The 113,145-nt window shown below is 63.2% G+C and carries 106 protein-coding genes and 1 rRNA gene (1 of these 107 only partly in view); 58 read left to right on the forward strand and 49 right to left on the reverse strand.

Going from position 1 to position 113,145, the window contains the following annotated elements; genetic code table 11:
* Positions 1-322 precede the first annotated feature (322 nt).
* The 12 genes from rrf to WH265_RS10315 all read left to right on the forward strand — a co-directional run bounded on the left by rrf (position 323) and on the right by WH265_RS10315 (position 13,469).
* Positions 323-435 (forward strand): 5S ribosomal RNA (rrf, locus tag WH265_RS10260).
* A 96-nt stretch (positions 436-531) separates the two neighbouring features.
* Complete coding sequence (locus WH265_RS10265) at positions 532-1,272, forward strand: 16S rRNA pseudouridine(516) synthase (protein ID WP_339558210.1); 741 nt, start codon at positions 532-534, stop codon at positions 1,270-1,272.
* 164 nt (positions 1,273-1,436) lie between these two features.
* Complete coding sequence (locus tag WH265_RS10270; protein ID WP_339558491.1) at positions 1,437-2,372, forward strand: YVTN family beta-propeller repeat protein; 936 nt, start codon at positions 1,437-1,439, stop codon at positions 2,370-2,372.
* 49 nt (positions 2,373-2,421) lie between these two features.
* Positions 2,422-3,258 carry a polysaccharide deacetylase family protein gene (locus tag WH265_RS10275; RefSeq protein ID WP_445228515.1) on the forward strand — a complete coding sequence of 279 codons (837 nt, stop codon included), beginning with the start codon at positions 2,422-2,424 and terminating at the stop codon, positions 3,256-3,258.
* Positions 3,259-3,325: 67 nt separating this feature from the next.
* Complete coding sequence (locus WH265_RS10280) at positions 3,326-4,345, forward strand: sterol desaturase family protein (protein ID WP_021024918.1); 1,020 nt, start codon at positions 3,326-3,328, stop codon at positions 4,343-4,345.
* An 82-nt stretch (positions 4,346-4,427) separates the two neighbouring features.
* Positions 4,428-5,336 carry an EI24 domain-containing protein gene (locus WH265_RS10285; RefSeq protein ID WP_339558211.1) on the forward strand — a complete coding sequence of 303 codons (909 nt, stop codon included), beginning with the start codon at positions 4,428-4,430 and terminating at the stop codon, positions 5,334-5,336.
* A gap of 400 nt (positions 5,337-5,736) precedes the next feature.
* Entirely contained in the window at positions 5,737-7,152 is a 1,416-nt protein-coding gene (gene glnA, locus WH265_RS10290) for a type I glutamate--ammonia ligase (RefSeq protein WP_116927832.1), read from the forward strand.
* Between the two features lie 266 nt (positions 7,153-7,418).
* On the forward strand, positions 7,419-7,946 hold the full coding sequence (locus tag WH265_RS10295) for a hypothetical protein (RefSeq protein ID WP_116927833.1): 528 nt from the start codon (positions 7,419-7,421) through the stop codon (positions 7,944-7,946).
* 30 nt (positions 7,947-7,976) lie between these two features.
* Positions 7,977-9,050, forward strand: coding sequence for a nitrogen regulation protein NR(II) (gene glnL / locus WH265_RS10300; RefSeq protein WP_052329739.1), 1,074 nt, complete (start codon positions 7,977-7,979; stop codon positions 9,048-9,050).
* 68 nt (positions 9,051-9,118) lie between these two features.
* Positions 9,119-10,675: a nitrogen regulation protein NR(I) gene (gene ntrC, locus WH265_RS10305; protein ID WP_339558212.1), complete on the forward strand. Its 1,557-nt coding sequence runs from the start codon at positions 9,119-9,121 to the stop codon at positions 10,673-10,675.
* 131 nt (positions 10,676-10,806) lie between these two features.
* The gene (locus WH265_RS10310) at positions 10,807-11,733 is read left to right on the forward strand and encodes a hypothetical protein (RefSeq protein ID WP_339519369.1); all 927 of its coding nucleotides are present in this window, start codon (positions 10,807-10,809) and stop codon (positions 11,731-11,733) included.
* A gap of 404 nt (positions 11,734-12,137) precedes the next feature.
* Positions 12,138-13,469 carry a dicarboxylate/amino acid:cation symporter gene (locus tag WH265_RS10315; RefSeq protein WP_312990328.1) on the forward strand — a complete coding sequence of 444 codons (1,332 nt, stop codon included), beginning with the start codon at positions 12,138-12,140 and terminating at the stop codon, positions 13,467-13,469.
* A gap of 77 nt (positions 13,470-13,546) precedes the next feature.
* Here the strand turns inward: WH265_RS10315 and xth are convergent, their stop codons facing one another.
* A complete protein-coding gene (gene xth / locus WH265_RS10320) occupies positions 13,547-14,323 on the reverse strand; it encodes an exodeoxyribonuclease III (RefSeq protein ID WP_339558213.1) in 777 nt (258 codons plus the stop codon).
* Between the two features lie 260 nt (positions 14,324-14,583).
* Here xth and WH265_RS10325 point away from each other — a divergent pair, with 260 nt between their 5' ends.
* On the forward strand, positions 14,584-14,889 hold the full coding sequence (locus tag WH265_RS10325; RefSeq protein WP_027010542.1) for a type II toxin-antitoxin system HigB family toxin: 306 nt from the start codon (positions 14,584-14,586) through the stop codon (positions 14,887-14,889).
* Positions 14,886-15,281 carry a helix-turn-helix domain-containing protein gene (locus tag WH265_RS10330; RefSeq protein WP_021025415.1) on the forward strand — a complete coding sequence of 132 codons (396 nt, stop codon included), beginning with the start codon at positions 14,886-14,888 and terminating at the stop codon, positions 15,279-15,281. Before WH265_RS10325 ends, WH265_RS10330 begins: the two co-directional genes overlap by 4 nt.
* A 74-nt stretch (positions 15,282-15,355) precedes the next feature.
* On the opposite strand, the gene WH265_RS10335 is transcribed toward WH265_RS10330, so the two are convergent.
* Positions 15,356-16,480, reverse strand: coding sequence for an SLC13 family permease (locus tag WH265_RS10335; RefSeq protein ID WP_339558214.1), 1,125 nt, complete (start codon positions 16,478-16,480; stop codon positions 15,356-15,358).
* A gap of 164 nt (positions 16,481-16,644) precedes the next feature.
* Here WH265_RS10335 and WH265_RS10340 point away from each other — a divergent pair, with 164 nt between their 5' ends.
* Entirely contained in the window at positions 16,645-17,349 is a 705-nt protein-coding gene (locus tag WH265_RS10340; protein ID WP_339558215.1) for a nitroreductase, read from the forward strand.
* A gap of 15 nt (positions 17,350-17,364) precedes the next feature.
* Here the strand turns inward: WH265_RS10340 and WH265_RS10345 are convergent, their stop codons facing one another.
* The 6 genes from WH265_RS10345 to WH265_RS10370 are packed head-to-tail and all read right to left on the reverse strand — an operon-like array spanning position 17,365 to position 23,280.
* Positions 17,365-18,555, reverse strand: coding sequence for an AAA family ATPase (locus WH265_RS10345; protein ID WP_339558216.1), 1,191 nt, complete (start codon positions 18,553-18,555; stop codon positions 17,365-17,367).
* Positions 18,556-18,559: 4 nt separating this feature from the next.
* The gene (locus tag WH265_RS10350) at positions 18,560-19,756 is read right to left on the reverse strand and encodes a thiolase family protein (protein WP_339558217.1); all 1,197 of its coding nucleotides are present in this window, start codon (positions 19,754-19,756) and stop codon (positions 18,560-18,562) included.
* A 15-nt stretch (positions 19,757-19,771) separates the two neighbouring features.
* Positions 19,772-21,268 carry an AMP-binding protein gene (locus tag WH265_RS10355; protein WP_339558218.1) on the reverse strand — a complete coding sequence of 499 codons (1,497 nt, stop codon included), beginning with the start codon at positions 21,266-21,268 and terminating at the stop codon, positions 19,772-19,774.
* A complete protein-coding gene (locus WH265_RS10360; protein WP_339558219.1) occupies positions 21,265-21,861 on the reverse strand; it encodes a biotin transporter BioY in 597 nt (198 codons plus the stop codon). Before WH265_RS10360 ends, WH265_RS10355 begins: the two co-directional genes overlap by 4 nt.
* 55 nt (positions 21,862-21,916) lie before the next feature.
* Positions 21,917-22,510 carry an energy-coupling factor transporter transmembrane component T gene (locus WH265_RS10365; RefSeq protein WP_339558220.1) on the reverse strand — a complete coding sequence of 198 codons (594 nt, stop codon included), beginning with the start codon at positions 22,508-22,510 and terminating at the stop codon, positions 21,917-21,919.
* The gene (locus tag WH265_RS10370) at positions 22,510-23,280 is read right to left on the reverse strand and encodes an energy-coupling factor ABC transporter ATP-binding protein (protein WP_339558221.1); all 771 of its coding nucleotides are present in this window, start codon (positions 23,278-23,280) and stop codon (positions 22,510-22,512) included. The genes WH265_RS10365 and WH265_RS10370 overlap by 1 nt, the downstream gene beginning before the upstream one ends.
* Before the next feature lie 686 nt (positions 23,281-23,966).
* Between WH265_RS10370 and WH265_RS10375 the strand changes: the two genes are divergently transcribed.
* Entirely contained in the window at positions 23,967-24,137 is a 171-nt protein-coding gene (locus WH265_RS10375) for a hypothetical protein (RefSeq protein ID WP_021026548.1), read from the forward strand.
* Positions 24,138-24,387: 250 nt separating this feature from the next.
* Complete coding sequence (locus tag WH265_RS10380) at positions 24,388-25,224, forward strand: MetQ/NlpA family ABC transporter substrate-binding protein (protein ID WP_339558222.1); 837 nt, start codon at positions 24,388-24,390, stop codon at positions 25,222-25,224.
* Positions 25,225-25,252: 28 nt separating this feature from the next.
* On the opposite strand, the gene WH265_RS10385 is transcribed toward WH265_RS10380, so the two are convergent.
* From WH265_RS10385 to WH265_RS10435, 11 genes are all read right to left on the reverse strand, one after another.
* A complete protein-coding gene (locus tag WH265_RS10385; protein WP_339558223.1) occupies positions 25,253-26,476 on the reverse strand; it encodes a leucine-rich repeat-containing protein kinase family protein in 1,224 nt (407 codons plus the stop codon).
* A 109-nt stretch (positions 26,477-26,585) separates the two neighbouring features.
* A complete protein-coding gene (locus WH265_RS10390) occupies positions 26,586-26,960 on the reverse strand; it encodes a copper-binding protein (RefSeq protein ID WP_339558224.1) in 375 nt (124 codons plus the stop codon).
* 37 nt (positions 26,961-26,997) lie between these two features.
* A complete protein-coding gene (locus tag WH265_RS10395; protein WP_339558225.1) occupies positions 26,998-27,495 on the reverse strand; it encodes a DUF411 domain-containing protein in 498 nt (165 codons plus the stop codon).
* A gap of 26 nt (positions 27,496-27,521) precedes the next feature.
* Entirely contained in the window at positions 27,522-28,028 is a 507-nt protein-coding gene (locus WH265_RS10400) for a cupredoxin domain-containing protein (RefSeq protein WP_021026543.1), read from the reverse strand.
* 16 nt (positions 28,029-28,044) lie between these two features.
* Positions 28,045-29,430, reverse strand: coding sequence for a multicopper oxidase family protein (locus WH265_RS10405; RefSeq protein WP_339558226.1), 1,386 nt, complete (start codon positions 29,428-29,430; stop codon positions 28,045-28,047).
* A gap of 1 nt (position 29,431) precedes the next feature.
* Positions 29,432-30,886, reverse strand: coding sequence for a TolC family protein (locus WH265_RS10410; RefSeq protein WP_339558227.1), 1,455 nt, complete (start codon positions 30,884-30,886; stop codon positions 29,432-29,434).
* Positions 30,883-31,248, reverse strand: a complete 366-nt coding sequence (locus WH265_RS10415) for a hypothetical protein (RefSeq protein WP_339558228.1) — start codon at positions 31,246-31,248, stop codon at positions 30,883-30,885. The genes WH265_RS10410 and WH265_RS10415 overlap by 4 nt, the downstream gene beginning before the upstream one ends.
* Positions 31,249-31,323: 75 nt before the next feature.
* On the reverse strand, positions 31,324-31,722 hold the full coding sequence (locus WH265_RS10420; RefSeq protein ID WP_339558229.1) for a hypothetical protein: 399 nt from the start codon (positions 31,720-31,722) through the stop codon (positions 31,324-31,326).
* A gap of 80 nt (positions 31,723-31,802) precedes the next feature.
* The gene (locus tag WH265_RS10425; protein WP_339558230.1) at positions 31,803-32,525 is read right to left on the reverse strand and encodes an SDR family NAD(P)-dependent oxidoreductase; all 723 of its coding nucleotides are present in this window, start codon (positions 32,523-32,525) and stop codon (positions 31,803-31,805) included.
* Between the two features lie 11 nt (positions 32,526-32,536).
* Positions 32,537-33,787: an aspartate aminotransferase family protein gene (locus tag WH265_RS10430; RefSeq protein WP_339558231.1), complete on the reverse strand. Its 1,251-nt coding sequence runs from the start codon at positions 33,785-33,787 to the stop codon at positions 32,537-32,539.
* Positions 33,788-33,807: 20 nt separating this feature from the next.
* Positions 33,808-34,974: a phosphotransferase gene (locus WH265_RS10435; RefSeq protein WP_339558232.1), complete on the reverse strand. Its 1,167-nt coding sequence runs from the start codon at positions 34,972-34,974 to the stop codon at positions 33,808-33,810.
* Between the two features lie 272 nt (positions 34,975-35,246).
* Between WH265_RS10435 and WH265_RS10440 the strand changes: the two genes are divergently transcribed.
* From WH265_RS10440 to WH265_RS10475, 8 genes are all read left to right on the forward strand, one after another.
* On the forward strand, positions 35,247-35,915 hold the full coding sequence (locus tag WH265_RS10440; RefSeq protein WP_339558233.1) for a GntR family transcriptional regulator: 669 nt from the start codon (positions 35,247-35,249) through the stop codon (positions 35,913-35,915).
* A gap of 428 nt (positions 35,916-36,343) precedes the next feature.
* On the forward strand, positions 36,344-38,626 hold the full coding sequence (locus WH265_RS10445) for an autotransporter outer membrane beta-barrel domain-containing protein (RefSeq protein WP_339558234.1): 2,283 nt from the start codon (positions 36,344-36,346) through the stop codon (positions 38,624-38,626).
* A gap of 47 nt (positions 38,627-38,673) precedes the next feature.
* On the forward strand, positions 38,674-39,435 hold the full coding sequence (locus tag WH265_RS10450) for a SapC family protein (protein ID WP_339558235.1): 762 nt from the start codon (positions 38,674-38,676) through the stop codon (positions 39,433-39,435).
* Positions 39,436-39,479: 44 nt separating this feature from the next.
* Positions 39,480-40,124, forward strand: coding sequence for a GNAT family protein (locus WH265_RS10455; RefSeq protein ID WP_339558236.1), 645 nt, complete (start codon positions 39,480-39,482; stop codon positions 40,122-40,124).
* Entirely contained in the window at positions 40,117-41,850 is a 1,734-nt protein-coding gene (locus WH265_RS10460) for an AMP-binding protein (RefSeq protein ID WP_339558237.1), read from the forward strand. Before WH265_RS10455 ends, WH265_RS10460 begins: the two co-directional genes overlap by 8 nt.
* A 39-nt stretch (positions 41,851-41,889) precedes the next feature.
* Positions 41,890-42,147: an acyl carrier protein gene (locus WH265_RS10465; protein WP_021026678.1), complete on the forward strand. Its 258-nt coding sequence runs from the start codon at positions 41,890-41,892 to the stop codon at positions 42,145-42,147.
* A gap of 2 nt (positions 42,148-42,149) precedes the next feature.
* Positions 42,150-42,923: an SDR family NAD(P)-dependent oxidoreductase gene (locus WH265_RS10470; protein WP_027010856.1), complete on the forward strand. Its 774-nt coding sequence runs from the start codon at positions 42,150-42,152 to the stop codon at positions 42,921-42,923.
* A gap of 17 nt (positions 42,924-42,940) precedes the next feature.
* The gene (locus WH265_RS10475; RefSeq protein WP_339558238.1) at positions 42,941-44,224 is read left to right on the forward strand and encodes a cytochrome P450; all 1,284 of its coding nucleotides are present in this window, start codon (positions 42,941-42,943) and stop codon (positions 44,222-44,224) included.
* Positions 44,225-44,236: 12 nt separating this feature from the next.
* On the opposite strand, the gene WH265_RS10480 is transcribed toward WH265_RS10475, so the two are convergent.
* Together WH265_RS10480 and WH265_RS10485 are read right to left on the reverse strand one after the other, a co-directional pair.
* Complete coding sequence (locus WH265_RS10480) at positions 44,237-45,601, reverse strand: HipA domain-containing protein (protein ID WP_339558239.1); 1,365 nt, start codon at positions 45,599-45,601, stop codon at positions 44,237-44,239.
* A 74-nt stretch (positions 45,602-45,675) separates the two neighbouring features.
* Positions 45,676-46,527, reverse strand: coding sequence for a LysR family transcriptional regulator (locus WH265_RS10485; RefSeq protein WP_339537940.1), 852 nt, complete (start codon positions 46,525-46,527; stop codon positions 45,676-45,678).
* A gap of 131 nt (positions 46,528-46,658) precedes the next feature.
* Between WH265_RS10485 and WH265_RS10490 the strand changes: the two genes are divergently transcribed.
* The gene (locus tag WH265_RS10490; protein ID WP_445228516.1) at positions 46,659-47,588 is read left to right on the forward strand and encodes a DMT family transporter; all 930 of its coding nucleotides are present in this window, start codon (positions 46,659-46,661) and stop codon (positions 47,586-47,588) included.
* A 127-nt stretch (positions 47,589-47,715) separates the two neighbouring features.
* Here the strand turns inward: WH265_RS10490 and WH265_RS10495 are convergent, their stop codons facing one another.
* Entirely contained in the window at positions 47,716-48,522 is an 807-nt protein-coding gene (locus tag WH265_RS10495) for an IPTL-CTERM sorting domain-containing protein (protein ID WP_445228517.1), read from the reverse strand.
* A 794-nt stretch (positions 48,523-49,316) separates the two neighbouring features.
* Here WH265_RS10495 and WH265_RS10500 point away from each other — a divergent pair.
* Both WH265_RS10500 and WH265_RS10505 read left to right on the forward strand, forming a co-directional pair.
* Positions 49,317-49,490, forward strand: coding sequence for a hypothetical protein (locus WH265_RS10500; protein WP_339558240.1), 174 nt, complete (start codon positions 49,317-49,319; stop codon positions 49,488-49,490).
* Between the two features lie 67 nt (positions 49,491-49,557).
* The gene (locus WH265_RS10505; protein ID WP_312988968.1) at positions 49,558-49,758 is read left to right on the forward strand and encodes a hypothetical protein; all 201 of its coding nucleotides are present in this window, start codon (positions 49,558-49,560) and stop codon (positions 49,756-49,758) included.
* 196 nt (positions 49,759-49,954) lie between these two features.
* Here the strand turns inward: WH265_RS10505 and WH265_RS10510 are convergent, their stop codons facing one another.
* A complete protein-coding gene (locus WH265_RS10510; protein ID WP_339558241.1) occupies positions 49,955-50,917 on the reverse strand; it encodes a DMT family transporter in 963 nt (320 codons plus the stop codon).
* A 109-nt stretch (positions 50,918-51,026) separates the two neighbouring features.
* Between WH265_RS10510 and WH265_RS10515 the strand changes: the two genes are divergently transcribed.
* Positions 51,027-51,968: a LysR family transcriptional regulator gene (locus tag WH265_RS10515; protein ID WP_339558242.1), complete on the forward strand. Its 942-nt coding sequence runs from the start codon at positions 51,027-51,029 to the stop codon at positions 51,966-51,968.
* 74 nt (positions 51,969-52,042) lie between these two features.
* Here WH265_RS10515 and WH265_RS10520 read toward each other — a convergent pair whose 3' ends face one another.
* On the reverse strand, positions 52,043-52,975 hold the full coding sequence (locus WH265_RS10520) for a LysR family transcriptional regulator (RefSeq protein WP_021026689.1): 933 nt from the start codon (positions 52,973-52,975) through the stop codon (positions 52,043-52,045).
* Positions 52,976-53,120: 145 nt separating this feature from the next.
* Here WH265_RS10520 and WH265_RS10525 point away from each other — a divergent pair, with 145 nt between their 5' ends.
* The 4 genes from WH265_RS10525 to WH265_RS10540 all read left to right on the forward strand — a co-directional run bounded on the left by WH265_RS10525 (position 53,121) and on the right by WH265_RS10540 (position 57,545).
* The gene (locus WH265_RS10525; protein WP_339558243.1) at positions 53,121-54,323 is read left to right on the forward strand and encodes a serine hydrolase domain-containing protein; all 1,203 of its coding nucleotides are present in this window, start codon (positions 53,121-53,123) and stop codon (positions 54,321-54,323) included.
* A gap of 100 nt (positions 54,324-54,423) precedes the next feature.
* Positions 54,424-55,596: a hypothetical protein gene (locus tag WH265_RS10530; protein ID WP_339558244.1), complete on the forward strand. Its 1,173-nt coding sequence runs from the start codon at positions 54,424-54,426 to the stop codon at positions 55,594-55,596.
* A 150-nt stretch (positions 55,597-55,746) separates the two neighbouring features.
* The gene (locus WH265_RS10535; protein WP_339519423.1) at positions 55,747-56,475 is read left to right on the forward strand and encodes a right-handed parallel beta-helix repeat-containing protein; all 729 of its coding nucleotides are present in this window, start codon (positions 55,747-55,749) and stop codon (positions 56,473-56,475) included.
* Between the two features lie 17 nt (positions 56,476-56,492).
* Positions 56,493-57,545: a fibronectin type III domain-containing protein gene (locus tag WH265_RS10540; protein WP_339558245.1), complete on the forward strand. Its 1,053-nt coding sequence runs from the start codon at positions 56,493-56,495 to the stop codon at positions 57,543-57,545.
* Between the two features lie 104 nt (positions 57,546-57,649).
* On the opposite strand, the gene WH265_RS10545 is transcribed toward WH265_RS10540, so the two are convergent.
* The 3 genes from WH265_RS10545 to WH265_RS10555 form a co-directional block, all read right to left on the reverse strand.
* A complete protein-coding gene (locus tag WH265_RS10545) occupies positions 57,650-58,975 on the reverse strand; it encodes an Nramp family divalent metal transporter (RefSeq protein ID WP_339558246.1) in 1,326 nt (441 codons plus the stop codon).
* A gap of 87 nt (positions 58,976-59,062) precedes the next feature.
* On the reverse strand, positions 59,063-59,290 hold the full coding sequence (locus WH265_RS10550) for a hypothetical protein (protein ID WP_339558247.1): 228 nt from the start codon (positions 59,288-59,290) through the stop codon (positions 59,063-59,065).
* 84 nt (positions 59,291-59,374) lie between these two features.
* On the reverse strand, positions 59,375-60,346 hold the full coding sequence (locus tag WH265_RS10555) for a ferritin-like domain-containing protein (protein ID WP_021026695.1): 972 nt from the start codon (positions 60,344-60,346) through the stop codon (positions 59,375-59,377).
* A 1,324-nt stretch (positions 60,347-61,670) separates the two neighbouring features.
* Between WH265_RS10555 and WH265_RS10560 the strand changes: the two genes are divergently transcribed.
* The gene (locus WH265_RS10560) at positions 61,671-62,909 is read left to right on the forward strand and encodes a reverse transcriptase domain-containing protein (protein ID WP_339558248.1); all 1,239 of its coding nucleotides are present in this window, start codon (positions 61,671-61,673) and stop codon (positions 62,907-62,909) included.
* Positions 62,910-63,227: 318 nt separating this feature from the next.
* Here the strand turns inward: WH265_RS10560 and WH265_RS10565 are convergent, their stop codons facing one another.
* Positions 63,228-64,922, reverse strand: a complete 1,695-nt coding sequence (locus tag WH265_RS10565; protein ID WP_339558249.1) for an NAD(P)H dependent flavin oxidoreductase family protein — start codon at positions 64,920-64,922, stop codon at positions 63,228-63,230.
* Positions 64,923-64,951: 29 nt separating this feature from the next.
* Here WH265_RS10565 and pdxR point away from each other — a divergent pair, with 29 nt between their 5' ends.
* Positions 64,952-66,484 carry a MocR-like pyridoxine biosynthesis transcription factor PdxR gene (gene pdxR, locus WH265_RS10570; RefSeq protein ID WP_339558250.1) on the forward strand — a complete coding sequence of 511 codons (1,533 nt, stop codon included), beginning with the start codon at positions 64,952-64,954 and terminating at the stop codon, positions 66,482-66,484.
* Between the two features lie 105 nt (positions 66,485-66,589).
* On the opposite strand, the gene WH265_RS10575 is transcribed toward pdxR, so the two are convergent.
* The 14 genes from WH265_RS10575 to WH265_RS10640 all read right to left on the reverse strand — a co-directional run bounded on the left by WH265_RS10575 (position 66,590) and on the right by WH265_RS10640 (position 81,804).
* The gene (locus WH265_RS10575; RefSeq protein WP_339558251.1) at positions 66,590-67,036 is read right to left on the reverse strand and encodes a hypothetical protein; all 447 of its coding nucleotides are present in this window, start codon (positions 67,034-67,036) and stop codon (positions 66,590-66,592) included.
* The gene (locus WH265_RS10580; protein WP_339558252.1) at positions 67,023-67,829 is read right to left on the reverse strand and encodes a M35 family metallo-endopeptidase; all 807 of its coding nucleotides are present in this window, start codon (positions 67,827-67,829) and stop codon (positions 67,023-67,025) included. The genes WH265_RS10575 and WH265_RS10580 overlap by 14 nt, the downstream gene beginning before the upstream one ends.
* A gap of 595 nt (positions 67,830-68,424) precedes the next feature.
* Entirely contained in the window at positions 68,425-69,120 is a 696-nt protein-coding gene (locus WH265_RS10585; protein ID WP_339558253.1) for a hypothetical protein, read from the reverse strand.
* A gap of 142 nt (positions 69,121-69,262) precedes the next feature.
* Positions 69,263-70,294: a histone deacetylase family protein gene (locus tag WH265_RS10590; RefSeq protein ID WP_339558254.1), complete on the reverse strand. Its 1,032-nt coding sequence runs from the start codon at positions 70,292-70,294 to the stop codon at positions 69,263-69,265.
* Positions 70,291-71,136 (reverse strand): GntR family transcriptional regulator, encoded by an 846-nt coding sequence (locus WH265_RS10595; RefSeq protein WP_339558255.1) that lies wholly within the window; start codon positions 71,134-71,136, stop codon positions 70,291-70,293. The genes WH265_RS10590 and WH265_RS10595 overlap by 4 nt, the downstream gene beginning before the upstream one ends.
* Positions 71,126-72,085, reverse strand: a complete 960-nt coding sequence (locus WH265_RS10600) for a DMT family transporter (RefSeq protein ID WP_339558256.1) — start codon at positions 72,083-72,085, stop codon at positions 71,126-71,128. The genes WH265_RS10595 and WH265_RS10600 overlap by 11 nt, the downstream gene beginning before the upstream one ends.
* Positions 72,078-73,130, reverse strand: coding sequence for a histone deacetylase family protein (locus tag WH265_RS10605; RefSeq protein WP_339558494.1), 1,053 nt, complete (start codon positions 73,128-73,130; stop codon positions 72,078-72,080). The genes WH265_RS10600 and WH265_RS10605 overlap by 8 nt, the downstream gene beginning before the upstream one ends.
* 8 nt (positions 73,131-73,138) lie before the next feature.
* Entirely contained in the window at positions 73,139-74,521 is a 1,383-nt protein-coding gene (locus WH265_RS10610; protein ID WP_339558257.1) for an aspartate aminotransferase family protein, read from the reverse strand.
* A 57-nt stretch (positions 74,522-74,578) separates the two neighbouring features.
* The gene (locus WH265_RS10615; protein WP_339558258.1) at positions 74,579-75,589 is read right to left on the reverse strand and encodes a 2-hydroxyacid dehydrogenase; all 1,011 of its coding nucleotides are present in this window, start codon (positions 75,587-75,589) and stop codon (positions 74,579-74,581) included.
* Positions 75,586-77,250, reverse strand: a complete 1,665-nt coding sequence (locus WH265_RS10620) for a dipeptide ABC transporter ATP-binding protein (RefSeq protein ID WP_445228522.1) — start codon at positions 77,248-77,250, stop codon at positions 75,586-75,588. Before WH265_RS10620 ends, WH265_RS10615 begins: the two co-directional genes overlap by 4 nt.
* 38 nt (positions 77,251-77,288) lie before the next feature.
* Positions 77,289-78,188, reverse strand: a complete 900-nt coding sequence (locus WH265_RS10625) for an ABC transporter permease (RefSeq protein ID WP_339558259.1) — start codon at positions 78,186-78,188, stop codon at positions 77,289-77,291.
* A gap of 14 nt (positions 78,189-78,202) precedes the next feature.
* On the reverse strand, positions 78,203-79,177 hold the full coding sequence (locus WH265_RS10630) for an ABC transporter permease (RefSeq protein ID WP_021025248.1): 975 nt from the start codon (positions 79,175-79,177) through the stop codon (positions 78,203-78,205).
* A gap of 118 nt (positions 79,178-79,295) precedes the next feature.
* Positions 79,296-80,858: an ABC transporter substrate-binding protein gene (locus WH265_RS10635; protein WP_027010502.1), complete on the reverse strand. Its 1,563-nt coding sequence runs from the start codon at positions 80,856-80,858 to the stop codon at positions 79,296-79,298.
* Between the two features lie 133 nt (positions 80,859-80,991).
* The gene (locus WH265_RS10640; protein ID WP_148293018.1) at positions 80,992-81,804 is read right to left on the reverse strand and encodes a class II aldolase/adducin family protein; all 813 of its coding nucleotides are present in this window, start codon (positions 81,802-81,804) and stop codon (positions 80,992-80,994) included.
* 531 nt (positions 81,805-82,335) lie between these two features.
* Here WH265_RS10640 and WH265_RS10645 point away from each other — a divergent pair.
* From WH265_RS10645 to WH265_RS10675, 7 genes are all read left to right on the forward strand, one after another.
* Positions 82,336-83,418 carry a LuxE/PaaK family acyltransferase gene (locus WH265_RS10645; RefSeq protein ID WP_339558260.1) on the forward strand — a complete coding sequence of 361 codons (1,083 nt, stop codon included), beginning with the start codon at positions 82,336-82,338 and terminating at the stop codon, positions 83,416-83,418.
* The gene (locus WH265_RS10650) at positions 83,418-84,920 is read left to right on the forward strand and encodes an acyl-CoA reductase (protein ID WP_445228523.1); all 1,503 of its coding nucleotides are present in this window, start codon (positions 83,418-83,420) and stop codon (positions 84,918-84,920) included. The genes WH265_RS10645 and WH265_RS10650 overlap by 1 nt, the downstream gene beginning before the upstream one ends.
* Before the next feature lie 11 nt (positions 84,921-84,931).
* Positions 84,932-85,678, forward strand: coding sequence for an ABC transporter ATP-binding protein (locus WH265_RS10655; protein WP_339558262.1), 747 nt, complete (start codon positions 84,932-84,934; stop codon positions 85,676-85,678).
* Complete coding sequence (locus tag WH265_RS10660) at positions 85,675-86,448, forward strand: ABC transporter permease (protein ID WP_339558263.1); 774 nt, start codon at positions 85,675-85,677, stop codon at positions 86,446-86,448. The genes WH265_RS10655 and WH265_RS10660 overlap by 4 nt, the downstream gene beginning before the upstream one ends.
* A gap of 40 nt (positions 86,449-86,488) precedes the next feature.
* Positions 86,489-87,526 (forward strand): ABC transporter substrate-binding protein, encoded by a 1,038-nt coding sequence (locus tag WH265_RS10665; protein WP_339558264.1) that lies wholly within the window; start codon positions 86,489-86,491, stop codon positions 87,524-87,526.
* Between the two features lies 1 nt (position 87,527).
* Positions 87,528-88,313 (forward strand): SDR family oxidoreductase, encoded by a 786-nt coding sequence (locus WH265_RS10670; protein WP_339558265.1) that lies wholly within the window; start codon positions 87,528-87,530, stop codon positions 88,311-88,313.
* A gap of 159 nt (positions 88,314-88,472) precedes the next feature.
* Positions 88,473-89,930, forward strand: coding sequence for a cryptochrome/photolyase family protein (locus WH265_RS10675; RefSeq protein ID WP_339558266.1), 1,458 nt, complete (start codon positions 88,473-88,475; stop codon positions 89,928-89,930).
* Positions 89,931-89,989: 59 nt separating this feature from the next.
* Here WH265_RS10675 and WH265_RS10680 read toward each other — a convergent pair whose 3' ends face one another.
* Positions 89,990-90,514: a GNAT family N-acetyltransferase gene (locus WH265_RS10680; RefSeq protein ID WP_339558267.1), complete on the reverse strand. Its 525-nt coding sequence runs from the start codon at positions 90,512-90,514 to the stop codon at positions 89,990-89,992.
* A 179-nt stretch (positions 90,515-90,693) separates the two neighbouring features.
* Positions 90,694-91,698: a Bug family tripartite tricarboxylate transporter substrate binding protein gene (locus WH265_RS10685; RefSeq protein ID WP_339519469.1), complete on the reverse strand. Its 1,005-nt coding sequence runs from the start codon at positions 91,696-91,698 to the stop codon at positions 90,694-90,696.
* A 384-nt stretch (positions 91,699-92,082) separates the two neighbouring features.
* On the opposite strand from WH265_RS10685, the gene WH265_RS10690 reads away from it, so the two are divergent.
* The 5 genes from WH265_RS10690 (at position 92,083) to WH265_RS10710 (ending at position 97,327) form a co-directional block, all read left to right on the forward strand.
* Complete coding sequence (locus WH265_RS10690; protein WP_339558268.1) at positions 92,083-93,438, forward strand: four-carbon acid sugar kinase family protein; 1,356 nt, start codon at positions 92,083-92,085, stop codon at positions 93,436-93,438.
* Entirely contained in the window at positions 93,435-94,433 is a 999-nt protein-coding gene (pdxA, locus tag WH265_RS10695) for a 4-hydroxythreonine-4-phosphate dehydrogenase PdxA (protein WP_339558269.1), read from the forward strand. Before WH265_RS10690 ends, pdxA begins: the two co-directional genes overlap by 4 nt.
* A 20-nt stretch (positions 94,434-94,453) precedes the next feature.
* Positions 94,454-95,590 carry an iron-containing alcohol dehydrogenase gene (locus WH265_RS10700; protein WP_339558270.1) on the forward strand — a complete coding sequence of 379 codons (1,137 nt, stop codon included), beginning with the start codon at positions 94,454-94,456 and terminating at the stop codon, positions 95,588-95,590.
* 9 nt (positions 95,591-95,599) lie between these two features.
* Complete coding sequence (locus tag WH265_RS10705) at positions 95,600-96,496, forward strand: dihydrodipicolinate synthase family protein (RefSeq protein WP_339558271.1); 897 nt, start codon at positions 95,600-95,602, stop codon at positions 96,494-96,496.
* Between the two features lie 66 nt (positions 96,497-96,562).
* Positions 96,563-97,327 (forward strand): DeoR/GlpR family DNA-binding transcription regulator, encoded by a 765-nt coding sequence (locus tag WH265_RS10710; protein WP_339519478.1) that lies wholly within the window; start codon positions 96,563-96,565, stop codon positions 97,325-97,327.
* A gap of 15 nt (positions 97,328-97,342) precedes the next feature.
* On the opposite strand, the gene WH265_RS10715 is transcribed toward WH265_RS10710, so the two are convergent.
* Genes WH265_RS10715 through WH265_RS10725 form a run of 3 tightly spaced genes read right to left on the reverse strand, consistent with a single transcriptional unit; the run spans position 97,343 to position 99,662 of the window.
* Positions 97,343-98,320, reverse strand: a complete 978-nt coding sequence (locus WH265_RS10715; protein WP_339537744.1) for a zinc-binding dehydrogenase — start codon at positions 98,318-98,320, stop codon at positions 97,343-97,345.
* An 11-nt stretch (positions 98,321-98,331) separates the two neighbouring features.
* Positions 98,332-99,012 (reverse strand): type 1 glutamine amidotransferase domain-containing protein, encoded by a 681-nt coding sequence (locus WH265_RS10720; protein ID WP_339558272.1) that lies wholly within the window; start codon positions 99,010-99,012, stop codon positions 98,332-98,334.
* The gene (locus tag WH265_RS10725) at positions 99,009-99,662 is read right to left on the reverse strand and encodes a TetR/AcrR family transcriptional regulator (protein WP_339558273.1); all 654 of its coding nucleotides are present in this window, start codon (positions 99,660-99,662) and stop codon (positions 99,009-99,011) included. Before WH265_RS10725 ends, WH265_RS10720 begins: the two co-directional genes overlap by 4 nt.
* Positions 99,663-100,109: 447 nt before the next feature.
* Between WH265_RS10725 and WH265_RS10730 the strand changes: the two genes are divergently transcribed.
* On the forward strand, positions 100,110-101,978 hold the full coding sequence (locus WH265_RS10730; protein WP_339558274.1) for an Ig-like domain-containing protein: 1,869 nt from the start codon (positions 100,110-100,112) through the stop codon (positions 101,976-101,978).
* A 142-nt stretch (positions 101,979-102,120) separates the two neighbouring features.
* On the opposite strand, the gene WH265_RS10735 is transcribed toward WH265_RS10730, so the two are convergent.
* Positions 102,121-102,483: a hypothetical protein gene (locus WH265_RS10735; protein ID WP_339558275.1), complete on the reverse strand. Its 363-nt coding sequence runs from the start codon at positions 102,481-102,483 to the stop codon at positions 102,121-102,123.
* Here WH265_RS10735 and WH265_RS10740 point away from each other — a divergent pair.
* The 8 genes from WH265_RS10740 to WH265_RS10775 all read left to right on the forward strand — a co-directional run bounded on the left by WH265_RS10740 (position 102,482) and on the right by WH265_RS10775 (position 109,454).
* Positions 102,482-103,060: a TetR/AcrR family transcriptional regulator gene (locus WH265_RS10740; protein WP_021025218.1), complete on the forward strand. Its 579-nt coding sequence runs from the start codon at positions 102,482-102,484 to the stop codon at positions 103,058-103,060. The genes WH265_RS10735 and WH265_RS10740 overlap by 2 nt on opposite strands.
* 119 nt (positions 103,061-103,179) lie before the next feature.
* A complete protein-coding gene (locus WH265_RS10745) occupies positions 103,180-104,250 on the forward strand; it encodes an NAD-dependent epimerase/dehydratase family protein (protein WP_339558276.1) in 1,071 nt (356 codons plus the stop codon).
* A 398-nt stretch (positions 104,251-104,648) separates the two neighbouring features.
* Positions 104,649-104,903: a hypothetical protein gene (locus tag WH265_RS10750; protein ID WP_148293016.1), complete on the forward strand. Its 255-nt coding sequence runs from the start codon at positions 104,649-104,651 to the stop codon at positions 104,901-104,903.
* Between the two features lie 161 nt (positions 104,904-105,064).
* Positions 105,065-105,607, forward strand: coding sequence for a Chromate resistance protein ChrB (locus WH265_RS10755; protein ID WP_339537739.1), 543 nt, complete (start codon positions 105,065-105,067; stop codon positions 105,605-105,607).
* Positions 105,591-106,814, forward strand: coding sequence for an MFS transporter (locus tag WH265_RS10760; protein WP_339558277.1), 1,224 nt, complete (start codon positions 105,591-105,593; stop codon positions 106,812-106,814). Before WH265_RS10755 ends, WH265_RS10760 begins: the two co-directional genes overlap by 17 nt.
* Positions 106,815-107,077: 263 nt before the next feature.
* Positions 107,078-107,404, forward strand: coding sequence for a DUF3649 domain-containing protein (locus tag WH265_RS10765; protein WP_339558278.1), 327 nt, complete (start codon positions 107,078-107,080; stop codon positions 107,402-107,404).
* A complete protein-coding gene (locus WH265_RS10770) occupies positions 107,401-109,125 on the forward strand; it encodes a PepSY-associated TM helix domain-containing protein (RefSeq protein WP_339558279.1) in 1,725 nt (574 codons plus the stop codon). Before WH265_RS10765 ends, WH265_RS10770 begins: the two co-directional genes overlap by 4 nt.
* On the forward strand, positions 109,122-109,454 hold the full coding sequence (locus WH265_RS10775; protein ID WP_339558280.1) for a DUF3325 family protein: 333 nt from the start codon (positions 109,122-109,124) through the stop codon (positions 109,452-109,454). The genes WH265_RS10770 and WH265_RS10775 overlap by 4 nt, the downstream gene beginning before the upstream one ends.
* 62 nt (positions 109,455-109,516) lie before the next feature.
* Here WH265_RS10775 and WH265_RS10780 read toward each other — a convergent pair whose 3' ends face one another.
* The gene (locus WH265_RS10780; RefSeq protein WP_339558281.1) at positions 109,517-110,005 is read right to left on the reverse strand and encodes a hypothetical protein; all 489 of its coding nucleotides are present in this window, start codon (positions 110,003-110,005) and stop codon (positions 109,517-109,519) included.
* Positions 110,006-110,303: 298 nt separating this feature from the next.
* Between WH265_RS10780 and WH265_RS10785 the strand changes: the two genes are divergently transcribed.
* Positions 110,304-111,167 carry a transglutaminase-like domain-containing protein gene (locus tag WH265_RS10785; protein WP_339558282.1) on the forward strand — a complete coding sequence of 288 codons (864 nt, stop codon included), beginning with the start codon at positions 110,304-110,306 and terminating at the stop codon, positions 111,165-111,167.
* Positions 111,168-111,522: 355 nt separating this feature from the next.
* Positions 111,523-113,145 carry the 5' portion of a hypothetical protein gene (locus WH265_RS10790; protein ID WP_339519498.1) on the forward strand. It continues 33 nt past the right edge of the window, so 1,623 of the gene's 1,656 nt are visible here — the first part of the coding sequence; the start codon lies at positions 111,523-111,525; its stop codon lies beyond the right edge, outside the window.

A 113,145-nucleotide genomic window follows, 5' to 3' on the forward strand; every position in this document is an offset into this window, starting at 1 on the left:
GTTGGGTGTGGAAGCGCAGCAATGCGTTAAGCTAACCAATACTAATTGCTCGTGCGGCTTGACCCTATAACTTTGATGGGCCCCGCCTTAGATGGGGCCCAATGCAAAGAACACTGCAACTGCAGTTATGCCAAAGACTTGAGATCAGACCATGATGGGCACCACAGCGTGTTACAATCACTGGCTCAGGTCGGCGCAATCAAATTAAACGCTGATAGCACCAAGCCTCAAAGCTTGATGCCGACTCTATGAATTCGCTTCGAAAGCAGCAATGCCCTGATCGACCGATCAGCGCAAAGCCGCCAAGGAGCAAAAAGTTATGCCTGATGACCATAGCAAGTTGGTACCACTCCTTCCCATCCCGAACAGGACAGTGAAACGACTTCGCGCCGATGATAGTGCGGATTCCCGTGTGAAAGTAGGTCATCGTCAGGCTTTTATACTGATCAACCCCTCTGCTCTACCGAGTAGAGGGGTTTTTCTTTTTATCTCGCTGCAGCAGCGGTCTGTGGCTGGCGTGAAGGGGTTGGGATGCAGTTGCAGGATATGTTGTATTCGCAGGGTTTTGGTGTGCGCCGCGTGTGCTCGGGCCTGGTGCAACAAGGCTGGGTGCAGTTGTGGGATGCACAGGCGAACGAATGGGTTGTGGAGACGGACTCGACCGCCGACATAGAGCCCGAGGGCCTGCGCTTCAAGGTTCAGGGCGTGGAGTGGGAATACCATGCGCTGGGCTATGTGCTGCTGAACAAGCCCGCTGGCACCGAGTGCTCGCAAAAGCCTTCGGCCTATCCCAGCATCTACAGCCTGCTGCCGGTGCCGCTGCGCACGCGCCCCAACAAGAACGCCATCCAGGGTTTGCAGGCCGTCGGCCGCCTGGACCAGGACACGACTGGCATGCTGCTGCTGAGCGACGACGGCCAGTTCATCCACCGCATGAGCTCGCCCAAGAAGCATGTGCCCAAGCGCTACCAAGTGACGGCCAAGCATGCGGTGACCGAGCAGCAGATCGAGCGTTTGTTGGCCGGTGTGGTCCTGGATGACGACCCCAAGCCAGTGAAGGCTGCGGCCTGCGTGAAGACGGGTGACAACACGCTGGATCTGACGCTGACCGAAGGCAAATACCACCAGGTCAAGCGCATGCTGGCAGCCGTCGGTAACCGGGTGGAAGGCCTGCACCGGGCGCAGATTGGTGGCTTGGTGCTGAGCGATGAGCTCAAGCCGGGCGAGTGGCGCTGGCTGAAGGCCGACGAGCTGGCACTGCTCAAGCCCTGAGGGTTTTGGGCCTGCTGTAGCTTTGGCGCAAGTTCAACGATTATTTACATCGCCAATCGCCCCTGCGTCGTGCTGCAATTTATCGCGGGCGGCTACACTCGCTGCGTTACTAGTAGGAATCGCTTGTGAAGCCTTTCGTTTTTGCCCGTTCCCTGATTGCGGTGATGGCCTTTGCCGCCACTGCGGTGCATGCTGCCAACCCCATTTTGGTGCTCAATTCGCTGGATGCCAGCATCAGCGTGATTGACCCCACGACCTGGAAAGAGGTCAAGCGCATTCCTACGGGCAAGGAGCCCCACCACCTGTACCTGACGCCGGACAGCAAGTCGGTGATCGTGGCCAATGCGACCGGTGACTCGCTGACCTTTGTCGATCCCAAGACGGCCGAGGTGCAGCGCGTGATTCAGGGCATCTCCGATCCCTACCATCTGCGTTTTTCGCCCGACATGAAGTGGTTTGTGACGGCAGCCAACCGCCTCAACCACATCGACATCTACCGCTGGGATGGGCAAGAGCCCAAGCTGGTCAAGCGCATTGCCACCGGCAAGACGCCCAGCCACCTGTGGATCGATAGCAAGAGCCGGACGATCTACTCGACCATGCAGGACAGCGATGAGCTGGTCGCGATCGACATCGCCACCCAGACCCTGAAATGGCGCACCAAGACGGGGCAGATGCCCGCCGATCTGTATGGCAGCCCGGACGACAAATTCGTTTTTGTCGCACTGACCGGCAGCGACGGCGTGCAGGTGTTTGATGTGAGCGGCGCAGAGCCCCAGTTGGTCAAGACCATCAAGACCGACAAGGGCGCGCACGCCTTCCGCGCGACCGGCGATGGCCGCCATCTTTTTGTCAGCAACCGGGTGGCCAATAGCATCAGCAAGCTCGACATGCTGAGCCAGACCGTCGTCGACCGCTATCCCGGCCCCAGCGGCCCTGACTGCATGGATGTGAGTCCGGATGGCCGCTATATCTACCTCAGCTCGCGCTGGGCGGGCAAGATGAGCGTGATCGATACGGTCGAGCGCAAGGTGGTCAACCAGGTGAAGGTGGGCAAGTCGCCGCATGGCATCTGGGTGCTGGACCACGCACCGCGCTAGTGCATGGTCCGTGCATTGTTGAGTCAGTAGCAGAGGGGATCTCCACGCCATGCGCAGCACATTTTTCTGGCTTCTGGCCGCAAGTTGGGGCAGCGCTGCTGCCTTTGCCCAGCCTGCTGCTCCAGCGCCTGCCGCTGCAGCAACTGCGGCAGGCAGCTGCAGCAAGCCTGTCTATCTGACCTTGGACACCGGCCACATGGGCGTGGCCAACCAGATCGCCGACGTCTTGCGCAAGACGCAGGTGAAGGTGACCTTCTTTGCCGCCAATGAGCGCACCAAGGAGGGCGATGGCAGCCTGGGTGACCACTGGGCCCCTTGGTGGCGCGCGCGCGCCGCAGAAGGCCATGTCTTTGCCTCGCACACCTGGGACCACACCTACTGGCGTGGCGATATCAAAGTGCCGGCAGGCGCCGCGCCCCGCTTCAAGGTGCAGCCTTCGCAAGGCCCGCAGGCCGGGCAGCGTTTTGAATGGTCGGCCGCACAGTACTGCGCGCAGATCCAGCAATCCGAGGACCGTCTCGCCAAGATCACCGGCGTCAAGCCTTTGCCGCTGTTCCGCGCGCCCGGCGGCAAGACCTCGCCCAGCCTGATTGCGGCGGCCAGGCGCTGCGGCTATGCCCATGTGGGCTGGTCGCCAGCGGGCTTTCTGGGCGATGAATTGCCCAGCGACAAGTACCCCAACCAGCAGTTGCTGGACAAGGCGCTGCGCGACATCCGCCCCGGCGATATCTTGCTGGCCCACCTCGGCATCTGGGACCGCAAGGACCCCTGGGCACCGGCCGTGCTGGAGCCCTTGATTGAAGGCTTGCAGGCCAAGGGATTTTGTTTTGCCACCTTGCGCGAGCACCCGCAGTACCAAGATTGGATTCGTCAGCATGGTGGCTGAGAGCGCTTGTCGTAGCGCACACTGGCGGCTGCAGGGCTTGCGGCCCGGTTTGAACTAATGGTTTGCCATGGAATTTCTCAGCACGCTTTTTGACAACGCACAGCAGTGGCTGTTTGAGCAGTTGCTGCAGCCGCTGCTGTTCAACCTCGGCCTGGCCAGCTATCTGGAAGATGGCTACACGGCAGCGGGCTGGTTCCTCGTGGGCTGTCTGCAGATCCTCGTCATGGTGCTGGTGATTGCGCCCTTGCAGCGCTGGCGGCCGGTCGAGGCCGTGACCGACCGGCATGCGATCCGTGTGGACATGCTCTACACCTTTATCCATCGCCTGGGCCTGTTCCGCCTGGCCTTGTTCTTTACCATCGATCCGCTGTGGGACATGGTGGTGGGGGCGCTGCGCGTGCGCGGCTTTGAGACTTGGCACCTCGATGCGCTCTGGCCTGGCGTGACCGACCTGGGCTGGGTCAGCCTGCTGATCTACCTGGTGGTGTTCGACTTTGTCGCGTACTGGATCCACCGGGGTCAGCACCAATTCGTCTGGTGGTGGCGCCTGCATGCCTTGCACCATTCGCAGCAGCAGATGACGATGTGGAGCGACAACCGCAACCACCTGCTCGATGACCTGGTGCATGACAGTATTCTGGTGTTTGTCGCCGTGTTGATCGGTGTCGCACCCAGCCAGTTTGTGGCGATTGTCGCGATCACCCAGCTGAGCGAAAGCCTGCAGCATGCCAATCTGCGCCTGTGGTTTGGCCGCCTGGGTGAGCGGCTGTGGATCAGCCCGCGTTTTCACCGCCGTCACCATGCGATCGGCATCGGCCATGAGTCGCCTGCCAACAATGCCGCGCCCAACACCGCTGTGAAAGCCGGCGAGGCTGCCCCGCGCACCCGCTTGGGGGGCTGCAATTTTGGTGTGCTGCTGCCATGGTGGGATATGCTTTTTGGCACCGCCAACTTTGAGCTACGCTATGACCCCACCGGCATCCGTGACCAGGTGCAGCCCAACCGGCAAGGGCAGCTGCGCGATTACGGGCGCGGCTTTTGGAGCCAGCAATGGCGTGGGGTACTGCGCCTTTTGGGCCGCGCCTAGGTGCGGCACACCCGCTTGATACCGAATCACTGAGCGGCCCGCCAGCCTGGCCACCCGCCCAGATACACAAGGAGTTCACCCCATGCCCCTCGCGTCTGCGGGCTCCCGCCTGATGTTTGATGCCTTCTGGCGTGCCGCCGCCTATTGTTTCCGGCCCCGGGTCATGCTGCTGTCGGTGCTGCCACTGGTGATGATGCTGGTGGCCTTGGGTGGCTGGAGCTATTTTTACTGGTCGGGCGCCGTGGCGACGATGCAGCACTGGGTGGAGACGATTGGCTGGCTGCGCACGGTATTCAGCTGGTTTGGCAGCAGTGGCACCGAAGGTTTTGCGGCCGGCATTGCGCCCTTTGTGGTGCTGATCCTGATCACGCCGGTGGCAGCGGTGGTCGCGCTGCTGGTGATTGCGCTTTTGATGACGCCGGCCCTGGTCAACATGGTGACCGAGCAGCGCTTTGCCCGGCTGGAGAAGAAGCAGGGCATGGGCCTGGTCACCAGCGTGCTCTGGGCCTTGAGCACCTCGGCGGTGGCCATTGTGGCCTTTGTCGTCACCACGCCGCTGTGGCTGATCCCGCCTTTGGTGCTGATTGTGCCGCCCGTCATCTGGGGCTGGCTGACCTATCGCGTGATGAGTGTGGATGCCCTGGCCGAGCATGCCAGCAAGGCTGAGCGCGACACGCTGCTGCAGCGCCACCGCTGGCCGCTCTTGCTGATGGGCATCATCTCGGGCTACATCGGCATTGCGCCCAGCGTCGTCTGGGCCTCGGGCATGGTGTTCACCATTGGGTTTGTGGTGCTGATTCCCATCGCCGTGTGGATCTATGCCATCACCTTTGCGTTTTCCTCGCTGTGGTTCATCCACTTCTGCCTGGCCGCGCTGCAGCAGCTGCGGATCGAGAATGGCGACCTGGGCGCGCAGCCGCCGGTGGCGGAGCCGCTCGTGGCCGGTACAACCGATGCCAGCTTGCTGGCCGATGGCACGGAGCCCAAGTAAAAACCTGTTCAAAAATGGAAGGGCGCGGAGCAGGGCATGTGCCAATGGGCTCGGCCAGTGCCTCAGCTGCCAATGCACCAATAAGGTGCGCAAATAGCTATTTTGGTGCATGTGCGCCATCCGCATAAAGCGCTGGTAGTTTTGCACCATCTTGGTGCTTGTGCGGCAATGCAGGCCCTGGTCTGCACGGATCTGGGCGGTGGGCTGCAAAATCCTCGTCGCCCCTCGGAGGCCCAGGCCAAAAGCGCGGTACAGTCTGGCATTGGGCACAGTCCGGGTGCGGTCGCGTTCTGACGGGCCCGCATTTTCTGGTCGGCATGGGCATGTCACAAAACTGGCACGTAAACTGCTTTAGTCTTGGCACAGCCCTTTTTATTCACGATTTTCTTTGGAGCATTAGATGGCCAAGAGCGTTGCAGATGTGATGAGCATGTTGGACGAGAACGAGGTCAAGTTCGTTGATCTGCGTTTCACCGACACCCGTGGCAAGGAACAGCACGTCACGGTGCCTATCTCGCACTTTGACGAAGACAAGTTCACCTCGGGCCACGCGTTTGATGGCTCCTCCATCGCTGGCTGGAAGGGTATCGAAGCATCCGACATGCTGCTGATGCCCGATCCCAACACCGCCAACATCGATCCGTTCTTTGACGAAACCACGATGTTCCTGCAGTGCGACGTGATCGAGCCCGGTGATGGCAAGGCCTATGACCGCGATCCACGTTCGGTGGCCAAGCGCGCAGAAGCCTACCTGAAGGCATCGGGCCTGGGCGACACCGCCTACTTCGGTCCAGAGCCAGAATTCTTCATCTTCGACGGCGTGCGTTGGAGCACCGAACCCAACAACCCGTTCTTCGACATCGAAGAGTACGAAGCACCCTGGAACAGCGGCGCCAAGTTCGACAACGGCAACCGTGGCCACCGTCCACGCGTCAAGGGCGGCTACTTCCCCGTGCCTCCTGTTGACAGCACCCAGGACATGCGCGCTGAAATGTCGCTGCTGCTCGAATCGCTGGGCATCCCGGTCGAAGTGTTCCACCATGAAGTGGCGGGCGCTGGCCAGAACGAACTGGGCACCCGTTTCTCGACTCTGGTCGAGCGTGCGGACTGGACCCAAGTGCAGAAGTACGTGATCTGGAACGTGGCAGACACCTACGGCAAGACCGCGACCTTCATGCCCAAGCCATACTCGGGCGACAACGGCTCGGGCATGCACGTGCACCAGTCCGTGTGGAAAGACGGCAAGAACCTGTTCGCCGGTGACGGCTATGCCGGTCTGTCCGATTTCGCGCTGTACTACATCGGCGGCATCATCAAGCACGCCCGTGCCCTGAACGCCATCACCAACCCTGGCACCAACAGCTACAAGCGCCTGGTTCCTGGTTTCGAAGCGCCTGTGAAGCTGGCTTACTCGGCCAAGAACCGCTCGGCATCGATCCGTATTCCTTACGTGAGCAACCCCAAGGGCCGCCGCGTGGAAGCACGTTTCCCCGATCCCCTGATGAACCCCTACCTGGGCTTCGCAGCGCTGTTGATGGCCGGTCTGGACGGCGTGGAAAACAAGATCCATCCGGGTGAAGCCGCCACCAAGGATCTGTACCATCTGCCACCCGAGGAAGACAAGCTGGTTCCTACCGTGTGCCACAGCCTGGACCAGGCTCTGGAAGCACTGGATGCCGACCGCGCGTTCCTGACCAAGGGCGGTGTGTTCAGCGACAGCATGCTGGATGCCTACATCGAGCTGAAGATGGGCGAAGTGACCCGCTTCCGCCAAGCCGTGCACCCTGTCGAATACGACATGTACTACTCGCTGTAAGCCCCTGCTGGCCAGGCCCTTGGGGCTTGGCCCTTTGGGTAAAACGGCCTGCCGACCTGCGAGGGTGGCAGGCCTTTTTTTATGCGTGCTCTCGGGGCAGGGGGCATGCCCGGACAGGGGTGAATCTGTAACAGCAGGAACTGTTCGGCATGATCGGCCTCCTTTGTAGCTACACTGCGGGTTGCAGAGAGGGGCCATCGTGCAAAGCCGCTAACGGGCTGTCACGGACATACGGGCAAAGTGGAGTGAACGGGCGAAACGGGGTTATGCATACAAAGTTGTTGTTTTTGATGGTGGCAGTGGCATGTGCGCAAGGCGCGGTGGCGCAGGATCGCATTTATCGCTGTGGCAATGAATACACCAACGATGTGGCCAAGGCGCGGCAAAAGGGCTGCGCCGTGGTTGAAGGCGCCAATGTCACCATCGTGCAAGGCACGCGCCCGCACACGCCTGCTGCCAGCCCGGCGCCCGCCCCCAATGCCCCCGCAGCTGCCCCGCGCCCCGCGCGCGCGCCCGCCGCTGCCACCCCCGCGCCACGCTCCACCACGGCCGAAGGCCGCGCCCGCGATTCCGATGCGCGCCTCATCCTCGAGACCGAGCTGAAAAAAGCCCAGGACAAGAAGCTCGCTTTGGCGCGCGAGTACAACAACGGCGAGCCCGAGAAAAACGCCCTGGAGATGCGCAACCCTGCCTTCTACACCAAGCGCGTGGCCGATCTGAAGCAGGAAATCACGCGCAACGACAGCGATATCGCCGGTATCCAGCGTGAGCTCCAACGCCTGCCGGCCCCATAATCAAAACTTCTACCTTTTGGGGCATATCCCATGTCTGACCTCCGTGCCATGGATCGCGAATGGCAGGCGCTGGAACACATCGCCACCTTGGTCGCCGTGATACGGCTCGATGGCGCCGCCGTGCGGGTCAATGCGGCGCTGGAGAATGCGCTGGGCGTCTCGCGCAAAAGCATTCTGGGCCACTACTTTGGTGGATTTTTCCAGGACGATGAGCTGATCCACAAGGCCCTGGTCGATGCGCGGGCGCAGCGCTTTTCTTCGCTGCGCTTTGAGGCGCAATTGCGGCGCAGCCTGCAAGATGCCTTTCCCGTGCATGCCAACCTCTCCTGGTGGGAAGAGGAGGAGAGCATTCTGGTGGAGCTGTGGCCGCTGGAGCAGCAGGTGCGCCAGGACCGCGAGGAGCGGGTGCGCGAGCAGGCGCTGGCCAACAAGGAGCTGATCCGCAACCTCGCCCACGAGATCAAGAACCCGCTGGGTGGCATTCGGGGCGCGGCCCAGCTGCTGGAGCTGGAGCTGCCCGATGCCCAGCTCAAGGAATACACCGACGTCATCATCCACGAGGCCGACCGCTTGCAGGCCCTGGTGGATCGCTTGCTCGCGCCGCACCGCCACCCGCACACGGTGGGGGATGTCAATATCCACGAGGTCTGCGAGCGCGTCTGCCAGCTGGTGCTGCTGGAGTACCCGCAGGGCCTGCGCATCGAGCGCGATTACGACACCTCGCTGCCCGAGATCCGAGGCGATCGCGAGCAGCTGATCCAGGCCTTGCTGAACATTGTGCAAAATGCTGCGCAGGTGCTGGTCCCGCAAATGGCCCAGGACAATGCGCGCATTACTTTGCGCACCCGCATTGCCCGGCAGCTGACCTTGGGCCGCAAGCGGCACAAGTTGGCACTGGAATTGCATGTCATCGACAACGGTCCTGGCATCGAGCCGGACATCAAGGAGCGGATCTTCTACCCCTTGGTGACCGGACGTGATGGTGGCACGGGCCTGGGTTTGCCGCTGGCGCAGACCTTTGTGCAGCGGCATGAAGGCCTGATTGAATGCGAGAGCGAGCCCGGGCGCACGGATTTCCGCATCATGCTGCCGTTGACAGACTAGGGGGCAGTTGGCTTCCCTTGCTGCAGGACCACGGTATGTAGAACTGTAAGGGTAGGGTGATAGCGACAATGAAACCAATCTGGATAGTGGATGATGACCCGTCGATCCGATTTGTACTGGAGAAGGCACTCGCCCGCGAGCAGCTGCCCACGCGCAGCTTTGTGCATCCCAAGGAAGTACTCGAAGCCTTTGACAATGTGAGCGACCAGGCGCTGGCGCCGTCGGTGCTGGTCAGCGACATCCGCATGCCGGGCGGCAATGGCCTGCAGTTGCTCGAACAGGTGCACCAGGACCATCCGCAGCTACCGGTCATCATCATGACCGCGTACTCGGACCTGGACAGCGCTGTCTCGGCCTTCCAGCGCGGAGCCTTTGAATACCTGCCCAAGCCCTTTGACCTGCCCAAGGCCGTGGAGCTGATCAAGCGCGCCGTGCAGCAGAGCGAAAGCCAGGCGCCCGAGCTGTCGCAGGCCGCTGGCGGTGGAGAGATGCTGGGCCAGGCGCCTGCGATGCAGGATGTGTTCCGTGCCATTGGCCGGCTGTCGCAAAGCAATGTCACGGTGATGGTGACGGGCGAGTCTGGCTCGGGCAAGGAGCTGGTCGCGCGCGCGCTGCACAAGCATTCGCCGGTGGCGGGTGGCCCCTTTGTGGCCATCAACACTGCGGCCATCCCCAAGGATCTGCTCGAGAGCGAGCTGTTTGGCCATGAGCGCGGTGCTTTCACCGGCGCGCAAACCCAGCGCCGCGGCCGCTTTGAACAGGCCGAAGGCGGCACCTTGTTTCTGGACGAAATCGGCGACATGCCGTTTGACCTGCAGACCCGGCTGCTGCGCGTGCTGTCTGACGGGCATTTCTACCGTGTGGGCGGCCATGTGCCGGTCAAGTCGCATGTGCGCGTGATAGCGGCCACCCACCAGAACCTGGAAGACCGGGTGCACAAGGGCGTGTTCCGCGAGGACTTGTTCCACCGCCTCAATGTGATCCGCCTGCGCCTGCCACCGCTGCGCGAGCGCAAGGAAGACATTCCGATGCTGGCGCGGCATTTTCTGGCTGCCAGTGCCAAGCAACTGGGGGTGGAGCCCAAGCAGCTGTCGGAAGCGGCACTGGCCCAACTGGCCCAGTTTGTGTTCCCGGGCAATGTGCGGCAGCTGGAGAACATCTGCCACTGGATCACCGTCATGGCGCCCGCGCAATGGGTGTCCGTGCAGGATCTGCCACCGGAAGTGCTGCAGGCCACGCCTGCTGCGCCGCCGGCCACTCCCAGCCCGCCCAGCGCAGCGCAAGCCGTGCAGGCCGCGCCGCAAGAGCACAGCTACCGGCCCGCTGCCGCGGAGGTGCCAGCCAGCCTGCCTGCCGTGTCCATACCCGTCCATGGCGTGCCCAATGGCGCAGCGCAGGGCGGTGATTGGGAGGGCGATCTGGCCCGCGAGGCCGATGTGCTGCTGCAATCGGGCAGCACCGAGGTCTGGGATGTGCTCAGCCGCCGCTTTGAATCGCAGCTGATCAAGAGTGCGCTGGCCGCTACCCATGGCCGCCGCATGGAAGCGGCCCAGCGCCTGGGCATTGGCCGCAACACCATCACGCGCAAGATCCAGGAGCTGGGGCTGTCGGCCAGCGATGATTGATGCGTAAGCGCGCCGATCTTTAGAAAAACCGCCGCCTTTCAAAGCGGCGGTTTCGCTGACAGAGGCCCGCCATCGATACGGTTTGAACCGTGCCACAATGGGCTATTCCTGTCTGTCCGGTGGTGCAATCCATGCAAAAGATGACTTCGGTGTTTTCGGCCCAGGCGTACCGCAATTCGCCCGAACGCATTGGCCGCCAGCGCTCGGCGCTGCTCAATAGCTTGCGGCTGGCAGCGTCGACCGCCAATGGCATGGCTCAGCTGGCGGGCGACGCGCTGCACAGCGCCATGGCCGGCGGCCTGCCGCCCAAGGCCAAGGCCCTGTGGGGCAACCCAGCGCGCGAAGACAGCTACTGGCGCAGCCACTACCAAAGCATGGATTTTTATGTGGCGGGCCAACCCTTCGAGGCCTACCGCCCGGCGCTGGCGCTGGGCTGGTATGCCGCGCAGCGCAACCCCTCGGGCTTTGATGCGCTGGCCACCCAGCTGGAGGTGCAGTGGCAGCATGTGCGCGGCAGCAACCCCATGGACTGGCCTGAGGCGAGGACCATTGCACGTGCCGCCTATGACCACGCAATCAGCGGCCTGCAAGGCGAACAGCTGTCTGCCGCCCAGGTGCAGCACGCGGTGCGCGTGCTGCAGCAAGGACTGGCCGATTGCGAGGAATGCCTGGTCGCGGGCAGCGAGCAAGCCCGGGCGATTGCGTTGCGCAGCCACCTGTATGCGCTAGCCGAGCAGTTCCGCGCCATGGACTGGCAGCTGCAGGATGTGCAGCTGCAACTGGCCGAGCCCAGCCCGCTGGTCGAGCGGCCGGGGCTGAGCGCTGCCGGCCGCATGCACCGCCGCTGGACCGAGTTCAAGCAGCGCGCCAACCTCCACAGCGATCGCGACCTGATTGCCGAGTGCAACCTCAGTCTGGTGCTGGTGGCCGAGCGCTACCAGCGCGTGCTGGAATCGGCCTTGCCGCTGGATGTGCGGCCGCTGCTGCAAGGCCAGGCGCAGCAGCTGCGCCGCTATACCGATGAATTGCAGCATATGCAGGACGCCCGCGCGCGATAGAGCACGCATTCTGAATAAGCTGTTACAAGACGTCTATGCGAAAGCGGGCAGACTCCCTGTGGGGCCGCCCGCACTGCGCCGTAAGTTGCCTGGCAGCTTTGTAATATTTCCCGTGAATTGGGAAAAAATTACCATGTAGGCGCCCACTTTCTCAAGGCGTACGCGTTTACCCGTAAAAACTTGCGGCTACAATCGGGCCCGCAGAACCTGCAATCCTGCCGTCCAAGGCAGCCTCATCGCTCTTCCCTTTTGCGGCCGAACCGCAGCTTGCTCCCGGCAGCAAAGCCTGCCCGGGCTGGAAAAAGCGCACACAGTCCAGCATGAACGCCTTGCTGATGTGCCGCATACGAGGCCCAGATCGCCCTGGACAGCACCATAAATCACAGACATCAAAGGTATTGGTTATGGCTCTCACGGGCAAAAAGGGCTCTTCGTCGGCGCTGTGGATTTTGGCGGCGATGCTGGCCGGTATTGCACTGGGCTACGCAGTGAATGCAGGCGCTGCGGATGCAGCCGCTGCCAAGGATATTGCTGGCTATATCGCTATCGTCTCGGATGTGTTCCTGCGCCTGATCAAGATGCTGATCGGGCCGCTGGTGTTCTCGACCCTGGTGGTGGGCATTGCGCACATGGGCGATGCCGCCTCGGTGGGGCGGGTGTTCTTCAAGGCCATGATGTGGTTCCTGACCGCATCGCTCGTGTCGCTGCTCTTGGGCATGGTGCTGGCCAATGTGCTGCAGCCAGGCGCCAACCTCGGTCTGCCGCTGCCCGATGTGAGCGCGGCCACGAACCTGGCCACCGGCAAGTTCACCTTGCGCGAGTTCATCAACCACACGGTGCCCAAGTCGTTTGCCGAGGCGATGGCGAACAACGAGATCTTGCAGATCGTCGTGTTCTCGATGTTCTTTGGTGTGGCCATGGCCGCGCTGGGCGACAAGGCCAAGACGCTTCTGGCCGCTATTGATGAGCTCTCGCATGTGATGCTCAAGATCACCGGCTATGTGATGAAGCTCGCGCCGCTGGCGGTGCTCTCGGCCATGGCCTCGACCGTGGCCATCAATGGCCTGGGCATTTTGCTCAAGTTCGCCGTGTTCATGGGCGAGTTCTACCTGGGCCTGTTCATTCTGTGGTCCCTGCTGGTGCTGGCCGGCATGGCCTTCCTGGGCAAGCGCGTGTTCAAGCTGCTGACCCTCATCAAGGAGGCCTTCATGGTGTCCTTTGCCACGGCCAGCTCCGAAGCCGCCTACCCCAAGATCCTCGACGCGCTGGACCGCTTTGGCGTCAAGCGCAAGATCTCGAGCTTTGTGATGCCGATGGGCTACTCCTTCAACCTCGATGGCTCGATGATGTACTGCACCTTTGCGACCCTGTTCATCGCACAGGCCTATGGCATCGAGCTGTCCTTGGGCACGCAGATCACCATGCTGCTGGTGCTGATGCTCACCTCCAAGGGCATTGCCGGCGTGCCGCGCGCCTCGCTGGTGGTGATTGCCGCCACCTTGAGCCACTTCAATATCCCTGAAGCAGGTCTGCTGCTGATCCTGGGCATCGACACCTTCCTGGACATGGGGCGCTCCGCGACCAATGCGGTGGGCAACTCGCTGGCCTCTGCTGTGGTCGCGAAGTGGGAGGGAGAGTTGCTGTCCGAAGAAGACGCCGAAGCCCTGAGCCGCAAGCTCGATGCCGAGGCCGCGCTGGCGATGCATGCGCTGCCGGAGACAGATCCCAAGGCTTGATTGAGGGCTGCGCTCAGCGCGGTACAGACAACAAAAAAACGGGCTGCGGCCCGTTTTTGCATTGGCCGAAGGCCAGATCAGCCCAAGGTCACCACCACCGGTGCATGGTCGCTGGGCTGCTTGTTCTTGCGCGGTGCGCGGTCAATCGTGCAGGCGCTCACCGCGCCCTTGAGTGCGTCGCTCACCAGGATATGGTCAATGCGCAGACCCCGGTTTTTCTGGAAGCCCAGCATGCGGTAGTCCCACCAGCTGTAGCTTTTCTCGGGCTGCTCGAACAGGCGGTAAGCATCGGTCAAGCCCAGCGCGAGCAGGCCCTGGAAGGCATCGCGCTCTTCCTTGGTGTGGTGGATGGTGTCGCGCAGGCCATCGGGGTCGTAGCTGTCGCGGTCTTCCGGCGCCACATTGAAGTCGCCCACCAGCACCAGGCGCGGGTGCAAGGCCATCTCGGCCTTCACATAGGCCTCCAGCCCGCTGAGCCAGCGCAGCTTGTAGGCAAACTTGTCCGAGCCCGGCTCCTGGCCGTTGACGAAATAGCAGTTGATCACGCGGATATCGCCAGCCGGGCTGGCCACCGTACCGGCAATGATGCGCGACTGCTCATCGGCAAACTGCGGGTTGGCGCGCACGACATCCTTGAGCTCGCCCCGGCTGAGCAGCGCCACGCCGTTGTAAGTCTTCTGGCCAAAGGCCACTGCCTGGTAGCCGGCCTCGGCCAAAGCCTCATGCGGAAACTTGTCATCGGTCAGCTTGAGCTCCTGCAGACCCAGCACATCGACCGGGTTGGCCGCCAGCCATTCCAGCATCTGCGGCAGACGGACGGAGAGGGAGTTGACGTTCCAGGTGGCTATGCGCATAAAAATATCTTTCTATTGATCAATGATGTGTGGAGGCGTTTGGTCGCCAGAAAAGCGCTAGCGACCAACACAGCTACCAGTCCGTAGCACCATCGGAATTCTTGCTAGGCTCCATTTTGCTGCATGCTGGTGGTCAGATCTGCCTTGGTCCAGCTGCGGCGTACTTGAGGAAAACCTCCTTGGCATTATTTTGGCTTCTCAGCAGAGCCAAACTACACAGTCACTTGTATCAGTCCCAATTCGGGACTAAAATTCACCCTATGCGAATCATTGCCCTGTCCACGTTGCGCACATTCTGGGAGAAGCATCCACTCGCGATGGCTCCTTTGCAGGGTTGGTACCAAGAGGTTTCCAGTGCGGAATGGAAAACACCGGCTGAGATCAAGGCTCAGTACCGCAATGCAAGCTTTGTTGGAAACAACCGTGTTGTGTTTAACATCAAGGGCAATGACTATCGCATCGTCGTTGCGGTGGTTTACAAAGCTGGGGTCATGTTCATCAAGTTCGTTGGCACCCATGAGGAATACGACCAGGCTGACGTCGAAACTGTGGAGCATAAAGCATGAAATTCCAACTCAAACCGATTCGCACAGAGGCTGACTACCAAGCCGCTTTGAAAGCGGCTGAGGCATTCTTTGATGCACCAACCGAGCCAGATCCAGACAGTGAAGAAGGGGCAGCGTTTGACGCGCTTGTTACGCTGATTGAGGCCTATGAGCGGAAGCACTATCCCATAGACCCACCGGACCCTATTGAGGCCATTAAGTTTCGAATGGATCAACAAGGACTGTCAGTGAAGGATCTTGTGCCGATGATCGGGCAGACCAATCGGGTCTATGAGGTGCTAGCGCACAAGCGCCCGCTCTCTTTGACCATGATTCGTAGCCTGCATCGAGGTCTTGGCATTCCTGCTGAGACATTGATCCGCGAGACTGGGGAAAGCCCCGCGAGGATTTAGCCGGGCGTGGCAGCTTCGCTGAGGTTTGGCTTCAACTGCTTTGGCAAAATATGGCGCACATCGCATGTGCCACTTCACCCCAAGCGCAACAATGCCGCCGAAGCCGCGCACACCAGCAAAAACGGAATGCTGATGCGGTGAAACTCCCACAGCCCATTGGGCAGGCGCGCCAGGCGCAGCGCGATCAGGTTGGCGAGCGAGCCCAGCACGCAGCCAAAGCCGCCGACACTCACGCCAGCGGCCAGGGCGGGCAGGTCGCGCACGCTGCCGTCGAGCAAGATGGTGGCAGGCACATTGCTGATGACCTGTGACGCCACAATGGCGGCCAGGTAGGCGCGCCAGCCCTCGGCAATCGGCCACTGCAGCAGCAGCGCTTGCATCGCAGGCAGCTCCGCCACCTGGCGCAGCACCACAAACATCAGCGCAATGGTGGCCAGCAAGGCCCAGTCCACGCCGCGCAGTACCTTAGGCGCTGCCAGTGCAAACACGCCAAACACCAGGCCCAGGCCGGCCAGGGTCCAGTGGCGCTCCAGCGCGATGACAAAGGCCACAAACAGCAGCACCGCGATGCTCAGCAAACGCGGCTGTACGGCAACGGGTGCAGTAGCCGGCTTGAGCGTGATGGCGGTGCGCGGCACCAGCCACCACACTGCCACAAAGACCCAGGCCAGCATGATGGCGACGGTCGGGCCCATCATCGCCATAAAGCCCAGAAAGCTCTCGCCAGAGCGGTGCCAGAGGTAGAGGTTTTGCGGGTTGCCGATGGGGGTGAGGGCAGAGCCGGCATTCACCGCCAAGGCCTGCAGCACCACGAGGCGCGCCAACGGCAAATGGGCCTGGGCGGCCAGCACGGCCGTCAGCGGCACCAGCAGAAACAGGCTGACATCGTTGGTCACCAGGGCCGAGAGCAGCGCCGCAGTGGCCGTCAGCAGCAGTGCCAGGCCGCGCAAGGTCGATACCCGCGTCAGCAGCCGCTGGGCCGTGGCCTGCAGCATGCCGCTGCGCTCGACCGCCTGGGTAATGGCCAGCAGGCCGGCCAAGGCACCAATGGTCTGCCAATCGACCAGCGCCATGGTCGCCTGCGGGCTGCGCGGCTGCCAGACGGCAAATCCTAGGGCCAGCGCCAACAGGATCCAGAGCAGCATATTGCCACTGGGGGCATCTTGCGGCGCGTCAGAAGAGGGAGATGAGGTCGACATAGCAGAGGGCGAGGGAGAACGCTCCGCCACGGCGGAGAAGTGGATGGATTGTGCTGCAAGTCGGCGCTGCCTGCGCGGCGCTGCCCGCATGGCGCTGCCCGCGCGGCCCGAGGCGGCTGGATGGCAAATACAAACGCCCATTCACTACAATGGCGGCCACTGCCATGAACAAGCCTCTGTCTCCCTCTTTGATCAGCACCGCCGCCCCAGCAGCCAACAGCGCGCAGCTGCGCCGCTCGGTGCGTGGTTTTAGCTCGCAGCCTGTCGCCGATGCACTGCTGCACGATTGCCTGCAGGAGGCACGGCGTGCGCCCAGTGGCGCCAATTTGCAACCCGGCTACTTCTGGCAGGTGTGCGGCGCGCGGCGCGACCAGCTCTCTAGCCGCCTGCAGCAGGCCTATGCGGCGGGCGAGCAAGAGGCCGAGGACTATGGCTATTTCCCCAACCCTCTGCCGCTGTCGCTGCGCAAGCGCCAGGTGGCCGCAGCCCAGGCCTTGTACGGCGCCTTGGGTGTGGAGCGGGGCGATGCAGCCGGGCGGGGTGCGCAGTTTGGGCGCAACTTTCGCTTTTTTGATGCCCCCGTGGCCCTCATCATCACCATCGACAGTGGCTTTGGGCCGGGCGGCTATATGGACCTGGGCATGGCCATCTACGGACTGATGCTGGCGGCGCAGTCACGCGGTTTGGCGACCTGTGCCATTGGCGCCATGGCCTCGTACCCGGGTCTGATCCGCGATGCGCTGGCGCTGCCGGCCACGCAAACGGTAGTCTGCGGCATGGCGCTTGGCTATGAGGATATGGCAGCGCCGGTGAACCAGACCTTGACCGCGCGCGCGGAACTGGACGCCTACTTCAAACGCCTCGATTGAGGCAGGCACCTGGGTCTAGCGCTCATGCCATTGCCAGCGCGGCAGCTCGCTCGCTGGGATATTGGCGATATGGGTCTCGCCCAGATTCTTTTCCAAATGGATGGCCTGGTAGTCCAGCTCGGCCGCGGCGTCTTCCAACGCAGCCAGCAGGCGGTTGGCGTGGGTGACGACGATCACCTGGGTCTGGCGCGCCGCCACAGCCACCAGGCGGCCCAAGGCAGGCAGCAGGTCGGGGTGCAGGCTGGTTTCGGGCTCGTTGAGCACCAGCATCTGCGGCGGGCGCGGTGTCAGCAGCGCAGCAATCCACAGCAAGTAACGCAGGGTGCCGTCAGACAGCTCATTGGTATGCAGCGGGCGCAGCAGGCCGGGCTGGTGCATCAGCAGCGCGAGGCGGCTGCCATCCTGGTGTACCGAAATGGTGGCGCCGGCAAAGGCATCGTCCACCGCTGCCATCAGCGCCTCGTGGTCGCCAATGGCATGGATGGTTTCCCAGGCCGCTGCCAGATCGGCGCCATCGTTGCTGAGTACCGGCGTGTAGGTGCCCAGCTGCGGCTGGCGCGCAGGGGCATCCACATCGCTGCGGAAATGGTCGTAAAAGCGCCAGGAGCGCAGCTGCTCGCGCACGGTCAGCATCTCGGGCGCGGCAACGGGGTCAACAAACTCGGTCAGCATGCTGGCCCAGCGCGGGATAGGGCGCTCGACCGGCTGCCAGTCCGCGCCACGGCCATCACCGCGCAGGCGCAGCTGGGCAGCCTGGCGCTCCACCAACGTGGCGCTGGGGCGCCAGGTTGGGCCGGCCCAAAGCGCCTCGTGCTTGATTTCGGGGTCGTGTGCAAAGGCCTGCAGAGCCTGGTTGGGGACCGGCATGCCAATGTCAATGGCATAGCCAAAGCCGTCATCATCTGACGCAAAGCCCAGTTGCAGCTGCAGCGGTTTGCGCCGCACCGTCCCTTGCACCGGCACTTCGCCACGGCGCATGCGCGCCGTGATTTCTTCGGGCCCTGCCCAGAGGGTGGATGCCAGGCCGCCTTCACGCACCAAGGAGCGCACCACGCCGCCATGGGCGATATCGGCCAGCAGGCGCAGGGCCTTGTAGACGCTGCTTTTGCCGCTGCCATTGGACCCCGTGATGACGGTGAGCTGCCCCAGCGGGACCAGCAGCTGGCGCAAGGAGCGGTAGTTGGCAATGGCTAGGGTGCTGAGCATCCCGTCAATATAGCAGCGCAGTCTGACGCACCAGCGCCGCGCTGCCCAGGCCGCCGGCACCGGCCACGGCCGCCAGGCCCAGTGCGCCGGGCGTTGCAGGCGATGCCTGCTGCAGATCCGCCAGCACGCGGACCAAGGCCACCGCAGCCGATGCCCCAATCGGGTGGCCGCGTGCGATGCCGCCGCCATGGCGGTTGAGCAGGCTGGCATCCGCAGCCTGGTCTTGCAGCAGCGCCTGCCATTGCAGGCCCTGCACCGCAAAGGCATCGTGCAGCTCGATGGCGGCCAGCTGGGACCAGCCCAGTTCCTCTCGCTGCAGCAAGGCCTGGGCAGCCTCAAAGGCCAGCACCAGCGGCATCGCAGGCGAGCCGCCCAGCGACTGGTGGCCAAGCCATTGCGCGGCAGGGTACAGGCCCCAGCGCCGGCAGGCGGCTTTGCTGACCAACAGCACCAGTGCCGCTGCATCAGCCTTGGGCGAGATGGCGACGGTGCTGACGGCATGGTCGCGGCGCGCCTCATCGGCCAGGTCGGCATCGGTCTGCGCGACCACGGGCATGCGGTCCAGTTGGCGCTGGCGCAAGGCGCGCGGAAAGGCATCTTGCACGACGCCTGCCACAGGGATGATTTCGCGGGCCACGACTGCTGCGCTTGCCAGCGCGCGTGCATGGCTGGCGGCCGCATAGCTGTCTTGCGCGGCGCGGCTGTGGCCGGCGCTGGCGGCATAGCGGGCGGCGGCCAGCAGCAAGTCGGGGTCCTCATGCGGCGGTGGTGCAAAGGGCGGGCGCTCATAGGGCTGGGCACTGTCACCTGCATGCAGAGGGCGGGTCGCGCGGATGGGGGCGCGGCTCCAGGCCTCAGCGCCGCCGGCCACCACCACCTCGGCCTGGCCGCTGGCCACCAGGCTGGCGCCCAGCGCGATGGCGTTGAGGCCGGCGCAGCACTGCGTGTCTACCGTGTAGGCGGCGCAGTGCAGCGGCAGCTGGCCCGCCAGCGCCAGCATGCGGGCGGGGTTGCCGCCAGCGCCCAGGGCATTGCCCAGCACCACGGCATCGACGGCATCGATGGGCAGCCCCGCGCGTTGCAGCAAGGCCTGCAGCACGGGTGCGGCCATCTCATGCGTGTGCAGATGCTTGAAGGCGCCGCCCACCGGCACCACAGCACTGCGGGCATGGCTGGCGATAAAGACGGGTGGAGTGGGCATGGTGGCGTTGCGCGATCAAGCTGTTTTGTCGGCGCTGGGCAGTGCAGCTGCCAGCCATTGTGCAAGCTTGGGGTGGTCCGTCTTGCCACTGGCCGTCTGCGGCCAGGGCGTGGCGCTGAACCAGCGGCGTGGGCATTTGTGGGCTTCGAGCTGGCTGCGGCACCAGGCGGCCAGCTCGCGGGCCAGCGCGGCATCGGCCAGCGGTTGCAATGGCGGCTGCGCAGGCGATGTGGGAGCATCGTCATGCAATTGCAGCGCCACCCAGACCTGCTTGCCGCGCAGCGCATCGTCGACGCCATGCACCGATGCAGCGGCCACGCGCGGGTGCTCGCAGAGCACCGCTTCCACCTCTTCGGGGAACAGGTTTTTGCCCTGGGTGACGATCATGCGCTTCTCGCGTCCCACCAGGGTCAGCATGCCTTGCGCATCCAGGCTGCCCATGTCGCGCACGCTGAGCCAGTCGCCATCGCGCAGGGCAGCCGTCGCATCGGCCTGCGCACCCACATAGTCGATAAACAGCATGGGGCTCTTGAGCCAGATGGTGCCCACGTTGCCGCTGGGCAGTGGCTGCATCTCTGCATCGCGGATCTGCAGCTGCACATTGCTGAAGGCCCGGCCCACCACCTGCGGCGAGGCCTCGGCATCGGCATCCATCCAGGCGATAAAGCTCGATTCCGAAGCGCCATAGAACTCGACAATCCGCGCATGGGGGAACAGCGCCTGCAGCGCCGGTGTGTGCTGGCGCATCCAGCGCGCGCCGCTGATCATCAGCAGCTGGAGCGACTCTACCGGCGCGATCGCACGGCGCTCGGCCAGCTGCAGCATCACAAGCAGCTGGCTGGGCACGGCCACGAGGCAAGGCGTGGCCTGCTCGCGCAAGGTCGCCAGACACTGACTCGCAGAAAAACGTGGCTGCAGCTGCATACCGCCGCCCGTCCAGATGCCTTGCAGCGCGCCAAACAAAAACAGCGAATGCGACAGGCTGCCTGGCGCCATCACACAGCCGTTGGCGGCCTCGCCAAAGCTATCGACGCACACGCGAAAGCTCTCGCTCCAGGACTGGTGGTGGCGCCTGAAGCCCTTGGGCAGGCCCGTGCTGCCCGAGGTAAAGCCAATGTAGAAGGGCTGCAGCGCGGCATTGCCATGCTCATCGCTGCGGGGCGTGGCGGCCAGCGCGTCTATCCATTGCTGCGCCTGCGCTTGCTGGGCGGGCGACCAGGCCCTGTCGCCCAGCGCGGCGCAGCGGCCGCTGGCATTGGTGGCCAAAAAATCGGCGATCAGCGCTGCTGGCGACTGGCTGGCATCCAGCAGGCGCGTGTGGGGCGCATTCCGGGCCTCCAGGGCCTGGGCTTGCTGCGCTACGGCGGCATGCAGATCGGCAAAGCCAATGCGTTGCACGCCATCATCAATGGCAATGGCATCGGGCCGCTGCTGCGCCCAATGGGCCAGCGGGCCATGCACCAGGCGCTGCCAGGGGGCCAACTGCGGTAGTGGCGCTTGCAAGCCGCTCACAGGCGGCGCCCGCCAAAGCGCCAGTCGGGCAGGCCGCGTGCCACCGTGTGCACAATCAGCGCCACCAGCACACACTTGACCAGGTCACCGGGCACAAACACCAGCGTGCCGACGGCGGCCTGCACCAAGCTCAGCTTGGCCAGCAGCATCAGACCGACCACCCCAAAGGCGTGGACCACGACAATGCCGCCCACCACCGAGGCCACAAAGGCGCAACCCGCCAGCCGCGCGGGCGACGAGGGGCCCTTGCCCGCCAAGGCGCGCATCACCAGGCCCGCGACCGCAGCGGCGACGGGGTACGAGACAAGGTAGCCTGCGGACGGCAAAAAGAACACACCCATGCCGCCCCGGCCGCCCGACAGCAGCGGCAGGCCCAGCGCCACCGCGGCCAGGAACAGCACCATGGCCTGAAAGCCCATGCGCGCGCCCAGCATGCAGCCGGCCAGCATCACGCCGGTGGTCTGCGCGGTAATGGGCACGCCCAGTGGCAGGTCAATCTTGGGAATCAGGCCAAAGGCGGCCAGCAGCGCGGCAAACAGCGCCACCATGGCAATGCGCTGGGCGCGGGTTTCGGTGCGGTGATCGGTGGTCATGTGCATGTGCGTGGTTTCCAGTGGTGTCGGGTGGTGGTGAGGGGCGCCTGGCGGCTTAGAGCTTGAGGCGAATGGCCAGCGCATCGGCCACCTTGCGGGCGGTGATGAGCATATGGATGGTGAGCGGTGCCAGCAAGCGCCAGCCGCCCGGGCGGCCGGTGCGCACCCGGTAGGCATCGGCCAGGCGCTGCCATTGCACAAAAAACTGCTCGGCAAAGCGCAGCATCAGGCCCAGCTGCAAAGCCAGGCGCTCGACTGGCAGACCCAGGCGCGCGAGCGGCGACAGCAGCCATTCGGCCACGCCCAGCAGATCGCCAAACCGGGTGGTCGCCGTCAGCATCGCGCCCAGCATCGTCGTGCTGACCAGGCGCAGGCCGCTGGCCAGGCCCAGCCAGGGCTGGCCGGTGGCTGCATGCAGGCCACCCACCAGCGCCGACGCAATCAGGGCCACCACCACCAGCCGGCGCGTGGGGCGCGAGGCCGCGCCGAGGCTCGCGTAAAGCAAGGCAATCGCAGCAAAGGCCAGCGCCTGTATACGCAGATCGCTGAGCGCCAGCAAGGCCATGCTGCTCAGGGCCAGCAGCAAGAGCTTGAGCCCGGCAGGCAGCCGGTGCATCCAGCTGGGGATTTCGCTGTAGAGCGTGCCCATCACGGCGCCCCTGGTGTGGTGGTGGCGGCTGCTGCCGTATCCATTGGCTGGGCAATGCGCGCCTGCACATCGGCCTCATAGGCCGCGCAGACGGCAGCGCCCGGGCCGTCGCCGCGCAGCTGGCCCTGGTCCAGCCACAGCACGCGCTCAAACTGGCGCACATGGTCCAGCACATGGGTGGAGATGATGACCTGGGCGGGAGCGGCATCGAGCTCACGCGCCAGACGTGCCTGGCCAGGCAGATCCAGGCTGGCAAAAGGCTCGTCGAGCAGCATCACCTGCGGCGCCGCCATCAGCATCGCCAAAAAGCAGACCTGCTGGCGCTGGCCTTGGCTCAGGCCACTGACGGCGCGCGGCGCCCAGTCGGCCAGGCCCCGCGCCGCCAAAAACTCCCGCGCCTGCACGATGGCGGCCTTGCGGGTCACGCCACGGTATTGCAGGCTCAGGCCCAGCTCTTCCTCCACGGTGGGGAAGATGATCTGGTCATCGGGGTTCTGGAACATCAGGCCCACCACGCCCGGCAATTGCTCGCGCTGGCGCTGCACATCGCAGCCTGCCACCTGCACGCTGCCCTGGTGGGCATGCTCGAGCCCGCAGAGCAGCCTGAACAGGCTCGTCTTGCCTGCCCCGTTGTCGCCAATCAAGCCGATGCGCTGCTGCGTCAAGTGCAGGCTCAGACCCTGAAACACCGTATGCGCACCTCGGTTAAGGTGCACATCGCTCAGGCGGATGTCTGCAGTGGATAGGGGCTGGGCCGAAGGGAGGGTCATGTCAGCTGCTAAAGGCAACGACGCATGCGCTGCCGCCTGGTTTCAAAAAATACAAGTTGCATGTCGCGACCATGACTCCAGCGGAGTGGCAGGTTTGGTACCCCATATCCGGTGGCGTTGATGGCTGGGCGACAAGCGGGCGAGCCAACCGCTCATGGCTGGCAAAGCCCATACAGACGCGGCTTGCGGCCAGCTTGCAGGGCTGGGCCGTATTGTCGCACCAAGCGCCGGCCAGGGGCAGGGCTGGGCCAAGGCTCAAGCCAGCGATGGGCACCTTGTTTTTGGCCACTGCTTTGCGGGTAGTTGCCAGACGTTGACGTAAAGATGTGTGCAAGTTCGCTTAACACTGCGGCAACATGCAGGCTCTCGCGGCCACCCGGCCTGCCGATACGCCCCAAGCTGCTATCAAAAAAGGATAGCAATAAATGCGATGAATAAAGGGCTTGTGGATGATCGCCTTCAGGTGCGCAGATCGATTCCCAAAAAGTGCCAAGCTGGCTGTGGGGTTATCCGGCGGATTCCGGGGCAGTTTGTTCAACAAACAACGGTATAAGCACAGACGTTTTCTGACAGACAGCAAACACGCTCCATGGTGCAATAGAGACATTCCACAGTTCCCATCCCGCGTTGGGGTGGCAGAGGCACAGGTTCAAGTAACACCAGTCTCCGTGGAAAGGAGGTTCACCATGTTTCAGCACCACCACAGCCATTGGTTTGACGCAGCCTCTTTTATCGCCCTGGTCCTCGCCGTCCTGGTGGCCTTTATCCTCACCATCTGGCCGGTCTCCAGCGCAGCCGCAGCCGACTCGCTGGCGCACATGATGCAGGGCGTGATCCAGGTCTGGTGCCGCCCCTGAGCTTGACCGTTCCGAGCTGCGGCTCGTGCAAGCCAAGCCGCTACACACACCACAAGCCGTCCTGTGGGCCATAGGGCGGCTTTTTGCTGTGCGCTTATAGATCCCAATGGCATGAGCTGATATCGATAATTTCTGAGCGAAGGGCCGCTGGCAGGTTCATACTTGCGGGTTTGCTGCGGCGCCGTCCACACAGGGCTTGGAAAGGCTCGGATCTGGTTGCTGCGTTTTCGGATTGCCTGGAGAGTTTTTGATGTCCGCTCGTTTTTCCTTCGCCGCTGGGCGCCGTGCCGTGGTGGCTGGCGCTGCCCTGGCTTTGATTGCCGCTGTGTCCCTGCCTGCCATGGCCCAGGATGTGGCCAAGAAGAGCCTCAAGATTGGCGCCACTGCCGGCTCCAACTACGACCTGCTGCAAAAGGGCATCCTGCCGCAGCTGGAGAAAAAGGGCTACCAGATCAAGCTGATCGAGTTCAACGACTATGTGCAGCCCAACCTGGCGCTGTCCGATGGCTCGCTGGACGCGAACTTCTTCCAGCACCGCGCCTACTTTGACCAGTTCACCACCGACCGCAAGCTGGCGTTGACAGCCATCGTGCAAGGCCCGGTGGCACCGATGGGCGTCTACAGTAAGAAGCACAAGACCCTGGCCGATATCCAAAGCGGCGCCAAGGTGGCCTTGCCCAACGACCCGAGCAACCTGGCACGCGCCCTGCTGGTGCTGCAACAAGCAGGTCTCCTCAAGGTGAAGGAGGGTGTGAATCCGGCCCGTATCTCCGAGCTGGACCTGGCGGCCAACCCGCACAAGCTCAAGTTTGTGGCGCTCGAAGCCGCCCAGCTGCCACGCGTGCTCGAAGACGCCGATTACGTGGTCGTCAATGGCAACTTTGCCGTCTCCTCGGGCCTGAAGTTGAGCGAAGCCGTGGTGCTGGAGAACACGCCCGACCAGTACCTGAACGTGGTCGCCGTCAAGACCGGCAATGAGAAAAGCGCTTGGGCCCAGGACCTGGCTGCCGCCTACCGCTCGCCCGAGTTCAAGGCCGTGGTGGACAGCCAGTTCCCCGGCTACGCCAAGCCTGCTTTCCTGAAGTAAGGCGTTGCGCCGGGCAGGCCCGGCGTATTTACCGCGTGCGCGCCAGCACCTCGGCTTGCAGGTGCTGCAGCGCGCGCAGCTCCATCTGCTGCAGCTGCAGGCGCTGCGCCGCTGGCAATTCGCCCAGCATCGATGCTGCGCCCAAATCGCTCAACACCGCGTCGCCGGTGTCCGGGTTCCACAAAATATTGTGGGCATACAAATCCCCATGCAGCATGCCCCGGCCATGCAGATGCGCGACGGCGCTGCGCACCTGCGCGAGCAGGCGTTGCGCGGCAGCAAGAGAGAAGCGGGCGCCGTCGGCATAGACATCGCGCGTGCAGCTCGCCAGGCTGGGCGGGCCGGCCAAGGGCTGCAGGCCGGCGGGCAGCAGTGGCAGGACCATTGCCAACGTGGAGGTGTCCATCCCAGCCTCCGCATCCGGCCGCAGCACCGCCAGCGGTGTCAGCAAATGCGGGTGCTCGCCAGCTGCCAGGCCTGCGGCCATTTCTGACTGGGGCGTGCCATCGCTCGTCTGCCCCGCCTTGAACACTTTCAGCGCCACATCGGCCGCACCATCCACAGGGCTTGCGCGGTAGATATGGCCGCTGGCGCCTTGCCCCAGCAGTTCATGCCGCTGCAGATCCTGGCTGCGCCAGGCGCGTGGGGCCTGGGCCTGCAGCACCTGCTGCTCGCTGTGCTGGGTCATCGGGTTGCCGGCCATCGCCAGCCAGGCCAGCGCCGGCATGGCCAGCACCTCGGGCGGCAGCGCGGTAAAGCGGTTGCCGGCCAGGCGCAACAGCTCCAGCCGGGGGCTGCGGGCGAGGCCGCGCGGCAAAGCCTGCAACTGGTTGCAGGCCAGCATCAGCTTTTGCAGGCGCGGGCGCTCGCCCAGGGTATCGGGCAACTCGGTGATCTGGTTGTCGGTCAGGATCAGCCAGCGCAGCTGCGCGGGCAGGCTATCGGCCGCCACGGCGCGGATCTGGCAGGCCTTGAAGCCCACCATCTCCAGCCGGGGCATGCGGCCTAGCACGCGTGGCAGCTCGGTGAACGGGTTGTTCGATGCGAACAGCACCCGCAACTGGCCAAAGCGGCTCAGGTCATCGGGCAGGCTGGCGAGCTGGTTGCCGCTGAGGTCGAGCACTTCGAGGGTGTCTGCGAGCGCAAAAAGTTCGCGTGGAAACTCGGGCAGACCCGCCGACAGCTTGATCTGGCGGGCGCCGCGCAGCGCGCCGCTGTGCAGCTGCGCTTGGAAGGCTTGGAGGCTTTGCATGGCTGCACAGTGTAGGTGCTGGCAGCGCAGGCCAGCCCCAGATCTGGCTGGATCTGGGGTGCCATAGGGTCAGATAGGGCCAGACGGGGCCGGATAGTGCCAGCAGCGATCATTCGGCCCGCTCAATGCGGGTGATCGTCAGGCTGCCGCCTTCGTCTTGCACATGAAAGCGTACCTTGTCGCCCGGGTTGAACTGCGCCACCTGCGTGCTGTCCTTGAGGCCAAACACCATGGTCATGGCCGGCATGTCCAGGTTCTTGATGTCCTCATGGCGAATGGTCAGCTTGCTCGCGCGCTTGTCCACGCGGGTGATCTCGCCAGCAGTCATCACCGCCTCGGCCGTGGCGGCCGCTGCTGGCGCGGAGGCTGGTGCAGGTGCTGCGCTGCCATGGCTGGCGTGGTCGGCATGGTTCTGGGCCAGCGCTGGGGTCAGCAGGCTGCAAGCCAGCGTGAAGGCGGCGAGGGTAGAAGTGGTGGTGTTCATTCAGTGCTCCAAATGTCTATAAAAAATGGTGGTGTGCTCAGTCGCGGTAGCTGCTGAAAACGCGGGTTGTCACCTCGCTGCCCGCTCCGGTTTTGCTGACCAGCAGCACATCAAACGGGTCCTTGCGGCCGCCGTAGGCGGGTCCGTCCATGCCGGGGCTGCCCACCGGCATGCCGGCCACGGCAATGCCCAGGGCCTTGGGCTTTTGCTGCAGCAGCTTGCGCACATCGGCGGGCGGCACATGGCCTTCCACCAGGTAGCCGCCCACCACGGCGGTGTGGCAGGAAGCCAGTCGCTGGGGTAGCCCCAGCCTGGCGCGCACTGCCTGGTTGCCGCTGTCGTGCACGGTGGCGCTAAAACCGGCTTGTTCCATCCGCGCAATCCAGTCCTTGCAGCAGCCGCAGTTCGGGTCTTTCCAGACTTCCATGGGTGTGGGTGTGGCTGCCAGCGCGGGCTGGGCGGAGATAGCCGTCGCCAGGCTGGCGGCCAGCATTTGCAGGGCCTGGCGGCGTGTATAGCTGTGGGGGTTGGGCATCGCTGGTCCTGGGCTGTTGCGCATCATCATTCGGTCACCGTGAAGGTGCCGGTCATCCCGGCCTGGTAGTGGCCGGGGATCAGGCAGGCAAAGTCAAAATTGCCGGCGCGGTTGAAGTGCCAGACCAGGTCCTCGCTTTTTTGCGGCGCCACATGGGCCATGTAGGGCTCGGCATGCTCCATGCCGGGGTACTTGAGCATCATCTGCGCGTGTTGCGCAAGCGAGGCCTTGGTGCCCAGCACCACCTCGTGCATGACCTGGCCCTGGTTGACGACACGCAGGCGCAGGGTTTCGCCCTTTTTCACCGTGAAGTGCGCGGGCGAGAAGCGCATGTCATCGCCCATGTTCAGCGCGATGATGCGCGTGGCCTGCCGGGGATCGCCGCCGATGCCCCAGTCCTTTTGTTCCTTGGTGGCTGCCAGGGTGGCATGGGCGGTTGCTGGGGTGGCTGCATGGCTTTCGCTGCCATGGGCAAAGGCGCTGCTGGCGCTGGCCAGCAGCGCACAGGCCAGTATTTTTGGGATGGTGTTCATGGGATCACTCCGGGGTTCAATGGTTGGCATGGCCGCTGCCAGCGGCAGGCTTGTGGACGCTGGGCGCGCCGGGCGCCGTGCCGGGCAGGCTCTGGCGGGGCGCTTGCGCATCCAGCGGCGCGCCCTGCCACTCGTAGGCCACGGTGCCCTGGGGCTGGGCATACCAGCCGGGGTCGCGGTAGTCCTGCGCAGCCAGGCCCCGGCGCACCTTGAAGGTGGTGAACATGCCGCCCATCTCGATATTGCCGAAGGGGCCCTTGCCGGTCATCATCGGGAAGGTGTTGTCGGGCAGCGGCATCTGCATGGCGCCCATGTCGCCCATGCCGCGCTCGCCCATCAGCATGTAGTCGGGCACGATCTTCTGGATCTGGCCGACCAGGCCTTTGTGGTCCACGCCAATCATCGTTGGCACATCGTGGCCCATGGCGCCCATGGTGTGGTGGCTTTTGTGGCAGTGAAAGGCCCAGTCGCCAGGTTCGTCGGCGATCAGCTCGATCTGGCGCATCTGGCCGACGGCCACATCGGTGGTCACCTCGGGCCAGCGCGCGCTGCGCGGCACCGGGCCGCCGTCGGTGCCGGTCACCTCAAACTCATGGCCATGGATATGGATGGGGTGGTTGGTCATCGTGAGGTTGCCCACGCGGATGCGCACCCGCTCGCCCAGGCCTGCGACCAGCGGCGTGATCGCGGGGAAGGCCCGGCTGTTGAAGGTCAAGATGTTGAAGTCCGTCATCTCGGCCACCCGGGGCGTCATCGCGCCGGGCTCCACCGCATAGGCACTGAGCAGAAAGGCGTAGTCGCGCGCCACCTCGGCAATCTGCGGGTGGCGGCCCTTGGGGTGGGTGATCCACAGGCCCATCATCCCCATGGCCATCTGCACCATCTCATCCGAATGCGGGTGGTACATGAAAGTGCCGGGGCGGCGCGCCTCGAACTCGTAGACAAAGGTCTTGCCCGGCGGGATGTGGGGCTGGTTGAGGCCGCCCACGCCATCCATGCCATTGGGCAGGCGCTGGCCATGCCAGTGCACCGTGGTGGCTTCGGGCAGGCGGTTGGTGACAAAGATGCGCACCCGGTCGCCTTCAACCACCTCGATGGTGGGGCCGGGCGACTGGCCGTTGTAGCCCCACATGTTGACAAAAAAGCCCGGTGCCACCTCGCGCACCACGGCCTCGGCCACCAGGTGGAACTCCTTGACGCCGGCGTTCATGCGCCAGGGCAGGGTCCAGCCGTTGAGGGTGACCACCGGCTGGTAGGGCCGGCCATTGGGTGGCGCCAGTGGCGCAGCGGTATCGGCGCTGGTCTGGATGACGGGCTCAGGCAGGGCGGCCATGGCCACCGGGCTGACGGCGGCAGCGGCCACGGCCGAGGCGGCGCCGGAGAAGAATTGACGGCGTTGCATATCAGTGGCCCTGTGGTTGGGTTGCGGGGGCGGCAGGCGCTGCGCTGTTGCTGGCTGCGCGCGCGCTGGCGGCTGCGGGTTGCGGCGATGTGCCGCTCAGCGCCAGTTGCAGATCGGTCTCGGCGAGCCAGAAGTCGCGCTGCGCCTCGGTGGCCGTGAGCACCGCCTGGGTGGTACTGCGGGCCTGGGCCAGCAGCTGCCAGATGCTGAGCAACATGCCGTTGTAGCGGTAGATGGTCTCTTGCTGCACGAGCTGCGCCAAGGGCAGCACTTCGCTTTGCTGCTGGTGGGCCAGGTCCCAGGCGGCGCGGTAGCTGCGCCAGCTGCTGCGGGCCTCGCTGCGCGCACGGATGGCGCTCTCGCGCAGCTGCGCCGCATTGGCTTGCACCTGGTGGCGCGCCATGGCGCTGGCGGCAGATCCCCAGTCGAACAGCGGCAAGGGCACATCCAGCTCCCAGCCCCGCGTGCGGTCCTGGTGGCCGCTGTCGCGTTCGGTGCTGGTGTCGCGGCTGTAGCTGGCGCCGATGTCGCCAAACACGGCCCCCAAGGCGGCCCAGCCTTGGCGATCGGTGCTTACATCCAGGTTGCGGCGCAGTGCGCCCAGGTCCAGGCGTTCGCGCAGCGCGGTGGCCTCGGCATCGTCACCGCTGCGCAAATCGCTGGCGGTTTTGGGCAGCGGCGGCAGGGCCTGGGGCAGCACAAAATCGAGCTGCGGGCCCCACAGGCCCATGCGCTGGGCCAATTGCGCGCGCGCCTGTTGCGCTGCCAGCTCGGCCCGCACCAGCTGCGCGGCCGCTTGCTGCTGCTGGGCCAGCTCACGCGCCTGGTCGAGCTTGCTGAAGTTGCCCACGGCCGCCATGCGCCGGGCCAGCTCGCCGCCCAGCGCAGCAGCATCATGCATGCGGGTGTGGGCGGCCAGCGCCTGCTCGGCGGCGACGGCATTCAACCAGGCGCGGCGTGTGTCTGCGGCCAGCAGCAAGGTTTGCTGCGCCGCCTCCAATGTGGCCTGCTCCATCTGCCAGCCCTGCCAGCGGCTGCGCCAGGGCAGGGTGAGCAGATCTACCAGGCCAAAGCCCAGCTTGCGCTCAATCTCACGCTCCTGGCTGTTGCGGAAAAAGCCCAGGCTGAGGCTGGGGTTGGGCAAGGTCAGAGCTTGCACCCGCTGGGCATCGGCAATGCCCAGCTGCGCCAGCTGGAGCTGCAGGCCCGGGTTGTTCAACAGCGCAATGCGCACGGCGGTATCGGCATCCAGCGGCTGCTGCAGCCAGGCATCGATTTTCGTCTGTGCCGACTGCTGGCTGGGTGCATCGGCTGCGGGCAGCTGGGCCTGGGCGGGCAGGCGGCCCTCCAGTTGCTTGGCCACATCGCTGCGCAGGCCATCGGGCGAGACGCTGGCGCAGCCAGCGAGCAGCAGTGCGCTGGCGAGGGACGAGAGGCGAAGGCTCAGGCCCTTCATTGCTGGCCTCCCTGCACGCGGGGCTGGCTCTGCGCGCTGTGGTCGCCATGCGCTTCATGGCTGTGGGCATCCACCCGGCTGGCCGGCATGGCCTGGGTGCTGCGGGGGCCCGCCTGGGCCTTTTCCCAGGCGATGACGTCGGCATGGCCACGGCCAAAAGCAGCCACCGCTGCATTGGCCTGGCGCCAATCGCCGGGCTCGTCGACAATGTGGCCGCTCTTGGCCAGGGGCCGGTGCTGGAGCGCCGATGTGGGCGCGTTGGGGTCGGTGGCGGCCGGGGCCGCCGTTTGGGCAGATAGCCAGCTGGTAACAGCCAGGCCGCCCGCGCCGGCAAGGCAGCGCAAGACATGCGCAGGGCGCATAGGACTCTCCTGAAAGCTTGGTCAAAAGACGCCTGCACGGCAGCTGCCATGCGGACGCACCTCGGGTGTCAGCGATCAGGAAATGGGTGGTTTGGAGGCTTGGGCGAGCAGGGCGCTGGCAAAGGGCGCACTGCCGCTGGCGCGCGCCAGCGAGGGGGCGGCAAGGGCTGCGAAACCCGCGCCGTTGAACAGATCCACAGCGGAGTGGCAGATGCCGCAGGCCGAGCAGCTGGCGCCATGCTGGGCCGGGTCGTGCTGGCTGTGGTCGCTGATTTGGCTGCCGCTGCCGCCGTGGCTGCTGGATGCCATCACATGGTCTGTGTCCATGTCGGCATGGTCCGCCATGCTGCTGGCGTGGTGTTCGGCCACGGCCGCCGGAATGACCGGCGCCACCAGCCCCATTGCCATGGCGTCGCCCATGAGGCCGCGCAGGGCCAGCATCAGCATCAGCAACAGGGACAGACAGGCACGCATGGTGGATTCAGACTGGGCAGGGTGCAGAAAGTTCCGCAGCGGCTGAGTGTAGCGCAGCTGGACGGCCCGCTGAGGCAAAGCTAGTACTGCGACTCGACCTGCCAGCTCACCGCAATCTCGGCCACGCTGGCGCTGGCAGGCAGCTCCAGCACCGTGCGCACCAGGGTCGCAATGTCGGCCGGTTGGCTGATCTGGGCGCGCAGCGCAGGCTGCACGCTATCGGCCATGTCGGTGTCGACAAAACCCGGGCAGATGGCGGTGCAGCGGATGCGGTCGGCCCCGCCGCAATGGCGTATGCCATGGGCCAAGGCCAGGGCCGCATGCTTGCTGATGGCGTAGAGCGAGCCCTCGGGCGCCCGCACCCGCTTGCCAGCAAGCGAGGCCATCACGACGACCTTGCCATTGGGCGACTGCTGCAAATAGGGCCAGACTTGGCGCGTCAGCCGCATCGGTGACTTCACATTGATGGCCATCAGCCGGTCAAAGTCGCCATCGCTGGCGGTCAAGACACTGTCGGTGCTGAGCACCCCAGCGTTGTGGACGATGGCATCGATGCGCCCAAAATGCGCGGCGGCCTCGGCGATCCAGCGGGTTTCGCTGCCCGCGTCGAGCGCATCAAAGTGGCTGCGCTGCAGCTGCGCAGGCGCATGGTCCGCCAGCTGCGGCACTGGTTGGCGTGTGCCTATGCTGACGCGCCAGCCATGGGCCAGCAGCTCTTGCGCAATGGCCAGGCCCAGGCCGCGCCCGGCGCCGCTGACCAGGGCCACGGGCTGCGATGAGGCAGGTGTGCTTGCGCTGGGCATGGTCGGCACCCTCAGACCCGGGCCCGCAAGGCCTCATCGAGCGCGCCGGCCAGCAGATCGGCGTGTTCGGTCTCAAAGGGCAAGGGCGGGCGGATCTTGAGCGTATCGCCCAATGGGCCACTGGTGCTGATCAGCACGCCGGCCTGGCGCAGGTGGTTGACGACGGTGCTGGCCAGGCTGCCGCTCTCGAGCTGCACGCCCCAGTACAGGCCTTCGCCCCGGATCTGGGTGATGGCGCTGTGCTGCGCTGCCAGCGACTGCAGCGCCTGCTGCAGATGGCCGCCCACGCGGCGCACATGGGCGGGGGCATCGATGCGCTCCAGCTCATCAAGCACCGCCAGGGCCACTGCCGCCGATACCGTGTTGCCGCCAAAGGTGTTGAAGTAGCGGCAGCGCTTGCCAAACACCTCCATCAGCGGCGTCTTGAGCACCAGCGCCGCAATCGGGTGGCCATTGCCCATGGGTTTGCCCATGGTGACCATATCGGGCACCACGGATTCGCGGCCAAAGGCCCACCAGCGGCCGGTACGGCAGAAACCGCCTTGTACCTCGTCGGCAATGAACAGGCCCCCACGCCTGCGCACCGCCTGGGCGGCGGCTTGCAAAATAGGCGCGGCATCAATATGCACGCCATCGCTGGCAAACACGGTGTCGAGCAGCAGGGCGCTGACCGGCGTGCCACGCGCCTCCAGCGCGGCGGCGGCCTCATCGACCCGCTGGGCGAAGGCCGCTGCTGCGGCCTGGGCATCCACGCCCTGGAACGCGGGCGGATCAATGACTTCGACATGGTCTGCTGGCGGGCACAGCGAGGGCGAGCATTGGGCCAGCGCCATGGTCACACCATGGTAGGCATGGCGGGTGATGATCAGGCCCCGGCGGCCGGTAAATTCTTGCGCCACGCGCAAGGCCAGGTCATTGGCCTCGCTGCCGGTGCAGGTGAACACGCTGGTGTCCAGCTCTACGGGAAAAAGCGCGCGCAGCCGCTCGGCCAGCTGCACCACGTTGTCGTGCAGGTAACGGGTATGGGTGTTGAGCAACTGGCTTTGCGCGATGAGTGCTGCGTTCACCGCCGCGTTGGCATGGCCCACCACCGGCACATTGTTGTAGGCATCCAGGTAGCGGCGGCCATCGGCATCCCACAGCCAGACGCCATCGCCGCGCACCGGGTGCAGCGGCTCATCGTAGAACAGGCGGTAAGAGGGGCCCAGCGCACTTTGGCGGCGCGCAAGCAGGCGCTGGTCGTCGGCGGAGAGGGTTGGCATCGGGTGGTGCTCCAGGTGGGTCAGGCGGCGGTGGGGTGGGTGTCGGCATGGTGGTCGGCCTGCGCGCCATGGGCTTGCAGCCAGCCGCCAATCATGCGGCGGAACAAGGCCGTGGCCGTGGCCTGGCTGCGCAGGATATAGACGCGGTTGTCGGGGTAGAGGCGGGCGCGCCAGGCAGTAATCACCATGCGCTGCGTGAGCCGCGCGAGGATCAGATCGGGCAGCAGCGCATGCTCGGCAGCCGTCAGTGGCAGCAGGCTTTCATAGCCGGCCAGCATGGCGGCCAGCGCGGCATCGGGTGCATCGGTCAGCGGCATTTGGTAAGAGGCGGCAATTGCGAGATCGGCCACGCGCGGGGCCAACAGCATGTCGCCAAAATCCAGCACGCCGGCAATGCCCAGGCCGTCGTCGCTCGCCAGCAGGTTGCTGGGCGAGAGGTCGTTGTGGATGGTCTGCGTGGGCAGCTGCGGGCCCAGCTGTGCCAGCCGCTGTTCAAACAAGGCCCAGAACGCTGCAATCTGCGCGCGCAGTTGGGCATCGTCCACCACCTCCAGCCAGGGGCGCAGCAGCGGTGCGCGGCGTGCATCCCATAAAAAGGGGCGTTCGGTGGCCGGGTGGGCAAAGTCTGCCAAGGCGCCATGCAACTGGGCAATGGCCAGGCCCCAGGCCTGCCAGGCGGCGCCACTGCGCTGCAGATCACTGCCCGCCTTGCCATCGAGAAAGCTGTAGCAGCGCACGCGCAAATGCTCGCCTGCCGGGCTGCGCCAGTCCAGCCAATCGGGGCTGGTTTCGTGGCCGGTGGGGGGGTGGGTGTGGGTGCTGGCCCCGGCTTGGGTAGCGGTGGGCAGTCGCAGCGGATGGTGCAGTGGCACCGGCACGGCGCAGCGGTCTGCCAGGTGCTTGAGCACCGCTATCTGCATCTCTGTTTCTGCCAAGGATTCGGCCGGGCTGATGAACTTGAGGGTCACGGCGCTGCCATCGGCTGTGCGGACCAGAAAGTTGCGGTCCCGCTCTCCGGACAGGGGTTGCGCATTGCCTTGGATGCCATAGGCTTCCCAGGCCAATGCCTGCGCCTGTTCAGCGCTGACCTGGGGCACGGCCGTCAAAAAGGCCTGGCTGGCTTGCGCCAAGGCGTCCGATTCATTCGGTTCGGCAAAGGCGGTAGAGGCAAAAGGGGATCTGTTCATGGAATGCGGCGGCCGGTGGTGCAAGGGCGCGCTGCTTGGACAGCACTGGCGCAGAGGGCGATCAGTCCGGTCAAGGCAGCGTTTTGCTTAATTTGATGTTTGATGCATCATAAATGGGATGAAGAGATTTAAACAGCAACTTTGCTCAATAGCATCGGGGTAAACCTGCATGCGGCAATGAAGGCTTATGATGCATCTTGCTGCATGGCATGGCGGTCAGCACCGCCTTGGCAGACCGGCATCACAACAAGAATCGCGAGGAGCAATGGCAGATGGCAGACAGGTTCGAGAGCGTCAACACCGAGAGCAAGGGCGACCAGATCTATGCCCAGCTGGCGCAGGCGCTGGTCAAAGGGCAGTTGCTGCCAGGCGAGCGTCTCAAGATCCGCGAGCTGGCCGCGCAAATGGGCACCAGCGTGACGCCCGTGCGCGATGCCATCCTGCGCCTGGTGCAGCACGGCGTGCTGGTGATGCTCAGCCCCCGCGATATACGCGTGCGGCGCCTGACCCTGGACGAGTACCTGGAGATCCGCAACATCCGTGTGGAGCTCGAAGGCATGGCCGCCAGCCAGGCCGCCGTGCGCGCCACGCCGGACGAAGTGCAGCGCCTGGCCGAACAGGTGCAGCACAACGAGGACGCGGTGCGGCGGGGCGACATTGCCCAGGCGATTGCGCTGAACCAGGATTTTCACTTTGCGCTGTGCCAGCTGGCCCGTATGCCGCTGCTGTCCGATATCTTGTACGGCCTGTGGCTGAAGATGGGCCCGCTGATCGCCCAGAGCTACAGCGAAGGGGGCCGCAGCATGATCGACCACCACTACCCCGTAGTCGAAGCCCTGCGCCGCAATGACCCGCATGCGGCGCGCGTAGCGATCCAGACCGATCTGCTGTCGGGGGGGCAGTCGATTTATGAGCGGTTTGGGCGGGATGGGCCCACGTAGCCGTGGGGCCAGGGCAAGGCCGCTTGGCCGCTTGGCCGCACCGCAGTTTCAGGGGTATTTTTAGGATTTAGCTTTGCCCCGGGAGCATTTCCATAGACCCCTGGATTGAAATGCAAAATAGTGTTAAAAAATTGTTGATTTCGCCCGAGATTAGGGTCTTTTGAAGGTACTGGCTTCTATAGCTGCCTGGTTTTTAGACCATCCAGCTACAAAAAAATTTGCAGATAAAACATTGAGTTATTAGCTTTTTGACATTTATCAAGGTACGGGTGTAGATCGAGATAAACATCATTGACCCGTAGCGTTTTGTATCGTACTCTCTGCTGATATTCATTGTGTGGATAGCGCTGGTTGCGTCCAGAAAGTCTATTTGCTAGCAATGTTTTTTCAATGTGTGGGTGGGGGGATGCCAGATGCGAACATCACGCATGACTAAACACAAGCCAACGCTGATAAGCAAATCGTTGATGCTTGTCTTTTCGATGACATGTGCTGCGCAGGTGCAGGCGGCTGCCAACTTATGGGTCGGTCCTGGTCAGGTCACTGAGGATGCAGCCTGGTTTTTTGGCACTGTTGATGCGGGTGGTGCCAATGTCATCAACTCGGCGTCGCCCGCCGCAAGTTGGAATGCAACCAGCGCCAACCAAAACCTCTACACCTCTCATGGCTTTTATGTGGGCTATGGGCCCGGCGCCGGAGGTATTTTCGATATCACCCCCACCGCTGATCTCCAAACCATGTATCTAGGAATTGGCTCCAGCGCTGATCCAGACATGCCTGCATTGACGGTCAACGATCCGCTTTTCCGTGTGGGGGATGCAGGGGGGGCAGGCACACTGACGATTGATCTGAGCGCGCCTCCCGTGTCTGCATCTGGCGGTAGATTGCACTCGAGTACAACGGGCTTGGGTGTGGGGCTGGGTGCTGGTAGCTCTGGTTTTGTCGATGTGCTGGGGGCGGGCAAGACGGCGGAGCAGCTCGGATACAACTCGCCCAATGGCGTGTTATTTGGTTCACCTCAGCAAAATACAGTGTTCGGCCAAAGCGGTGGTGAAGGCCAGGTCAAGATCGAGGGCGCTGGTCTGGTCTTTCAGACGGGGGATGCGAATTACCCGACCTCCCCCGATCCTGTCAAATACTTTGCGGTGGGTGATGGCCCTGCTGGCATTGGCTCAGTAGATATTCTGGGCAACGGAAAGCTGGCATCCGGCAACCCCGTTTATGGAAATGCAGCCGAGAAGGGTGCTCTACTTCCGTTTAGCTTTATCGGCAAAGACAGTGGGGTAGGCACAGTCACGGTAGAGCCGACGGTCAGTGGTTTTGCCAACCGGGCAAATTTTTATACTGGTTTGGCGGTGGGAAGCAGCAGCGGCAATGGCGCCTTGACAGTACTGGAGGGTGGCAAATCGTTGGTGACCAATGGCGCTACTTATTCTGGCACGGAAGGGTATTGTCAAGCCACTGATCCTACGCGGTATCCGCTGGCACCTGCGTCATTACTCATCAGCGCGGACAATGCCGCAACGGGCTTGGTTCGGGCTACGGGAAGTGGTACACAGCTTCTCGTGGCTGGTAAATCCGGCAACGACTACTACTCCACTGCGGTGAACCTTCTCCAGGAACACTCCATCGGCAAGGTGCAGATCGGCAGTGGCGGCACGCTGGTGACCGCGGTCGATGCGACCGTGAAAGTCGGTGTGGGCCGTCTGTATTCCAACTCGCCATCTGGCGGCGGCCAGTACTTTACCCAGACCTTCCAGGGCGGTCTGGGCCCCATCAATGTTGCGGGCACTGGCAATGTGGTCTATGGCTCTGAGTCGGCAACGGCGGTCGCGCCGGGCAAGATTGAGGCATCACAGATTCTTCTGCAAGCGTCGACGGCCCAATTGAGGTTCAACCATACCAGCAGTGTGAATTTCAACCTGCCGCTGCTTGGCAATGGCCAACTGGTGCAGCAGGCGGGAACGACCGTGATCTCGCCCAGCTTGGCTGGCCTGCCAGCGCTCGACCCAGCCGTCTGGGCGTTTGATAGCCAGGCACCTTGCGTTCCTGCAGTCGCTACTGGCTATCCGGTAGACCAGTCCGGTTTTACGGGCGGCTTGGATGTGCGTGGAGGGATTTTGCAGCTGCCCGCGACGAACGTACTGCCTGCCTTGACGAGCACCAAGATCACCGGCGGCACCCTGGCCCAAGGCGGCACCAACCAAAACCTGGGGGCCGTGACGCAGACCGGTGGTGTGCTGCAGCTGGTCGGGGGCAGTGTGGCTGGCGCCACCGATACGGCCAATGCCAGTACCTGGGCCGGAGGCGGCGGTACGGTGCAGCTCGATTCGGTATTGGCTGGCGATGGCAGTGCCAGCGACAAGCTGCACATTGCCGGTGCCATCAGCGGCACCACCTTGCTGCAAATCAGCAATCTGGGTGGTGCAGGTGCGCAGACCACGGGCAACGGCATTTTGGTGGTGCAGGCCGACAGCGCCAACCCTGCCAACAGCTTTGCGCTGGCCGCGCCGGTGATCGTGGGCGGCTTCCAGTACCAGCTCAAGCAAGTGGGCAATAACTGGTACCTGGCATCCATCCCTTATGTGGGGCCTCCCATCGCGCCGGCGGCGGTGCCTGCGATGTCCTGGCTGGGATTGCTGGGCTTGGGGGGGCTGCTTGCCGCCTTCTCATCGCGCCTGCTGCGTCGGCGTGCGTCAGACCAGGGCTAAGCATCCACCCTGCCTGCTTGGTATTGGCCTATCGCCCTCATTGACTGATGTCCCCAGCCATTGCACAGTCCGCTGTGCCCATGTTCTACCGCGGATTGACCGCGCTCGATCCTTCCCTTCACTTGGGCTGGGGCTTGCGCGGTCAAGCGCATTTCTCTGTCGCTGCGGCGGCCAATGCCGTGCCTTTAGGGGTGGGGGAGTTCTGGCATGCCAGCGCCCATTACCCCATCGTGTTCGGGCCAGCCGGTGCCAGTGGGTTCCCCATCGCCATCACGGCACTGGTGGAGGGGCGCAACCTGTTTGTCGATGCTGCAGGGCAATGGTTGGCCGGCAGCTATGTGCCGGCATGGCTGCGCCGCTATCCGTTCTGGATGCAGCCCGACCCGGATGGCCAAAACGCCAGTTTCTGGTTCGACCCGCATGCGCAGCAGCTGGTGCCATTGCATGAAGATGCCGATGCCCGGCCTCTTTTCGATTACCAGGGCAACCCCAACCAGACCCTGGCTCAGATCGTGCAGTTTTGCCAGCAATGCCAAAACGATGCCAACCACAGCTATGCCTTCATGCAGGCGCTGGAGCACCACCGCTTGCTGGTGGACCGCCAGGCGACGGTGGAGCTGCTACCCGGCAAGCCCTATACCTTGGGTGGATTTCGGATGGTCGACATGGATGCCTACCACCGCCTGCCCGATGCGGTGCTGGCCTCCTGGGTGCGCAAGGGATGGGCATCGCTGGTGGCCTTGCACCATATCTCCGTTCAGCAGAACTGGGAGCGGCTGCTTGTCTTGCACCGCAGCCAGAATGGATAAGATAAGGCGGTGGTTGGTTTGAACGGCGCATGTGAGGTGGTGGCATGAGTACAGGTGGTTTTCGGATTCCGCTGCACGGCGTGCAGCCCGCTGCTGCGCAAGCATCTCCCGCCGCGCGGGTGCATATCGAGACCCCGCACCTGGTGACCCGCAGCCTGCTGGCCTCCGATGTCACGCCTGAGTTTGCCCAGTGGTTCAACGATGCGCAGATGCTCCAGGGCCTCAATCTTGCGCCGCTGAACTTTTCGGTCGATGGCCTGCGTGCCTTTGTCGCGAGCTTTGACAATGTCCAGCATTTTCTGATCGGCATCTTCAGCAAGCCGCAAGGGCAGCTGCTGGGCTTTTACAACTTCAGCGTCGCGCCCCAGCACCGTGTGGCGACCTTGACCTTGGGCGCCGACCCGCGTATCAAGATCGGGCGTGAGGTTTTTTGGGAGTCCTGGTTCCCGCTGTGCGATGAGATGTTTGACCGCCGCGCTATCGACAAGATCACCTCTCGTGTGCTGACCACCAACCGCAAGCTGCTGTTTGCGCTGATCGACACCGAGCATTTCGTCTACGAAGCCACACTGAAGCAGGAGATTGCCGGCAAGGATGGCAAGCGCCTGGATGTGATGGTGCTGTCCTGCTTCAAGGACCTGAGCCTGCGGCCCAAAAAAGCGAGCCCGGCTCCTGCCCACCATGCCTGAGCGGCAAATTGGCGGTTTTGCGCATCTGCTGCAGGCGCTGGCCTATGCGGCAGCCTTTCCCGGTCAGCAGCTGAGCTGGTTCGATGGCCAGGGCCAGCTGCAGCACACACGCAGCTATGCGCAGGTTTTTCAGCAAACCCGTGCCTATGCCGCCCAACTGCTGCAGCACATGGAGCGCTCTGCCGCGCGCCCGGATGGCATGGGGCCGAGGCTGGGCATTGTGGCCACCACCGGGCCCGATTTCTTGCCGCTCCTGTGTGCCAGCCAGTGGGCGGGTGGCGTGCCATGTCCGCTGCCCGCCCCCAGTCCGCTGCAGGATGTGACGCGCTATGCCCAGGCGCTGGGCAATATGTGCCAAGCGGCAGGCATTGGCCTGCTGATGGGGCCCAAGCAGTTGCTCGCACAGCTGCAGGCGGAGGGCCAGCTGGCAGTACCCCTGCTGGCCTTTGAGGACCTGGCGGCAGCGGCTGCCGATGCTGCAGCCGTTGCGCTGCCGTTGCCCCCAGCGCCTGAGCCTGAGGCGATTGCCTATGTGCAGTTCAGCTCGGGCTCTACCGGCCAGCCCAAGGGGGTGGCCATCTCCCACGCGGCGCTCATGCACAACATCGACGCGATCCTTCAGGCCGGTATGGCCCTCACGGCGGAAGACCGCGCTTTTTCCTGGTTGCCGTACTACCACGACATGGGGCTGGTGGGCTTTGTGCTGACCCCACTGTGCGGGCAGGTCAGCGTGGACTATCTGGCGCCATCGGCTTTTGCACGCAGGCCCCATCTGTGGCCGGGCTTGATGGCTGCGCGGGGCAGCACCATTACCTATGCGCCCAACTTTGCGTGGCAGATGGCGGCGCAGTCCGCAGCGCTGCTGGAGCCAGGTGCCCGGCTGCATGCGCTGCGCATTGCCGGGGTGGGGGGCGACTATGTGGATGGTTCAGCACTGCAGGCCTTTGCCCAGGCGTTTGCGCCGCAGGGCTTTGCGCCTGATGCCTTCAAGCCCAGTTACGGCTTGGCAGAAGCGACCCTGGCCGTGACGATGAGCGATGCGCCTTTTGAGCGCTTGCGCGGCTATTTCCACATCGACGACAGGCAGGTGGTGCATGCACTGCCAGTGGCTGACGCAGGCGCCAAGCCCATGGTCAACTGCGGGCGGCCGTTGCCAGGCTGGACCCTGCAGGTGCGCGATGCTGCAGGGCAGCCCTTGCCCGCCGGAACAGAGGGCGATATCTGGCTCCAAGGGCCGGCGCAGCTGTCGGGGTTTTTCAGCGCGGGCGAGTTGCGCGCCATTGCTGCCGACCAAGCCATCGAGACGGGCGACCGTGGGTTTGTCTTGGCCGATGGCGCGCTCTATGTGAGCGGGCGCAGCAAAGACCTGATGGTCATCCATGGCCGCAATGTATGGCCCCTGGATGTGGAGGCGGCAGCGAGCGAGAATGCGGAGATTGCGCCAGACCAGATGCTGATGCTGCAATGCCGTGAACTGACCGGCGGACTGCCTGCGCAGGTGCTGCTCGTGCATGAGAAGGCGCTGCGCCAGTCGCGCCAGCCCGATGCCTTGAAGCTCGCCGCTGCAGCGGCTACGGCTGCGGCCGGTGCGGCAGTGCGCGCCTGCATGGTTCCCAATGGATCGATTGGCTATACCTCGTCAGGCAAGAAGGCCCGGGCAGCCACCCAGCGACGTTTTGAGCAAGGGCTGATTCCGATACTCGCGGACTCCGACGCACCCGATTGATTCGATTTTCCCAACAGCACCCCAAAAGGCTCCGCCACCATGTCCCATCCCCAGCTTGCTGCCATTCAACGCATCATCGCCGAGAGTCTGCTGATTCCTGCGCAAAGCATCCATCTGGAAGACCCGATTGCGAGCCTGCGCAATATCGACAGCCTGTCGTTCGAGATGATCATCGTGGCGATGGAGACGGAGTCGGGCCAGGCCATCGACCCCGTCAGCCTCATGCCCGCCAAGACGGTGGGGGACCTGGCCGATCTGCTGGGGCAATTGAAGGCAGCGCAACGCGCAGGAGCCTAGCTGTGGCCGCTTGCGATGTGCTGACCATCATCACCGGCGCCACCCGTGGGCTAGGCCAGGCCATGGCCGAGCAGCTGCTGGCGCAGCCGCAGGCCGGCGTTTTGCACATCGCCCGCCATGCCAGCGAGCCCTTGGCACAAGCGGCCGCCGCGCAGGGCGCAAGCCTGTGGCAATGGCAGGCCGATCTGGCCGATGCCCAGCCGGTGGCAGCGCAGCTGGCGCAGTGGTTGGGCGAGCAGCAAAGGCCTTGGCGTGAAATCCGATTGATCAACAACGCGGCGGTACAGGCCGAGCAGATTGCGCCAGTGGCCATGACGGCCGCATCGTCGCTGCGCCAGGTGCTGCGCGTGGACCTTGAAGCGCCCATGCTGCTGACGGCGGCGTTTTTGCAGGCCACCGAGGCCAGCGCTGCCCAGGGGGTTGTTCGCAAGGTGCTCAATATATCGTCGGGCCTGGCGCGGCTGGCGGTGGCCTCGATGGCGCCCTACAGCGCGGCCAAGGCGGGCCTGGACCAGTTCACGCGCTGCCTGGCGCAAGAAGAGGCGGCCAAGGCCCATGGTGCCCGGGTCTGCGCCCTGCATCCGGGGGTGATCGACACGGGCATGCAGCTGCAGATGCGCGAGACGGCTGCGCAGCGCTTTCCCGCCGCCGACCAGTTCAGGCAGCTGCACCTGGCCGGCCGGCTGCGCAGTGCCGGGCAGGCCGCGCAAACGGTGCTGCAGGTGCTCGATGGTCCGCATTTTGGCAAGCAGGCGATTGTTGAACTGCCGGTGTAAACGAGGCCACCACGGTGATGAGCGCTAGCGATATTTCCTCCCAGTTCTGCCACGATCTGTACGCGCTGGCGCGTGAGCGGCCTCGGCAAAATACCGTGCGCCCGCAGCACGATGGCCGCCGCATGCTCGTGATCCAGAACCTGGATGACGCGGACCGGGTGATGCGGCGCAATGCCGATAACTACCTGAAGAACTTTCGCTGGTTCACCCAGGTTGCGGGCAACTCCCGGCTCACCGATGATGGCGAGCCCTGGCGGTTTCGCCAGGAACTCTCACAGCCCTTTCTGGGCAAATACGATGCCAGCCGTGCCTTTGCCCTCAGCACCCTGCATGGCCAGCACATCGCCCGCCACCTGGCCTTGGCACCCCAGTCACAAGTGCTCGATGAGGCGCTCATCCACCAGGGCATGCTGTCCATCTTCACGCAAATGTTCCTGGACGTGGAGCTGTCGAGCCTGCCCATGGCCCATGGCAGTGCGTCGCGCCTGATCGAGCTGGCTTCGGCCTATGCCTTTGTGGCACCCGGGCAAGAGGGCCTGGGGGGCGACAAGGCGCATATTCGCGAGATCCTGCAGCTGCGCAAGACCATCTTCGCGGCCTTGCAAACCCTGCGCGGGGACAGCGTGCCGCGCAGCCCGATGCTGACGGCCATGCTGCAGGCAGAGACGGCCCCCGGCTTTGATTTCTCGTTTGAAAAAGAGCTGACCATGCTGTTTGGCGCAGGTACCGACACCGCGTCCTACTCGGTCGGCTGGGCCTTGCACCTGCTGGCCACGCAGCCTGAGGTGCAAGAGCGGCTGCACCTGGGTTTGCGCCAGGTGTACGCCCAGCATGGCCATGACCGGCAGGCACTGCAAAGCGCCATCGCGCAGCATGCCGATCTGCGCAGTTTTGTGGCCGAACTCTTGCGCCTGTATCCGCCGCTGCCATTCATCACCCGCCTGGCCCAGCAGGGCGACCAGCTCTCCGACCTGCAGGTTGAGCCCGGGGATGTGGTGGTGGTCTCGCTGGTGGGCGTCAACCACAAGGCGCTGGAGCGGCCCGACCCCTGGAAGCCGGACCTGGATGCGGCCTTGCAGGAGGGGTTTGGCATGGGGACCGGCAGCATCTCCAGCTTTGTCTGGGGCAAGCGGGTTTGCGGCGGGCGCAGCTTTGCGCTGGTTGAGCTTGCCGCCGTGCTCAGCGTGCTGATTGTCGAGCTCGAGGTTCAAGTGTCCCGGCAGGAGCCCATCGTCTATGAGTGGGTAGGGCAGATGCGCCGCAAAGGCGGGCATTTGCTGACATTGACCGGCAGGGCTTGAGCTGCCCGGGCCTTAGCCTGGCAACAGCGGCGCTGCAAACGCCCGTGCGACCTCGCGGTTGCGCAGCGCCAGCGCCCGCATGGCCGCCGAGGTCGGTGCTGCCAGCTGGGCATCGCTCGCCGCTTCCCAGAAGGCATCGGCCGCACGTGCGGCCAGGCTCCACACCTTGGGGATGGCGCCAATGGTGCTGACCTTGGGCTCAATGGGCACCAGCTCGGGGTCCAGCCCGCCGCCGATGGAGGCGTAGCGCATCGGCAGGATGTCGTAGGCCGGGGCAATGCCCAGATACTCGCCGTCGTCGCCAATCAGCAGCGAAATGTTCTCGAAATGCCGGTCGGTATTGCCAATGAGCTCGCTGAACGCGGCCATCACGGCCACATGCTCGGCATGCTGGGGGCTGAAGTAGTCTGCGTTCACGCAGCGTGCGGCGAACTCGGGCCAGGTATCGCGCGCACCAAAGAACTCGTCGTCGACGGCGCCGGCCGAGAGCATGCCCAGGCGCCCTTGCTTGCCAACGCGGTCAAAGCGTTGCACTTCCAAAAACACAAACTCGCCGCGCACCAGCAGCTGGGTCTTGGCAGTGGGCACACCCACGTTGGCCAGTGATGCCAGCGCCAGGTGCTCAAGCGGCAGAAGCTCTGCCATGCGGCTGCCGCTGCGCGCGAACTTGACGATCACCGATCCCGTGTCTTCGGCCACCCAAAGAAACTTGGGCTGCTCGCCACCGGCGCTTGAGCCATAGGATTCGTTCTTGAGCTGCTGCGCCAGCGCGACATACACGTCGAGCTTGTCTTGCGCCTCTGGACGGGGCTGGCGCAGCAAATCCATTTCCCGCTGCAAAGGGATATCGCCAAAGATCAGGTTGCCCGGCAGATTCATCCCTTGGGTGAACAGAAACGCAATGCGGTGGTCGTCGCTCCAGTCGCGCAAGCTGGCGGGGAAGGGCTGCTGCAGGGCTGCCGTTTGCGCAAGCTGCCGGCCCAGAAACCCCGATGGCGCAGCGAACAGCATGTAGGGGGGCAGGCCTTCGTAGAGGCGAATGGCGCTCGCATCTCCACGCTCGAGCGTGCCGCCACCCACAAGAAATTCAAGATCCGCATAGGGAACGATGTGGCCGCTGGAGAGAAAGCGGTACACGCGCTGGCGCGGCTTGAGCCCCAATGGCAGCTTGCGCAGCAAGGCGTACTGGGGCGTGCGCTGGCCCGGCTCGCGGAACATGGTGACGCGGGCCGATAGTTCGCGAATAGCTCGGGACAGCGTTGGCTGGCTGATGCCCAGCGCCTCTACCAGCTGCTGTCCAGAGCGCGGGCCACCGGCCAGCGCGCGCTCGATGGCCTGCTGCAGATCGTTCAAAGGCTGGGGTGAGGGGCTAGGCATAGCAGGGGGTTTGAATAATTCATGAATTTTATATGAATTCCAAATTCATCGCTCGCCACGGCACTTGGCTGGGACTACGCCGGCCCTTGCGCCTGCCTCAGCGTATGCACCAGCAGCTGGTACAAGCTGTCTACCGCCTTGGAGCGCCGTGATTCCTTGCTGCGGTAGACGGCGACCTCCATCGGTGCCAAGGGGCCCAGCCCATGCTTGCTGCCCAGCACTTGCAGATGGGGCGGGGCGCTGCACTGGGTCAGTGCCGCAACGGCCAGGCCACTCTCCACCGCCGCAATCTGCCCGGCCAGACTGGAGCTGTTGTAGACCACGCGGTGCTGGCGCCCTTGCAGGGCCAGCGAGTGCAGCGCGCCGCGTCGTGCCAGGCTGGCTTCTTCATACACCGCGATGGGCAGCGGGTCCCGCCGCCACAGCGCAAAGTGCTCGGAGCCGACCCAGACCATGGGCTCATGAAAGAGCAGGGTGCCCCGGCGTGCGTGGTCGCGCGACACCAGCGCCAGATCCAGGTCGCCAGCTGCCACACGGGGAATCAGTGCGGTCGATTGCTCGCAGCTGAGCACGATCTCCACGCCGCTGTGGCGGGGGGCAAAGCGCCTGAGCACGGGCGTGAGGTACCTGGCCGCATAGTCGTCGGGCACCCCCAGGTGCACGCTGCCGCTCAGTGCATCGCCCTGCAGCGCAAACTGTGCCTCGCTGTGCAGATCCAGAATGCGCCGCGCATAGCCCAGCAGCCGCTGGCCTTCGGCGGTGAGTTGCTGGCTGCGGCTGTCGCGCTCGAGCAGGCAGTGGCCGACAGCCGCCTCCAGTTTTTTGAGCTGCATGCTGACCGCAGACTGGGAGCGGTGCACCTCGCCGGCTGCGCCCGAGAGCGATCCGGTATCGACCACCGCGACAAAGCATTTGAGCCAATCCATCTGAAGGTCTTGCGAGCTTGCGGGCATGAGGTTTCGATGAACGAATAGCTGATGCATGAATTATGCGCTTTTCGATAAGTTGCCCGCGCAGCACACTGGCGGCCATGAGCCAATATCCCCAGCCAGCGCGCATGACCGCTGCAAACATGGACCCATCGTCACGCACGGCATCTGCCACGACAGGCGAGGCCTTCGGCGGCCTGCTGCCCTTTGTGCTGGGCAGTGCGCTGCTGGGCAGCATCGGCATTTTTGTACACATGGCCCAGGCCGGGGCGCTGACGGCGACCTGGTTCCGCTGCGCATTCGGGCTTTTGGGGCTGACGGCCTGGCTGCTGTGGCGCCGGCAGCTGCATGCTTTGCGGCTGGCGCGCAGCACGGCGGGCTGGGTGCTGCTGGCCAGCGCCTTGATGGTGCTCGGCTGGGTGCTGTTCTTCGCGGCGATGGAGCGCATCTCCGCCGGGGTAGCGGTGGTGCTGTTCCATATGCAGCCGATGTGGGTGTTGCTGCTCGGCGCGCTGTGCCTGGGCGAGCAGCCGGGCAGGCACAGGGTGGCCGCAGTCGCGCTGGCCATGCTCGGGCTGGTGCTGGCCACCGGTGTTTTGCAGCAGGCCGCATCGCAGCAGGGCGCCCAGCCGCAGTACTGGTGGGGTGTGGGCATGTGCTTGCTGGGTGCATTTTTGACCGCTGCGGTCACCGTCATTGCGCGGCGCCTGCGTGCCATGCCGGCCGGTGTGCTGGCCTGGTGGCAATGCGCCGTCGGCAGCGCCGTGCTGTGGCTGGCGCCCGCCACGCAAGGCTGGCCGGCCTGGGGTGCCTCCTGGGCATGGCTTGCTGCCTTGGGCCTGGTGCATACCGCCACCGCCTATGCCTTGATCTACACCGGCATGGCCCGGCTACCGACGGGGCGCATTGCGGTGCTGCAGTTTGTCTACCCGGCAATCGCGATCGTGGTGGACTGGCAGTATTTTGGCCACAGACTGGGAGCGCTGCAAATGGTGGGCGTGGTGGTGATGGGGCTGGCAATCAGCAGCGCAGAGCGCAGGCGCAGCGCCGCTGCATAGCATCAGTCTAGAGCATCTGCGCCTGGCAGTCCCGGCTCACCTGGCCTTGCGGGTGCAAGGCAGCCGACGCCTGTTCCCTTGCGAGAAGGGGCAGCCGCCGCTCTGCCCACTGCCTCCTGTCCTGAACTTACTGGCGTTTGCGGCGGCCCAGACCTGCCAAGCCGGCGACGGCCAGTGTCCCGCTCAGTGCAAGAACACTCCACTGGCCAAGGGTGGGTACGGCAGTAGGGCTGGCCACGGGAGCTGCGACAAAGCTCAGCTTGACTTGACCGGCACCGCCATCAAAGCCGATGCCCACGCGGCTGCCGCCGCCGCCGCCGCCGGGCGCGCTGCCAGGGGCTTCTTCATTGCCGCCCCTGCCACCATCGGCCACGGCGATGCCGCCAACATAGCCCAGGCCAGGCTGGCCATCGGCGGCGGAGCCCGCAGAGCCGCCGCCTCCGCCGCCTTCCACGGAGGGCGTAGGGGCGCCCGCTGCGCCTGCGCCGCCAGAGAAACCGGTCAATCCTGCACCGCTGCAAGCCGCTCCACCCGCGCCTCCAGTCGATCCTGTCGCGCCTTCGCCCCCGGCGGCGCTGATGGAGCCGCCCGTCCAGCTGACGGTCGATGCTGTACCTGCTGTGCCATCGAGGCCGCTGCTAGTGCCACCCGTGCCCGTGCTGATGGTCAGCTCCGCGCCAGCGGCCAAGCTGAAGCTGCCCTTGCAATAGGCGCCACCGCCACCCCCACCACCGCCATCGATGCCAACATCACCGCCTCCCGATCCACCCCCAGCGCCCCAGACTTCGATCACGACCGAGCTTGAACCTGCCGGTACGCTGCAATTGGCGGTATTGATACCGCTGACGCAATCAGCCGCCCAAGCGGGGGCTGCTGCAAGCCCTCCCACCATTACACACGCGGCGTAGGCCATATTTCTGGATAGCAAGCTCATAAATTTCCTCAAAAATAAATGCGGACACGCCACTTATATCGCAAAGCAAAAAGAATCGCAGCAGAAAAATGCATATTTCTTGCATTACTGCGGTAACGAATATCTTAGTTTAGATAATTCCAATCAAATGGCTATCTGGAATTTAATTAAGTGAATATCCATAGGGGTGAAGCGGTTCTCAGAGAATAAGAGATTTTTATGATGAATGCCTGCATCGCGGTAGATGCGGTTGATGTGGCATTTGATGCGGGTCAATAATTTTCAATAATCCCGCGATGGCGGCAAAGCCCGGGGCTGTGGCATGGCCGCGGGTGCCGCTTTATTCCACCCAAGGAGGGCGAGCGGATTGCGCAAGCCCGCGTTCAGGCCACGGCTGGAGGCAGGGAATGCCTGGTTACGCGGGAGCTGGGCGCAGATGCGAGTCCATGGACGTTTGGTGAGATCTCATAGCAGCATTTCTTGCTTTCAGCACGGTTGGATGCACCGCCAAACTCGGCATTTCCGGCGGTGATTAGCGCTTTCCAATCAGCCGTTTCTGCCGGGCATGGCGCAGCGAGAAAACCAAGTGCGACAAGCCGAAAAGCAATCTCCTCCGTCCAGGCCAGGACGGAATCGGACGGTTGGATTGCCCGCGCCCGCAAGAGATTTTGGGGTTGTGCGGTTTAAGGTCATTAAAAGGAGTACCGTGGGGCGAGGCAATCCTTCCTGGTGTGCCCCACGAGGCCGGAGGTCTGCATGTTCCCATTCTCAGCCCGCCTGCCAGCATCGGCGCTTGCCTTTTTATAGGAGTAGGGATGGAGACGTTTTACGACATCTATCTGGGCCGACTGGGCGCCAGAAACACGCGGCGGGTTGCCAAAAATCAGACCACAGTAGAGGTCGATATCTGGAAAGCGAAAGGCTATCGCCTGCAGGCCGAGCGGCGTGTGGCAGAGCGCTTGTACGAAATCTATTTCATTACGGAATGAAGACGGGGGCGATGAGATACCCGCGATACGGACTCTCTACCCCCGCACTGAACAGGATCAACGGGTCATGAAACTCAACCTAAAGGCCAAGCCCTCCAAGATGTCGGATATCCAGAAATCACGGCTGGAGACTGAACGCATCTCCTACTCGGAAGACGCACCGCCAGCCCGCCAGACCTGGAAGGAGCGGCCAGCCTATGACGGCGACGAGCTGTCCTACCGGGGGCAGGTCAAAAAGACCTTGATTACCCTCAAAAGCCATGGATGAAAACGCTGCGTTGCCGACTTAAGTGCAAACTTCATAGACCCGGTGGTACCCACCCGTCTATGCAGCACTCTTGCTCTGTAAGCTGGCAGCGGATGGGGATGGGGCCAAAGGCGTCGTTTGAGAGCGAGCCTGACCTCTTGCCGGCGAAGACAGTGCGGCGGATCGGACGAGTCTGGATTCAGCCCCAAGCAAGCATCTATATGGATCGTTCTCTGCCCCGCAGATCCTGCCAGCGAAAGCCCAGTACCGCCGCCACAATCAAGCCCATGCCCCACCATTGGAACGTGCTGGGGTGGGCGCCAAACCAGAGCAGGTCCACGGCCAGGGCCACTGCCGGGTAGATAAAGCTCAGCATCGCAATGCCGGCCGGGCCCAGGCGCTGAAAGGCGCCATACATCAGCCCGTACATCAGTGCGGTGTGCAGCAGGCCCAAGACCAGCACGCAGACAAGCGTCTTGGCCGATGGCAGTTGGGCGCTGAGCCCGGCGACCTGCACCAACATCGGCGCCGACCACAGGGCCAGCGCAGCGCCCCCCACCAGCATCTGCACCATGGCAATTTGCGCCGGTGCAATGCCCTGGACGCGCCGCGTGCTGACCACCGTCACGGTATAGAGGGCGGCGGCCAGCAGCGCCAGCACAATGCCCCAGACCGGCGCGCTCGCCTGCGCGGCGATGGTGGTAGCGGCCTCGCTGCCCAGCCCGCTGCTCAGCACCACGCCCGCCAGTGCCAGCAGCATCCACAGCAGCTTGCGCCCGCCCATGGCCTCGCCCCCTAAGGCGGCGGCCAGCACCAGCATGAAGGGCTGGACATGGTAGACCACCGTGGCAATCGCAATCCCCACATAGGCATAGGCGTGGAACAGCATCACCCAGTTGGCCACCAAAGCCAGGCCGCCGATCAGCATCGCCGCCCAGGCCCGCCGGTCCGGCCGCACCCAGGCCCGCTGCCACCATAGCCACAGCCCCAGGCCCAGTGCTCCGAGCAAGCAGCGCAGCAGCACCACACGCTCCACCGGCAAACCGCTCTCGATGACGGCCAGGCCAATCGTTCCCGACAAGACCATGGCGGCGACCATGCGCCAGGTGCCGCCGCTGCTGCGGCTATTGGTGGGGTTGGCTGCCGCTTGGGGCATGGCTGCTGCGCTGGGGGAGTGCATTGCGGTATCTCGCTGGAGTCAATGGCTCCGATGGTCATGCATGTGCAATCATTAAACAATACGGTTCTGATTCAATTTATTATTGTCTTTAGATCAACACTGAGATGCCATGAGTCCCGATACCCTCCCGCTTGCCGATATGCAGGTCTTTGTCCAGGTTGTCGCCCAGCACAGCTTTGCGGGCGCGGCGCGGCAGTTGCGCCTCACCACGGGCGCTGTCAGCCGCAGCGTCGGCCGGCTCGAGTCGGCACTGGGCGTCAAGCTGCTGCACCGCACGACGCGGTCCCTGTCGCTGACCGAGGTGGGGGCGGCCGTGCATGCCGATTGCCTGCTGATGCTGCAAAGCGCCGAGCAGGCGGTATCACGCACAACGGCCCACCGCCAGCAGCCGCAGGGCATCTTGCGCATCAACGCTCCCTTGGTGTTTGGCGATTGGTGGCTGGCGCCGCTGCTGCCCGGCTTTTGCGCGCGCTTTCCCGACGTGCAGGTGCAACTGAGCATGAGCGACACCATGGCCGACCTGACCGCCGAAGGGCTGGATCTGGCGATCCGCATCACTGCGGCCGATGCGCTACCGCCCGCCATGGTGGCCCGGCCTCTGCAGCGCGTGGGCTATGTTCTGGTGGCGCATCCCGCTTATCTGCAATCCCGGCAGGCGATCAACCAGCCGCAGGATCTGCTCGCCCACCCCTGCATGAGCCTGGGCTACGGCCCCTTCCAAAACCTGGTGGAGCTGGTGCCGGCGGACAGGCCCACTACCGTGGCCACCAAGCTGCGGCTGAACACCCCCATCACCATTGCCAGCAGCCAGGGCTTGCTCAATGCCTTGCAGCACGGCGCTGCCGCCGGCATCGCGCTGATGGCCGATTTTGTCGCGCGCAGCCATCTGGCGGATGGCCGCCTGGTCCAGGTGCTGCCCCACTGGCAGTTGGCCGGCAGCTACGCCCCGCGCATGGCCTATGCCTTGCATGCCCCCGGGCCGCACATACCGCCCAAATTGCGTGCGATGCTGGACTATTTGCAGAGCCAGGCCGCGTCCGCCTCCGCATAAGCACAGCGCAGCGCATGCGCATCGGCATGGGCAGGCGAGGGCGATCGGGGCAAGGTCGCGCAGCGCATCAGGGATCAAGCGTGCCGTTGGCCTGCCCCGCCGGGCAGCGTTTTCGTATCCGCAGCCGCAAACATCCGCGCGCAAAGATAGTCCACCAGCGCCCTGACCTTGGGTGATGCATGCCGGCCTGCAGGCCACAGAATGTGGAACACCCCTGTGCGCTCGGCCAGCCCGGGCATGACCTGCACCAGCCTGCCATCGGCCAGCGCGTCGCCGATGGCAAAGTCCGGCAGGCAGGCGATGCCGCGCCCCTGCAACGCAAAGCAGGCGCGGGTTTCAATGTTGTTGCAGACCATGGATACTGGCAGGTTGACGGGCTCGCCATCGTCCGCTGCGGGAAGCGGCCAGGCCTCCAGCTTGCCGCTGTAGGGCCAGCGGAAATGCATGCAGCGGTGAGAGGCCAGGTCTTGCACCTTCTGGGGGGTGCCGTGGGCGGCCAGGTAGCCTGGCGACGCCACCAGCAGCATCTTGAAATGGCCAAGCTTGCGGGCCACCAGGCGCGAATCGGCAGGCTCGCCCGTGCGCACCACGGCATCAAAGCCTTCTTCCACCACATCCACCAGGCGGTCAGAAAAATCCAGGTCGAGCTGGATATCGGGGTAGTCGCGCATGAAATCGGCCAACACCGGCAGCACCAAGGTGCTTACTAAGGGCAGGCTCACGCGCAGCCGCCCCCGGGGCGCCGACGACGCCTGCGACAGCTCCGTTTGCGCCGCCTCGATCTCCGCCAGGATGCGCCTGCTGCGCTCGAGCAGCAGCAGGCCTTCGGCCGTTGGCGTAATGCTGCGCGTGCTGCGGTGGAACAGGCGCACGCCCAGCTTGTCTTCCAGCCGCGCCACACTCTTGCCCACGGCCGAGGCAGAAATACCCAGCAACCGGCCCGCTGCCGTAAAGCTGCGCGTCTCTGCCACCTGCACAAACACCGTAAATGCGTTGAGGCTATCCATGGGTTCTCACCTGCGTTTCTCGGCCCGTTTGGCCTGGTGTCATTGAGGACATCAATGTCCTGAAAGTATGGAACTCTATCCTGGTTTTTCTGGGATCGCAGGCTGCCTAAGCTAATGGCTGTGTTCCAACCAAGGTAACGATGCTATGGATTTTTCAGTTTCTGGCGCACCCGGCAGTGGCGTGCAGCAGGGAGTTGTTGGCTTGACTGGGCCGTGGGCGCCGGTTGCCGAAGTGTTGCATAGGGCCCTGGCCGAGCAACGCCTGGTGGGCGCCGTGGTGCTGGTCTACCAGCATGGCCAGGCGCTGTGCCGCATCGCAGCAGGCTGGGCAGACCGGGAGGCGCGCACCGCGATGGCCGAGAACACCGTGTTTCGCTGGGCCTCCGTCAGCAAGCCGGTCGTCAGCGCTGCGGTGATGCGGTTGGTCGCCGATGGGCGCCTGGGCTTGGACGAGCCCATCACCACCTGGCTGCCGGCCTTCCGCCCCCGCTTGCCCGGTGGGCGCGAGGCGCGCATCAGCCTGCGCCAGCTGCTGAGCCACACTGCCGGCCTGGGCTACCGCTTTTTTGAGGCGGACGAGGAGGGGCCCTATGCCCAAGCCGGTGTTTCCGATGGCATGGATGCCAGCGGCATCGATCTGCAGGAGAACATGCGCCGCATCGCGAGCGTGCCGCTGCTGTACGAGCCCGGCACCGGTTGGGGCTACTCCTTGGCGGTGGATGTGCTGGGCGCCCTGGTCGAAGCGGTGTGCAATACCCGCTTGCCGCTGGCTGGGGAAGCGCTGGTCACGCAGCCCTTGGGCATGGCCGATGCCGGCTTTGTCTGCCGCGATGCCGAGCGCCTGGCAACGCCCTACGTCAACGGCGGCCCCGTGCCCCACCGCTTGCAGGAAGGCGAGGTGGTGGCCCCCTTCGACGGCACAGTGGGCATCCGCTACAGCCCATCCCGCGCTTTGGATACGGGCGCCTTTCCTTCCGGGGGCGCCGGCATGGTCGGCACTGCCGATGATGTGCTGCGCCTACTGGAAGCATTGCGCACTGGCCAAGATGGCTGGATGCCTGAGCACCTGATCGCCGAGATGGCACGCGACCAAACCCAGGGCCAAGATCTGGCGGCTGGCCCGGGCTTGGGGTTTGGCTTGGGTTTCTCGGTGCTGCGCGATCCTGCGCTGGCGCAGTCGCCTGAATCGCCAGGCACCTGGCGCTGGGGCGGCGCTTATGGCCATGCTTGGTGGGTGGACCGGCCCCGAGGGCTGACGGTGGTGGCCCTGACGAATACCTTGTACGAGGGCATGTCGGGCCGGTTTGTGACGGAGCTGCGGGATGCCGTGTATCGAGGGGTTCAATGACCGTTTGGGATGCGGCAGCTAAGTGCTGGTTGAGTATCTCGGTAATTCCTCCCTTGTTTCCTTCGGTGCGCTCTCCATAATCCTCACCGAGGGGGACAGCATGAATTTTGCAAAGGTATTGTTGCAGTGGATAGCGCTCGGAACTCTGGCCTTGTCTTGGGGGTGGAGCGCTGCTTTTCAGATTGGACCTCTTGGCACCCGACACGAAGAGCGCCTAACCAATGAATCCAACTCGACGCTGGCCGATATCGCAGGCAGGTTAGGCGTTTTGGTCAAGGCTCCGGTTCACGAAGAAATCACCCATCTCGGCAAGTGGTGCTCTGTTGAACGAGCCAATCTTGCCTCTGATACCTATTGCAGTGGTCGCGATGTCGGGTTTGCGTCCCCCTATGTCATCTACGGAGTGCGCTGGAACGACCTGCCTCCTTTTCGGCTTGAGGAAGGACAAGGCAACTGCGATTACCTAGGTCGCAAAAATGTCTGCCGCAACCAGACCATTCGTTTTTCTACCCAGCCTGCGTGCTGGTATTGCCTGTTCAAGGATGCCGAGCGCAAGGCCCAGTCCAAATCGATTGTGGGCTGCAATAGAACGGCTAACAGCATTCAAGGCAACCTGATGACCCGGTCGCATTTCGGTGATCTCCAGTTCCTGCACGGGATGGCCAATGCGGCCGATATTCATCCTGTTTCGACCAGGGTTCAGATTTTGGAGTGGCTTGAGTTTGCCTGGAAGGTATCGTCCAAGGAGATCGGGCCCCAGACTCAGCTGAAGACTATCGACAATCCTACGATCAAACAGCATTTTGGTTGCACCGAATGGACCGTTGCTGATCTGTATTTGTTGGGGCGCCAGGATGCCGGCAGCGGCCTGATTACCCAAATCCGTGAAATTGCGTTTGGCTCGGTCTTGCATACCGTTCAAGACTCCTTTGCCGCAGCCCATGCTGAGCGAGAGCCTCACCAGACTGCTGAGCAATGCGAGGGCACCGCTTTCACGACACCTGCTCGGATCGTGGAGTTTCATGCCTATGGTTCTCAAGACGGAGCCCTGCACGACCATGTCGACAGTCGAGAGGCTATGGCGGCTGACGCTCAGCAGCGATGGCCCGAAGCTGTTGAGGTAACGCGAAATCTGTTTGAGCTACATGCGGACGGTGCCAAATGGGCGGATGCCAGCACCTACCTGCAATGTGTGTTCACACTGAGCGACCATCGCAGAGCTTCGTCTCCTGGGCATGCATACCGGCGGATTGTCTCCACGCATGAGCGTTGAAGAAGAGCTAAGTGTTTCAAAAGCGAGATCGGTGAGGCTGCGGTGTGAACAGCCACTTTGACGGTTTGGGGTAAGGGTAAATACTTGCCTGCACAGATGGACTCTGTTTTACATTCCGTTAACCTATCAACACTTGCAAACGAGGCAACCATGCGTATCCATCTGAGCCGGATCCATCTTCGCGGGACTCCGCTATTGGCCGCATCGCTGGTGGCACTCGCAGGCGCTATAGCGGCGCCTTCGGCTTTTGCACAGGCAACGCGGACCTGGGTGTCTGGCGTGGGTGACGACGCAAACCCCTGCAGCAGAACGGCACCCTGCAAGACGTTTGCTGGAGCCATTTCTAAAACTGCCCCACGGGGTGAGATCAACGTCCTTGATCCCGCTGGCTTTGGAGCGGTCACTATCACCAAACCTATCTTGATTGATGGTGCGGCAGCAGGCACAGCTGGTGTCCTTGTCAGCGGCACCCATGCGATGATCATCGATATCGATTCGGGTACCTATCCTGATGCTACGGTGGTTTTGCGTCACTTGAATATTGATGGACTCGAAACGGGCTTGTCAGGGATTCGAGTGCTCCACGCATCCAAGGTTCTGGTCGACCATGCCAAGATTCAAGGCTTCCAGAGTGCCATCGAAGTAGCGAGCGGCGCTAACTCCCAGTTGCTGGTCCAACGCGCCGACATCGTGAACAACCGCACAGCGGCCATTTCGATGGGCGATGCCAATAGCAAGCTCTACCTCTCTGACTCATCGCTGTTTGGCAATGCCACCGCGTTCAACATCAGCGCAGGCAACGTGACCACCTATAACAACAACCGCCTGGAAGGCAATGCCAGCCCCAGCACGCCCACTGCGACCCTTTACGAGCGCTGAGCAGCATAGGATCAGCGATGACACGCCATCCACACTACCGGCTTGGCAGCAGCATTGCGCTACTGATGCTGGCCTGCACCCTGACCCCGCTGGCCCGCGCTGCGGAACTCGTGGTCAACGGTGGCTTTGAGCAAAATGCAGGCGCGGGTTCACTCGTATTTACGGGCTGGCAAGCCATGTCCCAACCGGGATCGCAGGGGGGCTTTTATGCGCAGCAGGGCACCCAAAGTGCGCTGACGCCCGTCACTGTCGCCGCGCCGCCTCAAGGCACGTTTGCGGCAATGTCCGATCAGCCGGGCCCTGGCTCGCACGCGCTGTACCAGGACATCGCCATTCCCGCAGGTAAAAGTGCGACGTTGAGCGCACAGGTCTACCTGCAAAGCGCAGCGCCTCCTTCTGCAGCACCCGCCACCTTGGATTTTCTGACGGTACCCAACCAGCAAGCACGTATCGACATCATGGATCCGGCTGCCGCTTGGAACGATGTGGGCGCTGGTGTTCTTGCCAATGTCTTCCAATGGCCGGGTGGCGCTGCCGCTAGCGGGTATCAAAGCGTTCAGCTGGATGTGACGCCCTATGCAGGACGCACCATTCGTCTGCGGCTTGCCGAGGTGGACAATCGCCAGAGCCTGTTCTTTGGGGTCGATGCAATCAGCGTCATCTCGTCCGATGTCACGCCGCCGACCAGCGTTGGCGCGGTCCGGCAAGGCAATACCGTCACCTTGACTTTCCCACCCGTGGCATCCACGCCAACGGAGACCGTGACGGGCTACCAAGCCAGTTGCGTGCCCGTAGGCGGGGGTGACACCGTCACCGCCACCGGAACGCAGTCGCCCATCGCTGTATCTGGTTTGGTGGCAGGCACAAGCTACACCTGCACGGTTGCAGCACAGACCAACGTGGGCACCGGGCCTAGCAGCCCACCCATCAGCGTTCCGGGTTCGACGACGGCAGCAGCAGCGGCAGTGCCTGCTTGGAGCTTCGCCAGCACCTTGCTGGCATCGCTGCTGATGCTGGGTTGCTTGTTCCTCGGTTCCCGAGGGCGCGCTGTCCGCCTGCTACGGCGCTAGGGATCCGCTGCAATACCCTCGCCTGAGGGGATGAACACGTATTGTCAACATGTTGATACCGAGGCAGAAAGTATTGCAGTCGGCCCTTGCCTTTCATTCCGCCCTTATGCCCATAAAAGCCGTTGCAGCATCCACAGGTTGAGCGACACCACCACGATGGCGCAGCTCCACAACAGGATGGCCATCGGTCTGCCAAAAGTCAGCGCGCCCAATGCATTGCGGCGGGTGGTGAACATCAGCAGCGGCACGATGGCAAAGGGCAGCTGCATGCTGAGGACCACCTGGCTGAACACCAGCAACGCCGTGGCGCCTTCGCTGCCATACCAGGCGGTGGCGATGACGGCGGGCACGATGGCGATGAGCCGGGTCAGCAGCGCCCGCATGGTGGGCGACAGGCGAATCTGTAAAAAGCCTTCCATCACGATCTGGCCCGCCAGGGTGCCCGTTACCGAAGAGCTGAGGCCAGAGGCGAGCAGGGCGGTGCCAAACACGGCGCTGGCAATGCCAACGCCCAAGACAGGTGACAGCAAATGGTAAGCGTCTGACAGCTCGGTCACGGGAGGTGTGCCCGGGCGATTAAAAGCACCAGCTGCCACGACCAGGATGGCGGCGTTGACGAAGAGCGCCAAGCCCAATGCGACGGTCGAGTCGATCGTGGCGAATCGGATCGCCTGGCGCGTGCCCTCCGGAGTCTTGCAGTGTTCACGCGTCTGCACGATGGCCGAATGCAGGTACAGGTTGTGCGGCATCACGGTCGCGCCGACGATGCCGACGGCCAGGTAGAGCATCTCCGGGTTGGTCACAATCTCGGAGCGCGGAATGAACCCGGCTAGCACGGTGGCCAGCGGGGGATGCAGCCACATCAGTTGGGCGCCGAAGCAAATGCCGATCAAGGCCACCAACCCGATGACGACCGCCTCCAGTGCGCGAAACCCCCGGCTTTGCAGCGCAAGAATCAGCATCACATCGACCACGGTGATGCAGACGCCAACGATCAGTGGCAGGCCAAACAGCAGGTTCAGGCCGATGGCCATGCCCAGCACCTCGGCCAGGTTGCAGGCCACGATGGCAATCTCGCAAAAGAACCAGAGCATCAGGTTGATGCGCGGCGGAAACTGTTCGCGGCAGGCCTGGGCCAGATCGCGGCCGCTGGCCAGGCCCAGGCGCACAGCAGCCGCTTGGAACAGCATCGCCATCAGGTTGGATACAAAGACCACCGCCAGCAAGGAATAGCCAAACTGCGAGCCACCGGCTATCGAGGTGGCCCAGTTGCCGGGATCCATATAGCCCACTGCCACCAAATAACCTGGCCCGGCGAATGCCAGCATGCGTCTTGCATTGGCCGATCGGCTGCTGCCTAGCGGTACCGCAATGCTGCGGTGAACCTGTGGCAGGCTGGGGACGGCAAGTCTCTCGTTGTCTGGTTCCATGGCGTCCGGACATTTGGACGGTGAGCCGCACGCTGGGTTGATCAGGGGGCTTTGTGTGCTGAAGGCGGGCGGCGGCATAAACGCGCTTTATCTTGCGGTTGTTGCCTGGTGCAGCGCAGCGGAGGGGGTTGTTGCCGCTGGCCCCGCAGTGATGTCGCCGCCGTTTAAAAGTGCCAGTAAATCCGTGGTGACGATGGCCAGACCTGCCAAGACAATAAAGCTCCCTACACAACGACGCGCCAAAGCGGCGGGCTTCAGCCGCCGCGTCTTGCTGCGGTCGCATGCTTGCGGGGATGGGGGCAAAAAGGACGTCATCGCAACTCCTTCGCAGAAAAACAGCTGTCTCGGGCCCGTCTTGTAGAAATCCTGCCCCAGAGCGGGGCAGGATGTTGCTACGACTTAGGCGAAGGCCGAGCTCATCACCAACGCACCATTCACACCGGCTGGGAAGAAGCCGCCCTTGGTGGCAGAGTCCTTGGTCAGGTAGACGATGTTCAGCACATCACCTGGCGAGCGGCTGTAGGCAATGCCGTCGGCATCCAGGGGCACGATGTTGGAGGTGCTGTCATCCCCCACAATGCCCTGGTCCACATCGGAGGAGCCATCGAGGCTATCGCGCGCATCCGAGATGGCACCGGCTGCCGAGCGCAGCGCGGGGGTGGCGAGACCCTTGGCGTAGAGCACCGTGCGCACCAGACCTGCATGGTAAGCCTCGGCGGACAGAATGCCTGCAGCAGCTTCCAGGTAGGTCTTGTTGGTGATCAGCGGTGAGGCACCCTTGTAGGCTGTCACACCCACGTCCTCGAAGATAAAGGCGCCCAGCAGAAAGTTCTCATCACTGGCATAGGGATCGAAAGCCACGCCCGCACCCACCAGACCGGCTGCGCGCGCTGCGACCGAGAAGGCGCCGTTGGGGTCGGTGCCGCCGATGTCGATCTGCGGCTGCGCCACGGCTGCCGAGCCCAGCGCCTTGCGCAAAAAGGCCACGTGGGCCACCTCGTCCTGGGCAATCTCCTTGGCGTACTGCGCTACCAGCGGATCCTTGAAAGCCACCGCCCGCCCGCCGGTGATGCCGCCCTGCGTGCCCGTGCCCGACTGCATATTGGCAGGCAGCCCCGTGCCAAACACGGCGTAGTGGTAGAACTGCGATTCCAGATATTCCAGGTTCAGCGCGAAGTTCAGAATCTCCACATCGGTCGGGCCGTTGTTCTGGGCATTGGCATCACTGCCGCCACCCCCGCAAGCCGTCAAAATGGCCCCGCCCGCCATACCTGCTGCCACGCCTCCCGTCTTTCTGAAGAATTGACGCCGGTCTTCCAATTTCTTGGCCCGCTGTTGCAATACACCTATCAACACTGATTCGTCAGACATGTGATTTCCTTTCGAGTTGCGCTTAACGCGCCTACCTACACAGGAATGCGCCTTCACCAGGAGGGCACACGGTGCAGCAAGAAGCAGCTCAGCACAGAAGCCTTGTCAGTGGAGACTGATGACGTGGGCTCTTGCTACTTGCGGTGTACGCAGCGGATCGAAAGTTGGATTCAGTATTTTTAGGGTATTTACATTTCGACGTAATTTCTAAATCTTTGGGATGAATTGCAATTAAGTTAACTAATGAGTTTTGGAATTCGATAGAGATGTCGAGAATTAGACATGCTCACAATACGCTCTACGTGGGTGACCACCTAAGCCTTCAGTTGCTGAACCGGCTCAATAGCAATTTGATTGACAAGAGCTGATTCAGCCTTACGGAACTGTAGTTGATGTCATTAGGATTGCAGCCACCTAGCAACAACCTGAATCGAAGGGCTGAGGAACATCCGCAAATGCGCCACGGCGAAACTGTCAATCCCAGACACTTAGGATCCATAGCTCAAAATCGAGCCGCTCATGCCTTATCACACATTCAAATGCGGCACCTTGTGGCGCGGTCAGAGCATAGTGCAATTGGCACGGCCTAACGAAGCAGCTGGCTCGGTTTCTCAACGCTAATTGAGCCAAGTTTGAAGATCTAAAAGTGCGTTAGAAGTACGTACAGGGATGCTATGTGCAATATCGCTTTGATTTGAAATGATTATTTAGATTAACGCGAGCGGCTGTACTCATGGATGAAGAGCGGTTCTCACTCTGGCAACTACTACAACGAGCTGCTTAATATCTGGGCAATCGGCAGATTAATTGAAAATTAGAGGCGAATTTCTTTTGTGCATAGGGTATACACCTATAAATTTTCTTTGCATATGTTGCTGTTTGTGATACATTGTCCGCAGTGCCTTAGAGGCATGCCTTCGGGCTTAACGGGACGCCGCTTTGCGGTTTCGACTGCGCTTTGGGGAGTCGGGTCAAACTGACTCAACTGTGATAACTTATTTTTCAATGGTTTCGTTCCGTGGAAAGCCCGAGGTAACTCGGGTTTTTTGTTTTTGGGGGAAGTATGATATTGGAAGCTAGGCTTGAAAAGGCAATCCTACGAGAGTGTGATAAATGGATTCAAAAATATCACGAGTATCATAATCACTTGCACCGAGAGTGGCTGCGAAATAGTGAAAGGCTTAAGGTAGCTCCGCCGAAAAATGTTAAAATACCTGAGTACTGGACGGATGACAAAAAGCACAACCCTTTTTACGTAAAGAAGAACGTTGTCGCTATCGCTCGATCTATTGTGAAGAAAATTAATTCAAACACATACGAGCCTATGGATCCATATATTAAAAGAGTGCCTAAAGCGAGTGGAGGGGATCGCTTGGTAACTGTATATCAGATTCCGGATACCGCAGTATCAGCTCTCTTTTATTCAGATCTTATTTCAAAAAATAGGCATCGATTTAGCTCGTTTTCGTATGCTTATCGAAATGATAGAAATGTGCATTTTGCAATACAGGATCTATCGGTTGAGCTGTCGAAAAATTCCCGTTCTTTCATCGCTGAATTTGACTTTTCGGATTTTTTTGGTTCAATTGATCATGAGTATTTATTTGGACAGCTTCATCAGGATGGATTTTTAGTTAGTGACTTGGAAGAAAGAGTTATTAGAGCGTTCTTGAAAAAGAGAGGAAAAGGAATACCTCAAGGGACATCTCTATCATTATTTCTTGCTAATCTTGTCTGTTGGAGGCTGGACAAGACTTTAGAGAGGAATGGGTTAATTTTCGCGAGATATGCTGATGATACTGTTGTCTTTAGTCAAAGCTATGAGAGTATATGTAGGGCTTACAATGCTGTTGATGAGTTTTCTAGAGCAACCCGTGTCCCTGTGAATTTAAGAAAGTCCGATGGTATTAATTTACTGTCGCTTCCTGGCGCAAAAAATGAAATTTCTTCAAAAGAAAATTTTGATTTTTTGGGGTATTCGGTAGGAATTAATAAAATCTCTGCCAAAGAGGCTACCGTAAAAAGAATAAAAAAGCAGATTTCCTATCTTCTTTTTAGAAATTTAATTCAGCCTCTAACCTATTATCCAAATAATATTGGCATCATGCCGGCAAATAATCGAGATAAGTCGTTGTTAATTGCCATGAGTCAGATTAGACGATATCTTTATGGGGGGCTTCTTCATCGCCAAATATGGTCTTACGTAAATAAAAAAAGTGCATCGATACATTTTAAAGGAGTTTTGAGTTTCTATCCATTGATAAACGACTCTCAGCAACTTTCAGAATTGGATGGCTGGCTCGTGTCAACGATTTTTAAATCTATTAATAAAAGAAGAAAATTGCTGATTCAGTTGGGGTTTGTAATACAAGCCGCAGGTTTTCCTTTTAACGTGCCTCAAGAGAAGCTGGCTGAAGCATTTAAAAATACAAGAATAAAAAAGAGAAGACTTCTCGAATTGCCAAGTTTTACTTTATTTTATAAGGCTATGGAGCGAGGTATTCTTGAGTTGGGTTTGGAAAAAGTTATGCATGCGGAATCTTCGAAATACCAATACGCATGACCTGGCGCAAATCTCTTTTTCCTATTTTTTATTAGGAAAACTTGGGGGTTGTAATCGTGTTTATTGCTGTGGAAAGGGTTCCTGTAAAATGGCACAAGGCGGCCTTAAACTCAGGTAATACAGGGCAGTAGGAGCGAATTAATATTTCTCCACGCTTGCTGCCCCCCCAACCTCAAGCTCCTGCAACGCACTCGTCAGGTTCAAGCCCCCTCCGCACCCATATACCCGCCTTCTTGCAGGATCACTGAGGGCAGCCTCAGTTGCGCAATTTTTTCGTTGATGCGGGTGAAGGAGACTCGGGCCATAGCCTGCTACTCGCTAACCCCGCAGCAAAACGTCCTCAAAGAACGCCCCAACCGGCCTCTCACGGTCACGCAGCTGGATCTCCAGCACCCACAGGCCGTCTCCCGGTGCGAATCCGGCTTGCGCCAGTTTGTGGCGGCCGTAGAGCGCATGCGGAAAGTCAGCGATGCGGTGGCCGGCCATGTCGTGCACCAAGGTGCAGCCATGGCGCAGGGCGGCAGTTTCGGCGAAGGCATAGAGGGCGATGCCATCGGCGCCGCCCAACCAGGCCTCGCGCGTCTCATCGAAGACCGCACGGGCAGCGCGTGCGCAGCGCTGGTGGACGGGGTCGTCGCCGAGGACGAAGGTGTCGCCATAGTCACCCTCGTAGCCGTCCCATACCGGGCCGATGTCGATAAAGACAATGTCGTTTTCTTTCAGCAGCCGTTGGGGATCGCCCAGGTCCCGCGAGGTGCAGGTCGTATCGTCCCCAAAGCGAATGATGGTCGGGTGCCAGTTCCGCTCTGCACCCAGCGCCCGCAACCAGGTGTCGGCCTGCGCCCGTGCCTCTGCCGAACTCATGCCAGGGCTCAGGCGCTCGCTGATGTACTGAACCGCAGCGATCGAGCGCTCACGCGCCGCCAGAATGCCGGAGCGCTCGAAGCGGGGGCTGGTGCGTTCCCAGTCGTGCGGCGCATCGTCGCGGCCGCTGGGTACAAAAGCGTCGGCTTTCCAATGCTTGGCTGGCAGCCCGGCATCGAGCAGCGCCTGGCGGGCGTCGCGCAGCATATGCGGATTGCCGCAGGCATGAACGCGGGTCCGGCGCCAGTCATGCCCTCCGTCCAAGGCATAGTCTTGAACATGGCGCTGTAGCGCGGCATCGCTGCCGGCATGGCCTTTCGTCGCCTGGGGAGCGACGGCGGTCCATCGCAGACGGGCGTCGGCTGCCGCCCATGCATCCAGCTCCTGGCTGGCATAGTGGTCTTCGGCATGGCGACCGCCCCAGTACAGCGATACGGAAGGAACGGCGGGGTCTGCCAGCGCCGTTTCGATCAGCGCACGCACGCCGGCATAGCCGGTTCCCGTGGCAAGCAGTACCAGCGGCGCCCCTGCCTCGATGGTGTCGGCTGCGCCAAAGGGCGCCATCACCTGCAGGCGGTCACCGGCCTTCAGCGTGCGCAGCACCTCCTCCGAGAATCGGCCGTTGGCCACTTGGCGAATCTGCAGCTCGATGGGGTCGCGTTCGTGGCTGCGGCGATTGGCGATCGAGAAGCAGCGATGGTCATCGCCCTCCAGACCTACACGCAGGTGCTGACCTGGCTGCGTGGCCAATGCGCCGCCGGGATCGAGCACGATGCGCACCACATCGCTGGACAGCGACTCTCGCAGCAGCACCTGCATGCGGTACTGCTGCGGCAAGGTCTGCGGCGTCCAGTCCGGAACCTCCAGGACCAGCTCACCAAGCGCACGCACCTGGCACATCAGCACCCGCCCCGGACCGGGGTCGCAAGCGTTAGTCACTGCATGGGCCGTCGCTGCATAGTCACCGGAGACCACAATGGCGGCGCAAGACCCGCAGGCGCCGCGCTGGCAAGAGAATGGCACGGACACAGCTGCGGCAAGCGCTGCATCCACGACGCTGGATTCAGCGCTGGTTGCAAGATGTGCTCCCTGGGGGAGCAGCGTGCAGATGTCCGTTCGGAGTGGGGCGGTCGATATTGGATGCTTCATCGGCTGGAAGATACGTACACTATGGCTTTGTGAAAATAGCCATTTCCAAGAATTTAACCAAGCCACTTTCGGCCAAGGCGGCTGCCACCGCCACGTTTGACCTCCCGGTGCTTCCGTTGCTGGAGGCAGAGACACGCCAGACCTGGGTCTACCGTTTGCTGCGTGAGGCCATCCTGCGTGGCTCCTTGCAGGCGGGCATGCGGGTGCCGTCTTCCCGGGCCTTGTCCAGGCAGCTGGAGGTGTCGAGGTCGACGGTGGAGGTCGCTTTTGACCAACTGCGGGCAGAAGGCTATGTCAGTGGCGTGGTCGGCTCGGGCACCTATGTCAGCGCGGCGCTGCCTGACCAGTTTTTGCGAGCGGCTGCGCAGGCACCTGCGCGTAAATCTCCTGCATCGCATGCGGGATCAGTCGATGTCTCGGCATCGGCAACGCTGCGGCCGAGTCGCCTGGATGCTGCCTTTGTTGCGCGCATTGCTGACCCAACGCTTTTTCCGCTTGCCACCTGGCGCAGGCACCTGCAGGTCGCTGCGCGCAGCCTGCCCATCCACGAGCTTATGGGTGGCGAGCTGTTCGGTTCACTGTCACTGCGTACCCAGGTTGCCCGCTACCTGGGCGCGGCGCGGGGCATTGCATGCGATCCGGCGCAGATCGTGATCGTGACCGGTATCCGGCAGGCTTTGCATCTGGCAGCGCGCGCGCTCTTGAAGCCCAGCGACACAGTGCTGCTGGAGGACCCCGGCTATGTGCTCGCCTCGGACATCTTTGCCCCCTATGCGCAAAGCATCGTGCCGGTGGCCATTGATGCGTCTGGGTTTTCCGTGGCCGAAGCGCGCCGGCACGCAGATGCGCGGGCCGCACACATCACGCCTGCACACCAATCGCCCACCGGCGTCACCATGCCGGTGGCGCGTCGCCTGGAGTTGCTCAACTGGGCGAAGGAACAGCAGGTCTGGCTGCTGGAGGACGACTACGACAGCGAATTCAACTACCGCAGTGCACCCCTTCCCGCCCTGAAGAACCTGGACCAGCACGACCGCGTGATCCACTGCGGCAGCTTCAACAAGACCATGTTCTCGGAGCTCAGAATTGGCTACATGGTCGTTCCTTGCGCGCTACTGCCGGTCTTCGAGGTAGCTTGCCGGGCGATGGGGCCATCGGTGGGTGTGATTGAACAGCGGGCGCTGGCCAGCTTTATCGAGGACGGTGGCTTTGCCAGACATGTGCGGCGGTCGCGCATCGTCTATGCCAGTCGTAGAGAACGCGTGTTGGCGTTACTGCGCGACGCGGTCGCGCCCCTCCCGCTGCACACCAGCGGTGAGCACGGGGGTTTTCACTTTGTGTGGTGGTTACCGGAATGCATTCCGCTGGCTGCGCTCTCGCAGCAGGCAACTGCTCGCGGCCTGCGCATCGATATCGTCGCCGACCATTGCCGCAGTAGCCGGATGCCGCCAGGCGTTCTCATGGGGGATAGCGCTTTGAGCGATGAAGGTCTGGATGATGCCCTGGCGAGATTGCGTGAGGCGATTGCTGCTGTGCGGGTTGATTTGCCGAGCGGGTCTTGAACATCTACCTGCTTGGCTCGTCGCTTTGGATAGCTGGTGATAGCAACTACGCAGCATGGCGACCATGCCATGGATACCGCCTGCTGGACTTCTGCTGGTCTTTGATCAGCGTGCAATGGGTACAGGCAAACAAGACGGCAGTTTCAGCTTTTCGACATCGGGCGTGATATCGATGAATACAACGTCTGTGGTGGGAAGCACATCCAGCTTGGGCTTGGTATGCCCATAGAACACCACTCTAGTGGGGGTATCGGCAGGAAGTTGTTGGGCGAGTAAATGCTTTATTGCCTCGCCCCGCTTTTTTGCCAATGCCTTGGCCTCGTCAAGGTTGGATGCATAGGCATTCGCTTCGATGCCTAGGCTGCCCACTGCGGGAAACATTTTCAATGTGGACTGAAACCAATCCTGCAGCTTCTTGTTTTCAGCTTCAGATAAAGTGGATTTTCCACTTTCATAAAAAAGATCGACCGCGCTTACATACCTGCATGCAAAGGCTGAAGTTTGCAAGGAAACAATTAATGCAGCAAATGCTAAATTTTTATACATTGCCATAGATGACTCCATGTAGTGCGAACAAGACGAGATTGTCCGTATTGGTGATTGCTTTAGACGGATCCGTCCTAGCGAGCCTTTCAGATAATTTCGCATCGTAGACATGGTCTAAGGATGTAAAAGTGCTCTGAAAATGGCATACCTCGTGCAGAATAGTTCCAATTTTTGAACTATAGTCACTCGAATAAGTTCTGCTATTGCAATAGCCGGGGTAAATGGCAATATGATGTCCGTTGTCAATGGGGCAGACAGCTGCATGCACTCCATCATGGTCTAGGCTAGGTGCGCATCCGAATAGCATGCCAGTGGTTGGCTTGACAAAATTCTCTCCCGAGAGCTGCTTTATCACTGAGACACACTTCGGATAACCATTTAGCAAAATTCTTTTAAGCTTCTCACTGTCAGTGCCAAACCAACGTATGGCTCGCTCACGGGTGGCAGGCCCCCATTGGCGGACGGATGGAATGACATCTTTAGTTAGAATATTTATTAATTTGCCCTTGATTTCGTTAAATTCTTCAACGAACTCTTTATTTTTCATGTTCGCGCAGATGCGATCATCGATGGTTTCTGCGGATTCAAGAGAGGGGAAGGACGCGTCGCTTCTTTTGAATTGCTGTGCTGTACCCCCTAAGAAGTGTCCTTGGTCTGGCCACTGGTCTAGCGCACGAAAGTAATTTTCTTCTGTTGAGAAAAATTTCTTATCTAAAGTAATGGGTTCTGGCAGCGGTTGTAGCGGTGATTGGGCTCGAACTCCAGAGGCTCCACAACCATACTCGGTTCTGTTTTCCATTCCGTTGAGTGGACCTGGCTTTATGAAAAGTACCATTGCTTATTCCCTTGCTAATAAATCTGAACTTACTTAGCATTTCTCCCATGCAGCATATATTTAACTTTGGGCTGGATATTGCGGAAAATCGATCTCAGTGCCGTTGTCCCCGCGCCGTATTTCCAGTGTGTTTCTCGCGATTGCGTAATTGAGTGGTGTTCGCATCAACACGCTATCGCTCTATAAATTAATTTATTCAATCAATTAAATAAAATCAATAGCTATTTTACACATGGCGCAAGCATCATGGGCTGCTCGTGGTTGTAGATATGCAATAGGTCACTCGCATCAGTAAGGGACGCCGGTGAGTTGTCGCCATGGCCGAATAGGGCGCACGATCGGGATGTGGCTAGTCGAGAGGGAAAATCGGTGAAGCAGGGTTGGGTTGCAGGCGCGAGCTAAACCTGCACCGTGTCGCTGCACGGATCCAGATGGCCGAGCGCGAAGCAGCCAAGGCATCAGTGTTCAAGGTCCATCCACCGTAGAAGCAGCGTCGATACCTGCGTGAATCTTGGTCAGCAGGCAGCAGGCGTAGCTGTCGACGCGAGGTGGCTCGTTTCTAGGTTCTCGGGGGCTGCCGGGTGCCAGCCTTGGGCTCCCAAGTGCTGGAAGCCCTTGCTGAATTGAACCAGCTGAAGGGGTGGTATCGCCTGAATCGAAGAGCGTGGGGCACTACTTCCGCGATAGCGTCCTCAACTTCGTCGCGCAGTGGCCGTTGGCCATCTTTGCCCACCGTGCATGCGTTGACCACCAGATCTCCGGCGCGGTACCAGTGCATCAGCCGGTTTTGGAAGAAGCCTCGACCTCCGCGTTCCCAGGCGAGCCTGAACACGGTATCGCGATCTTTCCCAATCGGGCTTATCCCCAAAGAGCACTGAAAGGGGATGGCATTCATCAGCACCAGGCCGGTATCAGCGGTGATAGGCATGCCTGCGTCAGCGATGCGCTGGCGGATACGCTTACCAGTGGGGCCGTTGGCAGGCCATGGCGTGTAGAAGAACTTGGGGCTGTATTCGTCAATGTGCGGCGATTCCATGACCAGCAAAACGCATGGGCGCGGCGGGCGCAATGCTGGATTTCCATGCGCTGCATCCGACCAGTCCGCCTTTCCCTCCAAGTCGGCGATGAGGCCTGCATACCTGTCTGGACAGTGACCTGGAAACTGCGGGTGACTGGCTTGGACCATCTTGACGATGTGCTTGAACCATTCGTCGCTTCCCGCCTGGGCTGAAGGGTTCGCTGGGTCTGCTTGCATGGCGAAGGCGCCGGTTTATAGCTGAGATCGCTTGATTTTGGCCTGATTTTGCTCTTGTGCATTGACGCCGGCAGCTGTATGGCAGCGGCAGCTGGATGCCAAAAGAGCGCAATTAGGCCATATCTCTTCATGAGCGCCGAACCTACTGCGCCCCCACCTCAAACCCCCGCAACGCACTCTCCAGGTTCAAGCCCAAATCCTCACTCAGATACCCGCCTTCCTGCACGATCACCGTCGGCAACCCCAGCTGCGCGATTTTTTCGGTGATGCGGGCGAAGCCGGGGGTGTCGATGGCCAGGGCTTGGTAGGGGTCGTGCTCGTGGGCGTCCAAGCCCAGGGCGAGGACCAGGGCGCCTGGGGCGTAGTGGCGGATGGTGGTGAGGGCGGTTTCCAGTGCGCGCAGGTACTGGTCGGTGGTGGTGCCCTTGGGCTGGGGTAGGTTCAGGTTGTAGCCCAGGCCTTCGCCTTCGCCGCGCTCATGCGCATGGCCGGTGAAGAAGGGGGTGCAGAAGTGCGGATCGGCATGGATCGATACGGTCAGCACATCGTTGCGGCGCCAGAAGATGCCCTGGGTGCCGTTGCCGTGGTGCACGTCGATGTCGAGCACGGCGACGCGGGCATGCTTGCTGCGCAGGTGTTGGGCGGCGATGGCGGCGTTGTTCAGGTAGCAAAAGCCATTGGCGCGGTCCACATAGGCGTGGTGGCCGGGCGGGCGGCACAGCGCGTAGGCCGCTTGCTCGCCTTGCAGCACCAGCTCGGCGGCATGGGTCGCGCAGTGGGCGGAGTTGATCGCAGCGTGCCAGGTGTGCTCGCCAATGCTGCAGGCGCAGTCACCCATGTGGTAGCCGGCCTGGCCTACCAGGTGGTCGGGGTAGGTAAAGGGTTGGCCGGGGAAGGGGAAGACATTGGGCAGCACCTCGAGCGAGGCATCGGGCAGCGCCTGCCAGCGTTGCCAGGCGGTTTGCAAAAAGTGCAGGTACTCGGGGGTGTGGACGGCGGCGCGCGGGCCGGGGCCAAAGTCTTCGACCAGCAGGGGCTGGTGGCCCGCCTTTTGGGCCGAGCGCAGCAGGATCTCGGCGCGTTCGGGTTGCTCGTTGCTGCGCTTGAGTTGGCCGCGCACCATGAATTGCTGCGGGTCGTGGCTGCGGTGCTCGTGGCTGTAGATGAATTTCATGGTCTTGGCGGTTTTCGTCGGGAGGAAGAAACGGGGGTGGCGGTGGCGCCGGGCTTGGCCTTGGCTGGGGTGGCGGAAATCGCTGCGGGTGTGGGCGCGGCGGCAGCACCCGCGTTCGGGGCCTGGTCGCCGTGCAGCACCTGGGCATGGGCCTTGTCCTGGGCATCGACCAGATGCACGCGCAGCGCCTTTTCTGCAGCGTCGGCATCGCGGCGCAAGATGGCATCGACGACCGGGAAGTGCGACTGCGCAATAAACACCGGGTCGCGGTACTGGCGCTCGATAAAGCCCTGGCAGATGCGGATCTCGGCCTGCATGTTGGCAAAGATGCGCTGCAGGTATTCGTTGCCCGAGAGGCGCGAGATGGCGGTGTGCATGCCCAGGTCCATCGTGACGCGCTCGATATTGCTCAGGGTCGGCGCGCGCTCCAGCATGTCATCGGCATAGGCCTTGAGCGCTGCGAGCTGCGCATCGGTCGCCACCTCGCAGGCCAGGCGTGCGGCCATCACCTCCAGGCCCAGGCGCACCTGGAACAGGTCCTGGATCTCCTTGGGGCTGAAGGTGCGCACGGTAAAGCCCTTGCGCGGCGTCGAGACGATAACGCCCTGGCTCTCCAGCCGGCGCGCTGCTTCGCGCAGCGGGGCGCGGCTCACGCCCATCTGGCGCGACAGCTCGGCCTCGACGATGCGCGAGCCCGGTGGCAGCCGGCCTTCAAAAATGGCCTGCAGCAGCTGGCGCTCCACCAGCTCCACCAGATCGGGCACCCGGATCGACGAAAAGCCGGGGTTGTCTGTCTCCTCGCCCTGCAGGGCGATGGTCTTTGTAAGGGTCTCAGATGTCATGTCGGGATGCCTGGTGAGCGGTGTACTTGTGCCGCCGGGGCCATGCAAGGTACACACCGGCAGCGCTGATCATCAGCATGCCATAAAGGGCCAGGCTGTCTGGCGGCCGTTGGAACCAGAAGGTGCTGATCAACACCGCCAGCAACAGTTGTACATAATTCATTGGCGCCAGGGTCGAGGCCGAGGCGCGCTGGAAGGCCTGCAGCAGCAGCAGCTGCGCGCCACCGCTGACAAAACCGCCCGCCAGCAGCAAGGCCATATGCGGCGCATCGGGCCATTCGGTGATCGGGTGGAAGAGGGCAGGCAGGTTGGTGATGACCAGGCAAAACAGCGCCATATAGGCAAACTGCACCGCTGTGGGCACCAGTCCCGAGAGCTTGCGGGTGAGTACCTGGAACAGTGCATAGCAGACGGCCGAGATCGCCATCAGCACCGTGCCGGCCAGTGGCAAGGCATTGCCCGGTCGCACGATGAGCAGCATGCCGGAAAAGCCCAGCAGCACCGCCACCCATTGCACGCGGCCGACGCGCTCGCCCAGCAGCCAGGGCGAGAGCGCCACCATGATGAGCGGTGCGGTGAAGTAGATGGCGGTGGCCTCGGCCAGCGGCATAGTCGCCAGCGCCGTCATAAAGCAGGTGGCCACAATGGCCAGCATCAGGCTGCGCAGCAGCAGCAACTTGCCGCTGCGCAGGCGCCCCCAGCGCAGCGCAGACCAGTCGCCATGCCGGTGCATGACCCACAAGGCCAGCACGCCGATGGCCGTGTAGCGCGAGAGATTCATCACCGTGGCCGGGTAGCGGGCCAGCATGTGCTTGGCAAAGGCGTCGTAGCAGGCAAAGCACAGCAGCGCTGCCAGGAACAGGCCCAGCCCCTGGCGCAGCCGGCGCGTGGCATCGGCCTCGCGCAGTGCTGCTGCCGGGTTGCTGGGCTGCACGGCCTGCTCAGCCATGGAGGCCCTCCAAAAAGGCCTGCAGGCCCGGGCCAATGGCTTCGACCAGGTAGCCGCCTTCCTGCACTACCACCAAGGGCAGCTCCAGCGCACGCAGCTTTTGGCCGACGGCGCGGTAGGCGTCAAAGTCCACCTTGAGCACACTGATCGGGTCGTCCTTGAAGGTGTCAAAACCCAGGGCCAGCACCACGGCCTGCGGGCCAAAGGCACGCACAGCCTCTAAGCCGGTGTCCACTGCGGCCAAAAACTCCGCATTGCCGCTGCCATGGGCCAGCGGCAGGTTCAGGTTGTAGCCCTCGCCGGCGCCTGCACCGCGCTCCTGTGCGTAGCCGGTGTAGAACGGAAAGTAGCTGCTGGTCTCCGCATGGGTGGACACCGTCAGCACATCGTCCCGCGCGTAGAAGATGCTCTGCGTGCCATCGCCATGGTGGGCATCGACATCGAGCACGGCGACCCGCCCAAAATGTGCGGCCATGCGTGCAACAGCACAGGCGTTGTTGTTGACATAGCAAAAGCCGCTGGCACGGTCCCAATGCGCATGGTGGCCCGAAGGGCGGCACAGCGCATAGGCCATGCGCTCGCCGGCAATCACCGCATCGGCGGCAGCCACGGCGCTGTGGGCCGAGCGCAGGATGGACTGCCAGCTATCCGGCCCGAGCGGGCAGGACAGATCACCCAGGTAGTAGCCGGTTTGCGGTATCAGTGCGGGCGATGGGCAGGGCGGGCGGCGCTGGCCGGCGGGCACGCCCGCGTAGGGCGAGAGGTTGGCCATCACCTCGGGGCCGGCATTGGCGCCGCTCGCCAGCATCTCCTGCCAGCGCGGCCAGGCGGTTTGCAGGTAGTCCAGGTAATGCGGGGCGTGTACGGCCTCCAGCGGGGCGCGGCCCAGGTCGGGCGGCGCGCTGACGGCCAGGCCCGCCTGTTGCAGCGCATCGGCCAGGGTCTCGGCGCGGCTGGGCAGATCGGGCGCGGGCACCAGCTTGCCCAGGCGCATGAACTGGCTGGGGTGGTGCAGCGCTTGATCGGGGCTGTAGAAGGCTTGCATGGTGGCGCTCATGGCAGGGTGGCCTGCAGCTTGTCCAGCGCGCGGTCCAGGCGGGCAAACATCTCGGCCATCTCGGCCTCGGTGATGATCAGCGGCGGGCACAGCGCCACGGCGTCGCCCATGGCGCGCACGATCAGGCCTTCTTCCTGCGCGTACTGGGCCAGGCGGTAGCCCAGCTTCAGCGCAGGGTCAAAGGGCTGGCGCGTGGCCTTGTCTGCTACCAGCTCGATGGCGCCGATCAGGCCTACGCCCCGGGCCTCGCCCACATAGGCGCGCTCCAGATAGCCGCGCAGCCGGCCTTGGAAGATGGGGCTCAGCTGGTTGACATGGGCCAGAATCTGCTCGTCCTCATAGACCTTGAGCGTCTCCAGCGCCACCGCCGCCGCCACCGGGTGGCCGGAATAGGTATAGCCGTGGCCAAAGGTGCCGATCTTGCCGCTGTTGGCGGCCATGGCCTCGTAAATCTTGGGCGCGACCATCACCGCCGAGATCGGCACATAGCCCGAAGACAGCGCCTTGGCACAGGTCAGGATGTCGGGCTGGATGCCAAAGGTATGCGAGCCAAACATCTGGCCGGTGCGGCCAAAGCCGCAGATGACCTCATCGGCCACCATCAGCACCTCGTACTTGCGCAGCACGGCCTGGATTTTTTCAAAATAGGTCTCGGGCGGCACGATCACGCCGCCGGCGCCCATCACTGGCTCGGCAATAAAGGCGGCCACGGTGTCGGGGCCTTCTTGCAGAATGCGCTGCTCCAGCGCATCGGCCAGGCGGGTGGCAAAGTCGGCCTCGCTCTCGCCGGGGTTGGCATAGCGGTAGTGGTGGGGGCATTCCACATGGCCGATGAGCGCAATGGGCAGGTCAAAGTCCTGGTGGTTGGCGGGCAGTCCGGTCAGGCTGGCGGCCGCCACCGTCACGCCGTGGTAGCCGCGCTGGCGCGCGAGGATTTTTTTCTTGGCGGGCTTGCCAATGGCGTTGTGGTAGTACCAGATGATCTTGATGGCCGTGTCATTGGCTTCCGAGCCCGAGTTGGCAAAGAAGACCTTGGCCATCGGTGCCGGGGCCAGCTGGATCAGCCGGTCCGCCAGCTGGGCAATCGCCGGGTTGGAGCGGTGGTTGAAGGTGTGGTAGTAGGGCAGCGTCTTGAGCGCATCGATGCCGGCCTGCACCAGGCGCGGGTGGCTAAAGCCCAGCGAGCTGCACCACAGCGCCGACATGCCCTCGATGTATTTACGCCCCTGCTCGTCGATCACATGGATGCCATCGCCCCGCGTGATCATCAGCGGGCCCACGTCCTCATGCGCTGCCAGGTTGGTGTAGGGGTGCAGGTGGGCGCCAATGTCCTGGGCGTCCAGCGTGCTGCGTTTGGGGGTGTTGTCTGCTGCGTTCATGTCCAAATCTCCTGGGGGCTGGGTGCTGCTTGCTATTGATCGGGATTGCGGGGGGCGTCAGTAACCGCGTCCCAGGTCCACGGCCACCTCGGCGGCCTGGCCTGCGCGGATGCGGCTGAGGTTGTGGGCGGTCTGCCGGGCGATGACGCGCGGATCGGTGCGGGTGGCGATATGCGGGGTCACCAGAATGCGCGGGTCCTGCCAAAAGGGATGGTCGGCTGGCAGCGGCTCGGCGCTGAAGGTGTCCAGGGTGGCTGCTCCTATCTGGCCTTCGGCCAGTGCGGTCAGCAAATCGGCCTCGACCAGGTGGGCGCCCCGGCCCACATTGATCAGGTGCGCGCCGCGCGGCAGCTGGCGCATCAAGGCCAGATCGAGAAAGCCTTGGGTCTCATCGGTCAGCGGCAGCAGGCACACCAAGGTGTCGCAGCCGCTCAAAAACTCCGCCTTCTGCGTCTGGCCGTGGAAGGTTTGCAAGCCTTCCAAGCCAGCGGGAAAGTCCTGCTTGGCTGATCGGCTCCAGCCGCGCACCTGGTAGCCCATGGCGAGCAGCGCGCGGGCAGCGCCCTGGCCCAGGGTGCCCAGGCCTGCGATCCCAACCCGGTGACGGTTGGGCGCAATGATAGGCTCCTCGCGCCACTGGCGCTGCGCCGCATGGGCCACATAGCGGTCCATATGGCGCTGGCGGTGGATGACGGCCCAGCTGACAAAGGCCGTCATGCCGTAACCCATGGTGCTGTCCACAATGCGGCACACGGGGGTGCTGGCGGGCAGGGCCTGGGTGTCGATATGGTCAATGCCGGCGGCAATCGATTGCACCAGCTGCAGGCCTGCGGCCTGGGTCAGCTGCGCGAGTTGGGCGGCGGGCGGGTGCCAGCATACTGCTACCTCGATATCGCTGTGCTGGTCAGCGTCCAACAGCGCCTGCAGCTCGGCGCCCAGCAGCAGCCGGCTGCCGGGGAACTGCGCCTGGTAGGCGGGCAGCAAAAAGTCCATCGCAATGCTCTTGCTCAAAAAGGCAATGCTGCGGGGTGCGGCGGCCTGGGCATCGGTGCTGGGCATGGCGGTCATGCGCGGCTCCGCGCTGGTGCCTTATCCGCTTCAGCCTCGTCGCGGCGGTGCTCCAGCGAAGGGATGGCGTCAATCAAGGTTTGCGTGTAAGCGTGCTGCGGGTTACCCAGCACCTGGGCGGTGGGGCCGTATTCCACAATCCGGCCCCGTTGCATGACGGCCAGGTGGTCGCACATCTGGCCGGCCACGCGCAGGTCATGGGTGATAAAGACCATGCTGAGCTGAAAGCGCTCGCGCACCTCGGCAAACAGCTTGAGCACCTGGGCCTGCACGGACACATCGAGGGCAGAGACGGGCTCATCGGCCACCAGCAGTGATGGCTCCATCGCCAGCGCGCGGGCAATGCCAATGCGCTGGCGCTGGCCGCCAGAAAATTCATGCGGGTAGCGTTCGGCTGCCTCGGGGCCGAGGCCGACCAGCTCCAGCAGCTCCATCGTGCGGCGCAGGGCCTCGGCCTTGGGGACACCCTGGGCAATGGGGCCGCTGGCAATGGCCGAACCAATTTTGTGGCGCGGGTTGAGCGATGCGTACGGGTCCTGGAACACCATCTGGATCTTGCCCTTGGCCTGGCGGCGCAGCGCGGCGCCGGAGCTGAGGCGCTGGCCGTTGAAGAGGATCTCGCCGCTGTCAAACGGTGCCAGGCCCACAATGCAGCGGCCGAGCGACGACTTGCCCGAGCCCGACTCGCCCACCACGCCCAGGGTCTGGGCGCGGCCCAGCTCAAAGCTGATGCGCTCGGCGGCCACCACCTCGCGCGCGGGCCGCAAAAAGCCGCCGCCGCTGCGGTAGACCTTGCACAGGTCCTTGACCTGCAGCACCGGCTGCGCCGTGCTGGCCTGGGTCTCGCGCACTTGGCCATGCGGAATGGCGGCCAGCAGCTTCTTGGTATAGGCGTGCTGGGGGTTGCGCAGCACCTGGCCGGCCGGGCCGGCTTCGACCACCACACCGGTCTGCATCACCACCACATGGTCGGCAATCTCGGCCACCACGCCAAAGTCATGGGTGATAAAGAGCATGGCCATGCCACGCTTTTTTTGCAGCGCCCGCATCAGCTGCAGGATCTGGGCCTGCGTGGTCACATCCAGCGCGGTGGTGGGCTCGTCGGCAATCAGCAGGCTGGGCTCGAGCAGCATCGCGATGGCGATCATCACGCGCTGACGCTGGCCGCCCGACAGGCGGAACGGGTAGGCATCGATCAGGCGCTCGGGCTCGGGCAGGCCCACATCAGTGAGCGCGGCGATGATGCGGCGGCGCTTGTCGGCAGCGGGCAGCTGCAGGTGGGCATCGAGCGCCTCGGCCATCTGGTCGCCAATGCGCATCACCGGGTTCAGCGCCGTCATCGGCTCCTGGAACACCATCGCCATGCGGCTGCCACGCAGCTCGCGCAGCTGGTCTTCGCTCAGGTTCAGCAGGTCTTTGCCATCAAACAGGATCTCGCCGGCCACGGGCTCGACCTTGGGGCGGGGCAGCAGGCCCATGATGGCGTTGGCGATCATGGACTTGCCCGAGCCCGATTCACCGACCACACAGAGGGTCTGGCCGGGCAGGATCTGCAGGTTGGCCTGGGTGACGGCCAAGGCGCGGTCGGCGCCCAGCGGCAGGCGGATGTCCAGGCCGCGCACGGTCAGCACCGGCTCTGGGGTGGCAGGCTGGTCAGGCATTTGTGCAAGCATATGCAGGGCTTCGTGTGAATAGGCGTTCATTTCGTCTTCCCGTCCTGGCGCGCGTTGAGTCCGTCGTTCAGGCCTTCGCCAACCAGGTTGAAGGCCAGCACGGTGAGCAGGATCGCGACGCCGGGGAACACGGCCATCCACCAGGCCTGGCGCAGCACGGTGCGGGCCGAGCCGATCATGTAGCCCCAGCTCATCAGGTTGGGGTCACCCAGGCCCATGAAGCTCAGGCTCGATTCGAGCAGGATGGCGGTGGCCACCATCAGCGAGGCCATCACCACGATGGACGAGGCCGCATTGGGCAGGATCTGCGCCAGGATGATGCGCGGCGTGCTTTGGCCGGCCAGCTGGGCGGCGGCGACAAAGTCGCGCTGGCGCAGGGTCAGGAACTCGCCGCGCACCAGGCGCGCCACCGGCGGCCAGGACACGAGCGCAATGGCCACGATGATGGAGTTGACCGAGGGCTCAAAAATGGCCACCAGCACCAAGGCCAGCGCAAAGCTCGGCACGGACTGGAACATTTCGGTAAAGCGCATCAGGGTGGCATCGACCCAGCCACCGAAGTAGCCCGAGATGGCACCAATGCCCACGCCAATCAGCAGCGACACCAAGGTGGAGATCACCGCGATCAGCAGCGAAATGCGCGCGCCCAGCACCAGGCCCGAGAGAATGTCGCGGCCCATGGTGTCGGTGCCCATCGCAAAGCCTTCGCGCTCCATTGGCGGCAAAAAGGGTTGCTCGACCATGTCCCAGGGGTTGTGCGCGGCCAGCAGCGGGCCAAAGCAGACCAAGAGCGCCACGAGCAGCAAGATGGCGAGGCCCAAGAGGGCGCCCCGGTTGCGGCAAAAGCGGCTCCAGAAGGTGGATCGGTGCTTGTTCTTGGCGGGGGGCGTAGCGGCCGCCAGGGCCGGCTCGGAAATAGCAGTCATCGCAAGGCTCCGTTTCAGCCCAGCTCGATCCGGGGATCGACCAGGGTGTAGACAAAATCAGTGATCAGGTTGAACAGCACCGCCACAGCGGCTGCGACCAGGAAGCAGCCCAGCAGCAGGTTGTAGTCGCGCTGCAGCAGGGCATCAAACATCAGCCGGCCAATGCCGGGCCAGGCAAACACGGTCTCGGTCAGCACCGCGCCGCCAATGAGGCCCCCGGCCTGGATGCCCGCCAGGGTGACGATGGGCAGCAGGGCATTGCGCAGAATGTGCTGGCGCTGGATGCGGCCCATGCGCACGCCCTTGGCGCGGGCGGTTTTGACAAAGTCCATCTGCGCGACTTCGAGCATCGAGGCCCGGGTCATGCGGGCATACACCGCCATATAAAAGAGCGCCAGCGTGAGCGAGGGCAGCACCAGATGCTGGGCAATGTCCCAGGCGCGGGCAAAGCCGGTGGCGTCGCTGCCCACGGTGAAGTAGCCAAAACCAGGCAGCCAGCTCAGTTGCACCGAGAACACCAGCACCGCCATCATCGCCAGCCAGTACAGCGGCGTGGCATAGAACACCAGCGCCACAAAGGTGATGGCGCTGTCCACCCATTTGCCGACATGGCGGCTGGCGGTGGCCCCCAAGGCCACGCCAAAGATCAGCGACATCACAAAGGCACTGCCGGTGAGCAGCAAGGTGGCGGGCAGGCGCTCGGCAATCAGATCCAGCACCGGGCGCTGCTGCCGGTAGGAAAAGCCCAGGTCCAGCTGCGTGATGTGGCCCAGGTAGTTGGCCAGCTGGGTGGTCACGGGCTTGTCCAGACCGAATTGCTCGCGCAGCTGGGCGACGAACTGCGGGTCCGAGGCTCCGGCTTCACCGGCAATGACGGCGACCGGGTCGCCGGGCGCTGCCCGGATCAGCATGAAGTTGACGGTGGCTATGCACATGAGCACCAGCAGACCCTGGAGCACCCGGACGGACATGTAGCGGAGGCGGTTCATAGCGGGGAGACCTTGGAGCGAGACAAAAGCGCTGCCATCCCGCACGCGCCAGCGGGGGCTGGCAGCGTGCAGAGTTCAGCAAGAAGAGAGGCGCTGCGGCCGGGGCCGCAAGCAATGCTTAGCCTATCGAGGCACGGCTCAGGCTGTCGTTCAAACCCACGCCGGAGCTGATCGGGTTCTTGATCTTGGTGCGGTAGAGCGTGGGGAAGTTGATCTCATGCAACCAGGCCACCGGCACTTCCTCGGTCAGGATCTTCTGCACCTCGGCATAGGCCTTGGCGCGGTCGGCATCGGTCAGCGCCTTGGCGCCGGCATCAAACAGCGCATCCACCTTGGGGTTGACATAGCCTTCGATGTTGTTGAAAGGCGAGCCCTTGGCAATCGTGTGGCTGGTGTAGGTACGGGCCACGCCCAATGCTGGATCGGGGTACTGGTAGACATAGATGATGGCCATGTCGAAATCCCACTCGGCGGTGCGCTGGTTCCAGCCGGCCACATCGGTGCCGGTGGTTTCCACCTTGATGCCGGCCTGGATCAGGTTCTGGCGGATCATCTCGGCCAGGCGCTGCCAGGATTCGCCATAAGGCAGCGGCAGCAGCTTGACGGTTTCGCCCTTGTAGCCGGCTTCCTTGAGCAAGGCCTTGGCCTTGTTCAGATCACGCGGGTACTTGGTGACATCGTCAGAGGCGAACTTCACATGCTGGTTGAAGGGGCCGGCCGCCGTTTTGGCAAAACCCTGCCAGGCGACCTTGACCATGGCCTCGCGGTCCATCGCATACATGACGGCCTGGCGGAACTTGGGGTTGTCAAAGGGGGCCTTGCGGTTGTTGAGCACCAGCCAGGAATGGGGCGAGTAGAACTCCCAGCCCTTAGTGGTGACCGCTGCTCCAGGCAGCTTGGCCAGGCGCGCCACATCGAAGAACTCGACCGCGCCCCCTGGCACCACATCGACCTTGCCCGATTCAAATGCCGCAGCACGCGAGGCCGCATCCGGGATGATGTGGAAGTAGAGGTTCTCCACCATGGGCTCGCCCTTGGTGTGGTAGAGCTCATTGGCCACCAGCTGGATGTAGGAGCCGCGCACCCATTCCTTGTACTTGAAGGGGCCGGTGCCAATGGGCTTGGCATTGGCCGGGTTGGTGGCGTAGTCGGTGTTTTCGTAGATGTGCTTGGGGATCATCGGCATCGAGCCGGTGTCGAACAGGCTGATGAAGGGGCCAAACGGGTACTTGAGCTTGAACTCCACCGTGTTGGCATCGATGGCGCGCACGCTCTCCAGCGGCTCCAGCGATGCGCGCAGGCGGGCATGGGTCTTGCGCAGAAACTTATCGACCGAGAACACCACATCATCGGCAGAGAAGGGTTTGCCGTCGTGCCACTTGACGCCGGACTTGAGCTTGAAGGTGTAGGTCAGGCCGTCGTCCGAGCGGTTCCATGCCGTCGCCAGCAGGCCGTGCGGCTCCAGTTTCTCGTCGTAGCGCAGCAGGCCTTCGTAGATATAGCCGGAGACCAGCTGGGTGGGGCCGTTTTGCACGATGCCCAGCATCAGGCCCGAGGGCTCGGGCTGCACCATCACATTGATCGTTCCCTTGGTTTGCTGCGCCAGGGCCGCCATGGGCACGCCCGCGATGCTGAGGCCGGCTCCCGCCAGGCTGTAGGAGATGAGTTCACGCCGATTGATCATGGTTGCTTCCTGTCTTGGTATCGAGGGGTGCCTGGCCCGGCTGGGCTTGCGGCGGTGGGGCCGCAAAGGCGGCGGCATGCAAGGCTCGGTTGGCTTCAGTCGCGGTTCAGTCGCTGCTCAGCCGCGCCTGTCAATCACGGTAGTGGCTGCGGCCCGGCGGCTGCAAAAAGCCCAGCAGGCCCTGCCATTCGCGCTCATGTGGGTCGGCGCGTTTGGGCTGGCCAGGCATCACATCGGTGTCGCCGCTTTCGTACTGGCGGGCGGTCAGCTCGCAGACCTCGGGCGGCACGGGGTTGATGGCCTGGCCGCTGGACTGGATGGCCAGCTGCACGCGGCAGGCGCGGTCGAGGTTGAGCATCAGGATGAAGGCCTCGGCCACGCTGTGGCCCAAGGTGAGCAGACCGTGGTTGCGCAGCACCATGGCCTTGGCCGTGCTGCCCAGGTCGGCGACCAGGCGCTCGCGCTCATGCAGATCCAGCGCGATGCCTTCAAACGTGTGGTAGGCCACGCGGTTGTAGAACTGCAGCGCCCACTGGTTGCTCGGCTGCAGGCCGCATTGCAGTGAAGAGACCGCCACGCCCGCTTCGGTGTGGGAGTGCACGACGCAGGCGGCGTCATGGCGGGCCGCATGCACGGCGCTGTGGATCACAAAGCCGGCGGGGTTCACCTCGTAGGGCGTGTCTTCGACGATGCGGCCTTCGGCATCGATCTTGACCAGCGAGCTGGCCGTGATGTCCTTGAACAGGGTGCCAAAGGGGTTGATGAGGAACTGGTCGGTGCGGCCTGGCACCCGCGCCGAGATGTGCGTGTAGATGCTGTCGTCCATCCCGAAATGCGCCATCAGGCGGTAGGCGGCAGCCAGGTCTTCGCGAACACGCTGTTCGCTCTCGGTATGCGGTTTGTCGTAGCCGGATTGGACGTCGGCATCAGCCATTGCAAGCATTGTTGTCCTCGTTAAATTTATGTCGTCTAGCGACAGTCGTCTGTCGACAGGACATAAGTTAACAGACTGAATCGCCGATGGAAAGGGTTGTGGACTAGGTGATTTCCAGCATGCGCGCTTTGACCTAGCGCAGAAAATTTGCAAAGCACCACAATGGGTTACGTGGTGATGCCGTTGCCTGGATATGGTGCAGGAATACGCAAAAAATGCCTTGGCTTGGTGCATGCGCGACTGCGCCATCGGCGGCTTGCACCATCGCGGTGGCCCTGGTGTTTTCCCTGGTTTGGGCTTGGCGCCGGTGGCTGGATTGACCGTGGTGCAGGCCTTGGCTTGACAGTGTGGATGGCGGTAACCCAGCAGCCCTGGGGTAAGATGGCGCCTGCTCCGGGGTGCACGCCAGTGCTGAGATCTACACCCGAGAACTTGAACCGGGTCATTCCGGCGGAAGAAGAGCCAACTCCCTGCCAGGGGCGCCTTGCGCGCATGGGGGGAGCCTTCGGAGCATGACCTCACCGCTCTCGAAGGAATTCCATGGACAAGGCCGATACGCTGGTCGCAGACCTGCTTGCATTCATCGCAATGGATGGCTGCACCGATGACCAGTTTGACCAGCTCGCGCTGCGTCTTTTTGCCTACCAATACGCATCCAATACGCCGTTCCGCAGCTTTTGCCAGCGCCGTGGCGCGAGCCCGCGCACGGTCAAGACCTGGAGCGATATCCCGGCCGTGCCCATCGATGCCTTCAAGGCGCTGGAGCTGCGCAGCGAGGCGCCATCGCCGACCGAACGCGTCTTCATGACCAGCGGCACCACCGGCCGCGCCGCACGGGGCCGGCATTTTCATCCGGCACTGCAGGTCTATGACCTGTCGATGCAGCAGCACTTCGCCACCCGCTTCATGCAGGGCACCGCGCGCATGCCGATGGGCATCCTGTTCCCTGATGAGGCGGCCATGCCCAACTCGTCGCTGGCGCATTACCTGGCGCTGGCCAAGTCGAGCTTTGGTACGCCGGAGAGCCGCTATTTTCTGGGGCCGGAGGGCCTGGATATGGCCGGGCTCTGCGCCGTGCTGGAAGAAGCTGAGCGCAGCGGCCAGCCCTATGCGCTGCTGGGCGCCAGCTTCAGCCTCGTGCATGTGATGGATGCGCTGCGTGCCCAGGGTCGCCGCTTTCATCTGCCAGCGGGCAGCCGCATCCTGGATACCGGTGGCTACAAGGGCCAGTCGCGTGAGCTGCCCTTGGCCGATTTTTATGCGGGCCTCACCGAGCTGCTGGGCGTGCCGCCCGAGCTGTGCATCAACATGTACGGCATGACCGAGCTGAGCACCCAGTTCTACGACAACGGCAATGCCAGCTTGCCCTCGGTCAAATCCGGCCCGCACTGGATTCGCTCGCGCCTGGTCGAGCCCGTCAGCGGCCGCAGCGTGGCGCCGGGTGAGCGCGGCATTCTGGTGCACTGCGACCTGGCCAACTACAACGCGGTCAGCACCATCCTGACCGAAGACGTGGGCCTCTGGGCCGATGACGGCTTTTTGCTGCTGGGCCGGGCCGAAGGGGCCGCTGCCAAAGGCTGCTCCTTGGCCGTCGATGAGTTTGTACAAGCGGCGCGCGCATGATGGAGCCGCAAGCCGCTGAGCGCATGGCCGGGCGCATGCGGGCCGGCTACCTGCCGGGCATGGATGACAACCGGGTGCGCTGGCAGGTGTTGGTGTATGAGCGCGCGGGCGCCCAGCTGGAGGTCGAGGTGCCGGTGCTGACCGGCGCGCAGATGCAGGCCCTCACCGAGCGGGTGCGCGCCGCCGCGCAGCGCCAGCTGCAGCCGATGCCACTGGCCGAGATTGTGGCGGCGATTGACCGCGCCATCGCCCGCCTGCTGGACCCCGCCGACCCCTATCGCCGCCAGATCGACGCCTGCCTGCCGCTGGTCTGCGGTTATGACGCGGCGATGGTGCGCCTGGGGCTCAACGGCCTGTTCAAGACTTTCAGGGCACCCCAGCTGTGGCGCTTTATCGGCGAGGATTTTGCCAACCCTGGTGTACTTGATGGCTTTGTGCCTGCCACCAAAGGCGGGGCCGTGCGCGCCTATGGCCCGGGCCTGCTGCTGCACAGCTGGGCCGGCAATGTGCCGGCGCTGTCGCTGTGGAGCCTCGTCTGCGGCCTGCTCGTCAAAGCGCCCAGCCTGGGCAAGCTGGCCAGTGCCGAGCCGCTGTTTGCCGGCTGGTTTGCACGCTTGCTGGCGGAAGTGCATCCACCACTGGCCGACTGCCTGGCCGTGGTCTGGTGGCCCGGCGGCGCCCAGACGGGCGGCAGCGCCGAAGGCGCGCAAGTGCTCTATGCCGAGGCCGATACGGTGATGGCCTATGGCAGCAACCAGACCCTGGCTGCGCTGCGCCAGCAGCTGCCGGTGACCACCCGCTTTTTGCCCCATGGCCACAAGCTGGGTTTTGGCATGGTGGGTAGGGCGGCACTGGATGCCGTCAAAGCGCCAGCCCATGCGCGGCTGGCAGCCTGGGATGTCATGCGCTATGACCAGCAGGGTTGCTACTCGCCCCATGTGTTCTATGTAGAGCGGGGCGCTACCGTCACACCCCGCGCCTTTGCCGATTACCTGGCGGCCGAACTCGCCAACCTGCAGCAGCGCTTTGCGCGCCGGCCGCTGGATCTGGAAGAGGGCGCCGGCATGGCCCGCTGGCAGCAGTCGCTGGAGTGGCGCGCACCGGCCGATGATGGCGCCGCCCCGCAGCTGATTGGCCCAGCCGATGCGCGCTGGAGCGTGGCCTATAGCGACAGCCTGGAGCCGCTGGCGCCCACGGCGCTCTACCGCAGCATTGTGGTGGTGGGGGTAGACAACCTGGACGACGTGGTGCCCTTGGTGGCCGCCCAGCGCGACTACCTGCAAACCGCAGGCCTGGCCGTGGGCCCCGAAGATTTGTACCGTTTGGCCGGCCTGCTGGGCGCCGCCGGCGTTACCCGCATCAGCGCCTTGGGCGCCATGGGCGTGCCCGAGGCCGGCTGGCACCATGACGGGCGCTTTAGCCTGCTCGACTTGGTGCGGATGACCGAGATCGATGCCGCTGCCGAGGCCGCTGCGCAGCCGCTGGCGCGTTACGCAGACTGAAAGGCGGCGCGATGGCATGGATTGATATTGAGGACCTCAGCTTTGCCTACCCGGGCCAGGCCCCGGTCGTGGATGGCGTGCGCTGGCAGATGGCGCAAGGCGCCTTCCACTGCCTGCTGGGCCGCAGTGGTTGCGGCAAGACCAGCTTGCTGCAGCTGGTCGCCGGCCTGCTGCAGCCCCAGGCGGGCCGGATTGTGCGGGCTGGTGGTAGCTTGGCAGCACCCGGCCCGCAGCTGGGTGTGATGTTCCAGTCGCCCACCTTGCTGGACTGGCTGACGGTGCTGGATAACGTGCTGCTGCCGCTATCGCTGCAGCGCAAGCCCACCGCGCGGGACCGCCAGGCGGCCGAGCAGCTGCTGGCCCAGCTGGGGCTGGCTGCGTTAATTCACCAACATCCGGGCCAGTTGTCTGGCGGACAACAAAGCCGGGTGGCGCTGGCGCGGGCCTTGATTCGTGAGCCCGCCTTGCTGCTGCTCGACGAGCCCTTTGCCGCCCTCGATGCCATCACCCGTGCCGAGCTGCAGGATGAGCTGCTGCGCAGCTGCCGGGCGCGGGGCACCACGGTGCTCTTTGTCACGCATGACATCAACGAGGCCGTGTACCTGGGGGACCGGGTGGCGCTGATGCATGGCGGGCGCTTGGTGGCCGATATGGAAATTGATCTGCCGATGCCGCGCACCCAGGCCATGCGCCATGGCGCGGCCTTCAACGCCTATGCGGCCCAGGTGCGCGCCGCGATGGATGGGGCCAGCGCATGAACCCCATCCTCAAAGCCCGGCTCTGGGCCGCTGCGTTGCTGGTACTGTTGCTGGCCGTGTGGGAGGGCGCAGGGCGCCTGGGCGGTATCTCCGCCTTGGTGCTGCCGGTGCCGTCGGCGGTGCTGCAGGCCTTGTGGACGGGGCTCGCGTCGGGCTACTTTTGGCCGCATGTGGCGGCCACCGTGCAGGCGGTGCTGCTGGGCCTGGCGGTAGGCGCATCTTTTGGGCTGCTGGCGGGCATGGCCTTGGCCGAGTCGGTCTTGCTGGAGCGCGTGCTCAAGCCCTATGTGGTCGTCAGCCAGGTGGTGCCCAAGCTGGCGCTGGCGCCGCTGTTTGTGCTGTGGTTTGGCTTTGGCATGCTGCCGACGGTGCTGATCACGGCGCTGGTCTGCTTTTTCCCGTTAATGGAGAACACTTTGACGGGCCTGCGCCAGGTCGATGCGCAGCGCCTGCAGCTGTTTCGCATGCTGGGGGCGAGCCGGCTGCAGACGTTGGTGCGGCTCAAGCTGCCCACGGGATTGCCGGCCATTCTGGCGGGCCTGCGTGTGGCCGTGGTGCTGGCGCTGGTGGGTGCGGTAGTCGCAGAGTTTATGGGTGCCAGCCAAGGGCTGGGCGCAGTGGTGATTGCCGCCCAGGGAATGATGGACACCAGCTTGATGTTTGCCGCGCTGCTGTTGATTGCAGCGCTGGGCTTGCTGCTGTACCAGGCCTGCCTGCTGCTGGAGCGCAGATTGCTGCGTAGCCATGCAGTCACCGGCCCGCGCCGTTGATTTTTGGATTTTTGCTCGATTGCTTCTGGATGGACCGCTTATGTCTGCACCTTTTCTGACCTCCTCCCTCTCGCGCCGCCGCTGGCTGGGCGCCTCTGCCAGCCTCTTGGGCCTGGGCTTGGCGGGCACGGGCACCACAGCGGGCGCTGCAGCGCCGGTCAGCGGCAAGATTCGCCTGGCCGGCTGGAGCAAGCCGATCAGCGAAATCACCAATATCCTGGCTGAGCCGGACAAGGGCTTTTTCAAGGCCCAAGGGGTGGACCTGACCTACCTGCCGGGTGCGGGCGGTGGCGACGCGATCCGCAACATTTTGAGCGGGCAGGGCGATGTGGCCTTTACCGACCCGGGCTCGTTCTTTATGGCCCTGGACAAGGGCGAGAAGCTGGTCGCCATCTATGACATTTACCCGCAAAACGTGTTCAATGTCGTGTCGCTGCGCTCGAGCGGCATCCGCAGCCCGGCGGACCTGAAGGGCAAGACCATTGGCGTCTATAGCCTCGCCAGCGGCACGCGCCAGAACCTGCTGGTGATGCTGCACCAGGCGGGGCTCAAGGAATCGGATGTGCGCATTGTGGTGACCGGCCTTTTGAACTTTGCGCCGCTGATGCAAGGCCAGGTCGATGCGACCGCCGCCACCGACACCGGCCTGGCCGTGGGCCTGCGCAAGGGCATGGGCGAGGTGCATGTGATGCCCGTGCGCGACTACCTGAATATGTCCAGCGATATGTTTGTGGTGCGCCGGCAGACGCTGGAGCAGCAGCCGGCATTGCTGCAGGCCTTTTTGCGCGGCTACCGCGACAGCGCAGCCTGGATGATCGCCCAGCCCGAAGAGGCCGCGACCCTGGCCACCAAGCGCGCGATCGATGGCACCCAGCGCGATATCAACCTGGATGTGATCGGCCTGCGTAATGCCTCCGCCCAGCCCAGCTTGCGGCTGCAGGGCAAGGTCGCGCCGCTGGGCAGCTTTGACCTGGCAGCGCTGCAAAAGGGCGCTGATGCCTACCATGCGCTGGGCATGGTGCAGCAGCCCATTAAGGTGGCCGATGTGGTGGACAGCCGTTGGCTGCCAGGGGCCTGAGATGCAGCCAAGCAGTGCTTTGAATCTGCGCGGCAAGGTAGTGCTGGTGACCGGCGCCAGCCGGGGCATTGGAGCGGCCATCGCCCAGGCCTTTGCGCGCGAAGGCGCCACCGTGGCAGTGAACTACCTGGCCAATGAGGCAGCCGCCGCCCAGACCGTGGCCGCCTGCCAGGCCGCCGGCGGCGATGCCTGGGCTGTGCAGGCCGATGTCGGCAACCCGGCTGCGGTGGATGCGATGGCCCAGGCCATTGCGCAAGAGGCCGGGCCCATCGATGTCGTCGTGAACAACGCCTTGCGCCCCTATGCCTTTGACCCCGAGCGCCGCCAGCCGCTGGATGCACTGGCCTGGAGCGACTACCAGGCGCAGTTCGATGCCGCTGTGGGCGGCGCCTTCCATGTCTGCCGCGCGGTGCTGCCGCAGATGCGCCAGCGCGCCCGGGGCAGCATCGTCAATATCAGCAGCAATCTGGTGGAACACCCCGTCGTCGCCTACCACGACTACAGCACGGCCAAGGCGTCGCTGGTGGGCTTTAGCCGCAACCTGGCCAGCGAGCTGGGGCCTTTTGGCATACGCGTCAACTGCGTCGCACCGGGCCTCGTCTACCCCACCCAGGGCAGCGCACAAACCCGCGAGTCCTTTCGCGAATCGCTGATGGCCGCCACCCCGCTGCGCCGCCTGGCGAGCCCCGAGGATGTGGCCGGGCCGGTGCTGTTTCTGGCATCGGATTTGAGCCGGTTTATGACGGGGCAGGTGTTGCTGGTGGATGGGGGGCTGGTCATGCGCTGACTGCGCAATCTGGTTGCACTGGTTTGACGCGACTTTCTCTGGCACGCTACTGTGCCACGGCGATGCACAATGGCGCAGCGAAGACGGTCGGCAATGGCTTGGCTGTCTTCACCCATGCCTTTGGCATCCAGAAAAAACCAGACAAGGAAACCGATCACCATGGCCAGCCGCGCCCTGGTGTGGATGCGCCGCGATTTGCGCTGCGACGACCATGCCGCTCTCTACCATGCCTTGCGCCGCTTCGAGCAGGTGTATTGCGTCTTCGTTTTTGACACCGACATCCTGGATTTGCTGCCCACGCGCGAAGACAGGCGGGTGGACTTTATCCATGCCAGTGTGCTGGCGCTGGACGAGGACTTGCGCCAGTTGGCGGCGGGCAGCGGAACGACCGGCGCGGGCCTGCTGGTGCGCCATGGGTCGGCTGCGCAAGAGGTGGTGCAGTTGGCGCAGGCGCTGGGCGTGCAAGAGGTGCTGACCAACCGCGACTACGAATCGGAGGCCATTGCCCGCGATGCGCGCGTGGCTGGCGATCTGCAAGCGGCCGGCATTGCCTTTAGCGATTACAAGGACCAGGTGCTGCTGGACCGCGATGAGGTGCTGACCCAGCAAGGCCATCCCTACAGCGTGTTCACGCCCTACAAGCGCGCCTGGCTGCAAAAGCTCGATGCCTTCCAGTGCAAGGCCTACCCGGTGGCACGCTATGCCGGGCATCTGGCGGCATTGCCCAAGGGCGAGGCGATACCGTCGCTGGCCGATCTGGGTTTTCAGCCCAGCAATCTGGCGTCGCTCAAGATCCCTACCGGCAGCCGGGGCGCGCAGCAACTGCTGCAGGATTTTTTGCCGCGCATGGCGGCTTACCAGGACGCGCGGGATTTTCCGGCGGTCAAGGGCGTCTCCTACCTGTCGGTGCATCTGCGTTTTGGCACCGTGTCGATCCGCCAGTTGGCCGCGCTGGCCGTGGCGCAGGCACGCACGGGCTGCGAGGGCGCGCAGACCTGGTTGTCGGAGCTGGCCTGGCGTGACTTCTACGCGATGATTCTCTGGCACCACCCGCAGGTGGTGACCCAGTCGTTCCGCCCCATCTACGACAAGGTGCAGTGGGACGATGCCCCTGAGCTGTGGCAGGCCTGGTGCGAGGCACGCACCGGCTACCCGCTGGTCGATGCCGCCATGCGCCAGCTGCTGCAGACCGGCTATATGCACAACCGCCTGCGCATGGTGGTTGCCAGCTTTTTGACCAAGGACCTGGGCATTGACTGGCGCGCGGGCGAGCGCTTTTTTGCCCAGCACCTCAATGACTATGACCTGTCGTCGAACAACGGCGGCTGGCAGTGGGCGGCGTCGACCGGCTGTGACGCCCAGCCCTGGTTCCGCATCTTCAACCCCATCACCCAGTCCGAGCGCTTTGACCCAGACGGCAAGTTCATCCGCCGTTACCTGCCAGAACTCGCCAAGGTGCCTGACCGGTATATCCACTTTCCCGCTGCGATGAAGCCGCTGGAGCAGCAAGCCTGCGGTCTGCAGCTGGGGCGCGACTACCCGCACCCGGTGGTGGACCACGGCCGGGCGCGCGAGCGGACCTTGATGCGGTTTCACTTTATGAAGAATCCGGATTGACCGGATGGGAGGCTCGGCGGTGAGGTAGGGCAGTGCTCGCCGCAAGCGCCATAGCTTGATCAGTGCCGCTCCATGAACATGCCCATGGGCAGCCGCATTGCGATGCGCCTGCCTGGGGGTAATCCATGCAGGGCTTCGGCGTCCAGGGTTTCCTGGAGGCGTTGTCCGGGTTGCCGCAGCTGCTGAAAACCCAGCCTGGCATAAGCAGGGGCACACCATGCCACATCGGAAAACGTCGTCAAGGTCAGCGCGCTCAGCCCCTGTGCCAGGGCGTGCTGGTACGCCCTGGCCATGAGCAGGCGGCCGATGCCCCTGCGCTGCCAGTCCGCGTGAACGGATAACTCCCAGATATGCAGCTCGGTATCGACAATCTCCGTGCTGATGAAACCGGTCAGCACTCCTTCATCCTTCTCGGCCACCCATACCGATTGCTGGAGGATGCGGCTTTCATGCGCAGCCTGCGCTATCAGCGGGCCGTCTGCCAGCCAGGCCAGGCCGGCGGCATCGCTATACAGCTGGGCAGCAGATTTTTCAATGGCTGGCAAATCTGCGGCGTCTGTGAGACGGGCAGGGCGAATCAACATGTGGGGGCTCCAGATCCATACCGTGTTCGCTGGGGATGGGGTCGAACGGTCTGGCATTGTAGTTCCGGCCAGCGGTATAGTGGACGCTGAAAGCCGCACTGCTGTGCAGCAAGTATCCTGCCGCCACAGCACTTGTGGAGCCGGCCTTGCGACCGGCTCCGCACAAGATCACTCAACCATCAATCAATCTTCAAGCCAATCGCGCTGATCACCGAGCCATAGCGGTCCAGCTCGGCCTTGGTGAACTTGGCGAGCTCGTCCTGGGTGCTGGCCTTGCTGCGCACGCCCAGTTTGGTCAGGCGGTCCTTGGCGTCGGCATCGGCCAGGGCTTCGTTCAGCGCCTGGTGGAGTTTGGCCAGCACTTCGGGGCTGGTCTTGGCGGGGGCGTAGAGGGCGTACCAGGCGTTCACCACAAAGTTGGGGTAGCCGCTTTCGGCAAAGGTGGGCACATTGGGCAGCTCGGGCAGGCGCTCGGTGCTGGCAACGGCCAGGGGCCGCACTTTGCCCGAGGTGATCAGTGGCGTGGCGCTGGTCAAGGTGTCAAAGATCATGTCGATGCGGCCGCCCATCAGGTCCATGGTGTGGGCATTGCCGCCCTTGTAGGGTACATGGGTCATGTCCACATTGGCGGCGCGCTTGAACAGCTCGGCACTCAAATGCAGCGGCGAGCCATTGCCGGCCGAGCCGTAGGTGAGGGTGGCCGGCGTCTTTTTGGCCTGTTCCACGACCTGCTTGACATCCTTGAATGGCGAGTTGGTGGCGACTTCCAGCACGATGGGGGCTTCGCCGATCATGCCGACCGGGGCGAAGTCCTTGATCGCGTCATAGCCTGGCTGGCGGTACAGGTGCGGGCTGATCGCATGGCTGGAGAGGGAGCCCAGCACCAGCGTGTAGCCATCGCCCGGGGCCTTGGCCGCTAGCGCGGTGCCGATGGTGGTGCCCGCGCCGCCCCGGTTGTCAACGATGACGGACTGCTTGAGGATCTCCCCCATCTTCTGGCCCACGATACGGCCCACCGCATCGTTGGCGCCGCCGGCCGGGTAGGGCACGATCAAGGTGATGGGCTTGGCAGGATAGGCGGCATCTGCCGCCTGGCTGGCCAGCGGGGCGAGGCCCAGCAGCAGGCTGCTGGCGAGAAGGAAGCGGCGGCGCGTGGCGGCAGAAGCGGGGTTGGAAGCGAACATGGTGGGACACCTCAAGGGCTGGCGGTTCAGAAATGACTTCAGGGCTGAAGACGGAATGGTTCTTGGTAGTTATTTGATCAAAACAATCAAAATTGATAATTTTTTGAACGCTTCGATCAGAACTCTTTTTACCAAAGTCTCCAATCAGGACTTTCCCCGAGTTGGTGCATGCACCATGGTGCGGAATTGCTGCACATTGGCGGTGCGTGCGCGGGCCTGATACCGTGGTTTGAGCCTGAACTCGTTTCTTCAACGATCAAGTCGATCATTTTTGGTGCGTTAAATCTAGGGTTAACCCTTGTTTTATGTTGCTTTTAATCAATTATGATTGAATCAATCAATTTTAAGGCTTGGCGTGATGACTGAGTCGACCGAAAGCCCCGCATGAGCCCGCGTTCCCTCCCGCACTACCTGGTTGTCGCCGACGACCTCTCCGGCGCAGCCGACTGCGCTGCGGGGTTTGCGAGCGCTGGCCTCTCCACCAGCGTGCTGCTGGATGCGCAAGCCAGCGCTGGTGCCCAGGGTGATGTGGCGGTGCTCACGGTAGACACCAACAGCCGGCGCGATACGGCGGCTGAGGCTGCTGCCAAGCTGCAGGCGGTGCTGGCTGCGCCGGCATCGCAGGGCCGCCGGGTGCTCAAGAAAATCGATTCCACCCTGCGGGGCGGCTGGGCGCAGGAGGTGGCGGTGTTGCAAACTGCGCTCCATGCCATTGCGCTGGTGGCTCCGGCCTTCCCGCAGATGGGACGCACGATGCAGGACGGTGTGGTGTATGTGCACGGTGTGCGATTGTCCGATACCGCTACCTGGAAGCTGGAGCATGCAGACCGCGATGACCGCGCGGCGCAGCAGCTGCATGCAGCCGGACTGCGCTGCGACAACCTGCCCGCCAGCCTGCTCGATGCAGGCCCAGAAGCGACCGCGCAAGCAATTGCCAATGCACGCGAGCAGGGCGTGCAGGCGCTGGTGTTTGATGTGCTCCATGACCAGCATCTGCAGACGCTGGCCCAGGCCAGCTTGCAGATAGAGCAGGCTTTTTGCGTCTGCTCAGCGGGCCTCTCGCATGCGCTGGCGCAGCAGGTGCAGCCAGTATCTGCCTTGGCTGCATCGCTGGATGTACCGCATGCCGCCGGGCGTTTGCCCAGCGTGGTCACCGTCGTTGGCAGCATGTCGGCGATTGCGCAGCAGCAGCTCGCGTATTTGGCCGAGCAGCCACAAACGCGGCTGCATGTGGTGCCACCTGGCTGCTTGCGCAGCGACGTGCAGACGACCCAAGGCCAGACCCTGGTGCAGACGCTGGTGCAGACGCTGGTGCAGACCATCAGCGACGAAGTGGCACAGGGCCTGGATGTCGTGGTCAGCCTCGGAGCAGACGCGCAGACGGACCCGGCCGAAGGCCCGATGCTGGCGCGGCAGCTGGCACGCTTGCTGCACGCGCCCATGGCCGGCGCAGCAGGCCTCGTCATCACCGGTGGAGAGACGGCCCGGGCAGTACTGGAAGAACTGCAACTGCGCAGCCTGCGCGTGCATTCCGAGAGCGAACCCGGCGTGGTGCTGTGCATCACCGAGGACCACGATACCCCACACAACGCCCGACGCCAGTGGATTGCCACCAAGGCCGGCGCCTTTGGCCATCCCGCATCGCTGCAGCGCGCAAGCAGCGCCATCCATTCATTGCTGGCCGGCCAAACCCCGGGCGGCCGCACCGACACAGCCCCTACAGAAAGCAAGCAAAGATGAGCCATTCTCTGCCCGTCATCGGAATCACCATGGGAGACGCTGCTGGCGTGGGCCCTGAAATCATTGTCAAGAGCTTTGCGAACGACAGCCTGTACAGCCTGGCGAAAGCCGTGGTCATTGGCGATGCCAAGCGGCTGCAGAAGGCCAATGCGCTGCTGGGCACCCAGGTGCGTGTGCGGGCGATCGAGGACATTGCCGACGCCGCCTTTGAGCGGGGCGTCATCGACTGCATCGATCTGCAGCTGATCCCGGACGACCTGGCCTTTGGCAAGCTCTCGCCCGTGGCCGGGGATGCGGCGTTCCGCTTCATCGAGCGTGCGGTGGAGCTGGCCAAGGCCCGAAAGATCGATGCGATTTGCACCGCGCCGCTGAACAAGGAGGCACTGCATGCCGGCGGCCACAAGTTTCCCGGCCACACGGAGATGCTGGCGCACCTGACGGGCGTGGAAGAGGTCTCGATGATGCTGGTTGCGCCCAATCTGCGGGTGATCCATGTGACCACGCATATCGGCTTGCTCGATGCCATCCGCAAGATCGAGCCGGGCCTGGTCGAGCGCACCATCCAGCGCGGCTACGACACCTTGCGCAAGGCGAGCATCGCCAACCCACGGATTGCAGTGTGCGGCATCAACCCGCATGCCGGTGAGAACGGCCTGTTTGGCTATGGCGAGGAAGAAGAAAAGATCATCCCCGCCGTGCAGAAGCTGCGCGAGAGGGGCATGGACATTGAAGGCCCACTGCCGGCCGACACGCTGTTCTTCCGCGCCGGGCGCGGTGATTTTGACCTGGTGGTGGCCATGTACCACGACCAGGGCCATGGCCCCGTCAAGGTGCTGGGCCTGGAGGCGGGCGTGAACATCACCGTGGGGCTGGATGTGATCCGCACCTCGGTGGACCACGGCACGGCATTTGACATTGCCGGCAAGGGCATTGCCGATGAGCGCAGCCTGCTCGAAGCCTTGCGCCAGGGCGCAGAACTCGCAACACGCAGCTAAAAAATCCAGGAGACAAAGACATGCATATCCATAGCACCGTCCTGAGCGGCCACAAGGTCCTTGACGACATCGCCTACCTGGTGAACGGCAAACACAAACTGCTGTTTGTCAGCGACCAGAACATCATCGGTATTGCCGGTGTGCAGGCGCTGCTGGCCCAGCTGCGGCGCGCAGCCACCGAGGTGCTGGTGGTCGACGATGTGCCGCCCGAGCCCTCCGATGCCGATGTGGAGCGCATTCTGCAGGAGCGCGATCTGCGCGGCGTGGATTTTGTCGTGGGCGTAGGCGGCGGCAGTGTGCTGGATGTGGCCAAGCTGCTGTCGGCGCTGGCGTACCCGGAGTCGCCCAGCTTGGCCGAGTTGCTGGCGGGCACCAAGGTCACGCAGCGGGTCAAGGCGCTGATGGTGCCGACGACGGCGGGGACGGGCTCGGAAGCGACGCCCAATGCGATCCTGGCGATCCCTGCGCGCGAGACCAAGCAGGGCATCATCTCGCCGGTGCTGCTGCCCGACTATGTGGCGCTGGCGCCGGAGCTGACGGTGACCATGCCGCACAAGATTGCGGCCTCGACCGGTGTCGATGCGCTCTGCCACCTGATCGAGTGCTTTACCGCCAGCATTGCCAACCCGGTCGCCGACAACTACGCGATGATCGGCTTGAAAAAGCTGTTCGAGAACATCGAGCTGTCGGTGGCCGAACCCGACAACCTCGAAGCCAAGCTCAATATGCTCTGGGCCTCGTACTACGGCGGCGCCTGCATTGCCCATGCCGGCACGCACCTGGTCCATGCCATGTCCTACCCGCTGGGTGGCAAGTACCACATCCCGCATGGCGTTGCCAATGCCATCTTGCTCGCGCCTTGCTTTGAGTGGCTGCGCCCGCTGTGCGTTGCCAAGCTGGCACGCGCTTACGAGCTGGTGCCCGGTGCCAATCTGGCACTGGACGACGAGGGCAAATCGCATGCGCTGGTGGCCTACTTTGCCGATCTGGTCCAGCGCCTGCGCCTGCCGGCCAGCCTGCAAGAGCTGGGCATTGGCCGCGACCACCTGCCCGATCTGGTGAAGGCCGCGCTCGATGTGCAGCGCCTCATCAAGAATGTGCCCGGGGCCGTCACGGGCGCCGATATCGAAAAGGTCTACCTGAAGCTGTTCAACTGAGACAACACCATGGCAAACACGCAAAAACTCCAAGGCATTCTGACGGCCATCATCACCCCCATGGACGCGGAGGACCGCTTTGCCGAGGCACCGTTCCGCGAGCAGATCGACCGCCAGATCAAGGCCGGTAATGGCATTTTCTGCGGCGGCACGAATGGCGAATTCTTTGCACTGACCGAGGGCGAAAAGCGCCGCGTGGCCGAGGTGGCGATGGAGCAAGTCGCTGGGCGCGCCAGCGTGGTCGGCCATGTGGGCGAGGTCTCCACGGCCGAATGCATCCGCGCCGGCCGTGAGATTGCCCGCCTGGGCGTGGATGCGGTTGCCGCCATCACGCCCTGGTTTGTGCCGCTGTCGCAGGATGATCTGCATTGGCATTTCAGCGCGATTGCCGATGCGCTGGAGGTGCCCGTCTATCTGTACAACATCCCCGCACGCACTGGCAACACCATTGCGCCAGAGACCGCCAAGCGCCTGGCCGCGCACCCCAATATCGCTGGCATCAAGGACAGCGCCGGCAGCCATGAAAGCCTGAGCGGTTTTTTGAAAGTCGCCAAGGAAGTGCCGGATTTTGTCGTGTTCAACGGGCCCGACAGCCTGATCCACCAGGGCTTTGTCGAAGGCTGCGCCGGCGCCGTATCGGGCCTGGCCAATGCGGCGCCGCGCGAGATCAATGCGATCTGGACGCGCTTTGCCGCGGGTGATATTGCCGGCTCGCGCCAGCAGCAGGAGACCGTCACCAGCCTGCGCGAGACGCTCTACAAGGTCTGCTTTGCGCCGGCTGCCGTCAAGCGCGCCGTGCAACTGCTGGGCTACAACGTGGGCAACAGCAAGTACCCCGTGCGCATCAGCGCCGAGCAGGAGGCGCAGATGCGCGAAATCCTGCAGGCGCATGGCATATCGGGTTGAGGCGTTGCTGACTCGGTTAAGCTCTTATCCGTTATCGCTATTGTGCTGTAGCCAGCCACGCATCCCATGAAGGTCGCCAACCGTAGAGAGTCCATTTTGCATGCCGTGAATTCGGGCATGACCGATGTGGCCGCGCTGTGCGCGAGGTTTGCCATCTCCGAGGCCACCGTGCGCCGTGACCTGCAGGCGCTGCAGCAGGACGGGCGGCTGCTGCGCGTCTACGGTGGCGCGGTGGCAGCGCCGATTCGCCATGAGCCCGAAGAATCGCTGGAGCTGCGCAAGGTACATGACGGCGAGGCCAAAGCCGCGATTGCGCGCAAGGCCATCAGCCTGATCGAGCCGGGCGACACCCTCTTTATCGATGGCGGCACCACCACCGATGCGCTCGCGCGCCTGCTGCCCAAGGACGATTCGCTGCGCATCATCACCAACAACCTGCTGGCGCTGAACACGCTGAGCAGCCGTGATATCCCCGTCACCTTGATCGGCGGCGACCTGCGCCGGGGCAGCATGAGTGTGTACGGGTCGCTCGCTGACATGGCGCTCGAGCGCCTCACATTCGACAAGGTGTTTTGCAGCGCCGATGGCATCGATGCCGAGTTTGGCGTTTGCGAAGGCTCGATCGAGCAGGCCTGGTTCAAGGAAAAGCTGTTCCGCCGCACGCGCGAGGTCTATATGCTGGCCACTGCTGAAAAGCTGGGCCGCAAGTCGCAGATGAACTGGTCGCCCATCCACCGCCAGTGGACCCTGATCACCGATGCCGCACCCGAAAGCCATGCCGTGCAGGCCTTTGGCAACCACCCCTTTGTGACGGTGGTGCCGGTCGCCTGAGGGCATGGGCCCCCGTCAAGGCCTGAGCAGCACCTTGCCTTTGCGGCCCGGCTGCAGGCTGGCTGCGGCCGCTTGGGCGGCGTCGCCCAGGTCGTAGATGGCCTCGGTCGGCAGCTTCAGTTCACCACCCACAATGCGTTGGATCAGCTCAGTGATCAGGCGGCGTTTGTCCTGGGCGGACAGGGCCTCGCTCACCTTGCTGCCCCAAAAGCCTTTGACGGTGGCCTGTTTGAAGATCATCGCGCCCGAGTCAATCTGCATCGGCTCGCCGGCCATGGTGCCAAACGACACCAGCGTGCCGCCTTCGCCGAGCAAAGCCAATAGCGCTGCGCTGGATGCACCGCCAATGGAATCGACGGCGGCGTAAGCACCTTGGGGACCGAGCAGCGCGCTGGCACTTTGCTTCCAGTCCGCTTGCGCGGTGGACAGGACATTGGCAATGCCCAGCTGGCTGAGCTCCTCGACACCCGCATCGCGGCGCACCAGGTTGAGCACCTGCACACCCCGCGCACTGGCCAGCATGGCCAGGGTCTTGCCGACGGCGCCATTGGCCGTGTTCTGCGCAATCCATTGCCCGGCTTGCACGTTCAAAAACTCCAGCAGCATCAAGGCGCTGAGCGGCATCGCGATGAGCTGGGCGGCCACTTCATCGGGGATGGCCTCGGGCACGGGCACCAGCAGGCGCGCGGGCGCCAGAAAGTGCTCGGCCCAGGTGCCGTGGACGCCGGCCACCGCGACGCGCTGCCCCAGCGTGACGCCTTCGACGCCAGCGCCGAGCGCATCGACCAGGCCCACGGCCTCGCTGCCGCCAATGGCGGGCAGCTCGGGCTTGTAGCCGTAGCGGCCCCGGATGGTCCAGAGGTCATGGTTGTGGATGGGGGCGAGCAAGGTCTTGATACGAACCTCGCCAGCCGCCGGCTGGGGCATGGGCTGCTCGCCCAGGCTCAGGACCTCGGCGGGCTCGCCGAAGCTGGTGTGAATGGCACTGCGCATGGTGACTGTCCTTATTTTGCGAGCATGGACAGCAGGGCCTGGGCCACCGCTTCGCTGCTGGCGGGGTTCTGGCCGGTGACCAGGCGCCCGTCGACCTCGACATGCACCTGCCAATCCGGGCCCTTCTGGTAGTCAGCGCCCAAGCGGCTGAATTCATCTTCAATCAAAAAGGGCACCACGGCGGTGAGGCCAACTGCGTTTTCTTCGCTGTTCGTAAACCCCGTCACGCGGCGGCCTGCCACCAGGGGCTGGCCATCGGCGGCCTTGACATGGATGAGGGCGCCCGGCGCATGGCAGACCAGGCCCAGCGGCTTGCCTGCGCGCTCAAAGGCCTCCAGCAGTGCAATCGATTTGGCGTCATTGGCGAGATCCCACAGCGGGCCATGGCCACCGGGATAGAAGACGGCATCAAAGTCATCGGCCTGGATCTGGGCCAGTGGCGTGGTCGCTGCCAACGCGGCCTGTGCCTGCGGGTCCTTGCGGAAGCGCTCGGTTGCGGCGGTCTGGGCATCGGGCTCATCGCTCTTGGGGTCCAGCGGCGGCTGGCCGCCCAGCGGGGATGCGAGTGTGATGTCGGCGCCTGCGTCCTGGAAGGCATAGTAGGGCGCGGCAAATTCTTCCAGCCAGAAACCGGTCTTGCGGCCTGTGTCGCCAAGACGGTCGTGCGAGGTCAGTACCAATAGAACTTTCATGGGGACTCCTTGAGGGATGGGTGGAGGGGTTGGGGTGAGCAGGGTGCCGATGCGCTGCAGGTCAGCAGGTGCACCGTGGCCGCCCGCGCTTGCAGCAGAGACGATCGGTCCTGGCTCAGCTTGGCCAGCAGCGCCGCGCCCAGCCACATCTGGTAGAGCACGCGCGCGACCACGAGCGACGGCGGGCCTGCGGGCAGCGAGCCATCGCCACGCGCCTCGTCAATGACGGCAGCGATCCTGGCCAGCAGCCGCTGCACGCCGCCATCGAGCACCTGGCGCATTTCTTCGGACAGGTCAGCAACCTCGGCCGCGAGCTTGACCACCAGGCATTCTTCGGCCCAGCCGCAGTGCGCATCACCGGGCGCCGCAATCCAGGCGTCCCAGTAGCGCATCAGGCGTTCATTGCCGGTGCCGTCCGCTGCCAGCAGGCTATCCACCTTGCGGCCATAGCCATCGACATACTGCTGCAGCAACGCGCAGCCAAAGGCCTCTTTCGACGGGAAGTAGTGGTAGAACGAGCCCTTGGGCACGTTGCAGGACTTGAGAATTTCCTGCAGACCCACAGCCGCAAAACCTTTGCGCAACACGAGCTGGTGCCCGGTGTCGAGGATGTGCTGGCGGGTGGCTTGCGCTTTCGGGGTCAAGGTCATGGGCTCGATTGTAGTAAAAAATAGACCGGTCGTCTACAAGGCGGGGTGTTGGTTCCTGTGTTCCTGAACCTAGGGCGCTCACCGTTGGTGATCCGCCCGAATTGCGGCGCCCCAACCGTACGCTGGTCTGAGCCGAATCCTGCAGAAACCGCTACAAATCTGCCCGATGTTTCAAATGGATAATAATGTAAACAATTGTTAACAAATCTTCCTTTGGATTTTTTAATTAATATTTTTATAGTTGTCACCGCTAAGATGGATGGACGCGACTTCCTGCTATTTTTTACCGCTGAATTTTCCATGCCTAGAATGACATTCTTCTGAATCAAGAGGCTATTTTTTGATAATGATTGAAGAGTGGATATATTCCTATCACCCTATTCGTGGCGGATGCTGATGTTTGCTTGCTGGTGGTCTGTGTGATTTTTGACGTATGGGCAAGATGTCGTGAATGCTCTTGGTGGGGCTATTTATTATCAATACACGGCTTTGCCCATGATGATGTATAAAAATAATGCGACAAAATTTACAGGTGCTGCTGCACTCTTGCTGGTTGCCGTGGCTGGCATGGGTAAAGCAGAGGCTGCCGCTTGCCGGGTATTGTTCAATGGTCTGAATACCTACCCTGCAGCGCAGTCGTTAATTCTCAATGGCGTGAATGTGGTGCCCACCAATTCGCCGTCCGCTATTTCAAATTTCTTGTCTGGCCCCAGCGCCAATTTGCCGCAGTATGATGCCATCTGGCTGCATTGGTATAACGCAACCTATTCTTCGGCGAGTACCCCTTCTGTTGCGGACGCCGCTGCATTGGTCGCCTACCTGGGCGGGGGTGGCCGGGTGCACTTTACCCAAGATTATGGCAATAATTTTTATAATGAATGGGCTGTAGGTGTCATGAATGCCAGAGTGGCCTCTGGCTCTGGCGGTGGAAGTATAGCAACCGGGCCTAATTCGGTTTATGGTGGTGCCTGGACAGTGAACAGCGCGGCTATTGGGAATATCGATGCCTTTCCGTTTTCGTTAGGTGCTTCGGTCATGTTTGATAACGGCGGTGTGTTGCTGGGCCCGATTCCTGCGCAGAATCGGCTGGCTTACCAAATGTCGTTGAGCGATCCTGCGGCACCGATCAGTGTGGCTGCCTTTGGCGAAGCAGATATGAACGGCAATGCCGGACGCATCACTTATTTTGGTGATGGCGGCAATCTAGGGGGAGCGAGCCAAACCGATGCGAACATGCAGGTCATCAAGAACCTGCAGGCGTTTTTGCTGGCTCCATCAGCCTGCCGAGCCCCGCTGGCTGCGCAGGAGGACTCCGGCACGATGGATGCGGCCGGAGGGATTGCCATCAGCAATGTGCTGGCCAACGATGATATGAATCCAGGTGGTTTGCATGGGCAGGTGGTGCCGACGCTTGGATCCGTCGTGACGATGGCGGAACTGCCGGGGACCAATACGTCCCCTGCGGGCTTTCCCATGGTCCTGGATACCAATACCGGCAGCGTGAGCCTGAGCCCCGCAACTCCGCCGGGAACCTATTCCTTGGACTACCAGTACTGCCAGATCAGCAAGCCTGATAACTGCGCGAAAGCAACAGCGACCGTGACGGTCAGCGGGCCGACGGCGTTGAGTGCAGTGAATGATCTGGCCTACACCACACAGGGGCAGCCTGTCAGTATCGACGTTCGCGCCAATGACACCACGGTGCCGGCGGCGCAGCGCATCGGTGTGCCATCCATCAGCCAGCAGCCATCCCATGGCAGCGTGAGCGTCGATGGCTCGGGCAACATGGTCTACACGCCCGATGCCGGTTTTTCTGGCACCGATAGCTTCGACTACCAGGTCTGTCTGGAGGCGGCACCTTCTGAGTGCAAGCCCGCAGTCGTGACCGTGAGGGTATTGGGCGTGACTGCCACGGCGGATTCAGCCAGCACCGCGATCAATACCCCCGTGACGATCCGCATTTTGGGCAATGATGCCTCCAGCGACACGACCAGCGCGCCACTGGGGGGGATGGCGACAGGCGTGTCTGCGCCAGCGCATGGTGCAGTGGCCTACAACGCCGATGGCTCCGTCAGCTACACGCCCGCACCGGGATTCTCGGGAACGGATACCTTCACATACCAGATCTGCAGCCTGCAAGGCCCGTATCCGCAGCCGGTGTGCCAGACGGCGATGGTCACGGTGGTGGTGAGTCCCGTGCAAACACCGTCGGGTGCTGGTCCTGTACAGGCGGTGCCGGTCGATAGCCCTTGGGTGCTGTGGCTGGTATCGATGGGCTTGGTCGGTCTGGCAGCGCGTCGCTATCGCTTGCGTTGATCGCTGCAGCGGTGACGGGTAGGGGGCTTTTGATGGCGCAGCCGACTGCCGCTGCGGTGCCTGGCAGTGCAAGCGGGCACTGGCGACGTCTCTGCCAGTAGGCTGTCCCGGCCTGCCTTGGCGTGGCCGGGGTTAGGCCGGATCACTCTGGTGGCTGCTTTGCCTTACCCATGGTCAGCGATCCTCTGCCAAACTCCCTGCCGTGGTCTGAGCGCGCTGTCAGGCGATCGGCTGCGTTGTTTTCCTTGGCCATAGCGACAGCTCGGCTGTAAATACCGCCTTGTGTCACCTCCAGATCCGCATCCCTTCGATTGGGCAAGGGCCATGCAGGCGACCGCCCTGGCTGGGCGGCGACCTTGCCCCTTGGCTTGTGCCAATCCGCATTTCGGCAGGCTGATGCAGGCAATGAAAAGCCTTTGCACTGTCGCAGGCAGCAGATGATGGCTTGACAGCTTGCGTCTGTATAATTAATATCCATCCGGTCGGAAATAAATATTGCTGCCATGGGACGCTCAAGAGTCATCGACCAAGATCAACTGCTGGATGCCGCCGAAGCGGTCATCGCGCGCGACGGTGCGGCCAAGCTTACGCTCGATGGGGTTGCGGCCCAGGCGGGTGTCAGCAAGGCCAGCGTCACCTACGACCACAAGACCAAACAGGGTCTGATCAAGGCCCTGGTCCACAGGGCCCTGGAGCGTGATAACGCATTCAACCAGGCCGCCGCCCGGCAGTTCAATGGTGGCGACGCTCAGACGGTGCGGGGGCGCATTGCGGCAGCGGCCCATCCGCTTCCGCCACCTCAGCGCGCCGTGGCCTTGAATCTGTGCGCGGCCCTGGCGCAGGATGGGGAGCTGCGCGCGCTGATGCAGGCCAACCAGGCCATGGTCATCGCGGCCCTGCAGGCCGACGCCGCCCAGCCGCGCGCGGCCCTGGTGGCCTATTTGGCGCTCGAGGGCTTGAAGCTTCTGGAAAGCCTGGACTTCCACTCCTTCGCTGCCGCTGACAGACAGCGCCTGCTTGCGGACATCGAAGCGCTGTTGGGCGCTGCTTCTGCAGCCGCACCGGTAGCTGCGGCGGACTAACTCCCATAGGTCTCCTGGCGTCGCTAGCGCGGGTCGCGCCGGCGCTCCCTTCTGGACGAGCCCGACGGGCTGCATGCGCAGCCTGTGGCCGCGCCGTTTTCATTGCTCATTGCCAGCCCATGTTTGATTCTTCACTTCCTTTGACAGCTTCGCACGCCATGTCTGAACCGCGCCTGCGCAGGCTTTTTATCACCGGTGGCAGCGGCTATGTGGGCCGCAATGTCGTGCGGCATTTTGTAGCGCAAGGTGTTGAGGTACACGCGTTGGCGCGCAGTGCCCAGGCGGGTCAATGCTTGCATGCGCTGGGTGCCAAGCCGGTCGAGGCAGACCTGTTTTCTGCGCAACTGCCACTGGCCATGCAAGGCTGCGACGCGCTGGTGCATGCAGCGGCGGACACCCAGCATGGCCTGGCGAGCCGGAACCAGCATCTCGTCAATGTCGAAGGGACTCGTCGGGTGCTGGCTGCCGCAGCCCAGGCACAGGTCGCGCGTGTGGTGCACATCAGCACGGAGTCGGTGTTGCTCGATGGCCGGGCGCTGGTCCATGCCGACGAAAGCCATCCCTATCCTCTGCGGCCGGCCGGAGGCTATTCGGCCAGCAAGATAGAGGCGGAACAGATCGCCTTGGCCGCAGCGCGGCAGGGCTTGCATGTTTGTGTGCTGCGCCCGCGCTTTGTCTGGGGGCGGGATGACACGACAGCCCTGCCGCAGTTGCTGCAAGCGGTCGACGCCGGCAAGTTTGCCTGGGTTGGTACGGGGCGGTACCGTACCTCGACCACCCACATTGGGAACCTGGTGCATGGCATAGAGCGGGCATTGCTGGCGGGCGAGGCCGGGCAGTGCTATTTCATTGCTGATGCGGATGTGGTCGAATTTCGGACATTCATCAGCGACCTCCTGGCCACCCAAGGGCGGTGCGCGTCCGGCAAGTCGGTGCCTCGGTGGTTGGTGTATAGGTTGGCCTCGGTCTGCGAAGGTATTGCGCCGTGGTTGGGCGGGCGTTGGCAGCCACCGGTGACGCGGCAGGCGCTGGCCACCTCGGCCGTCGAGGTAAGTCTGAATATCGACAAGGCCCGCAACAGCCTGGGTTATGCCCCAGTGGTAAGCCGGGCTGATGGTTTGGAGGAGCTGCGGCAGCTGCGCAAAGCCCAAGCGCAGCGCAAGGATGGAAACGCCAGCGAGGCCGCTTAGCTGGAGCCCGAACCGCTACCGCTTGGCGCTCTGCAGTGCCAGCAATTGCCGACACCTGCCGAAAGCCTGGCCTGCATCGGGAGCGGGTGCCCGCCAATTGTGCTTGGGCCCGGCGCCGCCTTCTTGGGCAACAAGCGGGCCGGCATGGCCAGCGTCGCTGGGAGCAGAGGCTGGACATCGGGAATGTCTCTATGGCAGGTGCTCCATGTTTGGCTGGGGAGGGCGGGTCTGTTGTCAGCCATTGCCGCAAGTGACTGTTCTTGGGTGCTGCATATGAAACAAGCCGGTACTCCTATGCTATGTTTGTGACAGCCGCAGGATGACAACACGCGACCGGTCGGAGGGTTGTGTGTTGCAGACCTGATTTTTCATTGCGATGCGCCCGAAGAGGAGGCCGTATGAGATCCCGTGCAAAGTCTTTGTCGGAATTGCAAATCACCGTCGTCACCCCCGACCAGATCAAGCTGTTCAAGATGGCTTATCTGGCAGGCATTACCGATGCGGCCGCCATTTTTGATGCCGACAGTGAACTGGTCGCCAGTGACGAGGTGGCCGAGCGTATTACGCAGGCCTTGGACGAGGCGGTAGCCTCTTTTGAAGACGATTGCCTCTCGGTCGGGCCCTGCCATCTGGCGCCCGAATCCGATACCTAACGCCCCTTGCTGCGCCCAGCCAGCCCCGCTCGCGGGGCTTTTTTTACGCCCGTAGCGAGGGAAGGTCTGGGTTCAGGGTCATAAAAAATTCATCTGATACAGCTGTTGAAAGTTGTTCGTTAACTTTAAAATGAAACGGTCGTCACAAAAACGGATGAGCAATGGATGCTGTTAAATGGTTGCTGCTGACCTATAAAGTCCCGGCCGAGCCCACGGCCAAACGCATGGCGCTGTGGCGGCGCCTCAAGGCTCTCGGGGCCGTGTACCTGCAAAACGGTGTGTGCTTGCTGCCCAAGACCGATGACCATGTGCGCCGGCTCAAGGTGCTGGAGAACGACATTGCCGCGATGGACGGGGATTGCGTGCTGCTGGAGACCATTGCGCTCGACCGGCTGCAGGAGGACAAGGTCATCACCCGCTTCAAGGCTGACCGCGACGACCAGTACCGCGAACTGCTGGGCCGCTGCCAGGATTTCGAGGCCGAGATCGCCAAGGAGATCGCGATCGAGAAGTTCACTTATGCCGAGCTGGATGAAGAAGAGACCGATCTGAAAAAACTGCAGGCCTGGTACGAGAAGATCCGCAAGCTGGACTTCTACGACGCGCCACTGGCAGTGACGGCGGCCGAGCGCCTGCAGCACTGCGAATCCTTGCTGGAGGCCTACGCCCAACGGGTGTATGACGCGCATGACGAAAACCGTTGAACCCCAACAATCCGCAGGCGACAGCGCGTTGCAGCGCGGCGCACGCGCAGTGCCGCGCAGCGTCTGGGCGCTGGGTTTTGTCTCGATGCTGATGGATATCTCGTCCGAGATGGTGCATGCGCTCTTGCCGATCTACATGGTGGCAGTACTGGGCACCTCGGTGCTGGCGGTGGGCCTGATCGAGGGCATTGCCGAGGCCACGGCCTCCATCGTCAAGGTGTTCTCCGGCGCGATCAGCGACCGTTTTGGCAAACGCAAGCTGCTGGCCGTGCTGGGCTATGGCCTGGGCGCGCTGACCAAGCCGGTGTTTCCGTTGGCGGGTGGCCTGGAATGGCTGGTGGGCGCGCGCTTTGTCGACCGGGTGGGCAAAGGCATTCGCGGCGCGCCCCGTGATGCGCTGGTGGCCGATGTGACCCCACCGCATTTGCGCGGCACCGCCTACGGCCTGCGCCAGACCCTGGACACCATCGGCGCCTTTACCGGCCCCTTGCTGGCCATCGGCCTGATGTGGTGGACGGCGGACAACTACCAGCTGGTGTTCTGGCTGGCGGTGCTGCCGGCATTTGCGGCGGTGGCGGTGCTGGTGTTTTTTGTGAAGGAGCCCGCAACACCCGTAGCGCAAAGGCCGCGCCAGCTGCCCTTGCGCAAGAGCGAGCTGCAGCGTTTGCCCCGGGCTTACTGGATGGTCGTGGGCCTGGGCCTGGTGTTCACCTTGGCGCGGTTCAGCGAGGCGTTTTTGATTTTGCGCGCGCAGTCGGCCGGCCTGCCGCCCATGTGGGCGCCGGCAGTGCTGGTGGTCATGGGCCTGGCCTATGCGCTGTCGGCCTATCCGGCCGGGGTGCTGTCGGACCGCCGCCCCCGGCAGTATGTGCTGCTCGCCGGCCTGGGCTTGCTGGTGGCCGCCGATCTGGTGCTGGCCTTTGTGCCAGGTGTGCTGGGCCTGGGGCTGGGCGTGGCGCTGTGGGGCCTGCACATGGGTTTTAGCCAGGGCCTGTTCAACGCGATGATTGCCGACAGCGCGCCGGCCGAGCTGCGTGGCACGGCGTTTGGCATTTTCCATTTGCTCACCGGTGTGGCCTTGCTGCTGGCCAGCGTGATTGCCGGGCTGCTCTGGGATGCCATTGGCTACCAGGGCACCTTTGTCTGCGGCGCGGGCTTTGCGCTGCTGGCGGCGCTGGGGCTGCTGCTGCAGCGCCGGCGGGTTTGAGCCGCCCGGCTGGCCCCGCGTTGGTTTAAAACGGCCCTTCGGGGCCGTTTTTGACGGGGCCGTTTGCAGCGTAGGCATTGCGCTGGCTCCTCCATTGCGGCTCTCATGGCGCTGGGCCGCAGCATTATCGGTGTTCAAATATTTATCAAGACTCATTCTCATTTAAAATACTGCGCGGCGCTGCCAGGCCTGCGGTATGACAGGCATGCTCTGGCGCCCCGGGCCATGCCGCAGTGGCGGGCCCTGCTCACAGGATGGTCAAGATGCAAACAGTCCCCAACCCCCCACCAGCAGCCGGCCTGCTGGGCTACCGCACGCGTGTCGCGTCGCGGGCCATCGCCGCCATCGGCGGCGGTTATGCCTTGGCAGCGGCTTCTGCCGCAGCGGGGGCCGTGGGCTTTCAAGAGTTGGGCATGGCCCGGGTGGATGCAACGATGGCGGCCACGATGCTGGCCTTTGTGGTCTACGCGATCGCGGCGATGTGTGCCTTTGGCTGCGCAACGGCACTGCGCGCCTGGCTGGGCATTGCGCTGCCGGCGGGGGCCCTGGCGCTGATCGCCTGGGTGCTGGCTCCGGGAGCTGCGGCATGAGGGTCGATGGCAAACCCGAGGGTCTGCGCCAGTCGATGGCCTGGCTGCATACCTGGAGCGGGCTGCTGCTGGGCTGGCTGCTGTATGCGGTGTTCTTTACCGGCACCTTGAGCTTTTTCCGCAGCGAGATCACCGACTGGATGCGGCCCGAACTTCACCAGTCGGTACCCGATGCGGGCACCGCCCAGCGCGGGCTGGATGCCATGCAGGCCATTGCGCCCAAGGCCAGCACCTGGACCTTGTCTCTGCCCAATGAGCGCCAGACGGCCATCGAGGCCTCCTGGCGCGAGCCGGGTGCTGCGGCTGGCCGGGCTGGGACCCAGCGCACCACCCTGGATGCCGGCACCGGCGAGCAGCTGCAGCCGCGCGAGACGCGGGGCGGCAGCTTCTTGTACCGTTTCCATTTCGAGCTCTATGCGATGCCGCGCATCTGGGGCCGCTGGATTGTGGGCTTTGCGACGATGCTGATGCTGGTGGCGATCATCAGCGGCGTCATCACGCACAAGAAGATCTTCAGTGACTTCTTCACCTTCCGCCCGCGCAAGGGGCAGCGCTCCTGGCTCGATGCGCACAATGCAACGGCCGTGCTGGCGCTGCCTTTTCACCTGGTGATCACCTTCAGCGGCCTGGTGCTGCTGATGAACATGCTGATGCCCTGGGGCGTACAGACCGCCTACAGCGGCGACAGCAATGCCTATTTCTCCGAGCTACGGGGCAACCGCCAGGCGCAGCCCGGCGCAGCCAATGGCAACAACGGTAATGGCCCGCGAGAAGGTGGCCGCGCCAGCCGCGAGGCCAGTGCCGATGCCAACACGCCCGTCGCGATGGCACCCGTGGGCCCGATGGTGGAGGCGGCCTTGCAGCAGTGGCCGGCGCATGGCGTGGGCAGCATCACCGTCAACGCACCGGGCACCGCCCGCGCGACCGTCGAGCTGCGCGAGGGCGGGGGCTCCAGCCTGGTCAACCGGGGCGCGGCATCGACCTTGCTGTTTGATGGCGTGAGTGGCGAGCCGCGCCAGGCGCCCGAGGCTGCTGCCATCTCCTGGCCACGTGCGACCAGCAATGTGGTATCGAGCCTGCACCTGGGCCGCTTTGCCGAGCCGCTGGTGCGCTGGCTGCTGTTCTTGAGTGGCGTCGTCGGCACCACCATGGCGGCGACCGGCATGGTGCTCTGGGTCGTCAAGCGCCTGCCCGAGCGGCGCAAGCTCGGCCGCACGCCCCATGGCCACCGCTTGGTGGAAGTGCTCAATGTGGGCGCGATCGCTGGCCTGTCGGTCGCCACGGCCTCGTTCTTCTGGTTCAACCGCTTGTTGCCTGCCGATCTGGTTGGCCGCAGTGATTGGGAGATTCGCGGCTTCTTTACGGTGTGGGCGCTGTGCCTGCTGCACCCCATGCTGCGCCCGCACCGCCAGGCCTGGCGCGAGCAGATGCTGCTGGCCACCGTGCTGCTGGCCTTGTTGCCGCTGCTCAATGGCCTGAGCGGCGGTGCATGGCTGCCCCAAAGCATCGCTGATGCGCAGTGGAGCATTGCCGGTTTTGATTTGATGATGCTGGCGTTGGCGGCCTTGCATGGCTGGGTCGTGTGGTGGCTGGCACGCAGCAGGCAGACTGCGACGCCCGCTGCGCGCAAACCCGCAGCCGCTGCCAAGCCTGCAGCCGCTGATGCCGGTTTGCTGGCGCCGCATGCAGCTGTAGCCAGCGCGATGGAGCAGCAACGATGATCGCTATCGCAAGTCTGCTGTGGGCCTTTGCCGGTTTTGCGGCGCTGGCGGCCGCCATGGACCGCCATGAGGAACAACTGGGTACCGCCGCGCTCGCCGCCACGCAGCGCCATGGCTGGCAAGCGGGCGGCAGCGCCTTGCTTTTGCTATCGCTGCTGGCCTGCTTGCAGCGCTGGAATGCCTCGGTCGGCATCGCTGCTTGGCTGGGCTTGTTGACCTTGGCGGCGATGGCCTGGGGCCTGGTGCTGACCTATGCGCCCGAGCGCGCGCGTCGCTTGGCCCTGGCTGCCGCAGCCTCGGGACTGCTGGCAGCGGCCGTCGCCTACTGAACGCAGAACGCCGCGCCAGGCAATGACCTGACGCGGCGTTATTGTCTCAAAGGCAGTCTGTTTTAGCCCTGGTTGGTCTGCTTGTAAGCGCGGTTGGCGCGTTCCCAAGCGGCCTTTACGGCGGGCTCAGCCTCTGGCCAGCCCAGGCGGCTTTGGGCACGCTCTGCCTGCCAGCGGCGTTCCCAGTCGCTGCGCGCATCGTCCCAATCGACCAGGCCATCGCGCACCGATTGGTAACCGGCGCGGTAGGCGGGCGCGTAGTCGTCATAGGTATAGCCGTCGGCAAAGTAGGGCTCGCGCTGGTAGGCGTCGGCCCAGTAGGCATCTTCGGCGGTGGGGTTGACGGCCTCGGCAGCGCCCTTGCCGGCAAGGCCGCCAATCACGGCACCAACGACACCGCCCACAGCGGTGCCGACGGGCCCTGCGACTGAGCCTGCGGCCGCGCCGGTCAGCGCGCCACCAGCGGCGCCAATGCCCGTGCCAATGGGGTGGGCGCCGGGCTCATCGGTGATCGGATCGGGGTTGAGTTTGGGGTCATGGGGATGGCTCATGCTGTGCTCCTTGGGTTCGGTGGAGGACTTGGGTCCTGGTGCCTCCATGGTGCGGCGCTGACCGCGCCCGGGCCGTAGGACAAGCGCAGCAGCGCTGGTACGACGGGCCTGTGCAGGTCTGTCACCCCCGCCTTGCAGCCAGGTAGTGGGGGACCACAAGGGAGCAGGGCGTTTGCCTGACAGACGGCGTCTGCATCTGGCCGCACACTGGTTGCAGCGCAGCCGTTTGCCAATGGATGCGGGCTGGGTCTGCCACCAGCCAGGAATCTTCCTCAACGATGGCCCAGAAGCCCACGCCATGATTCGACTGCAGTTCTCTTTGGAGCTTGCCTATACGGTGCTGACCCCCAGCGCCGACTTTTTCTTCAACTTCCACCCCGCCTTCACCCCGCAGCAGTCGGTGGTGCAAGAGCACCTGAGCGTCAACCAGGCCGGTGCCACCTGGCAACTGCAGCAAGATGCCGATGGCCAGCGCAGCCTGCGGCTGCAAGCGCAAACCGGCCCGCTCCAGCTCAACTACCAGGCCACCGTCGAGATGCGACACTACAGCGACGACCCCGAGAGCATTGCCGAGGTGCCGCTGTACCAACTGCCGCTGGAAGCGCTGCGCTATATCTACCCCAGCCGCTACTGCCAGTCCGACCGGCTTGCCGCCTATGCCTACGATTTGTTTGGGCAACAGGCCCCCGGTTATGCGCGTGCCCAGGCCGTGTGCGACTGGGTGCAGCAGCATGTGAAGTTCCGCTCCAACAGCAGCAGCGGCACCACCTCGGCTGTCGATACCTTGGTCGAGTGCGTCGGCGTTTGCCGCGATTTTGCGCACCTGATGATCGCCATGTGCCGCGCCATCAACCTGCCGGCCCGCTTTGTGACAGGCACTGACTATGGCGCCGACCCCGCCCTGGGACCACCGGATTTCCATGCCTATGTGGAGGTTTACCTGGGCGGGCGCTGGTACCTGTTTGACCCCTCGGGCACCGCCATTCCCATGGGCATGATGCGGCTCGCGACCGGCCGGGATGCCGCCGACGCAGCGTTTGCGACCATCTTTGGTGGCGTGACCAGCGAGGCGCCGCGCATCGAGGTGGTGGCTGAGCACGATGGCGGGCAGTGGCAGCTGCCAGTGCACACCCGGCAGGGGCTGTCGACGGCGCTGGTCTGAGCTGTTGTCCATGCATGGAGGTAACGGCTAGCTCATTTGGCAAATGAAAGGAGCCATTGAATCTGGCTCGCTACCAAAGCGGGTTGTCAATGTAAGTGAGTGCCAATTGACATTTTTATTTCTTTGTAGAAGAGAAACAGAAAATTTGTACTGAATTTTGCGTGTTTTTTTGCTAGGCACGCCTAATTTTCTGCTTCTACTCCCCCAAGGGCAGCGGTTGTTTGAAATGCATGCGTTGATTTGTATAAATTTAGCAACATTTCGGCGCTGAAAAGTCTGATTTTAGGTTTCCAAGGGTAAGTGAATTGTTATTGCTGTGACAATTCTTGCGCGAATCTTACCCATTGGAAAATGTATGCATCTATTTGAAGAGTTGTTTAAGCGATGTGGTGCGGCGAGGCGCGCTATTGCCGCTGCCATGCTGGCGTTTGTTGCTGTGCTGCCAGGCACCGTTCTGGCGCAGGATGTGCTCTACCTCACACCTGATAACGCCACTCCCGATAACTACGGCATTTTGACGTTCACCGCCGGTGGATTGACCAACCGCTTTGGCCCGGCTGGCACTGGCTGGGTAGATGGCCGTGGTTGGCTATCCAGGGCTACTCCGCTGGATCCGGCGATATTTGACGGCAAGAAACTGGTTGTGGTGACGACGGTATTTGAGCCGCTGAATCTCAACCAGATCGATGTGCTCAAGACCGCAATCACCACCCGTCCAGACACGGCTTTTGTGATATTTGCGGATGGCTGTTGCCAAGCGGATCGCAATCTTGCCCCGATTGCGTCCATTCTGAATGACGCGACTAACTGGGGTATCAGCATTGCTTCTACGCAGACTGGCGGCGCCATTGCCTCGCCGCTCAACACAGCGTCGCCCTACCAGGCAAGCTTTAACGGCTTGAACCCGCTCCAGGGCTCCGCCTATCGCACGATTCAGAACGTTCCAACAGCCAATGCGCTGTATCTACCTCAGGGGGCCAGCATTCCGGTGGCCGCTGCACGTACCTCGGCTTACGGCTTTTTCGCGCCGAAGACCGCGATGAACGGTGGCAGCTGCACTTTCCTCACGGCTGATGCATCACCATTTGGTACAGACAGCGGTGCTAACCAGGCACGCGCAAATCGGATCATTGATGCGTTTGCGAAGGCGGCGTTGGATGAGGATGGTGCTTGCAAGCAGGCGGTGCCGGATGTCGATTTGGCCGTCAGCTTTGACGGCCCAGCGGCGCTGGGCGCTGTGCCGCAAGCCTATACCCTGGACGTGAAGAACCTGGGTGCGACGGCCAGCACCGCGAATACGACAGTGACGGTGACACTACCTTCGGGCTATTCGGCCCAGCAGTTGCCAAGCGCTTGCGCAGCATTGGCTGCACCGCAAAATGGCTTTGCGTGTACCGTAGGCCCATTGGCTGCGCTAAATGGCCAGGCACGCTATAGCGTAGCATTGCAGCGCGCCGTTGGCGCTGCACCGGCTTCGAGCTCGGCCGTGGTTGACGCCGCTCCCAATGGCGAGACGGTCACCGCCAACAACACTGCGACTTTGTTGTTCACCACCGCTCCGGATGTGGCGATCGACTTGGGTGGGCTGCCCCTGTCGGGCACGGTAGGCAGCGCCTATAGCGGTAGCTTCCAATGCACGAACAGCGGCACGGCGGACATGGCCGATGCTGCCTGCACCGTGACCGGTTTGCCCGAAGGCGTGCAGGTCGGCGCCTGCACCCTCCATGGTGCTGCCTGGTCCTCTCCCGGTGTGATTCCTGAGGGGCAGTCAGTGGTCTGCCAAGTCAGCGGCACTGCTAGCCAGGACAGCGTATTTGCAGTGCAAGGCACAGGCGGCTCCAGCACGGCAAATGCCAGCGTGACCATTGGTGTGCCAGCGCCCGATCCAGATCCAGTTCCTGTTGCAGCAACCCCGGTGCCAACGCTTTCACTGTGGAGCCAATCACTTATCAGCGGTCTGTTGGTGGCTCTGGGCTTG

The organism is Comamonas sp. MYb396 (assembly GCF_037479555.1).
Lineage (GTDB): Bacteria > Pseudomonadota > Gammaproteobacteria > Burkholderiales > Burkholderiaceae_C > Comamonas.

Coding starts and splice junctions, on each gene's coding strand:
- WH265_RS10265 (WP_339558210.1), top strand. CDS start 532: ATGCAGTTGCAGGATATGTTGTATTCGCAGGGTTTTGGTGTGCGCCGC.
- WH265_RS10270 (WP_339558491.1), top strand. CDS start 1,437: ATGGCCTTTGCCGCCACTGCGGTGCATGCTGCCAACCCCATTTTGGTG.
- WH265_RS10275 (WP_445228515.1), top strand. CDS start 2,422: ATGCGCAGCACATTTTTCTGGCTTCTGGCCGCAAGTTGGGGCAGCGCT.
- WH265_RS10280 (WP_021024918.1), top strand. CDS start 3,326: ATGGAATTTCTCAGCACGCTTTTTGACAACGCACAGCAGTGGCTGTTT.
- WH265_RS10285 (WP_339558211.1), top strand. CDS start 4,428: ATGCCCCTCGCGTCTGCGGGCTCCCGCCTGATGTTTGATGCCTTCTGG.
- glnA (WP_116927832.1), top strand. CDS start 5,737: ATGGCCAAGAGCGTTGCAGATGTGATGAGCATGTTGGACGAGAACGAG.
- WH265_RS10295 (WP_116927833.1), top strand. CDS start 7,419: ATGCATACAAAGTTGTTGTTTTTGATGGTGGCAGTGGCATGTGCGCAA.
- glnL (WP_052329739.1), top strand. CDS start 7,977: ATGTCTGACCTCCGTGCCATGGATCGCGAATGGCAGGCGCTGGAACAC.
- ntrC (WP_339558212.1), top strand. CDS start 9,119: ATGAAACCAATCTGGATAGTGGATGATGACCCGTCGATCCGATTTGTA.
- WH265_RS10310 (WP_339519369.1), top strand. CDS start 10,807: ATGCAAAAGATGACTTCGGTGTTTTCGGCCCAGGCGTACCGCAATTCG.
- WH265_RS10315 (WP_312990328.1), top strand. CDS start 12,138: ATGGCTCTCACGGGCAAAAAGGGCTCTTCGTCGGCGCTGTGGATTTTG.
- xth (WP_339558213.1), bottom strand. CDS start 14,323: ATGCGCATAGCCACCTGGAACGTCAACTCCCTCTCCGTCCGTCTGCCG.
- WH265_RS10325 (WP_027010542.1), top strand. CDS start 14,584: ATGCGAATCATTGCCCTGTCCACGTTGCGCACATTCTGGGAGAAGCAT.
- WH265_RS10330 (WP_021025415.1), top strand. CDS start 14,886: ATGAAATTCCAACTCAAACCGATTCGCACAGAGGCTGACTACCAAGCC.
- WH265_RS10335 (WP_339558214.1), bottom strand. CDS start 16,480: ATGTCGACCTCATCTCCCTCTTCTGACGCGCCGCAAGATGCCCCCAGT.
- WH265_RS10340 (WP_339558215.1), top strand. CDS start 16,645: ATGAACAAGCCTCTGTCTCCCTCTTTGATCAGCACCGCCGCCCCAGCA.
- WH265_RS10345 (WP_339558216.1), bottom strand. CDS start 18,555: ATGCTCAGCACCCTAGCCATTGCCAACTACCGCTCCTTGCGCCAGCTG.
- WH265_RS10350 (WP_339558217.1), bottom strand. CDS start 19,756: ATGCCCACTCCACCCGTCTTTATCGCCAGCCATGCCCGCAGTGCTGTG.
- WH265_RS10360 (WP_339558219.1), bottom strand. CDS start 21,861: ATGACCACCGATCACCGCACCGAAACCCGCGCCCAGCGCATTGCCATG.
- WH265_RS10365 (WP_339558220.1), bottom strand. CDS start 22,510: ATGGGCACGCTCTACAGCGAAATCCCCAGCTGGATGCACCGGCTGCCT.
- WH265_RS10370 (WP_339558221.1), bottom strand. CDS start 23,280: ATGACCCTCCCTTCGGCCCAGCCCCTATCCACTGCAGACATCCGCCTG.
- WH265_RS10375 (WP_021026548.1), top strand. CDS start 23,967: ATGTTTCAGCACCACCACAGCCATTGGTTTGACGCAGCCTCTTTTATC.
- WH265_RS10380 (WP_339558222.1), top strand. CDS start 24,388: ATGTCCGCTCGTTTTTCCTTCGCCGCTGGGCGCCGTGCCGTGGTGGCT.
- WH265_RS10385 (WP_339558223.1), bottom strand. CDS start 26,476: ATGCAAAGCCTCCAAGCCTTCCAAGCGCAGCTGCACAGCGGCGCGCTG.
- WH265_RS10390 (WP_339558224.1), bottom strand. CDS start 26,960: ATGAACACCACCACTTCTACCCTCGCCGCCTTCACGCTGGCTTGCAGC.
- WH265_RS10395 (WP_339558225.1), bottom strand. CDS start 27,495: ATGCCCAACCCCCACAGCTATACACGCCGCCAGGCCCTGCAAATGCTG.
- WH265_RS10400 (WP_021026543.1), bottom strand. CDS start 28,028: ATGAACACCATCCCAAAAATACTGGCCTGTGCGCTGCTGGCCAGCGCC.
- WH265_RS10405 (WP_339558226.1), bottom strand. CDS start 29,430: ATGCAACGCCGTCAATTCTTCTCCGGCGCCGCCTCGGCCGTGGCCGCT.
- WH265_RS10410 (WP_339558227.1), bottom strand. CDS start 30,886: ATGAAGGGCCTGAGCCTTCGCCTCTCGTCCCTCGCCAGCGCACTGCTG.
- WH265_RS10415 (WP_339558228.1), bottom strand. CDS start 31,248: ATGCGCCCTGCGCATGTCTTGCGCTGCCTTGCCGGCGCGGGCGGCCTG.
- WH265_RS10420 (WP_339558229.1), bottom strand. CDS start 31,722: ATGCGTGCCTGTCTGTCCCTGTTGCTGATGCTGATGCTGGCCCTGCGC.
- WH265_RS10425 (WP_339558230.1), bottom strand. CDS start 32,525: ATGCCCAGCGCAAGCACACCTGCCTCATCGCAGCCCGTGGCCCTGGTC.
- WH265_RS10430 (WP_339558231.1), bottom strand. CDS start 33,787: ATGCCAACCCTCTCCGCCGACGACCAGCGCCTGCTTGCGCGCCGCCAA.
- WH265_RS10435 (WP_339558232.1), bottom strand. CDS start 34,974: ATGAACAGATCCCCTTTTGCCTCTACCGCCTTTGCCGAACCGAATGAA.
- WH265_RS10440 (WP_339558233.1), top strand. CDS start 35,247: ATGGCAGACAGGTTCGAGAGCGTCAACACCGAGAGCAAGGGCGACCAG.
- WH265_RS10445 (WP_339558234.1), top strand. CDS start 36,344: ATGACTAAACACAAGCCAACGCTGATAAGCAAATCGTTGATGCTTGTC.
- WH265_RS10450 (WP_339558235.1), top strand. CDS start 38,674: ATGTCCCCAGCCATTGCACAGTCCGCTGTGCCCATGTTCTACCGCGGA.
- WH265_RS10455 (WP_339558236.1), top strand. CDS start 39,480: ATGAGTACAGGTGGTTTTCGGATTCCGCTGCACGGCGTGCAGCCCGCT.
- WH265_RS10460 (WP_339558237.1), top strand. CDS start 40,117: ATGCCTGAGCGGCAAATTGGCGGTTTTGCGCATCTGCTGCAGGCGCTG.
- WH265_RS10465 (WP_021026678.1), top strand. CDS start 41,890: ATGTCCCATCCCCAGCTTGCTGCCATTCAACGCATCATCGCCGAGAGT.
- WH265_RS10475 (WP_339558238.1), top strand. CDS start 42,941: ATGAGCGCTAGCGATATTTCCTCCCAGTTCTGCCACGATCTGTACGCG.
- WH265_RS10480 (WP_339558239.1), bottom strand. CDS start 45,601: ATGCCTAGCCCCTCACCCCAGCCTTTGAACGATCTGCAGCAGGCCATC.
- WH265_RS10485 (WP_339537940.1), bottom strand. CDS start 46,527: ATGGATTGGCTCAAATGCTTTGTCGCGGTGGTCGATACCGGATCGCTC.
- WH265_RS10490 (WP_445228516.1), top strand. CDS start 46,659: ATGACCGCTGCAAACATGGACCCATCGTCACGCACGGCATCTGCCACG.
- WH265_RS10495 (WP_445228517.1), bottom strand. CDS start 48,522: ATGAGCTTGCTATCCAGAAATATGGCCTACGCCGCGTGTGTAATGGTG.
- WH265_RS10500 (WP_339558240.1), top strand. CDS start 49,317: ATGGAGACGTTTTACGACATCTATCTGGGCCGACTGGGCGCCAGAAAC.
- WH265_RS10505 (WP_312988968.1), top strand. CDS start 49,558: ATGAAACTCAACCTAAAGGCCAAGCCCTCCAAGATGTCGGATATCCAG.
- WH265_RS10510 (WP_339558241.1), bottom strand. CDS start 50,917: ATGCACTCCCCCAGCGCAGCAGCCATGCCCCAAGCGGCAGCCAACCCC.
- WH265_RS10515 (WP_339558242.1), top strand. CDS start 51,027: ATGAGTCCCGATACCCTCCCGCTTGCCGATATGCAGGTCTTTGTCCAG.
- WH265_RS10520 (WP_021026689.1), bottom strand. CDS start 52,975: ATGGATAGCCTCAACGCATTTACGGTGTTTGTGCAGGTGGCAGAGACG.
- WH265_RS10525 (WP_339558243.1), top strand. CDS start 53,121: ATGGATTTTTCAGTTTCTGGCGCACCCGGCAGTGGCGTGCAGCAGGGA.
- WH265_RS10530 (WP_339558244.1), top strand. CDS start 54,424: ATGAATTTTGCAAAGGTATTGTTGCAGTGGATAGCGCTCGGAACTCTG.
- WH265_RS10535 (WP_339519423.1), top strand. CDS start 55,747: ATGCGTATCCATCTGAGCCGGATCCATCTTCGCGGGACTCCGCTATTG.
- WH265_RS10540 (WP_339558245.1), top strand. CDS start 56,493: ATGACACGCCATCCACACTACCGGCTTGGCAGCAGCATTGCGCTACTG.
- WH265_RS10545 (WP_339558246.1), bottom strand. CDS start 58,975: ATGGAACCAGACAACGAGAGACTTGCCGTCCCCAGCCTGCCACAGGTT.
- WH265_RS10550 (WP_339558247.1), bottom strand. CDS start 59,290: ATGACGTCCTTTTTGCCCCCATCCCCGCAAGCATGCGACCGCAGCAAG.
- WH265_RS10555 (WP_021026695.1), bottom strand. CDS start 60,346: ATGTCTGACGAATCAGTGTTGATAGGTGTATTGCAACAGCGGGCCAAG.
- WH265_RS10560 (WP_339558248.1), top strand. CDS start 61,671: ATGGATCCATATATTAAAAGAGTGCCTAAAGCGAGTGGAGGGGATCGC.
- WH265_RS10565 (WP_339558249.1), bottom strand. CDS start 64,922: ATGAAGCATCCAATATCGACCGCCCCACTCCGAACGGACATCTGCACG.
- WH265_RS10575 (WP_339558251.1), bottom strand. CDS start 67,036: ATGGCAATGTATAAAAATTTAGCATTTGCTGCATTAATTGTTTCCTTG.
- WH265_RS10580 (WP_339558252.1), bottom strand. CDS start 67,829: ATGGAAAACAGAACCGAGTATGGTTGTGGAGCCTCTGGAGTTCGAGCC.
- WH265_RS10585 (WP_339558253.1), bottom strand. CDS start 69,120: ATGCAAGCAGACCCAGCGAACCCTTCAGCCCAGGCGGGAAGCGACGAA.
- WH265_RS10590 (WP_339558254.1), bottom strand. CDS start 70,294: ATGAAATTCATCTACAGCCACGAGCACCGCAGCCACGACCCGCAGCAA.
- WH265_RS10595 (WP_339558255.1), bottom strand. CDS start 71,136: ATGACATCTGAGACCCTTACAAAGACCATCGCCCTGCAGGGCGAGGAG.
- WH265_RS10600 (WP_339558256.1), bottom strand. CDS start 72,085: ATGGCTGAGCAGGCCGTGCAGCCCAGCAACCCGGCAGCAGCACTGCGC.
- WH265_RS10605 (WP_339558494.1), bottom strand. CDS start 73,130: ATGCAAGCCTTCTACAGCCCCGATCAAGCGCTGCACCACCCCAGCCAG.
- WH265_RS10610 (WP_339558257.1), bottom strand. CDS start 74,521: ATGAACGCAGCAGACAACACCCCCAAACGCAGCACGCTGGACGCCCAG.
- WH265_RS10615 (WP_339558258.1), bottom strand. CDS start 75,589: ATGACCGCCATGCCCAGCACCGATGCCCAGGCCGCCGCACCCCGCAGC.
- WH265_RS10620 (WP_445228522.1), bottom strand. CDS start 77,250: ATGCCTGACCAGCCTGCCACCCCAGAGCCGGTGCTGACCGTGCGCGGC.
- WH265_RS10625 (WP_339558259.1), bottom strand. CDS start 78,188: ATGACTGCTATTTCCGAGCCGGCCCTGGCGGCCGCTACGCCCCCCGCC.
- WH265_RS10630 (WP_021025248.1), bottom strand. CDS start 79,177: ATGAACCGCCTCCGCTACATGTCCGTCCGGGTGCTCCAGGGTCTGCTG.
- WH265_RS10640 (WP_148293018.1), bottom strand. CDS start 81,804: ATGCTTGCAATGGCTGATGCCGACGTCCAATCCGGCTACGACAAACCG.
- WH265_RS10645 (WP_339558260.1), top strand. CDS start 82,336: ATGGACAAGGCCGATACGCTGGTCGCAGACCTGCTTGCATTCATCGCA.
- WH265_RS10650 (WP_445228523.1), top strand. CDS start 83,418: ATGGAGCCGCAAGCCGCTGAGCGCATGGCCGGGCGCATGCGGGCCGGC.
- WH265_RS10655 (WP_339558262.1), top strand. CDS start 84,932: ATGGCATGGATTGATATTGAGGACCTCAGCTTTGCCTACCCGGGCCAG.
- WH265_RS10660 (WP_339558263.1), top strand. CDS start 85,675: ATGAACCCCATCCTCAAAGCCCGGCTCTGGGCCGCTGCGTTGCTGGTA.
- WH265_RS10665 (WP_339558264.1), top strand. CDS start 86,489: ATGTCTGCACCTTTTCTGACCTCCTCCCTCTCGCGCCGCCGCTGGCTG.
- WH265_RS10670 (WP_339558265.1), top strand. CDS start 87,528: ATGCAGCCAAGCAGTGCTTTGAATCTGCGCGGCAAGGTAGTGCTGGTG.
- WH265_RS10675 (WP_339558266.1), top strand. CDS start 88,473: ATGGCCAGCCGCGCCCTGGTGTGGATGCGCCGCGATTTGCGCTGCGAC.
- WH265_RS10680 (WP_339558267.1), bottom strand. CDS start 90,514: ATGTTGATTCGCCCTGCCCGTCTCACAGACGCCGCAGATTTGCCAGCC.
- WH265_RS10685 (WP_339519469.1), bottom strand. CDS start 91,698: ATGTTCGCTTCCAACCCCGCTTCTGCCGCCACGCGCCGCCGCTTCCTT.
- WH265_RS10690 (WP_339558268.1), top strand. CDS start 92,083: ATGAGCCCGCGTTCCCTCCCGCACTACCTGGTTGTCGCCGACGACCTC.
- pdxA (WP_339558269.1), top strand. CDS start 93,435: ATGAGCCATTCTCTGCCCGTCATCGGAATCACCATGGGAGACGCTGCT.
- WH265_RS10700 (WP_339558270.1), top strand. CDS start 94,454: ATGCATATCCATAGCACCGTCCTGAGCGGCCACAAGGTCCTTGACGAC.
- WH265_RS10705 (WP_339558271.1), top strand. CDS start 95,600: ATGGCAAACACGCAAAAACTCCAAGGCATTCTGACGGCCATCATCACC.
- WH265_RS10710 (WP_339519478.1), top strand. CDS start 96,563: ATGAAGGTCGCCAACCGTAGAGAGTCCATTTTGCATGCCGTGAATTCG.
- WH265_RS10715 (WP_339537744.1), bottom strand. CDS start 98,320: ATGCGCAGTGCCATTCACACCAGCTTCGGCGAGCCCGCCGAGGTCCTG.
- WH265_RS10720 (WP_339558272.1), bottom strand. CDS start 99,012: ATGAAAGTTCTATTGGTACTGACCTCGCACGACCGTCTTGGCGACACA.
- WH265_RS10725 (WP_339558273.1), bottom strand. CDS start 99,662: ATGACCTTGACCCCGAAAGCGCAAGCCACCCGCCAGCACATCCTCGAC.
- WH265_RS10740 (WP_021025218.1), top strand. CDS start 102,482: ATGGGACGCTCAAGAGTCATCGACCAAGATCAACTGCTGGATGCCGCC.
- WH265_RS10735 (WP_339558275.1), bottom strand. CDS start 102,483: ATGGCAGCAATATTTATTTCCGACCGGATGGATATTAATTATACAGAC.
- WH265_RS10745 (WP_339558276.1), top strand. CDS start 103,180: ATGTTTGATTCTTCACTTCCTTTGACAGCTTCGCACGCCATGTCTGAA.
- WH265_RS10750 (WP_148293016.1), top strand. CDS start 104,649: ATGAGATCCCGTGCAAAGTCTTTGTCGGAATTGCAAATCACCGTCGTC.
- WH265_RS10755 (WP_339537739.1), top strand. CDS start 105,065: ATGGATGCTGTTAAATGGTTGCTGCTGACCTATAAAGTCCCGGCCGAG.
- WH265_RS10760 (WP_339558277.1), top strand. CDS start 105,591: ATGACGAAAACCGTTGAACCCCAACAATCCGCAGGCGACAGCGCGTTG.
- WH265_RS10765 (WP_339558278.1), top strand. CDS start 107,078: ATGCAAACAGTCCCCAACCCCCCACCAGCAGCCGGCCTGCTGGGCTAC.
- WH265_RS10770 (WP_339558279.1), top strand. CDS start 107,401: ATGAGGGTCGATGGCAAACCCGAGGGTCTGCGCCAGTCGATGGCCTGG.
- WH265_RS10775 (WP_339558280.1), top strand. CDS start 109,122: ATGATCGCTATCGCAAGTCTGCTGTGGGCCTTTGCCGGTTTTGCGGCG.
- WH265_RS10780 (WP_339558281.1), bottom strand. CDS start 110,005: ATGAGCCATCCCCATGACCCCAAACTCAACCCCGATCCGATCACCGAT.
- WH265_RS10785 (WP_339558282.1), top strand. CDS start 110,304: ATGATTCGACTGCAGTTCTCTTTGGAGCTTGCCTATACGGTGCTGACC.